The sequence below is a fragment of the Nonomuraea sp. NPDC005730 genome, from assembly GCF_040630865.1.
Taxonomy (GTDB): Bacteria; Actinomycetota; Actinomycetes; order Streptosporangiales; family Streptosporangiaceae; genus Nonomuraea.
On record NZ_JBEXYK010000018.1, the window covers coordinates 56,143 to 140,911 of the forward strand.

At 71.8% G+C, this 84,769-nt stretch carries 81 protein-coding genes (1 of these 81 cut by a window edge); 38 read left to right on the top strand and 43 right to left on the bottom strand.

All coding sequences use genetic code 11. From position 1 onward, the window contains the following. Nucleotides 1–2,030: the 3' portion of a hypothetical protein gene (locus ABZ444_RS22325; RefSeq protein ID WP_357999898.1), read on the top strand. The gene continues 1,003 nt to the left of window position 1, outside the view; only the last 2,030 of its 3,033 coding nucleotides appear in the window; the start codon falls outside the window, past its left edge; its stop codon occupies nt 2,028–2,030. A 43-nt stretch (nt 2,031–2,073) separates the two neighbouring features. On the opposite strand, the gene ABZ444_RS22330 is transcribed toward ABZ444_RS22325, so the two are convergent. Continuing rightward, entirely contained in the window at nt 2,074–3,534 is a 1,461-nt protein-coding gene (locus tag ABZ444_RS22330) for an alpha/beta hydrolase (protein ID WP_357999901.1), read from the bottom strand. Nucleotides 3,535–3,626: 92 nt separating this feature from the next. Beyond that, entirely contained in the window at nt 3,627–3,839 is a 213-nt protein-coding gene (locus tag ABZ444_RS22335; protein WP_357999904.1) for a DUF2530 domain-containing protein, read from the bottom strand. A 91-nt stretch (nt 3,840–3,930) separates the two neighbouring features. Between ABZ444_RS22335 and ABZ444_RS22340 the strand changes: the two genes are divergently transcribed. The 4 genes from ABZ444_RS22340 to thpR all read left to right on the top strand — a co-directional run bounded on the left by ABZ444_RS22340 (nt 3,931) and on the right by thpR (nt 7,803). Further along, nucleotides 3,931–5,367 (top strand): NCS2 family permease, encoded by a 1,437-nt coding sequence (locus tag ABZ444_RS22340; protein WP_357976200.1) that lies wholly within the window; start codon nt 3,931–3,933, stop codon nt 5,365–5,367. Nucleotides 5,368–5,492: 125 nt separating this feature from the next. Continuing rightward, nucleotides 5,493–5,939 carry a MarR family transcriptional regulator gene (locus ABZ444_RS22345; protein ID WP_357696577.1) on the top strand — a complete coding sequence of 149 codons (447 nt, stop codon included), beginning with the start codon at nt 5,493–5,495 and terminating at the stop codon, nt 5,937–5,939. A gap of 23 nt (nt 5,940–5,962) precedes the next feature. Next, complete coding sequence (locus ABZ444_RS22350; protein ID WP_357999907.1) at nt 5,963–7,204, top strand: MFS transporter; 1,242 nt, start codon at nt 5,963–5,965, stop codon at nt 7,202–7,204. 41 nt (nt 7,205–7,245) lie between these two features. Next, nucleotides 7,246–7,803 carry an RNA 2',3'-cyclic phosphodiesterase gene (thpR, locus tag ABZ444_RS22355; protein ID WP_357999910.1) on the top strand — a complete coding sequence of 186 codons (558 nt, stop codon included), beginning with the start codon at nt 7,246–7,248 and terminating at the stop codon, nt 7,801–7,803. 147 nt (nt 7,804–7,950) lie between these two features. On the opposite strand, the gene ABZ444_RS22360 is transcribed toward thpR, so the two are convergent. Then, complete coding sequence (locus ABZ444_RS22360) at nt 7,951–8,919, bottom strand: aldo/keto reductase (protein ID WP_357976209.1); 969 nt, start codon at nt 8,917–8,919, stop codon at nt 7,951–7,953. 70 nt (nt 8,920–8,989) lie between these two features. Between ABZ444_RS22360 and ABZ444_RS22365 the strand changes: the two genes are divergently transcribed. Further along, nucleotides 8,990–10,261, top strand: a complete 1,272-nt coding sequence (locus ABZ444_RS22365) for an MATE family efflux transporter (RefSeq protein ID WP_357999913.1) — start codon at nt 8,990–8,992, stop codon at nt 10,259–10,261. A gap of 35 nt (nt 10,262–10,296) precedes the next feature. Further along, nucleotides 10,297–11,295 (top strand): hypothetical protein, encoded by a 999-nt coding sequence (locus ABZ444_RS22370; protein ID WP_357999917.1) that lies wholly within the window; start codon nt 10,297–10,299, stop codon nt 11,293–11,295. A 4-nt stretch (nt 11,296–11,299) separates the two neighbouring features. Here the strand turns inward: ABZ444_RS22370 and ABZ444_RS22375 are convergent, their stop codons facing one another. Next, nucleotides 11,300–11,671 (bottom strand): hypothetical protein, encoded by a 372-nt coding sequence (locus ABZ444_RS22375; RefSeq protein ID WP_357999920.1) that lies wholly within the window; start codon nt 11,669–11,671, stop codon nt 11,300–11,302. A 73-nt stretch (nt 11,672–11,744) separates the two neighbouring features. Here ABZ444_RS22375 and lhgO point away from each other — a divergent pair, with 73 nt between their 5' ends. The 6 genes from lhgO (at nt 11,745) to ABZ444_RS22405 (ending at nt 19,334) form a co-directional block, all read left to right on the top strand. Next, complete coding sequence (gene lhgO, locus ABZ444_RS22380) at nt 11,745–12,935, top strand: L-2-hydroxyglutarate oxidase (RefSeq protein ID WP_357999923.1); 1,191 nt, start codon at nt 11,745–11,747, stop codon at nt 12,933–12,935. Between the two features lie 17 nt (nt 12,936–12,952). Beyond that, on the top strand, nt 12,953–13,645 hold the full coding sequence (locus tag ABZ444_RS22385) for a response regulator transcription factor (protein ID WP_352361663.1): 693 nt from the start codon (nt 12,953–12,955) through the stop codon (nt 13,643–13,645). Next, nucleotides 13,645–15,057: a HAMP domain-containing sensor histidine kinase gene (locus ABZ444_RS22390; protein WP_357999926.1), complete on the top strand. Its 1,413-nt coding sequence runs from the start codon at nt 13,645–13,647 to the stop codon at nt 15,055–15,057. The genes ABZ444_RS22385 and ABZ444_RS22390 overlap by 1 nt, the downstream gene beginning before the upstream one ends. A gap of 74 nt (nt 15,058–15,131) precedes the next feature. Further along, nucleotides 15,132–15,791: a response regulator transcription factor gene (locus ABZ444_RS22395; RefSeq protein WP_352361783.1), complete on the top strand. Its 660-nt coding sequence runs from the start codon at nt 15,132–15,134 to the stop codon at nt 15,789–15,791. Nucleotides 15,792–15,900: 109 nt separating this feature from the next. Then, nucleotides 15,901–17,730 (top strand): ABC transporter, encoded by a 1,830-nt coding sequence (locus ABZ444_RS22400; protein WP_357999929.1) that lies wholly within the window; start codon nt 15,901–15,903, stop codon nt 17,728–17,730. Next, complete coding sequence (locus ABZ444_RS22405) at nt 17,727–19,334, top strand: YfjP family GTPase (protein WP_357999932.1); 1,608 nt, start codon at nt 17,727–17,729, stop codon at nt 19,332–19,334. Before ABZ444_RS22400 ends, ABZ444_RS22405 begins: the two co-directional genes overlap by 4 nt. Before the next feature lie 66 nt (nt 19,335–19,400). Here the strand turns inward: ABZ444_RS22405 and ABZ444_RS22410 are convergent, their stop codons facing one another. The 4 genes from ABZ444_RS22410 to tdh form a co-directional block, all read right to left on the bottom strand. After that, the gene (locus ABZ444_RS22410; protein WP_357999935.1) at nt 19,401–20,570 is read right to left on the bottom strand and encodes an MFS transporter; all 1,170 of its coding nucleotides are present in this window, start codon (nt 20,568–20,570) and stop codon (nt 19,401–19,403) included. 140 nt (nt 20,571–20,710) lie between these two features. After that, the gene (locus ABZ444_RS22415) at nt 20,711–21,613 is read right to left on the bottom strand and encodes a LysR family transcriptional regulator (RefSeq protein ID WP_357999938.1); all 903 of its coding nucleotides are present in this window, start codon (nt 21,611–21,613) and stop codon (nt 20,711–20,713) included. Nucleotides 21,614–21,626: 13 nt separating this feature from the next. Beyond that, nucleotides 21,627–22,799 (bottom strand): glycine C-acetyltransferase, encoded by a 1,173-nt coding sequence (locus ABZ444_RS22420; protein WP_357999941.1) that lies wholly within the window; start codon nt 22,797–22,799, stop codon nt 21,627–21,629. Then, nucleotides 22,799–23,827, bottom strand: a complete 1,029-nt coding sequence (gene tdh, locus ABZ444_RS22425; RefSeq protein WP_357999944.1) for an L-threonine 3-dehydrogenase — start codon at nt 23,825–23,827, stop codon at nt 22,799–22,801. Before tdh ends, ABZ444_RS22420 begins: the two co-directional genes overlap by 1 nt. 170 nt (nt 23,828–23,997) lie before the next feature. Between tdh and ABZ444_RS22430 the strand changes: the two genes are divergently transcribed. The 5 genes from ABZ444_RS22430 (at nt 23,998) to ABZ444_RS22450 (ending at nt 29,909) form a co-directional block, all read left to right on the top strand. Further along, nucleotides 23,998–25,131 (top strand): ROK family protein, encoded by a 1,134-nt coding sequence (locus ABZ444_RS22430; protein WP_357999947.1) that lies wholly within the window; start codon nt 23,998–24,000, stop codon nt 25,129–25,131. Nucleotides 25,132–25,284: 153 nt separating this feature from the next. Next, complete coding sequence (locus ABZ444_RS22435) at nt 25,285–26,196, top strand: ABC transporter permease subunit (protein WP_357976243.1); 912 nt, start codon at nt 25,285–25,287, stop codon at nt 26,194–26,196. Continuing rightward, nucleotides 26,193–27,074, top strand: coding sequence for a carbohydrate ABC transporter permease (locus ABZ444_RS22440; protein WP_357999950.1), 882 nt, complete (start codon nt 26,193–26,195; stop codon nt 27,072–27,074). The genes ABZ444_RS22435 and ABZ444_RS22440 overlap by 4 nt, the downstream gene beginning before the upstream one ends. A gap of 16 nt (nt 27,075–27,090) precedes the next feature. Continuing rightward, nucleotides 27,091–28,713, top strand: coding sequence for a hypothetical protein (locus ABZ444_RS22445; RefSeq protein ID WP_357999953.1), 1,623 nt, complete (start codon nt 27,091–27,093; stop codon nt 28,711–28,713). Nucleotides 28,714–28,739: 26 nt separating this feature from the next. Then, nucleotides 28,740–29,909 carry a Gfo/Idh/MocA family oxidoreductase gene (locus tag ABZ444_RS22450; RefSeq protein ID WP_357999956.1) on the top strand — a complete coding sequence of 390 codons (1,170 nt, stop codon included), beginning with the start codon at nt 28,740–28,742 and terminating at the stop codon, nt 29,907–29,909. A 46-nt stretch (nt 29,910–29,955) separates the two neighbouring features. On the opposite strand, the gene ABZ444_RS22455 is transcribed toward ABZ444_RS22450, so the two are convergent. From ABZ444_RS22455 to ABZ444_RS22485, 7 genes are all read right to left on the bottom strand, one after another. Continuing rightward, nucleotides 29,956–31,041 carry an SPFH domain-containing protein gene (locus ABZ444_RS22455; protein WP_357999958.1) on the bottom strand — a complete coding sequence of 362 codons (1,086 nt, stop codon included), beginning with the start codon at nt 31,039–31,041 and terminating at the stop codon, nt 29,956–29,958. 4 nt (nt 31,042–31,045) lie between these two features. Continuing rightward, nucleotides 31,046–31,477: an NfeD family protein gene (locus tag ABZ444_RS22460; protein ID WP_352324976.1), complete on the bottom strand. Its 432-nt coding sequence runs from the start codon at nt 31,475–31,477 to the stop codon at nt 31,046–31,048. A 90-nt stretch (nt 31,478–31,567) separates the two neighbouring features. Then, on the bottom strand, nt 31,568–32,719 hold the full coding sequence (locus ABZ444_RS22465) for an Ig-like domain-containing protein (protein WP_357999961.1): 1,152 nt from the start codon (nt 32,717–32,719) through the stop codon (nt 31,568–31,570). A 78-nt stretch (nt 32,720–32,797) separates the two neighbouring features. Next, on the bottom strand, nt 32,798–33,901 hold the full coding sequence (gene fahA / locus ABZ444_RS22470; protein WP_357999964.1) for a fumarylacetoacetase: 1,104 nt from the start codon (nt 33,899–33,901) through the stop codon (nt 32,798–32,800). Then, nucleotides 33,898–34,671 carry a hypothetical protein gene (locus ABZ444_RS22475; protein WP_357999967.1) on the bottom strand — a complete coding sequence of 258 codons (774 nt, stop codon included), beginning with the start codon at nt 34,669–34,671 and terminating at the stop codon, nt 33,898–33,900. Before ABZ444_RS22475 ends, fahA begins: the two co-directional genes overlap by 4 nt. Then, nucleotides 34,653–35,825, bottom strand: a complete 1,173-nt coding sequence (locus tag ABZ444_RS22480; RefSeq protein WP_357999970.1) for a homogentisate 1,2-dioxygenase domain-containing protein — start codon at nt 35,823–35,825, stop codon at nt 34,653–34,655. Before ABZ444_RS22480 ends, ABZ444_RS22475 begins: the two co-directional genes overlap by 19 nt. A gap of 77 nt (nt 35,826–35,902) precedes the next feature. Then, a complete protein-coding gene (locus tag ABZ444_RS22485; protein WP_357999973.1) occupies nt 35,903–36,532 on the bottom strand; it encodes a helix-turn-helix domain-containing protein in 630 nt (209 codons plus the stop codon). An 84-nt stretch (nt 36,533–36,616) separates the two neighbouring features. Between ABZ444_RS22485 and ABZ444_RS22490 the strand changes: the two genes are divergently transcribed. Genes ABZ444_RS22490 through ABZ444_RS22500 form a run of 3 tightly spaced genes read left to right on the top strand, consistent with a single transcriptional unit; the run spans nt 36,617 to nt 38,987 of the window. Continuing rightward, nucleotides 36,617–37,255, top strand: a complete 639-nt coding sequence (locus ABZ444_RS22490; protein WP_357999976.1) for a hypothetical protein — start codon at nt 36,617–36,619, stop codon at nt 37,253–37,255. A 40-nt stretch (nt 37,256–37,295) separates the two neighbouring features. Continuing rightward, on the top strand, nt 37,296–38,450 hold the full coding sequence (locus ABZ444_RS22495) for an FAD-dependent oxidoreductase (protein ID WP_357999979.1): 1,155 nt from the start codon (nt 37,296–37,298) through the stop codon (nt 38,448–38,450). A 57-nt stretch (nt 38,451–38,507) separates the two neighbouring features. Next, the gene (locus ABZ444_RS22500) at nt 38,508–38,987 is read left to right on the top strand and encodes a hypothetical protein (protein ID WP_357999982.1); all 480 of its coding nucleotides are present in this window, start codon (nt 38,508–38,510) and stop codon (nt 38,985–38,987) included. Here the strand turns inward: ABZ444_RS22500 and ABZ444_RS22505 are convergent. Then, nucleotides 38,979–40,229, bottom strand: a complete 1,251-nt coding sequence (locus tag ABZ444_RS22505; RefSeq protein ID WP_357999985.1) for an MFS transporter — start codon at nt 40,227–40,229, stop codon at nt 38,979–38,981. The two genes, ABZ444_RS22500 and ABZ444_RS22505, sit on opposite strands and share 9 nt — an antisense overlap. Nucleotides 40,230–40,386: 157 nt before the next feature. On the opposite strand from ABZ444_RS22505, the gene ABZ444_RS22510 reads away from it, so the two are divergent. Then, complete coding sequence (locus tag ABZ444_RS22510; protein ID WP_357999987.1) at nt 40,387–40,557, top strand: hypothetical protein; 171 nt, start codon at nt 40,387–40,389, stop codon at nt 40,555–40,557. Nucleotides 40,558–40,707: 150 nt separating this feature from the next. Further along, nucleotides 40,708–41,994 carry a hypothetical protein gene (locus ABZ444_RS22515; RefSeq protein WP_357999990.1) on the top strand — a complete coding sequence of 429 codons (1,287 nt, stop codon included), beginning with the start codon at nt 40,708–40,710 and terminating at the stop codon, nt 41,992–41,994. 48 nt (nt 41,995–42,042) lie between these two features. Here the strand turns inward: ABZ444_RS22515 and ABZ444_RS22520 are convergent, their stop codons facing one another. From ABZ444_RS22520 to ABZ444_RS22530, 3 genes are all read right to left on the bottom strand, one after another. Continuing rightward, on the bottom strand, nt 42,043–43,227 hold the full coding sequence (locus ABZ444_RS22520; protein ID WP_357999993.1) for a helix-turn-helix domain-containing protein: 1,185 nt from the start codon (nt 43,225–43,227) through the stop codon (nt 42,043–42,045). A 63-nt stretch (nt 43,228–43,290) separates the two neighbouring features. Beyond that, the gene (locus ABZ444_RS22525; RefSeq protein WP_352324961.1) at nt 43,291–43,491 is read right to left on the bottom strand and encodes an EF-hand domain-containing protein; all 201 of its coding nucleotides are present in this window, start codon (nt 43,489–43,491) and stop codon (nt 43,291–43,293) included. Between the two features lie 111 nt (nt 43,492–43,602). Then, nucleotides 43,603–44,481: a LysR family transcriptional regulator gene (locus ABZ444_RS22530; RefSeq protein WP_357999997.1), complete on the bottom strand. Its 879-nt coding sequence runs from the start codon at nt 44,479–44,481 to the stop codon at nt 43,603–43,605. Between the two features lie 62 nt (nt 44,482–44,543). Here ABZ444_RS22530 and ABZ444_RS22535 point away from each other — a divergent pair, with 62 nt between their 5' ends. Next, on the top strand, nt 44,544–45,527 hold the full coding sequence (locus ABZ444_RS22535; RefSeq protein ID WP_358000000.1) for an aldo/keto reductase: 984 nt from the start codon (nt 44,544–44,546) through the stop codon (nt 45,525–45,527). Here ABZ444_RS22535 and ABZ444_RS22540 read toward each other — a convergent pair. From ABZ444_RS22540 to ABZ444_RS22550, 3 genes are all read right to left on the bottom strand, one after another. After that, nucleotides 45,448–46,647 carry an MFS transporter gene (locus ABZ444_RS22540; protein ID WP_358000003.1) on the bottom strand — a complete coding sequence of 400 codons (1,200 nt, stop codon included), beginning with the start codon at nt 46,645–46,647 and terminating at the stop codon, nt 45,448–45,450. The two genes, ABZ444_RS22535 and ABZ444_RS22540, sit on opposite strands and share 80 nt — an antisense overlap. 94 nt (nt 46,648–46,741) lie before the next feature. Next, on the bottom strand, nt 46,742–47,722 hold the full coding sequence (locus tag ABZ444_RS22545; RefSeq protein ID WP_358000006.1) for a sigma-70 family RNA polymerase sigma factor: 981 nt from the start codon (nt 47,720–47,722) through the stop codon (nt 46,742–46,744). Nucleotides 47,723–47,757: 35 nt separating this feature from the next. Beyond that, nucleotides 47,758–48,165, bottom strand: a complete 408-nt coding sequence (locus tag ABZ444_RS22550; protein WP_358000009.1) for an SgcJ/EcaC family oxidoreductase — start codon at nt 48,163–48,165, stop codon at nt 47,758–47,760. A 167-nt stretch (nt 48,166–48,332) separates the two neighbouring features. On the opposite strand from ABZ444_RS22550, the gene ABZ444_RS22555 reads away from it, so the two are divergent. Further along, on the top strand, nt 48,333–49,445 hold the full coding sequence (locus tag ABZ444_RS22555; protein WP_358000012.1) for an FAD-dependent oxidoreductase: 1,113 nt from the start codon (nt 48,333–48,335) through the stop codon (nt 49,443–49,445). Between the two features lie 13 nt (nt 49,446–49,458). Here the strand turns inward: ABZ444_RS22555 and ABZ444_RS22560 are convergent, their stop codons facing one another. Next, complete coding sequence (locus ABZ444_RS22560; protein ID WP_358000015.1) at nt 49,459–49,920, bottom strand: MarR family transcriptional regulator; 462 nt, start codon at nt 49,918–49,920, stop codon at nt 49,459–49,461. A gap of 179 nt (nt 49,921–50,099) precedes the next feature. Between ABZ444_RS22560 and ABZ444_RS22565 the strand changes: the two genes are divergently transcribed. Next, the gene (locus tag ABZ444_RS22565) at nt 50,100–51,764 is read left to right on the top strand and encodes an alpha-amylase family protein (protein ID WP_358000018.1); all 1,665 of its coding nucleotides are present in this window, start codon (nt 50,100–50,102) and stop codon (nt 51,762–51,764) included. An 88-nt stretch (nt 51,765–51,852) separates the two neighbouring features. On the opposite strand, the gene ABZ444_RS22570 is transcribed toward ABZ444_RS22565, so the two are convergent. After that, nucleotides 51,853–52,446, bottom strand: a complete 594-nt coding sequence (locus ABZ444_RS22570; RefSeq protein WP_358000021.1) for a TetR/AcrR family transcriptional regulator — start codon at nt 52,444–52,446, stop codon at nt 51,853–51,855. A 67-nt stretch (nt 52,447–52,513) separates the two neighbouring features. Here ABZ444_RS22570 and ABZ444_RS22575 point away from each other — a divergent pair, with 67 nt between their 5' ends. From ABZ444_RS22575 to ABZ444_RS22585, 3 genes are read left to right on the top strand one after another with little or no spacing between them, the layout of a single operon-like run. Beyond that, a complete protein-coding gene (locus ABZ444_RS22575) occupies nt 52,514–53,236 on the top strand; it encodes an SDR family oxidoreductase (protein ID WP_358000023.1) in 723 nt (240 codons plus the stop codon). A 10-nt stretch (nt 53,237–53,246) separates the two neighbouring features. Beyond that, nucleotides 53,247–54,020: an alpha/beta hydrolase gene (locus ABZ444_RS22580; RefSeq protein WP_358000026.1), complete on the top strand. Its 774-nt coding sequence runs from the start codon at nt 53,247–53,249 to the stop codon at nt 54,018–54,020. A gap of 25 nt (nt 54,021–54,045) precedes the next feature. Next, nucleotides 54,046–55,797 carry a 5'-nucleotidase C-terminal domain-containing protein gene (locus tag ABZ444_RS22585; RefSeq protein ID WP_358000028.1) on the top strand — a complete coding sequence of 584 codons (1,752 nt, stop codon included), beginning with the start codon at nt 54,046–54,048 and terminating at the stop codon, nt 55,795–55,797. Between the two features lie 41 nt (nt 55,798–55,838). Here the strand turns inward: ABZ444_RS22585 and ABZ444_RS22590 are convergent, their stop codons facing one another. The 4 genes from ABZ444_RS22590 to ABZ444_RS22605 all read right to left on the bottom strand — a co-directional run bounded on the left by ABZ444_RS22590 (nt 55,839) and on the right by ABZ444_RS22605 (nt 59,725). Continuing rightward, nucleotides 55,839–56,579 (bottom strand): cytochrome d ubiquinol oxidase subunit II, encoded by a 741-nt coding sequence (locus tag ABZ444_RS22590; protein ID WP_358000031.1) that lies wholly within the window; start codon nt 56,577–56,579, stop codon nt 55,839–55,841. Nucleotides 56,580–56,590: 11 nt separating this feature from the next. Continuing rightward, the gene (locus ABZ444_RS22595) at nt 56,591–57,841 is read right to left on the bottom strand and encodes a cytochrome ubiquinol oxidase subunit I (protein ID WP_358000034.1); all 1,251 of its coding nucleotides are present in this window, start codon (nt 57,839–57,841) and stop codon (nt 56,591–56,593) included. Between the two features lie 97 nt (nt 57,842–57,938). Beyond that, on the bottom strand, nt 57,939–58,607 hold the full coding sequence (locus tag ABZ444_RS22600) for a response regulator transcription factor (RefSeq protein WP_352361586.1): 669 nt from the start codon (nt 58,605–58,607) through the stop codon (nt 57,939–57,941). Then, nucleotides 58,604–59,725 carry a sensor histidine kinase gene (locus tag ABZ444_RS22605; RefSeq protein WP_358000037.1) on the bottom strand — a complete coding sequence of 374 codons (1,122 nt, stop codon included), beginning with the start codon at nt 59,723–59,725 and terminating at the stop codon, nt 58,604–58,606. Before ABZ444_RS22605 ends, ABZ444_RS22600 begins: the two co-directional genes overlap by 4 nt. 47 nt (nt 59,726–59,772) lie before the next feature. Between ABZ444_RS22605 and ABZ444_RS22610 the strand changes: the two genes are divergently transcribed. Further along, nucleotides 59,773–59,988 (top strand): hypothetical protein, encoded by a 216-nt coding sequence (locus ABZ444_RS22610; protein ID WP_358000040.1) that lies wholly within the window; start codon nt 59,773–59,775, stop codon nt 59,986–59,988. A 3-nt stretch (nt 59,989–59,991) separates the two neighbouring features. Here ABZ444_RS22610 and ABZ444_RS22615 read toward each other — a convergent pair whose 3' ends face one another. From ABZ444_RS22615 to ABZ444_RS22645, 7 genes are all read right to left on the bottom strand, one after another. Next, a complete protein-coding gene (locus ABZ444_RS22615; RefSeq protein ID WP_358000100.1) occupies nt 59,992–60,948 on the bottom strand; it encodes an acyl-CoA desaturase in 957 nt (318 codons plus the stop codon). 232 nt (nt 60,949–61,180) lie between these two features. Continuing rightward, complete coding sequence (locus ABZ444_RS22620) at nt 61,181–64,102, bottom strand: BTAD domain-containing putative transcriptional regulator (protein WP_358000043.1); 2,922 nt, start codon at nt 64,100–64,102, stop codon at nt 61,181–61,183. Between the two features lie 86 nt (nt 64,103–64,188). Further along, nucleotides 64,189–64,401, bottom strand: coding sequence for a hypothetical protein (locus ABZ444_RS22625; protein WP_358000046.1), 213 nt, complete (start codon nt 64,399–64,401; stop codon nt 64,189–64,191). 82 nt (nt 64,402–64,483) lie between these two features. Further along, nucleotides 64,484–64,801: a DUF3140 domain-containing protein gene (locus ABZ444_RS22630; RefSeq protein WP_357976345.1), complete on the bottom strand. Its 318-nt coding sequence runs from the start codon at nt 64,799–64,801 to the stop codon at nt 64,484–64,486. A 29-nt stretch (nt 64,802–64,830) separates the two neighbouring features. Beyond that, nucleotides 64,831–65,487, bottom strand: coding sequence for a response regulator transcription factor (locus ABZ444_RS22635; protein ID WP_357976348.1), 657 nt, complete (start codon nt 65,485–65,487; stop codon nt 64,831–64,833). Further along, complete coding sequence (locus ABZ444_RS22640) at nt 65,484–66,569, bottom strand: histidine kinase (RefSeq protein WP_358000049.1); 1,086 nt, start codon at nt 66,567–66,569, stop codon at nt 65,484–65,486. Before ABZ444_RS22640 ends, ABZ444_RS22635 begins: the two co-directional genes overlap by 4 nt. Before the next feature lie 100 nt (nt 66,570–66,669). Further along, nucleotides 66,670–67,257 (bottom strand): hypothetical protein, encoded by a 588-nt coding sequence (locus ABZ444_RS22645; RefSeq protein ID WP_358000052.1) that lies wholly within the window; start codon nt 67,255–67,257, stop codon nt 66,670–66,672. 220 nt (nt 67,258–67,477) lie between these two features. Between ABZ444_RS22645 and ABZ444_RS22650 the strand changes: the two genes are divergently transcribed. Next, complete coding sequence (locus ABZ444_RS22650; RefSeq protein ID WP_358000055.1) at nt 67,478–68,224, top strand: SRPBCC domain-containing protein; 747 nt, start codon at nt 67,478–67,480, stop codon at nt 68,222–68,224. Nucleotides 68,225–68,241: 17 nt separating this feature from the next. Here the strand turns inward: ABZ444_RS22650 and ABZ444_RS22655 are convergent, their stop codons facing one another. Next, nucleotides 68,242–69,030: an alpha/beta hydrolase gene (locus tag ABZ444_RS22655; RefSeq protein WP_358000058.1), complete on the bottom strand. Its 789-nt coding sequence runs from the start codon at nt 69,028–69,030 to the stop codon at nt 68,242–68,244. 321 nt (nt 69,031–69,351) lie between these two features. Beyond that, on the bottom strand, nt 69,352–70,548 hold the full coding sequence (locus ABZ444_RS22660; protein WP_358000061.1) for an MFS transporter: 1,197 nt from the start codon (nt 70,546–70,548) through the stop codon (nt 69,352–69,354). Between the two features lie 72 nt (nt 70,549–70,620). On the opposite strand from ABZ444_RS22660, the gene ABZ444_RS22665 reads away from it, so the two are divergent. After that, nucleotides 70,621–71,592 (top strand): helix-turn-helix domain-containing protein, encoded by a 972-nt coding sequence (locus ABZ444_RS22665; protein ID WP_358000064.1) that lies wholly within the window; start codon nt 70,621–70,623, stop codon nt 71,590–71,592. A 16-nt stretch (nt 71,593–71,608) separates the two neighbouring features. On the opposite strand, the gene ABZ444_RS22670 is transcribed toward ABZ444_RS22665, so the two are convergent. Then, on the bottom strand, nt 71,609–71,884 hold the full coding sequence (locus ABZ444_RS22670) for a sulfurtransferase TusA family protein (protein WP_352323132.1): 276 nt from the start codon (nt 71,882–71,884) through the stop codon (nt 71,609–71,611). A 163-nt stretch (nt 71,885–72,047) separates the two neighbouring features. Here ABZ444_RS22670 and ABZ444_RS22675 point away from each other — a divergent pair, with 163 nt between their 5' ends. Then, nucleotides 72,048–74,150, top strand: a complete 2,103-nt coding sequence (locus tag ABZ444_RS22675) for a histidine kinase (RefSeq protein WP_358000067.1) — start codon at nt 72,048–72,050, stop codon at nt 74,148–74,150. Nucleotides 74,151–74,252: 102 nt separating this feature from the next. Then, nucleotides 74,253–75,056, top strand: a complete 804-nt coding sequence (locus ABZ444_RS22680) for a hypothetical protein (RefSeq protein WP_358000070.1) — start codon at nt 74,253–74,255, stop codon at nt 75,054–75,056. Between the two features lie 66 nt (nt 75,057–75,122). Here ABZ444_RS22680 and ABZ444_RS22685 read toward each other — a convergent pair whose 3' ends face one another. Then, entirely contained in the window at nt 75,123–76,322 is a 1,200-nt protein-coding gene (locus ABZ444_RS22685; protein ID WP_358000073.1) for a hypothetical protein, read from the bottom strand. A 142-nt stretch (nt 76,323–76,464) separates the two neighbouring features. Between ABZ444_RS22685 and ABZ444_RS22690 the strand changes: the two genes are divergently transcribed. Continuing rightward, a complete protein-coding gene (locus ABZ444_RS22690) occupies nt 76,465–78,279 on the top strand; it encodes an ABC transporter ATP-binding protein (protein ID WP_358000076.1) in 1,815 nt (604 codons plus the stop codon). Then, nucleotides 78,279–80,102 carry an ABC transporter ATP-binding protein gene (locus ABZ444_RS22695; RefSeq protein WP_358000079.1) on the top strand — a complete coding sequence of 608 codons (1,824 nt, stop codon included), beginning with the start codon at nt 78,279–78,281 and terminating at the stop codon, nt 80,100–80,102. The genes ABZ444_RS22690 and ABZ444_RS22695 overlap by 1 nt, the downstream gene beginning before the upstream one ends. Nucleotides 80,103–80,106: 4 nt before the next feature. Here the strand turns inward: ABZ444_RS22695 and ABZ444_RS22700 are convergent, their stop codons facing one another. The 4 genes from ABZ444_RS22700 to ABZ444_RS22715 form a co-directional block, all read right to left on the bottom strand. Next, nucleotides 80,107–81,318, bottom strand: a complete 1,212-nt coding sequence (locus ABZ444_RS22700; protein ID WP_358000082.1) for a PP2C family protein-serine/threonine phosphatase — start codon at nt 81,316–81,318, stop codon at nt 80,107–80,109. Nucleotides 81,319–81,420: 102 nt separating this feature from the next. Next, nucleotides 81,421–81,612 carry a hypothetical protein gene (locus ABZ444_RS22705; RefSeq protein WP_358000085.1) on the bottom strand — a complete coding sequence of 64 codons (192 nt, stop codon included), beginning with the start codon at nt 81,610–81,612 and terminating at the stop codon, nt 81,421–81,423. Nucleotides 81,613–81,626: 14 nt separating this feature from the next. Next, complete coding sequence (locus tag ABZ444_RS22710; RefSeq protein ID WP_358000088.1) at nt 81,627–82,235, bottom strand: hypothetical protein; 609 nt, start codon at nt 82,233–82,235, stop codon at nt 81,627–81,629. Nucleotides 82,236–82,288: 53 nt separating this feature from the next. Further along, a complete protein-coding gene (locus ABZ444_RS22715) occupies nt 82,289–83,413 on the bottom strand; it encodes a hypothetical protein (protein ID WP_358000091.1) in 1,125 nt (374 codons plus the stop codon). A gap of 471 nt (nt 83,414–83,884) precedes the next feature. On the opposite strand from ABZ444_RS22715, the gene ABZ444_RS22720 reads away from it, so the two are divergent. Both ABZ444_RS22720 and ABZ444_RS22725 read left to right on the top strand, forming a co-directional pair. Next, the gene (locus tag ABZ444_RS22720) at nt 83,885–84,163 is read left to right on the top strand and encodes a hypothetical protein (protein ID WP_358000093.1); all 279 of its coding nucleotides are present in this window, start codon (nt 83,885–83,887) and stop codon (nt 84,161–84,163) included. A gap of 195 nt (nt 84,164–84,358) precedes the next feature. Next, nucleotides 84,359–84,673: a hypothetical protein gene (locus ABZ444_RS22725; RefSeq protein ID WP_358000097.1), complete on the top strand. Its 315-nt coding sequence runs from the start codon at nt 84,359–84,361 to the stop codon at nt 84,671–84,673. The last annotated feature ends 96 nt before the right edge of the window (nt 84,674–84,769 follow it).

Genomic DNA, 84,769 nt, shown 5'->3' on the forward strand with positions numbered 1-84,769 from the left:
ACGTCCGGCTGCTGGGCGAGCTGCCTCGCACGTCCAGGCTGCTCGACCTGGTGCCGTCCCTCATGGGCAAGGGCGAGCTCGACGCGCGTGTCCGGCGGGCCGTGCTCGAACGCCTGCCGTCCGCGCCGCTGCTGCCCGCTTTGTCGGCGCCCGCGCCCGCGGTCCAGACCCCCTCCTTCGCCGAGGCCGAGGTCTACGAGCCCGACGCCGAGTGGCGGGTCGAGCATCCGGCGCGAGAGCCCGAGGGCGACGGCTGGGTGGTCGCGGGCCGGGAGGCGGCCGTCGTGGCCGGGGCCACCGCCGAGCTGCTCGACACCGTGGCCGCCTTCGTGCCGGGGCTGCTGCCCGCCGGGTGGCCGGCCAGGCATCCGGCGATGGTCGCCCTGGGCGTGCGCCGGGTGGAGCTGGCCGACGTGGTCGACCTGCTGTCCGGGGAGGCCGTGGAGGCGCGTGAGCCGTCCTGGTGGCGCTCCCTGTACGCGGTGCTGCCCGCCGACGATCCCGAGTCGCTGGGCGCGCTGCCGGTGCCGCTGACCGACGGCCGTGTGGTGCGCGGCCCGCGTGGCACGCTGATCCTGACCGACGGCGGCGCCGACCTCGACCTCACCCCGCTCGGGCTGCGCATCGTGCATCCGGAGGCGGCCCATCCGGCGCTGCTGCGGCTGGGCGCCGCCGAGGCCACCCCGCGCACGGTGCTCGAAGACCCGCTGACCAAGGCCGCCGTCGCGCAGTCGCTCGACAGCGCCGACCCCGAGCCGGTCGCGCGGGCCGTGTTGTCGCTGGTGGCGGCGTCCGGGCTGGTTCCCGGTGAGGCGCCGTGGCTGGCCGAGCTGGCGCTGCGCGGCGCCGACGGCGAGCTCTACGCGGCCGGTGAGCTGATGCTCGCCGACGGGGCCCTGGCCGGGCTGCTGGCCGCCGACAGCCATCTCGGCGTGGCCGCGCCCGAGCTGGAGGAGACCTACGGGTCGCGGGTGCTGGCGGCGGCGGGCGTGCTCGACGGGTTCGCCGTCGCCCACGACTCCGACGTGCTGCTCGACCACGACGACTGCGACCACGACCTCGACGGCGAGGACGATTGGCTCGACCACGTGCTCGACCTGCTGCCCGACCTCGCGGTGCCGCCGGTGGTGGCCGAGTTCGCGGCGGTGCGCGACCTTGAGCTGGTGGCCGACTGGGCGGCCGCGCTGCCGCTGCTGACCCGCCCGCCGCTGCGGGCCGCGCTGCACCCGCTGCGCGTCGAGGGCGTGGAGGTGCCCTCCTACACCGCGTGGTGGCTGGCCAACCATCCGGTGCTCGGCGGTCGCAAGCCGCTTGAGCTGCGGCTGCCCGGCGCCGACCCGCTCCTGCAGGGCCTCTACGCCGACGCGCCGGCCGGGCTCGACGAGGCGGCGCTGTCGATGCTCGGCGTGCGCACCACGCTCGCCGAGCTGCTGGCCGCCCACGGCGGCCCCGAGGAGCTGCTGGAGCTGATGGCCGACCCGGCGATCGAGGTCGACCGGGCGCAGCTGCGGGCGTTGTGGATCGCGCTGGCCGCCGTCGATCCGTCCCGGGTCGAGCCGCCCTCGCGGGTGCGCGCGGTGCTCGGTGGCGACATCGTGGTGGCCGCCGCCGAGGACGCCGTGGTGGTCGAGGCCCCCGACCTGCTGCAGCTCGTCACCGACCGGCCGCTGGTGCTGGCCTCCTACGACCTGGCCGAGGCGCTGTCGGAGCTGCTCGACCTGCCGCTGGCCGGCGAGCTGGCCACCGGCGAGGTGACCTCGCAGGGCGAGGTGCGCGCGGTGCCGCCGCAGGTGCGCTCACTGCTGCCGACGGCGCCCGAGACGTACGTCGAGCACGAGAAGCTGCTGGTCGACGGCGTTGCCTGCACGTGGCGCTTCTTCGAGGGCGCGGTCCACTGCACGGGCGTCGACGGGCTGGCCCGCGGGCTGGCCTGGGCCACGGGCCAGTGGAACGACCGGCTGGCCGTGGCCGCGCTGCTGCGCGACCCGGAGGCGGTGCCGCTGCTGCTGGCCGAGGCCGACCTGTCCTGAGACCGGCGGGCCGCCACCCCGTCGCGGGGGCGGCCCGCCGCGGTCAGGCCGCGCAGGTGGTGCCCGCCGCCGGCACCTTCCCGTTCAGCAGGTACGCGTCCACCGCGCGCGTCACGCACCCGTCGCCGCTCAGGTAGGCGCCGTGGCCCTCGCCCTCGTACGTCATGAGCACGCCGGTCTTCAGCTTGGCGTCGAGCGCGGTGGCCCACTCGTACGGCGTGGCCGGGTCGCCCTTGCCGCCGATGACCACGATGGGCGCCGAGCCGGTGGCGTCGATGCGCTTGGCCGCGTCGTCGCCTGGGGTGGGCCAGTGGCCGCAGGCGGTGGCGGTGCCGTCCGCCGACAGGATGGGGAAGATCTTCTTGATCCTGTCGTTCACCCGGGCCATGTCGGCGGCGGTCGGGCGTTCGGTGGTGTCGGCGCAGGTGATGGCCTGCAGGCTGGTCATCATGGTGGAGTAGGTGCCGTCGGGCCGCCGTCCGGTGTAGGCGTCGGCCAGGGCGAGCAGGGTGGCGCCGTCGCCCTTGATGCCGGCCGTGGCGGCCTGCTCCAGCACCGGCCAGGCGGACTTGGCGTACAGCGGGGTGATGACGGCGAGCTGGGCCAGGCCGTAGGTGAGCTGCCGGTCGCCGACCTTGAGCGGCTTGCTCCTGAGCCCGTCGAGCAGCTTCTCGACGGCGCTCTGCACGGCGGCCGGGTCCTGGCCGAGGTCGCAGGTCTGGGCCACGCAGTCCTTGGCGAACGCCTCGAAGGCGTGGGCGAAGCCGGTGGCCTGGGTGACGGCGCGCTGCTCGAAGGTGACCGTGGGGTCGAAGGCGCCGTCGAGGACGAAGCGGCCGACGTTCGCGGGGAAGCGGGTGGCGTAGACGGCGCCGAGGTGGGTGCCGTAGGAGAAACCGAAGTAGTTGAGCCGCCGGTCGCCGAGCGCGGCCCTGATGCGGTCGAGGTCCTGGGCGGCGTTCACGGTGCCCACGTGGGGCAGGATCTTGCCCGAGTCCTTCTCGCAGGCGGCGGCGAACTTCTTCGACATGGCCTCGCCGTCGGCCCCGGCGGGTGCGGCGAGGAGGGCGTCGAGCTCACCGCCGCACCTGACACCCGCGCTGCGATCGACGCCGCGAGGGTCGAAGCTGACCAGGTCGTAGCGGGTGCCCAGGCTGCCGAACGCCTTCGCGGCCTGGGCCAGCGTGTCGACGCCGGACCCGCCGGGCCCGCCGAAATTGAAGACCAGCGAGCCGAGGGGGTCGCCGGTGGCCTTGATCCGGATCAGCGCCAGGTCGATCTTCCGGCCGCCGGGGTCGCCGTAGTCGAGGGGCACCTGTACGGCCCCGCACTGGACGGCATCGTCCTTCGGCAGCGGCTTGCCGTCGGGCCCGGTCAGCCCGGTGCACGGGCTCCAGGCAACGGTGCCCTTGCCGGGCCCGGCCTGCTTCGCGGGCTCACCTGTGGTGCCGCAACCGGCGAGGACGGCGGCGCCCAGCAGGATCGTCAACATCGCCTTCTTCATGCTGACCAGCCTGCCGGGACGGTGTCCGCCCAGGTAGTGGAGGGAGACATGGGTTCCTGATGACTTCGGAGATGTCCGGAAGATGATGAATGTCAACCCCGGCGCGGCCGGCGGACGAACCACATGCCGAAGAGGCCGAAGGCGACCCCGGTGACGCAGGTCCAGATCCACCACGTGTTCTCGGGGGCCGGGCGGAAGATCAGCAGGACGATCAGGGCGACGGCCCACAGGGCGGTGCCGGCACCGACGGCGGCCGTGTCGTTGGTCTTGATCGGCTCGGGATCGGGGTGCCACTGCTGCTTCACGTGTCCAGCCTAGCTTCCAATCGGGTCTCGATCCGATTGCGGACACTTTTCCCAGCTCACCACTACTGTCACTCTTCGCCCCGTGAGTGACATGCGTAATGCAATAGACCGTTTCTTCGCAATCTCTGCACGAGACTCCACGATCTCCCGTGAGGTACGTGGCGGCCTGGCCACGTTCTTCACGATGGCCTACATCGTGGTGCTGAACCCGATCATCCTCGCCTACGGCAAGGACATCGACGGCCAGGTCATCGGCGATGGCACGACCCCGCAGGTGGCGCTGGTCGCCGCGGGCACGGCGTTCGTGGCGGGCATCCTGACGATCATCATGGGCGTGGTCGGCCGGGTGCCGTTCGCGATGGCCGCCGGGCTCGGGCTCAACGCCTTCGTGACCTTCAACATCGCCACGGTGATGACCTGGGAGGAGGCCATGGGCCTGGTCTTCCTCGAAGGCGTCATCATCGCGATCCTGGTGCTGACCGGCCTGCGGACGGCGGTGTTCCATGCCATCCCGGCCCAGCTCAAGACCGCCATCAGCGTCGGCATCGGGCTGTTCATCGCGCTGATCGGCTTCGTGGACGCCGGTTTCGTGCGCAAGGCCGCGGGCACGCCGCTGGAGCTGGGCATCGGTGGCCAGCTCACCTCCTGGCCGGTGTTCGTGTTCATCGTGGGCCTGCTGGCCACCGCCGCCATGGTGGCGCGGAAGGTCAAGGGCGCGATCCTGATCGGCATCGTCGGCTCGACCGTCCTGGCGATGGTCGTCCAGGCGGTCACCAAGGTGGGCGCGGCCTCGCCCAAGAACGCCGGCGGCTGGCAGCTCAACGTCCCGGCCATCCCCGCCGCCGACAAGATCTTCGGCTTCCACAACCCGCTGACGCTGTTCACGGAGTTCGACCCGATCGGCGCCTTCAGCCGGATCTCCGTGCTGCTGGCCGTGCTGTTCGTGTTCACCCTGCTCATCACCGACTTCTTCGACACGATGGGCACGATCGTCGGCGTCGGGCGCCAGGCGGGCCTGGTCCAGGCCGACGGCACGCTGCCGCGGACCAAGGAGATCCTGCTCGTCGACTCGATCGCCGCGGCGGCGGGCGGCGCCGGCTCGGTCTCGTCGAACACCACCTACATCGAGTCGGCCGCCGGCGTCGGGGAGGGCGCGCGGACCGGTCTGGCCAGCGTGGTCACCGGTGTGCTGTTCCTGGTCGCCATCTTCTTCGCGCCGCTGGTCGCCGTCGTGCCCTACGAGGCCGCCACGCCCGCGCTGGTCGTCGTCGGCTTCCTCATGATGACCGCCATCCGCGACATCGACTGGGACGACTACGAGATCGCCATCCCGGCCTTCCTCACCATCGTCGTCATGCCGTTCACCTACTCCATCTCGAACGGCATCGGCGCCGGCTTCATCAGCTACGTGCTGGTCAAGGTCGTACGGGGCAAGGCGCGCGAGATCCACCCGCTGATGTGGGGCGTCACCGCGCTGTTCGTCCTCTACTTCGCGATCGGCCCGATCCGGGCCGCGATCGGTCTCTGACCCCGATGTCCAGGAGCCGCCCCGCGCATGTGGGGCGGCTCCGGGGTATCAAGGAGTGAGACGAACCTGACTCAGGGAAATATCTTGCCTTCGCATATAGTTAGCAAAGGTAATGAGACGTGCTAATGAACAACCAGCCCAAGATGGACCTGCGCAGCGACGCGGGCCTGGCCTCAGCCCTGCGCGTGTCGATGGCAAGGCTGACCAGGCGACTCCGGCGTCAGGCGGCGGCGCACTCGCTGACGCCCACCCAGTTCGCGACGCTCGCCGCCGTGGAACGGCATTCCGGGATAACCCCCGGCGAATTGGCCGAGCTAGAGAAGGTGCAACCGCCCTCGATGACGCGCGTGATCGCCGCGCTAGAGGAACGCGGCCTGGTCGCACGCACCCCGCACCCGACCGACCGGCGTCAGGTGACCGTGACCGTGACCGAGGCCGCCCAGACGCTGCTGAAGGAGGAACGCCGCCGCAAGGAGGCGTGGCTGACACAGCGGCTGAAGGAGCTCTCGCCGGAGGAGCGGTCGATCCTGCGGCAGGCGGCGCCGATCCTGGAGAAGCTCAGCAAGATATAGAGCCTGAGCAACCCAAGACCGGGATGTTCCGGTCGCTCAAGGTTCGCAACTATCGCATGTTCGCGGCAGGTGGCGCCGTCTCCAACGTCGGCACCTGGCTGCAGCGCACCGCCCAGGACTGGCTGGTGCTCGACCTGACCAAGGGCCCGCACGGCGTGGGCGGCAGCGCGGCGGCCCTCGGCCTGGCGACCGCCCTGCAGTTCCTGCCCATGTTGCTGTTCGGGCTCTTCGGCGGCGTGCTCGCCGACCGGTACCCCAAGCGGCCCATCCTCATCGCCGCCCAGTCGATGATGGCGGTGCTCGCGCTCACCATCGGCGTGCTGACCATGACCGGCACCGCGCAGGTCTGGCACGTGTTCGTGATGGCGTTCCTGCTCGGCCTGATCTCCTGCGTCGAGGTGCCGACCAGGCAGGCGTTCGTGGTCGAGATGGTCGGACGGCAGGACCTGCCCAACGCCATCGCCCTGAACAGCTCCATCTTCAACCTCGCCCGCGTGGTGGGCCCCGCGCTGGCCGGCATCCTGATCTCCGTGCTGGGCGGCACCGGACCGATCTTCCTGATCAACGCGCTCACCTTCGGCGCGGTGATCTCCAGCCTGGTCTTCATGCGGAAGTCCGAGCTCAACCTGTCCGAGCCGGTGCCCAGGGCCAAGGGCCAGCTCAGGGAGGGCCTGCGGTACGTGCTGCGGCGCGAGGAGCTCCTCATGCCGATACTGCTGATCGCCTTCGTGTCGATGTTCTCGCAGTCGTTCTCGATGTCGATCGCGCTGATGGCCCGTGAGGTGTTCGGCGCCGGGGCGTCGTCGTTCGGGCTGGCCTCCAGCATGTTCGCGGTGGGCGCGCTGGGCGGCGCGCTGCTGGCGGCGCGGCGGGCCAGACTCTCGCGCAAGGTGCTCTTCTCCGGGGCGATCGGGTTCGGGCTGTTCCAGGTGCTGACCGGGCTGGCCCCCTTCTACCCCGTCTATCTGCTGCTACTCGTCCCGACCGGCATCGCGTTGATCACCATCAACACGGCCGCGAACGCCAGCGTGCAGATCGCCACGTCCCCCGAGATGCGGGGCCGGGTCATGGGCATCTACATGCTGGTCTTCACCGGGGGCGCGCCCGTCGGGGCGCCGCTGATCGGGTGGCTGTCGGAGCTGGGCGGGCCGCGTACGGGCGTGCTGCTGTCGGGCGTGCTCGTCCTGGTGGGCACCGGGCTCGCGGTGCTGGTGACCAAGCTGATCGGCAACCGCGTGGCCAGGCCCGCCCTGGCGATGGCATGACGATGGCGTGATCCGTCCCCGTCCGGGGACAATCGCATGACATGAGGCTCTTCGCGGCCGTGGTCCCGCCTGAGGAGGCGCTCGACGAGGTCGAGCGGGCCGTGGCGCCGTACGTCGGGCAGGTGCCGGGGCTGCGCTGGGCCGGCCGCCCCACCTGGCACGTCACGCTGGCCTTCTACGGCGAGGTGCCCGAACGGGCGCTGCCCGACCTGCGGGTGCGCCTGGAGCGGGCCGCCCACCGGCACACGGTGCTCGACCTGGCCCTCGCCGGGGCCGGGGCGTTCTCCTCGGCACGGCGGGCCAGGGTGCTCTGGGCCGGGGTCGCGGGCGACCCCATGACCCGGCTGGCCGACTCCGCCCGCGCGGCCGGGCGCCGCGCGGGGGCCGTGCAGACCGACGAGAAACGGTTCCACGCGCACCTCACCCTGGCCAGGGCCCGGACGGACACCGACCTCAGAGAGCTGGTGGAGTCGCTGGCCGGGTTCGCCGGGACGCCGTGGCGGGCCGAGCGGCTGCACCTGTTCCGCAGCCACACCGGGCCTGCGGTGAGGTACGAGTCACTAGGCGATTGGGCGCTCGCACCGGTGAAGCAGGGCTAGGCTCCAGGGCGTGGATCGTCCTCGCCCCTGGCTGCTGCCCCTCGTGCTCGGCCTGCTGTTCCTGATCGTCCTTCTCGGCGCCCTGCTGACCTGAGCCGCCCCGAGCGGCCGGGCCCGTGGTCGTGCCGGGCCCGGCCGGTCGCGCCGTCACCAGGCGTAGTCCTCCGGGGCGGTGCGGTGACCGGGGAAGATCTCGTCGAGGCGGGCCAGGGTGGCCTCGTCCAGCTCGATCTCCAGCGTGCGCATGCTGCCTTCGAGCTGCTCCAGCGTGCGCGGGCCGATGATCGGGGCGGTGACCGCGCGCTGCCGCAGCAGCCAGGCCAGCGCCACGTACGCCGGGTCCTCGCCCAGCTCGTCGCAGAGCTTCTCGTACGCCTCGATCTTGTCCCGGTGCTTGTCCAGCTCCCGGACCATGGTGTCGGAGGCGGACCGGCCCTTGTCGATCTTGCGCAGGACGCCGCCGAGCAGGCCGCCGGCCAGCGGGCTCCACGGGATCACGCCGATGCCGTAGTCCTCGCAGGCGGGCAGCACCTCCAGCTCCACCGTCCGGGTGAGCAGGTTGTAGTGGCTCTGCTCGCTGGTCAGCCCGAACGTGCCGCGCCGCGCCGCCGTCTCCTGGGCCTTGGCGATGTGCCAGCCCGCGAAGTTGGACGAGCCCACGTAGATGACCTTGCCCTGCTGCCGCAGGACCTCCATGGCCTCCCAGAACTCCTCGAAGGGCGTGTTCCGGTCGACGTGGTGGGCCTGGTAGATGTCGATGTAGTCGGTCTGCATGCGCTTCAGCGAGGCGTCGCAGGCCCGGCGGATGTTCAGCGCCGACAGGCGGCGCTCGTTGGGCCAGTCGCCCATGTCGCCGTAGAGCTTGGTCGCGATGACCGTGCGCTCGCGCCGGCCGCCGCCCTGGGCGAACCAGCGGCCCAGGATGTTCTCCGTGATGCCCTCGCCCTTCTTCCAGCCGTAGACGTTCGCGGTGTCGAAGAAGTTGATGCCCAGGTCGTGGGCCTTGTCCATGATTGCGAAGGAGTCTTCCTCCGAGGTCAGCGGGCCGAAGTTCATCGTGCCGAGGCAGAGCGGGCTCACCTGGAGGCCGCTGCGTCCGAGGTTGACATAGTCCATGGGGTCCACACTAAATACCTGGAGTGCGCTCCAGGCCATAGGCTGAGTTCATGATCTGCGCGGGGTCGTCGTGATCGTCCTGCTCCGGGCCGCGTTGCCGATCTTCCTGGCGATGGTCACCGGCATGGTGGGCACGCTGGTGATCACGTCCGTGCTCGGCAACCACGAGACGGTCGCGCTGGCCGCCTTCGCGGTGATGACCGCGGTGCTCACCCCCGCCACCGCCGCCGTGCAGGGCGCGCTGCGGGGGCTCGGGCCGTTCGTCGCGCCGTACCGGGACGATCCGGGCGCGGCGGTGCCCGTCGTACGGGACGCGCGCTGGCTCAGCCTGGCCACGGGCACGCTGGGGGCGCTCGCCGTGATCTGCGTGCCCGTGCTCGCGCGGGTGAGCGGGGTGCCCGCCGAGGTGGTCGGCGAGCTGGGCCTGCTGCCCTGGTATCTGGCCGGCTACCTGCTGGTCTTCGCCTCGACCGGCGGCGCGAGCACGATCCTGGTGGCGCTCGGGCGCAGCCGCGACGTGTTGTGGCCCAGCCTGACCTTCGGCCTGGTGCTGAGCGTGCTCACCGTGGTGCTGGCGCCGCGGCTCGGCCTCGACGGGGTGGGCGTGGCCTGGCTGGTCGCCGGGGTGGTGGCCGCGGTCGTGGCGAGCCTCTTGCTGCGCCGGGCGCTCGGGCGGCCGATCGGGCAGGGGCGGCCCAGGATGACCGAGATCGTCCGGCTGGCCCGGGTCAGCGTGCCGCTGGCGGCGACCGTGCTGATCAAGTTCGGGGTGCTCGGTGTGGTCACGTTCGCGGCGGGCACGACCGGCGCCCGCGACACCGCGGCGCACGCGGTGCTGACCACGCTCACCGGCCTCCTCATGCTGGCCTCGCTCTCCGTCGCCCAGGCGTCGGTGCCCGAGGTGGCCCGCGCCGGCGACCCGGCCGCGGCGCGGCGGGCCAACCGCGCCGCCGCGCTGCTCGCCGTCGCCGGCACGCTGGCCGCGGCCCTGGCGCTGCTCCTGCTCGGCGAGCGGGTGCTCGGGCTGTTCACCGGCGACGCGGCCGTACGCGAGCGGGCTCTCGCGCTGCTGCCGCTGATGTTGGTGTCGTCGCTGGCCGACGCCGCGCAGGCCGTGCACGGTATGGGGCTGACCGCGCTCAAGAGGTCCGGCGCGAGCCTGGCCTACTTCGTCCTCGGCTACGGCGCGCTCCTGGCGGCCGCGGTGCCGGTGGCGCGGACGTGGGGCATCACCGGGCTCTGGGTGGCCATGGCGGCGGCCAACGTCCTGCTCCTGGCGCTCCAGGGGGCCGGGTTCCGCCGGCACAGCGCCCGCGTGGGCACGGCCGAGGCAGTGGCCTGAGCGTCCCGGGCGCAGCCGTGGGGCATGATGGCGAGGTGGGGGATGTCGTGTTCCGGGTCCTGGCCGCCGTGGCGGCGACGTTCGCGCTGTCGGCGGCTCCGGCGTGGGCCGACGACGACGGGCCGGAGAAGCTGTTCACGTTCAAGGACCGCACCATCACCGAGTCGAGCGGCCTGGCCGTGTCGCCCACGCACGACGACGTCTTCTACACCCACAACGACAGCTCCGCCGCCCCGGTCTTCTACGCGGTCGGCGCCGACGGGCGGACGAAGGCCACCTTCCACCTGCGCGGCGCCCAGGCCAGGGACTGGGAGGCCATGGCCGCGACCAGGGACCCGGCCACCGGGCAGGGCACGCTCTGGTTCGCCGACATCGGCGACAACCTCGACGGCGCCTGGCCGGACGTGTCGATCTACAAGGTCGCCGAGCCGCGCACGCTCCGGGACGCCACGCTGCCGGCCACCCGCTACCGCTTCCGCTACGCCGGCGGCGGCCGCAACGCCGAAGGCATCATGATCAACCCGCGCACCGGCCGCCTGTACGTCGTGTCCAAGGAGTTCTCCGGGTCCGTCTACGCCGCGCCGAAGCGGCTGCGCTCCGACAAGGTCAACGTGCTGCGCAGGGTCGCCGCGGCCCCGATCATGGCCACGGACGCCGCCTACGCCCCCGACGGCTCCTCCTACGTCATCCGCACGTACTTCTCGGCGACCCTCTACCGCCCCTCGGGCGAGACCCTGGCCAGGGTCACCATGCCGGAGCTGCGGCAGGCCGAGTCGATCGCCTACACCGCCGACGGCAAGGCCCTGCTGGTCGGCTCGGAGGGCCCGAACAGCCCGGTCTACCGGGTGCCGCTGCCCGAGCGCGCCCAGGCCACGCGCAGCCCCACGCCGAAGCCCGTCGCCGCCCAGGAGAGCGCGCGGCCGTCCGACACCACCGAGCCGAGCGGCCTGACCGCCAAGGACGTGCTGATCTGGCTGGCCGCGGCCGCGGGCGCGACCGGGGTGATCACCTTCATCGCGCGCCGCACCCGGTGAGCCGTCAGGGGTTGCGCATGGTCGCGGTGAACATGTCGCCGCGCAGCGCGCGCTCGACCACGTCGATCGAGCGCGACAGGCGCACCAGCCGCGGCCCCTCCTCGCGGTAGGCGTCGAGCACGGCCTCGATGGCGTGCGGCGGCAGGTGGCCCTTGAGATCGACGGCCGCGCCGCGATAGCCCGCGCGGGCGGCCTCGACCGCCGACCGGACGTGATGCCTGGCCATCCTGGCCAGGGCCACCGGGTGCCGCCTCAGCACTTCGTAGGCCCGGTAGTCGGGTGGCACCGCGTCGAGCAGCCAGGCCACCGCCGAGGTCTCCCAGTCGGGGACGCTGGGCGGGCGGACCTCGGCGGGCCACTCGGGCGGGACGTACATGAAGGCCATCGTACTCATGTTCGATTCGCCCAGGTATGGCGGCAGGGCGGCCTTTACCAGGAAAATCAGGTGTGTGACGGAAAAGATCGGCGTCGTCGGCGCCGGGATCGTCGGACTGGCCGTGGCGCGCGAGCTGGCCGCCACCCGGGGCGCCGAGGTGACCGTGCTGGACAAGGAGCCGCGCGTCGGCGCCCACCAGACCGGGCACAACAGCGGCGTCGTGCACGCCGGGATCTACTACCCGCCGGGCTCGCTCAAGGCCAGGCTGTGCCGGGAGGGCGTGGCGCTGCTCAAGGCGTACTGCGCCGAGCACGGGCTGCCCTACCGGGAGGTCGGCAAGCTGGTCGTGGCGAGCACGCGGGCCGAGCGCGCCCCGCTGCGCGCGCTGGCCGAGCGGGCGCGGGCCAACGGCGTGCCGGGCGTCGCCGAGCTGGACGGCCTCGGCCTGCGCGAGATCGAGCCGCACGCGGTCGGCGTCGCCGCGATCCACTCGCCGCACACCGCCATCGCCGACTTCCCCGCCGTCGCCCGCGCGCTCGCCCTCGACGTGGCCAGGACGGGCGGCTCGGTACGCCTGTCGCACCCCGTCCGGGCGATCCGCGAGACGTCGAGGGGCGTCGAGGTGCTGGCCGGGGGTCGGCGGTTCACCTTCGACCGGCTGGTGGTCTGCGGCGGCCTCGGCACGGACGCGGTCGCCAGGATGGCCGGGGCGCCGGGGGACGTGCGGATCGTGCCGTTCCGGGGCGAGTACCACGCGCTGGCCGGGGCGGCCAGGGAACTGGTGCGCGGGCTGATCTACCCGGTGCCCGACCCGCGGTACCCGTTCCTGGGCGTGCACCTGACCAGGCACATCGACGACGAGGTCCTGGTGGGGCCGAACGCGGTGCTGGCCCTGGCCTACGAAGGCTACAGATGGCGAGATGTACGAAATTTCGGTCAAATTATGCGTTGGCCGGGGACACTTCGCATGGCTCGCACCCACTGGCGTACCGGGATCAAGGAGGTCTACGGCTCGCTCGTCAAGAGCGCCTTCGTCCGGGCCGCCCGGCGGTACGTGCCCGAGCTCACCGCCGCCGACCTCGTCAGGACCGGCGGCGGCGTACGCGCCCAGGCCGTCGCCAGGGACGGCCGGCTGGTGGACGACTTCGTGGTCGACGTCCACGGGAGCGTGGTCCTGGTCCGCAACGCGCCCTCGCCCGCGGCGACGTCGAGCCTGGCAATTGCCCGGCATATTGCCGGAATTGTTCCAGCACTCTCCCGATGAGGGCATCCTTGGACGTGATGGAATCACGCCTGCTGATAGTCGAGGACGACCCCAACATCCTCGAACTCCTCGCCGCGAGCCTGAGGTTCGCGGGCTTCGACGTGACCACGGCCAAGAGCGGCCTCGACGCCGTCAACGCCGTGCAACGGCACCGGCCCGACCTCGTCGTGCTCGACGTCATGCTGCCCGACCTGGACGGGTTCGAGATCGTCCGGCGGATGCGGAGCGGCGGGCTGCACACGCCCGTGGTGTTCCTGACCGCCCGCGACGAGACCGAGGACAAGATCCGCGGGCTCACGATCGGCGGCGACGACTACGTCACCAAGCCGTTCAGCCTGGAGGAGGTCGTGGCCAGGATCCACGCGGTGCTCCGGCGTACGAGCGGGGACGCGCAGGCCGCGCCGCCCAGGCTGACCTTCGCCGACATCGAGCTGGACGAGGAGAGCCACGAGGTCTGGCGCGGCGGCAACGCCGTCTCGCTCTCGCCGACCGAGTTCAAGCTGCTGCGCTACTTCATGACCAACGCCGGCCGCGTGCTGTCCAAGCCCCAGATCCTCGACCACGTCTGGGACTACGACTTCAGGGGCGAGGTGGGCATCGTGGAGTCGTACGTGTCCGTCCTGCGCCGGAAGATCGACAACCGTAGCCCCCGGCTCATCCACACCCTGCGGGGCGTCGGATACGTGCTGCGCCTGCCGCCGAGCCCCTGATGAGAGCCCTGCCGCTGAGGGTCAAGCTGATCGCTGCGATGCTGGCCCTGCTCGGCTGCGGCATGACCTTCGTCGGCCTGGTCAGCGTCTCGGTCCTGCACGGTTACCTCCTGGACCGGGTGGACAGCCAGCTCAACCTGCTCAGCGTGCGCATGCACAAGAAGGTCGTCAGCGACTGGCGCCGGGACAGGGAGACCCCCGACCGCCCGATCCTCATCGAGTCCGACGCGATCGCGCTGGTCAAGGAGCCGGGCGAGGCGTTCGTCCCGATGCTGCGCGACCGCGACGTGGACGCCAAGCCCAAGCCCGTCCTGCGCGAGTCGCCCGGCGACGACGCCTACACCGCGCCCGCCGCCGGCGGCGACGGCGAGTGGCGGGTGCTGCAGAGCGTGATCCAGCGGCGCACGCTGGTCGTCGCGGTGGACCTGGAGGAGGTGGACGCCATCACCCGGCGGCTCGTGCTGATCGAGCTGCTCGGCGGCGGCGGCATCCTGCTCATCCTGGCGGTCGCGGGCGTCACGATCGTGCGCCGCAGCATGCGTCCGCTCGGCCAGATCGAGCGCACGGCCGAGGCCATCGCGGGCGGCGAGCTCGGCCGCCGGGTGCCGGAGGCCGACCCCCGTACCGAGGTGGGCCGCCTGGCCAGGTCGCTCAACGGCATGCTCGCGCAGATCGAGACCGCCTTCGCCGCGCGCTCGGCGTCCGAGGCGGCGGCCCGCCGCTCCGAGGACCGCATGCGCCAGTTCGTCGGCGACGCCTCCCACGAGCTGCGCACCCCGCTCACCTCCATCCGCGGCTTCGCCGAGTACGCCCGCCAGAACCCCGGCGCCGACCCCGCCGAGCTGATGCAGCGCGTGGAGAAGGCCGCCGGGCGCATGAGCCTGCTGGTGGACGACCTGCTGCTGCTGGCCAGGGTGGACCAGCAGCGCCCGCTCCAGATGCGCCCGGTGGACATGCTGGCCCTGGTCGCCGACGCCGTGCACGACGCCAGGATCCTCGCCCCCGACCGTACGGTGAAGCTGGACGTGGTCGGCGGCGCGGCGCTCATCGTCTCCGGCGACGAGGTGCGCCTGCGGCAGGTCATCAGCAACCTCATGACCAACGCCATCGTGCACACCGAGCCAGGCACCCCCATCGTCGTCCGCGCCGGGGCGACCGACGACACGGTCTTCACCGAGGTCGCCGACAGCGGCCCCGGCCTGCCGCCCGAGCAGGTCGAGCGGGTCTTCGAACGCTTCTACCGCGCCGACTCCGCGCGCAGCCGCCGCCGTTCCTCCGAGGACCGCGGCAGCGGGCTCGGCCTGGCCATCGTGCAGGCACTCGTCCAGGCCCACGGCGGGACCGTGACGCTGACCAGCTCGCCCGAGGAGGGCTCCACCTTCCGGGTCGAACTCCCACTCGCCTTGGAGTGAGCCTTCAGCTAACCCTCAGGTGCCTGGGTCACCCTGGAATCGTGACAAGACCCGAGCTCCGCGAGGCGTTGATCATGGTGGTGGACGACGAGCCCAGCATCAGGGACCTGCTCTCCGCCAGCCTGCGCTTCTCCGGGTTCGAGGTGCTGACCGCCGCCGACGGGCAAGAGGCCGTCGAGGTCGCCGAACGCGCCGCGCCCGACCTGGTGGTGCTCGACGTCATGCTGCCCGACCTGGACGGGTTCGAAGTGGCCAGGCGGATCGACGCGCCCGTGTTGTTCCTCACCGCCAGGGACGCCACCGAGGACAAGATCGCCGGCCTCCGGGTGGGCGACGACTACGTCACCAAGCCGTTCAGCCTGGAGGAGGTGCAGGCCAGGATCCGGGCGGTGCTGCGCCGTACCAGGACGGAAGGGGCGCCGGCCAGCCGGCTGAAGGTGGCCGACCTGGAGCTGGACGAGGACGCCCGCGAGGTCTGGCGGGCCGGCCGCCAGGTACGGCTGTCCCCGACCGAGTTCAAGCTGCTGCACTACTTCATGGTCAACGCCGGCCGCGTGTTGTCGAAGGCGCAGATCCTCGACCACGTGTGGAACTACGACTTCGGCGGCGACGCCGGCGTCGTCGAGTCGTACGTCTCCTACCTGCGGCGCAAGGTGGACGACGTCGAGCCCCGCCTGATCCACACGCTGCGCAGCGTCGGGTACGTGCTCAGGGAGCCGCCGCCCGCCGGTTGATCCCCGCCGGGCGGCCCCGCCCGGTGGACCGTCCCGGGCGCTCACCGTAGCGTGGACCTGCGGGCGCGAGGTGTCGAGCGGCGTACCGCGGGAAGCGGGGTTGGCATCTATGGATCTGCTGGGGGCGTTGGAGTCGTTGCGCCGCCCGCTCGATCGCGAGCTGTTCCCGCTGGCGATCGGCGAGGCCGCGGCGGACCGGCGTGCCCTGCGCGAGCTGGCCGGGCAGCTCGACGACTACCTGCTGCCGCGGCTGCGGGCGATCGACGCGCCGCTGCTCGCCGTCGTCGGCGGGTCCACCGGGGCGGGCAAGTCCACGCTGGTCAACTCGCTGGTGGGGGCCGACGTGGCCGAGCCCGGCGTGCTGCGGCCCACCACGCTGGTGCCCACGCTCGTCGTCAACCCGGCCGACCGCGACTGGTTCACCGGCCAGAACGTGCTGCCCGGCCTGTCCCGCGCCACCGGCGACTCCAGCGGCGGCGGCGCGGGCGCGCTGCGCGTGGTCGCCTCCGACGCGCTCGGCGCCGGGCTGGCGCTGCTCGACGCCCCCGACATCGACTCCGTGGTCACCTCCAACCGGGAGCTGGCCGCGCAGCTGCTCGCCGCCGCCGACCTGTGGCTGTTCGTCACCACCGCCGCCCGGTACGCCGACGAGGTGCCCTGGAGCTTCCTGCGCTCGGCCCGCGAACGCAGCACGGCCCTCGCCGTCGTCCTCGACCGGATCGCGCCCGAGGCCGTCGAGCCCGTCTCGCGCGACCTCGACCGGCTCCTGGCGGAGAACGGCCTGTCGGGCACCCGGCTGTTCACCGTGCCCGAGGCCGCGCTGCCGGGCGAGAAGGCGCGGCTGCCGGAGGAGTCGGTGCGGCCCATCGTCTCCTGGCTGACGGGGCTGGCCGCCGACGCCGCCGAGCGGTCCAGGGTCGTCCGCCAGACGTTGTCGGGCGCCCTGGACAGCCTGGACACCCGGGTCCCCGCGCTGGCCACGGCCGTCGAACGCCAGCAGGCCGCCTTCGACGGGCTGCGGACGATCGTGACCGGCGCGTACGCGGGCGGCATGGCCGACTTCGACGAGGGCATGCGCGACGGATCCCTGCTGCGCGGCGAGGTGCTGGCCCGCTGGCAGGACTTCATCGGCACCGGCGACCTCATGCGTTCCCTGGAGAGCCGGGTGGGGTGGCTGCGTGACCGGATCGTCGGCTTCTTCACCGGCCGCGCCCCCGCCGTCGAGCTCAAGGACGCCCTGGAGAGCGGCGTCGAGTCGCTGATCAGGGGCGCGGCCGACGGCGCCGCCGAACGCGCGCTCGAAGGGTGGTCGGCCGCGCCGGGCGGCGGCGGGCTGCTCGACCGGCTCGGCGCCATGGAGGCCGCGCGGCTCGGCCGGGCCTGTCCCGACCTGGCCGGACGGGCCGAGGCGGCGGTGCGCGGCTGGCAGGAGTTCGTCCTCGACCTCGTACGCGAGGAGGGGGCGGAGAAACGCACCACCGCCCGGCTGGCCTCGTTCGGGGTCAACGGGGCGGGGCTGCTGCTCATGCTGGCCGTGTTCGCCTCGACCGGCGGGCTCACCGGGATCGAGGTCGGCATCGCGGGCGGCACGAGCGTGTTGTCGCAGAAGCTGCTGGAGGCCGTCTTCGGCGACCAGGCCGTGCGCTCGCTCACCACGCGGGCCCGCGAGGACCTGCGGGAACGGGTGCGGGTGCTGCTGGCGGAGGAGGCCGCCCGCTTCACCGCCCGGCTGGAGACCGTCGAACCGCCCAGGGGCACGGCCGACGCCCTGCGCGCGGCGGCCCGCGCGGTCCACGACCACCGCGCCGAACTCCCCGCCGCCTCCGCCCCCACAGCGGAACTTCCCACCCCCACAGCCGAACTTCGCGCTCCCACGGCCGAGTTGCCCGCTCCAGGCGCGCCCCAGCCGCCCGCTCGCGACCGCACGGAGGGGCCGTGAAGCTGCTGCGCCGCAAGGAGGGGCCCTCGCTCGACTCCCGGCTGGCCGCCCTGCTGGAGGCCGCCGAACTCGCCGAGGGACGCCTCCCCGAACAGGACGTGTCCACCGCGCGGTCCGTCGCCGAACGGGCCGGCGCCCGCCGCAGCCTCTCCGTCGACCACACGGTGGCCGCGCTCGCCGGTGCGACCGGCAGCGGCAAGTCCTCGCTCTACAACGCCCTGACCGGCGAGGACCTGGCCGCCGTGGGCGTCACCAGGCCGACGACGTCCACCGCCCAGGCCGCCCTGTGGGACGGCGAGGGCGCCGGCCCGCTGCTGGACTGGCTCGATGTCCCGCGCCGCCATTCCGCCGCCGAGGCGCCCGGGATGTCGGGTCTCGTCCTCCTCGACCTTCCGGACCACGACTCCATCCGGCTCTCCCACCGCCTTGAGGTGGACCGCCTGGTGGCGCTGGTGGACCTGCTCGTCTGGGTCGTGGACCCGCAGAAGTACGCCGACGCCGCGCTGCACGAACGGTACCTGCGCCCGCTGGCCGGGCACCGCGACGTGATGCTGGTGGTGCTCAACCAGGTGGACCGCCTGCCTCCACAGGCTGTGGACCGCTGCGTGGCAGACCTGCGCCGCCTCCTGGAGGAGGACGGGCTGGCGGGCGTGCCGGTGCTGGCGGTCTCCGCCAGGACCGGGACGGGCCTGCCGGAGCTGCGCTCGATCCTCGCCGACCGGGTCGCCGAGCGCGAGTCGTGGGCCGCCCGCCTGGCCGCCGACGTCACCGCCGCCGCCGGTCACCTGGCCGCGGACGGCGCGCGGCCGGACCCCGGCGGCCGGCGGGCGGCCGGGCTGGACCGGCGGCTCACGGGCGCGCTCTCCCAGGCCGCCGGGGTGCCGCTGGTCCTGGAGGCCGTGGCCAAGGGGCACCGGCACCGGGCCGTGGTCGCCACCGGCTGGCCGGTCACCCGCTGGTTGCGCAGGTTCCGGCCCGACCCGTTGCGCAGGCTCAGGATCGGGGTGGGAAAGCCGGGCAAGGAGATCGTCGGGCGTACGTCGGTGCCGGCGGCGTCGGCCGTGCAGCGGGCACAGGTCGAGACGGCGATCAGGGACGTCGGCGAGGTGGCCGCCGCGGACCTGCCCGGCCCGTGGGCGGCGGCGGTGCGGCAGGCCGCGCGCTCGCGCTCCCCGGAGCTGGCCGACGCGGTGGACCGGGCCGTGGGCCGCACCACCGCCGGCACGACCCGCAGGCCGCGGTGGTGGCGGATGGTGAACGTGCTGCAGTGGCTGGTCTTCGCCGTCATGGTGGCGGGCGCCCTGTGGCTGGGCGTGCTGTTCGGGATGGACTACCTGCGCCTGCCGCAGCCGCCGCTCCCCACCGTGGGCGCGGTGCCGTGGCCGACCGTGCTGCTGGCGGGCGGCGCGCTGGCCGGGGTGGTGATCGCGTTGTCGTCCAGGCTGGCCGCGTGGGCGGGCGGGCGGCGCCGGGCCAGACGTACGGCACGCGCCCTGCGCACCGCCATCGGCGAGGTCGCCGAGAACTACGTGCTGGAGCCCGTGACGGCCGAGCTCGACCGCTACACCCGCTTCACCGAGGCCGTCACCGTGGCCCGCTCCTGACCGCCGTCACCCGCGTCCCCGTGGGCGGTACCGCCGTCACCCGCGTCCCCGTGAGCAGGACCGCCGTCACCCGTGCCTCCGTCCGAGCAGAGGGACCGCGAGCAGTGCGCCCAGCAGGGTGGACGCCGCGCCCACCAGGAACGGCGCCGGCGCCCCGAACCACTGCCCGGCCACCCCCGCCACCCCCGACCCGGCCGCGGCCCCCATCCCCAAGGCCGTGGACAACCACCCGAACGCCTCCCCCTGGGCCCCCGGCGCGAACCGGTCCACCAGCAGCGACGACGTCGTCAACGCCGGGTTCAGCACCATCCCCCCGGCGAACAGCACCACCCAGAACACCGGCAACGCGCCCACCACCGCCAGCGGCGCCAGTACGACCCCGAGCGCCAGCATCGCCCCCACCAGCCGCGTCGCCGGCGAGGACGCCCACGTACGGGCCCCGTACCCGGCCGCCCCCGCGATGCCGCCCAGCGAGAGCGCCGCCACCAGCACCCCGGTGGCGGCGGGCACGCCACGGGCGGCCGACAGCGCGGGCACCCCCACCTGCAACGCCCCCATGGTGCCGCCGAGCAGCAGCACCACGGCCAGCAGCACCAGCATCCGGCGGTCCTCGAAGACCCGCCCGCCCTCCCGTACGGACGCCGCCCCGTCCGCCCGCAAGGCCCGCGAGAACGCCAGCGTGCCCACCCCCGCCGCCACCGCCACCACCCCCAGCGCCAGCGAGGACGAGGCCACCGCGATCACCAGCCCGAACAGCAGCGGCCCGATCAGCATGGCCAGCTCCTGCACCAGGTAGACCAGGCTGTAGACGGCCGTGCGAGCGCCGTCGGGCACCCGCCGCCCCCACTCGACGCGCATGCTCACCGAGATCGGCGGCAGCCCGGCCCCGGCGACCCAGGCCAGCACCACGGACGTCCACACCGGCCACCCGGCCGCCGCCGCCGCGACGAGCACGATCAGCGCGACGACGTGCAGGAACGCCGTCGCCGCGAGCACCACCCGGGGCCCGCGCCGGTCCATGAGCCGCCCCTGGACGGGCCTGCCCATGCCCGCGCCCACCGAGAACGCCGCCGCGCACGTGCCCGCGAGCGCCAGCGACCCGGTCGCGTCCTGCACGACCAGCACCATCCCCACGGGCGCGACCTGCTGGGTGAGCTGGGAGAGGAAACCGCACACGGCCTGCGCCCCCACCCCGGGCAGCCCCAACAGGTCCCGGTACGGCATACCCCTTCCCATTCGCCCACGCTAACCCGCAAGATCGCCGAATCCCGCCCCCGACGAGACACCCGAGGCGACCGCAGTGCCTGCACCGCCATGGGCGGGCCGGTGGCGCGGGTCGGAATGCCGCGACCCTCTGCCGGGTCCGGGAGGGGCGGTCAGTCGGAGGTGAGGGAGGCGGCGACCGCGCGCAGGGTCGACAACAGCGGCCGGAGCAGGGGGTGCGCATCGGCCCCGCGGCGGATCGCGGCGAAGACGCGGCGATCGGGGCCCGGCGTCTGGCGCACCACGACCCCGGACAGCGCCATGTCCCGCAGCGCGAGCCGCGGTACGAGCGCCACCCCCGCGCCCGCCCCCACCAGCGCCACCACGGCCCGGAAGTCGTCGGAGCAGTGGACGACGTTGGGCGTGAACCCCACCTGCTGGCACGCGAACGTGATGACGTCGTGCACGGGATTGCCCGGATAAGGACCGATCCAGGTGTCGGCGGCTAGCGACACCAGCGTGGCCGACCCCGCCTCCGCATGCCCCTCGGGCAGGACCAGGTCGAACGGCTCGGCGTACAGGGGGATGCGCGACAGCCGGCGGTCGGCGGCGTCGGGGCCGCCCCGGTACTCGACCGTCACCGCCAGGTCGGCCCCGCCGTCGAGCAGCATGGCCAGGCTGTGGTCGCCCTCGGCGTCGAGCACCCGGACCTGCAGACCGGGCGCGGTGGTGCGCAGGGCGGCGATGGCGGGGGAGAGCACGGCGCTGATCGCGGTGGCGAAGCAGGCCACGGTCACCTCGCCGGCCTCGCCCGTGGTGTACGCGGCCACCTCGGCCTCGGCGCGTTCGAGCTGGGCCAGGACCTCGTTGGCGTGCCCCAGCATGATCTTGCCCACGGCGGTGAGGTGCACCCCCCGGCCGTCACGCGTGAACAGCCGGTGGCCCACCTCGTGCTCCAGCGCCACGAGTTGCTGGGAGACCGCCGACGGGGTCAGGTGGAGCGCCGCCGCGGCGGCGGTGACCGTGCCGTGGTCGGCCACCGCCCGCAGTGTGCGCAGCCGCCGCGTGTCAATCACGCAGCGAGGATACTCAACCCTGGCGTGCTTGGACGAAAGCCGCCACGGCCCGGTCGACGTCCTCGGTGGAGTGGGCGGCCGAGAGCTGCACCCGGATCCTGGCCTGACCGTGCGGCACGACCGGGTAGGAGAAGCCGACCACGTAGACGCCCAGGTCGAGGAGGCGTTCGGCCATGGCGCCGGCCTCGGCGGCGTCGCCGATCATCACGGGCACGATCGGGTGCTCGCCCGGCAGGATGTCGAACCCGGCCTTGGTCATCTCGCCGCGGAAACGCGCGGTGTTCGAACGCAGCTGCTCGCGGGCCTCGCCGGAGGTCTCCAGCAGGTCGAGGATGCGCAGCGAGGCCGAGGCGATGACGGGGGCCAGGGAGTTGGAGAACAGGTACGGCCGCGACCGCTGGCGCAGCAGCTCGCAGACCTCCTTGCGGGCCGAGACGTAGCCGCCGCTGGCCCCGCCGAGCGCCTTGCCCAGGGTGCCGGTGACGATGTCGACCCGGTCGGTGACGCCGTGCAGCTCGGGCGTGCCGCGGCCGGTGGGGCCGACGAAGCCGACGGCGTGGGAGTCGTCCACCATGACCATGGCGTCGTACCGGTCGGCCAGGTCGCAGATCTCGCGCAGCGGGGCGAGGTAGCCGTCCATGGAGAAGACGCCGTCGGTGACGATCAGCCGCCGCCGGGCGTCGGACGCCTCCTTGAGCCTGGCCTCCAGCTCGGCCATGTCGCGGTTGGCGTAACGGAAGCGCTGGGCCTTGGAGAGCCGGATGCCGTCGATGATGCTCGCGTGGTTGAGGGCGTCGGAGATCACCGCGTCCTGGGCGTCGAGCAGGGTCTCGAACACGCCGCCGTTGGCGTCGAAGCACGAGCTGTAGAGGACGGTGTCCTCCATGCCCAGGAAGTCCGACAGGCGGGATTCGAGCTCCTTGTGCACCTCCTGGGTGCCGCAGATGAACCGTACGGAGGCCATGCCGAAGCCCCAGCGGTCGAGCGCCTGCTTGGCCGCCTCGACCACCTCGGGGTGGTCGGCCAGGCCCAGGTAGTTGTTGGCGCAGAAGTTCAGCACCTCGCGCCCGGCCACGCCGACCTGGGAGCTCTGCGGGGTGGTGATCACCCGCTCGGGCTTGAGCAGCCCGGCCTCGGTGATCTCGTCGAGCGTCGCACGCAGCTGCTCGCGCACGTTCGTGAACATCAAGCGCTCCAATCGAGGATGACCTTGCCCGTACGGCCGCTCGCGGCCGTGTCGAAGGCGGCGTCGAAGTCGTGGTACGGGAACCGATCGGTGATCACGGGGGAGAGGTCGAGACCCTTTTCCAGCAGGACTGACATGTTGTACCAGGTCTCGAACATCTCCCGGCCGTAAACGCCCTTGATGGTGAGCATCGAGGTCACCACGGTGGCCCAGTCGACGGCGAACTCCTCGGCGGGAAGACCGAGCATCGCGATCTTCCCTCCGTGCGTCATGTTCGCGATCATGTCACGCATGGCCCCAGGGTTACCGGACATCTCAAGCCCGACGTCGAAGCCCTCCCGCATGTGGAGCTGGCGCATGCCCTCGTCGATCGTCGCCCTGGAGACGTTGAGCGCGAGCGAGACGCCGAGCTTGCCGGCCAGGTCGAGGCGCTCGTCGCTGACGTCGGTGATCATCACGTTGCGCGCGCCGACGTGCGTGGCCACGGCCGCCGCCATCAGCCCGATCGGGCCGGCGCCGGTGATCAGCACGTCCTCACCGACCAGGGGGAAGGACAGTGCGGTGTGCACGGCGTTGCCGAACGGGTCGAAGATGGCCGCCACGTCGGGATGAACGGGAACCCGGTGCACCCATACGTTCGAGGCGGGCAGCGTGACGAATTCGGCGAACGCGCCGTCCCTGTTGACGCCGAGGCCGATCGTGTTGCGGCACAGGTGACGGCGTCCGGCCATGCAGTTGCGGCACTTGCCGCAGACGATGTGGCCCTCGCCGCTCACCAGGTCGCCGACGGCGATGTCCTCCACGCCGGGCGCGACCTCGACCACGTGGCCGCAGAACTCGTGCCCGACGACGAGCGGGAGCTTCAGCGTGTGCCGCGCCCAGTCGTCATATTTGCGGATGTGCAGGTCGGTGCCACAGATGCCGGTACGCAACACCCGGATCTTCACCTCGCCCGGCCTGACCTCGGGCTCCGGCACGTCCACCAGCCAAAGGCCGGGCTCGGCCTTCTGCTTGACCAGCGCTTTCATCGCTTCACTTCCCCCTGTTCCGAACCTAACGCACTGTGCCCGCTCCCCTCGGAACATGTCCATCGAGGGATTCTTAAGTGCCCCCACAGCTCAGCTTCACGCGGCAGCGAGACCAGGCACAATTACGAAATAAGCTTGAAGATGACCTGCCCGGCGACTCGGAGGTATCGGTGCGACAGCAGAGCGGCGACGCCTCGCTTCTGCGCAAGCTCAACTCGGCGGCCATCCTGCGCGTGCTGCGCGAGGCCGACGTGGCCACGCTGTCGGAGCTGGCCAGGTCCGCCCGGGTGTCCAGGCCGACGGCCGAGGTCATCGTCGACGACCTGGTCACCGAGGGCTGGGCGGAGGAGTGCGAGGAGGAGGCCGGCGACCGCCAGCGGGGGCGACCGGCCAAACGCTTCAGGTTCCGCGCCTCGGCGGGGCACGTGCTGGGCGTCGGCATCGGCGGTTCCAGCCTGCGCGCCATGCTGGCCGACCTGAACGGCACGATCGCCGTCACCCGCCGCGCGCCCAACCACCGCGACATGCCCGCGGCCGAGCGGCTCGACCAGATCGTCGGGCTCGCCACGGAGACCGCCGCCCAGGCCGGGCTGGCGCTGGCGGACGTCACCGTCGTCGGCGTGGGCACCACCGGCACGGTCGACGGCTCGGGGCGCGTCGTGAAGAGCGTCGCCCTGTCCGACTGGACCGGCCTCGACCTGCAGGGCGAGCTGTCGGCCCGGATCCCCGCGCCGGTGCTCGTCGAGAACGACATGCGCCTGGCCGTCCTGGCCGAGCACTGGCGGGGCGCCGCCCAGGGCCGCGACGACGTCGTCTACCTGTTCACCGGCGACCGCATCGGCATGGGCCTGCTCATCGGCGGCCGGCCGTACCGGGGGGCGCACGCGGCCGGCGGCGAGATCGGAGCCCAGCCGCACAACAACTGGACCGCCTTCCGGTACGTCCTCGACTACGCGATGGCCGTCGAGCCGGGCGAGCTGCGCTCCAGCCGGCAGTGCGCCGAGTTCGCGATCGCCAGGGCCCGCGCCGGCGACGAGCGGGCGGGCCAGGCGGTCAGGGAGTTCGCGCGCGGCCTGGCCGCCGGGCTCATCACGGTGGTCAACCCGCTCGACCCGGACATGGTGGTCATCGGCGGCAGCCTGTCCTCGGCCGGAGACCTGCTGGTCGAGCCGGTACGCGAGCTGTTCGAGGAGTACTGCCTCTACCCGCCGGAGGTGGTGGCGTCGGGGCTGGGCAGCGAGTGCATCACGCTGGGCGCTGTCCGGTTCGCCCTCGATCAGGCGGATCGCCTGCTCTTTACGTAGCCATCTTGGTTAATTAGATAACCGTTCTGTCACGGACATGTCGCTGACCGACATCGATCCAGCAAGCATGCTCAGATCTGATCGCTTTAACCTAGTTATTTGCATAAATCGGTACTAGCCTCCAGCCATCCCGACCCGACTGGAGGTGAGCGTGTGGCCGCTGTCACCCTGCTTGAGCGGCTGAAGCGCGACTGGACGCTGCTGGCCCTGTGCCTGCCCGGCGTCCTGTACTTCGTGGCCTTCTTCTACGTGCCGCTGCTCGGCAACGTCATCGCCTTCAAGGACTACGCGCCGTTCCTCGGCATCGCGGGCAGCCCCTGGGTGGGCCTGGACAACTTCGTGATGCTGCTGGAGGAGCCGGAGTTCTGGAGCGCGGTCGGCAACACCCTGCAGATCACGGCGCTCCAGCTCGTCCTCTACTTCCCGGCCCCGATCGCGCTCGCGCTCCTGCTGAACTCCCTGATCGGCCACCGCGTCAAGCGGTTCATCCAGACCGTCGTCTACCTGCCGCACTTCCTGTCATGGGTGGTCGTGGTGGCGATGTTCCAGCAGGTCATCGGTGGCGCCGGCACGGTCAGCTCGTTCCTGAACTCGCACGGCATCACCATCGGCAACCTGATGTCGAACGCGGACACGTTCAAGCTGCTCGTGACGGCCCAGGTCATCTGGAAGGACTGCGGCTGGGGCACGATCATCTTCCTGGCCGCGATCACCGCGATCGACATGAGCCAGTACGAGGCCGCCGCCATCGACGGCGCCGACTGGAAGCGCCGCCTGTGGCACGTCACGCTGCCCGGCATCCGCTCGGTCATCCTCATGATGCTCATCCTGCGCCTGGGCGACATCCTGTCCGTCGGCTTCGAGCAGATGGTCCTGCAACGAGAGGCCGTGGGCGCCGGAGCGGCCGAGGTCATCGACACCTACGTCTACTACCACGGCATCCGTGACGGCGACTGGGGCATGAGCACCGCCGCCGGCCTCATGAAGGGCCTCATCGGCGCGGCGCTCATCTACGCGGCCAACAAGCTCGCGCACCGCTTCGGAGAGCAAGGGATCTATCGATGAGGCCGCCGTGGATGGAACGCCCGACCATCGCCGGGCGCACGCTCAAGTTCGTCGTGCTGACCGCGATCACCGTGGCCGTGCTGTACCCGTTCGGGCTGGCCGTCGGCACGAGCCTGATGGGCCGCGCCGAGAGCATCGCCAACGGCGGCAGCTACGTGCTCTGGCCCTCGCACCCGACCTTCGAGGCGTACTCGCTGATCCTGTCCGGCGGCGCGGTCACCCGGTCGGTGCTGATCAGCATCGGCATCACGCTCACCGGCACCGCGCTCAGCCTGATCTGCACGGTCTTCCTCGGCTACGCGCTGTCGCGGCGCGGCATGCTCGGCGGCAAGCCGATCCTGCTGATGGTGCTGGCCACGTTCCTGTTCACGCCGGGCATGATCCCGAGCTACCTCATGGTCAAGGAGCTCGGCATGATCGACACCTACCAGTCGCTCATCGTGCCGGTGCTGGTCAACGCGTTCAACGTGGTCGTGGTCAGGTCGTTCTTCCAGAACCTGCCCGAGGAGCTGTTCGAGGCGGCCCGCATGGACGGGTGCGGCGAGTTCCGGATGATGTGGCGGATCGCGATCCCGCTGTCCAAGGCGGTGATCGCCGTCGTCGGCCTGTTCTACGCGGTCTCGTACTGGAACACGTTCTTCAACGCCATCCTCTACATCAACGACCAGACCAAGCACCCCATCCAGGTCGTGCTGCGGCAGTTCATCTTCCGCGGCACCTCGGCCACGGGCTCCGACGTCGCGATCGTGCGCGACCTGCCCGCCTCGTCGGTGCAGATGGCGGTGCTCATCATCGCGCTCGTGCCGATCCTGCTCGCCTACCCCTTCCTCCAGAAGTACTTCACCAAGGGCGTCCTCACCGGCGCCGTCAAGGGCTGAGAACCCGGGAGCAACCATGTCATCCATCATGTCCCGTCGTGGATTCCTCGGACTCGCGCTCGCCGGCGCCACGGTCGCCGGGCTCGCGGCCTGCGGCGGCGAGAGCGGCCCCGCAGGCGTGAAGAAGGGCGGCGCGGATCTGTCCAAGAAGCTGACGCTGCCGACGTACACCGCCGCCAAGATCCCCACGCCCGACCTGCCGATCGACGCCGGCCAGGACCCCGCGTACCTGAAGTACCCGAGCGAGCTGGTCAAGTCGGTCGCCACCGCGCCGGGCGACGGCAAGAAGATCACCTCGCTCACCCAGACGTGGGACGTCGCGCCGCCCGCCCCCGGCCAGAACACCTACCTGCAGGAGCTGAGCAAGGCCCTGGGCTCCGAGTGGAGCATGAACATCGTCGTGGGCGACGGCTACCCCGACAAGTTCAACGCCATCATCGCCAGCGACGACCTGCCCGACCTGGTCTGGTTCCCGCCGAACCAGGGGCTGCAGCGGGTGCCCGAGCTGCTGGCGGCCAAGTTCCACGACCTGACGTCGTACCTGAGCGGCGACGCGATCAAGAAGTACCCGAACCTGGCCAACGTGGGCGACGTGACCTGGAAGTCCGCGGTCACCGACGGGAAGCTGTACGGCGTGGCGGTGGCCTACAGCCGCTTCGGCCAGGTGTTCCTGGTCAACCAGGACTACTGGCAGCCGGTCGGCGGCACCGAGTTCACCAGCGCCGACGACTTCCTGGCCAAGGCCAAGCAGCTGCTCGACGTGAAGAAGAACAAGTACCCGCTCGAACCGAGCTACTACAACCACGTGCACATGTTCAGCCACTGGTACGGCGCCCCCAACACCTGGAAGCTGACCGGCGGCAAGCTGACCCACCAGTTCGAGACGCCCGAGTACCAGGCGGCGCTGGAGCTCGCGGTCAAGTGCTTCAAGGCCAACCTGTTCTGGCCGGACCCCGCCCTGGCCACCATCAAGGACAAGGTCGCCAACGGCCAGATCGGCGCGTACGTCGAGTCGTTCCCCGGCTTCCTCAACGACGCCAAGACCCAGAAGTACAACCTGGGCGCGATCGTGCCGTTCGCCGCCACGCCGTCGTCCAAGCCGGTCTACAACGCCGGGCTCGGTTCGGTGGGCTTCACCTCGATCAGCAAGAAGGTGGACGCCAAGCGCATCGAGACCCTGCTCGGCGTGCTCAACTACCTGGCCGCCCCGTTCGGCACGGAGGAGTACGAGCGCGTCAACTTCGGCGTCGAGGGCACCCACTTCACCAAGAAGGACGGCGACCTCGCCTTCACCGACAAGGGCACGGCCGAGGTGCCCACCACGCAGCAGCCGCTCTCGTTCGTGATCGGGTCGCCGTCCGCGCTGTTCCTGCCCGGCCAGCCCGAGCGCACCAAGCTCATCCACGACTTCGAGACCAAGATCGCTTCTATGCTTCAGGAGCGCGTCACCACCGGCCACTTCTCCGACACCTACACCCAGAAGAACGGTGAGCTGAGCACCATGGGCAAGGACATGGTCGACGACATCGTGACCGGGCGTAAGTCGATGTCGGACTGGCCGGCCTTCGTCAAGAAGTGGCTGGGCAGGGGCGGCGAGGCGATGCGGGCCGAGTACGAGGCCTCCATCGCCAAGGGCTGATCGTTCTACCGTTTGAAAGGACACTTGTGGAAGACCTGCGCATCGGAGTCATCGGGCTCGGCCTGCGGACGAGTCTCGCCCTGGCCGCCCACCGGCCGGGCGAGGGCTCGGTCGTGGCCGCGCTGTGCGACTCCGACCCGGCAGCGCTCAAGAAGCAGTCGGAGCGGTTCGAGGCGGAGTTCCTGACCGGGGAGTACCGCGAGCTGCTCGACCGGCCGGATCTCGACGCGATCGTCGTCAACACCCCCGACGACACGCACGAGCGCATCGCCATCGACGCTCTCCAGGCCGGCAAGGCCGTCTACCTGGAGAAGCCGATGGCCATCACCGTCGAGGGCTGCGACAACATCCTGCGGGCCGCCCGCGAGACGGGCAGCCGCCTGTACGTGGGGCACAACATGCGTCACATGGGCGTGGTCCGCCTGATGCGCGACATCATCCGCAAGGGTGTGATCGGTGAGCCCAAGACCGTGTGGGTACGCCACTTCGTGTCCTACGGCGGCGACTACTACTTCAAGGACTGGCACGCCGACCGCACCCGTACCACGGGCCTGCTGCTGCAGAAGGCGGCGCACGACCTCGACGTGATCCACTGGCTGGCCGGCGGCTACACCACCCGGGTGAACGCCCTCGGCGACCTGATGGTCTACGGCGACCTGCCGCGCCGCGAGCCAGGGACGCCCCGGCCGCAGGGCTGGCTACGGGAGTTCGAGTGGCCGCCCACGCAGCGGCGCGACCTGCACCACGTGATCGACGTCGAGGACGTGTCGGTCATGAACATGCGCCTGGACAACGGCGTCATCGCCGCCTACCAGCAGTGCCACTTCAGCCCCGACTACGTGCGCAACTACACGGTCATCGGGACCGAGGGCCGGCTGGAGAACTTCGGCGACGGCCCGGGGGACACGGTCAAGGTGTGGAACACCGGCCCCACCTCCTACCGGGACGACTGCGACATCGCCTACCAGGTGCCGGCCGCGCAGGGCTCGCACGGCGGGGCCGACACCCAGATCATGGCCGAGTTCTGCCGGTTCGTCAGGGAGGGCGGGGCGACCGACACCTCACCCGTGGCGGCCAGGATGAGCGTCGCCGCCGGGTACATGGCCACGATGTCGCTGCGCGACGGCGGCATGCCGTACGACGTGCCGTCGCTGGACCCGGAGCTGGCCGCGTACTTCGACAACGGCCAGCGCTGAGCGGCGCCGGGGCCGGGTGGGGGGACCCGCGCGGCCCCGGCGGACGTCAGCGGCCGGCGTCCTTGGGGTCGCGCTCGCGCTCCAGGTCGGCGAACGGGGACGGCTCGTTGACGGCCTGGGTGATCTGGCGGGGGCCCTTGGGGCTCTCGGCCTCCTGCGCGTCGGCGACCGCCTCGGCCGCCGCCTCCGAGGCCGCCGCGATCTCCTTGTCCAGCTCCTCCGACGGCCGGAGCTCCTCCTCGCGGGTGGCGGCCGACTTCGGCAGCGCCTCGGTGAACGCCTTCGAGACGCCCTGCAAGGCCGAGGTGACCTCGCTCGGGATGACCCAGAACGTGTTGCCGCTGCCCTGGGCGAGCTGCGGCAGCACCTGAAGGTACTGGTAGGCCAGCAGCTTGGGGTCGGGGTCGTTGCGGTGGACGGCCTGGAAGACCTGGTCGATGGCGCGCGACTGGCCCTCGGCCTCCAGGATGGCGGCCGAGCGCTGGCCCTCGGCCCGCAGGATGCGGCTCTGCTTGTCACCCTCGGCCGTGAGGATCTGCGACTGGCGCTGGCCCTCGGCGTTGAGGATCGCGGCCCGCTTGTCGCGCTCGGCCCGCATCTGCTTCTCCATCGCGTCCTTGATGGTCTTGGGCGGGTCGATGGCCTTGACCTCGACGCGGTTGACCCGGATGCCCCACTTGCCGGTGGCCTCGTCGAGCACGCCGCGCAACTGGCTGTTGATGGTGTCGCGCGAGGTGAGCGTCTTCTCCAGGTCCATCGAGCCGATCACGTTACGCATGGTCGTGACGGTGAGCTGCTCTATCGCCTGGATGTAGTTGGCGATCTCGTACGCCGCCGCCCGGGGGTCGGTGACCTGGAAGTACAGGACGTTGTCGATCTCGACGACCAGGTTGTCCTCGGTGATGACCGGCTGGGGGCGGAAGGTCACCACCTGCTCGCGCAGGTCGATCATCGGATAGACGCGGTCGACGTAGGGGATGACGAAATTGAGACCCGGCTTGAGCGTGCGGTGGTAGCGGCCGAGCCGCTCCACGTTGCGGGCCCGCGCCTGGGGCACGATCCGCACGGCCTTGAGCACGGTGAACGCGGCGAAAAGGATGATCAGCAGTCCGGCTATCAGCAACGGGTCCATGTGGTCACTCCCGTGGATACACGAGGGCCGTGGCGCCCTCGATCTCGATGATGTCGACGGTTGCCCCGGTGGGGATCACCAGGGTCTCGTCATAAGCGCGTGCGGACCACTCCTCACCCCCGATGCGGACCCGCCCGTCGCGGCCCGTGACCTCGGAGACCACGTACGCGGGCTTGCCGACCAGCGCCTCCACGCCGAAACGCTGCAACGGCGGCTGCTGAAGATGGCGGACGGCGAGCGGCCGGATGACCACCATCCCCGCCGCGGACGACAGGGCGAACACGAGGATCTGCAAGGGGACGGGCAGCCCGACGGCGGCCGTCACGGCGGTCAGGAGAGCGGCCACGCCCAGGAGGCCCAGGGCCGCCGTGAGAGTGAACAGTTCGGCCACACCGAGGACGACTGCGAGGATTATCCAGATGACCCATTCATCCATGCTCCGGCCCTCCTGAACCTATAACGGGCCTGTGTGTGTGACTGGTTCCCCCTTACCACCGTAATCCCCCATTCGTCCGCAGGGCACCCGTCACCGGCCGGCCGGCGGCGCGGCCAGGGCGCTTCCCAGGACCCACTTCTCCCACGGAAGTTGCCAGAAGCCCCACCCGTTGTCCCATTCCAGCGGGCGGGCGGTGCCCGTGATCAGCACGGGGTCGCCGCGCAGCGATCCGGCGTAGAACCAGGCCGCCTGGTCGGGACGGGCGTTGATGCAGCCGTGGCTGACGTTTTCCCTTCCCTGGGCCCAGACGTTGTCCTTCGCGTGCACGTACTCGCCGCTGTCGGAGATGCGCACGGCGTGCTCGATCAGCAGGTCGTAGTAGCCGGGGTCGCCCTTGGCGCGGCCCGGGGAGATCATGCGGACCGGGTTTCCCTTGTCCATGGTCAGGTGCATGCCGCTGGTGGTGGTGTATTCGCGCGTGGTGGCCATGCCGGCGCTGATGGCCATCTGCTGCGCCACCCTGCCGTCGCGGCGCACGACCATCTGGTGGGTGCGGGCGTCGACCGTGCTGGTCTGCCTGCGGCCCACGGTGAAGGCGAAGGTGGAGTCGAGGGTGCCGTAGACGCCCGGGGCGGGGCGCACCCCGGCCAGGTGGGCGCTGACCATCACCTGCTGCCCCGAGGCCCAGAACCGGTGGGTGCGGTAGACCACCTGCGTGTCGCTGGTCCAGCGCCAGGCGCCCTCGGCCGGGGTCTTCGTGGTGACCTCCAGCGACCGCTCGACGGCCGCCTTGTCCTGGATCGGGGTGTCGAAGTCGATGACGACCGGCATGCCCACGCCGACGGTCTCGCCGGGCAGCGGCGCGGTGGCGGCCACCCCGAACGTGTGCTCGGCGGCGCGGGTGCGGAAGCGGCCCATGGAGACCGTGGACGGGCCGTTCTCGCCCGCGGCCGTGGCGGTCACGGTGTACTCGGTCGCGGGCTTGAGCGTCCAGTCGGAGCGCCACCTGGTGTGCGAGGCGTCGAGCCGGCCCGGGACGTGCTCGCCCCCCTCGTAGACCAGGACCTGGGTCAGCCTGCCGCCCTGCGCCGTGATGACCAGCCCCTTGTCGGGACGGGCCTGCTTGGCGTCGAAGGCGGGGAAGACGTGCACGACCGCGGGCGCGGCCGGGGAGTCGCCGACGGGACCGCAGCCGCAGCAGGCCAGGAGGAAGGCGACACACAGGATCGCGGCACGCCGCACGTCACTCTCCGAGGGCTTTCCGAGGGAAGGGGAGTTCCCAGGTTAGCGGTGAGTGACGGCCGAAGCACCTTGAGTTACTTATCCGATGGTTCCGGACACCTCGCCCAATGTCAGGCCACCCGCGGTGGCCCGGATCGTCACCGTGTCGCCGTCCTGGAGAAAGGTGCGGGTGTCGCCGCCGGACAGCTTGATCGGTTCGGCGCCGTTCCAGGTCAGCTCGATGAGCGAGCCGCGTTCGTCGCGTTCGGGGCCGGAGATCGTGCCGCTGGCGAACAGGTCTCCGGTACGCAGGGAAGCGCCGTTCACGGTCATGTGGGCGAGCATCTGGTCGGGCGTCCAGTACATGCTCGGGTACGGCGGGCGCGAGATCACGTCGCCGTTGAGCACGACCTCGACGGCGATGTCCAGGCCCCAGTTGCCCTGCCTGCGCAGGTAGTCGAGCGGCTCGGGGTCCTGCGGGCGGCCCGGGACCCTGGGCAGCGCCTCCAGCGGCGTGACCCACGGCGAGACCGAGGTCGCGAACGACTTGCCCAGGAACGGCCCGAGCGGCACGTACTCCCACGCCTGGATGTCGCGCGCGCTCCAGTCGTTGACCAGCGTCACCCCGAACACGTGGTCCTCGAACGCCCCGGCCGGCGAGCCCAGCTCCGACGGCACGCCGACCACGAACCCCAGCTCGGCCTCGATGTCGAGCTTGGCGCACGGCCCGTAGACCCCGGCCCTGAGCTGGCCGTGCGGGCGCCGGACCGGCGTGCCGGACACGACGACCGTGCCCGACCTGCCGTGGTAGCCGACGGGCAGGTGACGCCAGTTGGGCAGCAGCGGCTCGGCGTCGGGACGGAAGATGCGGCCGATGTTGCTCGCGTGGTCGAGCGAGCAGTAGAAGTCGACGTAGTCGGCCACCTCGAACGGCATGTGCAGCCGCACCTGGTCGAGCGGGATCAGGTGGCTCTCGGTGACCGAGGAGTCGCCGGTCAGCTTGTTCTGGATGAGGGTTCTGGTGTCGTGCCAGGCCGATCGGCCCCTCGCCATGAACGGGTTGAGCGAGGGGGCGGCGAACACCTCGTCGTGCAGCGCGGCGGCCAGGTCGAGCACCTTGTCGCCGTACCTGACGCCCACTCTGGGCGGTTCGCCCTGACGGGAGAACACGCCGTAGGGCAGGTTGTCCACTCCCCAGCTCACTGAATCACTCCTAGCGTCTGCAGGTCCTCGATGGGCGTGCCGGTGCTGCAGGAGCCGTAGCTGACCAGCAGCCGCCGCGCCCGCTTCGCGGTCTCCTCCGTCACGGCTCCGGCCAGCCGTACGAGGTAGCCGACGTCGGTGGTGCGCAGCACGGGCGCGGGGTCGCGGCCGTCCACAGCCTCGCAGACCGACAGCAGCAGGTTGAGGAAGCCGTGCCGGTCGACGCCGAGGCTCGGGTCGAAGTGCCGCACCGCGTGGTGCAGCCCGGCCGTGGCTTTGAACGGGACGTCGGCCTCGACGCAGGCCCGGACGAACGCCGCGAGGTGCTCCACCGAGGGGAACGCCTCGGCCTTCAGCCCGCCGCAGCGCACCTTCAGGCCCACCCCGTCGGGCACGCCGGCGACCTTCCTGTCCGGCGGGACCTCGACGAACAGCCGCACGTGCGCGGGCAGAACGAGGCGCCGGGCCAGCTCGGCGACGGACTCGTCGGCGCCGAGCGGGATCTCGACGAAGTCCACCGGCAGGTCGCCGAAGTCGGGCAGTTCGGGCGTGTCCACGATCAGCCCGATGCGCCGCGGCCGGTAGGCGTGCCCGCGCAGCCGGTCGAGCCGGCTGGCCGGGCAGAGGAAGCGGTGGGTGAGCACGCCGTTGCCGTGCTCCAGGTCGCGCTGGTTGCGGGCCAGCGCCTCGTCCATGTGCAGCGACGTCGGCGGGAACAGGCCCGCGTCGTCGACCAGTTCGGCGTAGAGAGTCATCGTGCCCAGGTCCATGCGTAGCCGGGATCCTCACAGGACAGCGCGCCCGGCCCGAGGTCGAGCGGGCGGAAGGTGTCGACCATCACGGCCATCTCGCTCGTGGTGGTGACGCCGCGGGCGACCGCGTCGATCACCGCCTCGACCGCGCCGGGCTGCGGGCCGTGCGTGAACCCGGCCGGGTGCAGCGAGACCGAGCCGACGTCGATGCCCGAGCCCTTGCGCGCGGTGTAGTCGCCGCCCACGTAGAACATGAACTCGTCGGAGTCCACGTTGTGGTGGTTGTATGGGATCGGGATGGCCTCGGGGTGGTAGTCGAGCGGCCGCGGGCAGAACGAGCAGACCACGAACCCGGGCCCCTCGAACGTCTGGTGCACCGGCGGCGGCGCGTGCGTCTTCTTCACGATCGGCTCGAAGTCGTCGATGTTGAAGGCGTACGGATAGAGGTGGCCGTCCCAGCCGACCACGTCGAAGGGGTGGTTGCGGTAGACGAGCCTGGTCAGGCCGCCCCGCGTGCGGACCAGGACGGGCACCTCCTCGCCCTCGACGAGCAGGGTCTGCGAAGGGCCGCGCAGGTCGCGCTCGCAGTACGGCGCGTGCTCCAGGAACTGCCCGTACTGCGACAGGTAGCGCTTGGGCGGCCTGATGTGCCCGGACGCCTCGATGGCCAGCACGTTGACCTGCCCGTCGGGCACCCAGCGGTGGATCGTGCCGGTCGGGATGACGACGTAGTCGCCCTCGCCGGCCTCGATGACGCCGTACGTGGACTCGAAGCGGACCGAGCCGCGCTGCACGTAGACGCACTCGTCGCCCATGGAGTTGCGGTACAGCTCGCTGGGGCGGTCGCTGGTGGCGTACGACAACCGGACGTCGGCGTTGCCGGCGAGCAGGATGCGGCCGTTGACCAGGTCACCCGCGCTCGACAGCTCCTGGGTGCGGAAATGGCGCGGGGAGAGCGGCAGGTTGGGCTCCAGCCGCGTCGTCGCGGACGTGGGCGTGACCGCCTCGGCCTTGATGATCGCGGTGGGCAGGTGGCGGTGGTAGAGCAGCGAGGAGTCGGACGAGAAGCCCTCCTCGCCCATCAGCTCCTCGGCGTAGAGGCCGCCGTCCGGCCGCCTGAACTGCGTGTGCCGCTTGCGTGGCACTTCCCCAACGACGCGGTAGTACGGCATCCGCCCTCCATGTTGTCCGCTTACCGGACGCATGTGTCCTCTATGTGTGACTACCGTCCGCCATCGGTGTGGAGATGTCAACCCAGCGCGGCGGCCAGCTCGGCGGCCGCCGCCACCACGCGCGGCCCCGTCTCCTCCTCCAGCGGGCCGAACGTCACCACCCCCACCGAAGCCTCCAGCCACGGCAGCCCGGTCACGGGCGCGGCGATGCCCCGCGCCCCCACCTGCAACTGCCCCTCCGTCACGAGGTATTCGTCGCGCCCCTCGCGCAGGGCCAGGATCGCCCGGCCCGCCGCGCCTTTCGCCAGCGGATGGCGCGACCCCTCCCGGTAGGCCACGTGCATGTCGGTCCAGGACGGCTCCACCACCGCCACCGCCAGCCCGTCGTCGCCCTCGGCCACGGTCAGGTGGGCGGTCGCGCCCACCTGCTCGGCCAGCCGCCGCAGCGTCGGCACCGCCGCCGCCCGCAGCAGCGGCTGCACGGCCTGGGCCAGCACCAGCACCCCGAACCCGAGATGCACCCGCCCTTCGGCGTCGCGGCGGACGAACCCCTCGTTCAGCAGTGTCGTGAGCAGCCGGTAGACCACCGGCCGGCTCAGCGACAGCTCGGTGCTCAGCTCGGTCGGGGTGCGCCCGCCCTTCCCGTCGGCGAGAAGTCGCAGCAGGCGCAGCCCGCGTTCGAGCGTCTGGGCGGATTCGGCGGCCATGACTCCGATTATGGAGTGGCGGCCGACCAGTGAAAGAGCCCGGTGAAGGGGTACGTACGGACGAGAAGGCGTCGGGGGGTGGAGATGCGGCAGAGGTGGCTGTTCCTGGTCGCCGGTCTGGCTGTCTGCGCCCTGCCGCCGGCCGTGCCGTCGCTCACGACGCCGATCGCGTACATGGCGAGGGAGACCCTGATCGACCCGCCGCCGCGCCCGGGGGGCGACCGGCTGGTCGAGAACACCTTCTACCTCACCCAGGGCATCACGGTGAGCCAGTGGCTGCTGCCGGTCGCCAAGGGCGTGTCCTTCCGTGCCGGCTACGTCGCCGTGGGGGTCAGCGTCGACGCGAGCGGGCGGTTGTCCGGCACTCCCTCGCGCGTGGGCACGTTCATCGCCCCGGTCCGGCTCTGCGCCGGGCACTCGTGCGAGGAGCAGCTCATCACCCTCGTCGTGCTCGGGAACGTTCCATGGGAGCCGCGCGAGCTGACCTTCCCCGGCCGGGCCGGCGTGCCGCTCGCCGGCGAGATCGGCATCAACGGCGGCCCCCAGGGCGTCATCCCCACCTTCAGCGTGACCGACCACGCCAAGCTGCCCGCGGGCGTGACGATCGGCCCCGACGGGCACGTCGGCGGGGCGCCCCAGGCGGCCGGCATCTCCGAGGTCCCGGTGCGCGTCTGCGTGGCGGGCAACTGCGCGGGCGTCGTGGTCCGGTTGATCATCGTCTGAGCCCTTGCGCGGGGGCGGGTGCTGCGGTCACGGTGGTTCCATGAAATCGGTCATTGTGGTCGGAGCCGGTATATGGGGGTCGTCACTGGCGTTGCGGCTGGCCGAAACCGGCTGGCAGGTGACCCTGGTCGAACAGCACAAGCCCGGACACGTCCGGCAGGCCAGCGCGGGGGAGACGCGGCTCCTGCGCTGCGCGCACGGCGCCGACGACTGGTACGCGCGGCTGGCCTGGGAGGCGCGGGAGGGCTGGCGGCGGCTGGGCGAGCGGGCCGGCGAGGAGCTGTTCCTGGAGTCGGGCATGGTGTGGTTCGCGGCCCGGCCGGACGGGTGGGAGCACGCCAGCGCCCAAGTACTGAAAAATCTGGATATCCCGGTTGAGGTGCTCGACCCGGAGGACGGGCGGCGGTTCTTCCCCGACTACCGCGGCGACGACCTGAGCTTCCTGCTCCGGGAGCCGCACGCGGGCGTGCTCAGGGCGCGGCGGGCGACGCAGGTGACCGCCGGGCTGGCCCTGGCGGCCGGCGTCCGGCTGGTCAGGGGACGGGCGGCGCCCGTGCCGGGGCTGAGCGCGGTCGAGGTGGACGGCGAGGTGCGGCGGGCCGACCGCGTCGTGTGGGCGTGCGGCGCCTGGCTGCCCGGCCTGTTCGCCGTGCCGGTCACGGTGACCAGGCAGGACACGGTGCACTTCGCCGCGCCCGCCGCGTGGTCGTCCCCCGAGACGCCTGCCTGGGTGGACCACGGCTCCTCGGCCTACGGCCACGGCGACGTGGACGGGGTCGGCATGAAGGCCACCTCCGACGCCGAAGGGCAGCCGTACGAGCCGGAGGAGGGCAGCCGGGTGGTGGACCCGTCCGCGGTCGGGCAGGCCCGCGACTACCTGCGGCGCAGGTTCCCCTCGCTGGCTGACGCGCCGGTGCTGTTCAGCCAGGTCTGCCAGTACGCGCTCACCCCCGACGCCGAGTGGATCATCGCCGAGGACGCGCCCGGCGTGTGGCTGCTCGGCGGCGACTCGGGCCACGGGTTCAAGCACGCCCCGGCCCTGGCCGCGTACGTCGCCGCGATCCTGGACGGCGAGCGCGTCCCCGAGCCGCGCTTCGGGCTCGGCCACGAGCGCGCGGTCGCCCGCGGCCTGCGCACGAGCGGAGACCTCGGGGTAGGGCCCGCCTCACCGGAACTCGGGGGACGACGGGCATGATCGGCGCGGGCGCGCGGATCAGACTTTCCCTGTAGCCGACACGACAGGGAGCCCGCCATGACCACCGCCCTCGCCTCGCAGACCGCCGAACCCCGTACCCCCCAGCCGCCGCCCGTCGTGCACGCCGCCGCGCTGCTGTGGATGTCCGCCGTCGCGGCGGGGGCGTTCGAGACCGTGCTGGCCGTCGGCAGGGAGCTCTACGAGGGCACCTCGGGCGTCCTGGACCTGCTGCCCGGCGCCGGTCTGCGGGTGGCCGTCTTCGCCGCGGCGGTCTTCATGGCGCTGCGGATGCGCGCGGGGCAGAACTGGGCCAGGCTCACGCTGGCCGTCGGGCTCGGCGTGTTCGGCACGTTGTCGCTGGTCGTGGGGCCGATCCAGTGGCTGCTGCACGGCGGCTCGATCGCCGAGGCGGCCGCCGGGGCCGACCTGGTGACCTGGCTCTTCACGATCAGCCGGGTGCTGCACGTGACGGCCGTGCTCGGGGCCGTCACGCTGATGTTCCAGCCGAGGGCCAACGCCTGGTTCCGCTCAGAGTGAGACCGGCTCGGGCTCCGGCTCGGGGGCGCGCAGGTTGCGCACCCCCGGCGCGGCCAGCGCGGCGAGCGTGGACAGCACGACGAGGGCGGCGCAGCCGAGCAGCGCCCCCTCGGTGCCGAAGGCCACCGCCGCCGGCGCGGCCAGCATCAGCCCGATCGGCCCGAACATCAGTGACCCGAGCGCGTCGTACGAGCTGACCCGCGACAACGACTCCGCCGGGATCTCGCGCTGCATCGTCGTCTGCCACAGCACGCCGAAGACGTCGAAGCACACGCCCAGCACGAACGCCCCCGCTACGATCGCCCACAGCGGCGCGTCCAGCCCGAGCAGCACGTACGGCAGCGCGGTCGGCAGGCACAACAGCGTACCGAGCAGGATCGGCCGGCGCGGGCGCAGCCGCAACGACACCAGCACCCCGGCGATCGTCCCGACCGCCTCGCCCGCCAGGAAGGCCGACCAGGCCGCCGGCCCGCCCAGAGTCTCCTTGGCCATCAGCGGCCCGAGCACGCCGTGCCCGGCCTGGATCGCCATCACCAGCACCGAGAACTGGGCGACCACCACCCAGATCCACTGCCGCGAGCTGAACTCCCGCCACCCGTGGCGCAGGTCCGCCAGCACCGAGTGCCGCTCCGCCGCCGCACGCTCGGCGAGGGTCGGGCGCAGCAGCGCGATCAGCACGCCGGCCAGCGCGAACATCGCGCCGCTGACCAGCAGGGCCCAGCCGCCGCCGAACAACAGCACCGTGCCGCCGCTCAGCACCACCCCGGCCACGCGCGAGGCGTTCGCGCCGAGGCCGAGCAGCGCGTTGCCGGCCTGCAGCCGGTCGGCGGGCACGACCTCGGGGATGATGCCGGTGAGCGCCGGGAACATGATCGCCGTGCCCACGCCGCAGGCCGCCGCCGCGACGCTCATCACGGGCAGCGGCGCCCAGCCGGTCAGCATCATCGCCGCCAGCGCGAAGTAGCCCAGCGCCGTGAGCAGCTCGCCGGCCATCATCACCCGCTGCCGCGGCAACCGGTCCGCGATCACCCCGCCGATCAGCATGAACACGATCATGGGCAGTGACTCGGCGGTGAGCACCACCGACAACGTCGTGGCGTCGGCGCCCGGCAGGTCGAGGATGCCGAAGGCGAGCGCCACGGGTGCGAAGGCGCTGCCGAGCATGGAGATTGTCCGCGCGGACAACAACAGGGCGAACTTGCGGTCGCGGAGCAGCCCGAGGTCGCGTAGGTAGCTGTGCACTGGGCCGGTCCCCTCGAAAACGGTCAAATCTGTCCCAGTCTGCCGTTTCTGTCGGCGCGTTGTCGTCCCAATATTTGTCACGGAGGTGACAGGGCCGGTCGCGAAAAGTGCGGGCGTCGGGCAAGAATCGCGCCCGGTTCTCGCGTAGTTTCCAGGCATGCCTGAGGCGCAGGTCGATCGCACGCCCCGCCGGGTGGAGGGCGGGCCCGAGGGGGCGCGGGTGGAAGCGGCGCGCACCGGGTGGGTCAGGGTGGTGCGGGGACGTACGCGGGTGGTGCGGGAGAACCCGGACGGCTCGGGCTGGCATTGGGCGGAAGAGGACGGATGATCCGCCCCAACGCCTCGCCAGGGCTCGACTGTGATGCCTACTGCCCGTCGAGAACCGCGTGAGGACCGCCGTGGATCTCATTGAAGGTTGTTGATCGTCCAGATATTGTGCTATCTGCCCACGATCGCCCCCCATGGGAGTAAAGGCGCCATGCGACTGCGGAAGATCTTCGTCATCGGACTGGCCCTGTCGTTGCTCGGCGTCGGAGTTCCCGCCTGGTCGCAGGACGATCCACGGGGCTGCAACGACCTGATGTCCGCCGACACCCCGGCGTACGTCGTCTGCCGCTGGCTGGCCACTCCCGAGGAGGCCGCCGACATCGCCCGGTTCTGGCTGGACAACGACGGCAAGAACATGATCGACTCCGGCCCGATGCGCGAGATCGTGGTCGACTGCTCCGAGCCGGGCAACGAGTGCGCGACCGACTCCGAGGGCGACGGCGAGATGCACGACGTCGACTCCCCGGACGTCGACGGCGCCGAGGACGGCGGCACCCCCGACCAGTGCCCGGACGGCCAGAAGTGCCACGTCGACCCCGACGAGATCTCCGCCGCCGCCAAGTCGGCCGCCGCCGAGAGCCCGGCGGGCCAGGCCGTGAAGAGCGCGGTCCAGGCCGGCCTGCGGACCTGGATCGAGACCGAGCTGGCCGACGACTACAAGGCGGGCAAGCTGGCCGAGGCCGCCAAGAAGGTCGCCGCCCTGGCCGCGCAGCCCGGGGTCGCCGGGATCAGGTTCACCTCGCAGCTCGGCTACAACCAGACCTTCGCCACGGCCGAGGAGCTGGACAAGTTCGTCACCGAGGCCACGACCGCGCTGCGCAACCTCGTGCCGGGCAAGAAGCTGGCGGCGCACACGGTGGTCCCGCTGTTCGGCTGCGGCGCCAACGACGCCTGCAAGGCCGAGATGACCAAGAAGTACCCGCTGCTCGACCCCGCCCGCATCGGCGCCTGGCTCTCCGGCGGCCAGATCGACCAGCTGACCCTGGACACCGGCCACCTGGCCACCGAGTACGCCACCTGGAAGATCGACGCCGCCGAGGCCCAGCGCAACCAGTGGATCCAGGTCCGCGCCCGCGCCTGGGACGCCTACGCCCAGATCGCCGCCGAGGACGCCGGGTTCACCGCCGCCGGCACCTCCAAGCTCACCGCCGAGCAGGCCACCCAGGCCATCACCGACCGCATCGCCGCCCCGCTCCAGGCCGACGCCGCCGAGACCGTCGTCCTGTGGAGCCGCTGGCAGGACGCGCAGGGCCAGGTCAACCGGGTGTACGGCGAGAAGTGGGCGGCCAACGCCACCTGGGACCAGCTCAAGAAGCTCGGCACCGTGCGCCCGAGGCTGGCCACCGTCTACGACTACAGCAGCCCCGAGGCCGACGTCGCCACGGACATCAAGAACCTGTCCGAGGTCTTCGGCCAGGTCTACCTGCACACCGCCTGACGGGAGCCGCCCGGTCCCGGCCGGTCCCCGCCGAGCGCGGCGGGCCGGTCACGACTGGGCGGCGATGAGGGCCTGGCGGGCCCTGAGCACGATCTCCAGCTCGAACCGGATGTCGGGGTCGGCGAGCTGGTCGCCGTAGAGCTCTTCGAGCTGCCGCAGCCGGTAGCGCACGGTCTGCGGATGCACGTGCAGCCGGGCGGCCACCTCGCCGGCGCCCCGGCCGTGCCGCAACCAGGCGAGCAGCGTCTCGGCCAGCCGGTCCTGCTGGGCGGGCCGCAGGTGGGCCAGCGGCGCGAGGCGGGCCTGCGCCATGGCGCCGACCAGCTCCTCGTCCTTGAAGACCACGAGCGTGGCCATGTGGTCGGCGCAGCGCAGGAGCCCGCGCGGCAGCACGCCGCGCCGGGACAGCTCCAGCGCCTCGCGCGCCCACCTCAGGGACGTCGCCGCCGCGGCCAGCGGCACCGCCGGGCCGATCGTGGCACGGTGGCCGCGCAGCGCGTGGTCGAGCAGCTGCGCCTGCCCTGGCCCGTCCGGATCGGGCACCAGCAGGCACGGCGCGGGCCGCTCCAGCCCGCCGAGCACGTCGGGCGGCAGCGCGGGGGCCCGGTACGTCCCGTGCCGGTCGTCGAGCGCCACGCCCGCCACGGTCCTCGGCAGCCGCCAACCGGCGGCCCTGGCCAGGTCGGCGATGGCCTCGGGGGCGGCGGGCGGCCGGCTGAGCAGCAGGTCGAGCAGGCGGTTGCGGCGGCGTTCGAGCTCGCCGGCGGCGTGCGCCCTGGCCTCGTCGTAGCCCGCGGCGGCGGCGTCGGCGAGCTGGTCGAGGCAGACGAAGATGGCCTCGCCCAGGTCGTACAGGGTCTGCGAGGTGAGGCCGAGCGGGTCGGCGATCTCCGTCAGCCGCCGCCAGCAGACGCGGGCGCCGAGCCGCATGGCCGTCTGCAGCGGCTCCAGGTTGCGGCCCTCGGCCGCCTCGCCCTTGCCGATCATGCGGAACGGCTCGGGGTCGAAGGGGGCGCCCGGGTTCTCGATGCGGTCGAGGAATCCGTCGATGGCCTCCTCGACCGCCATCTTCACGACTTTGATGTAGATCTCGTCGGCCGGTCTGGCGTACTCGGGGATCCGGGTCTGGATCTCCTCGATCACCTCGGCGGAGACCCGTCCGATGCCCGCCTTGAGCGTTCTCACGATGTCCGCGGGGAGCCGGGTTTCGCTGATGTCACTCTTGATGGCCATCGTCCCTCCTGTCGCCATTGTGGCTCAGGCGACAAGAGTTTGCCTAGCAAGAGCTTGTTTCTGTCATTTCTGCAGGAATGCGCCGAACTCGTCCACGTCAATCAGGCCGTCGCCGTCCTTGTCCAGTTTCCGCACGCCTTCCTGGGCGGCGTCCAGCGTGATGGGCTGGCCGAGGATCTCCATCAGGCGGACGAGTTCGACGGCGGAGATGCGGCCGTCCTTGTCGACGTCGATGAGGTCGAAGGTGATGGCGTGGTCGCTCATAGGGGGTGCCTTTCCTGTGTTACCGGTGCGTCGGGTCAGACCTTAGTGGCGACTTCCCGAAACGCACCGATGAATTCGGGCGGCTCGCCGGAAATGCGGCCTTTCCTGGAGTCAGACCGTGGCGGCGGCCCGTTTCAGGGCCTCGACGAAGGCGGTGACGTGGGGACGGGCGTCCTCGCGGCGCCAGGCGATGGCGAGCCGGCCCGGCTGGAGACCCGTCACCGGACGGAAGACCATGCCAGGACGCTTGTAGAGCGCCGCGTTCCCCTCGGCCACCAGGACGACGCCCAGACCGCTGGTCACGGCCTCGAACACCTCCTCGGGCGTGTTCGCCGTGACGCCGACGACCGGGTCGTCGTCCCGGGCGTCGCGGGCGAGCCAGAAGTCGCGCAGCGGGCCGGCCGCGGCGGGCAGCGCGATGAACGGCTCGTCCCGCAGCTCGGCGAACGGGACCTCGGCCATGCCGGCCAGCCGGTGACCGGCCGGCATCGCCACCCCCCGTTCCTCGGTGACCAGCACGTACGTCTCCAGCCCCGGCGGCACCGGCAGCCAGATGAACGCCACGTCGGAGGAGCCGTCGGCGAGGCCGCCGCTCGGGTCGTCCCAGCCCACGAGCCGGAGCGACACCTCCCACCCCGGCCGGGCCTGCCGGAACAGCCGCAGCGCCTCCTGCTGCAACCCGCGGCCGACGGCCGTCTGCATCCCGATGACCAGCGTCCCGGCGGGGGCGGCGGCGCGTGCCGTCTCCACCCCGGCGGCCCAGCGTCCGAGCAGTTCGCGGGCCACCGGCAGCAGCGCCGCGCCCTGCCGGGTCAGCGTCACGCCGCCGTGCACCCTTTCCAGCAGCGCGAACCCGAGCTGCCGCTCCAGCACCCTGAGCTGCTTGGACAGGGCCGGCTGCGAGACGAAGAGCCGCTCGGCGGCGCGGGTCACGTTCAGCTCCTCGGCCACCGCGACGAAGTAGCGGAGCTCCCGCAGGTGCACGTCCATAACCGATGGTTATAGCAAAGGGTCTTGGACGCCGGGCGCCCCCCGGCGGCACGATCATCGTCATGAAGACACGCGAACTCGGAACACTGCAGGTCCCCGCGCTCGGTTTCGGCGCGATGGTGCTCTCGCCCGGTGTGTACGGCGACATCGATGACACCCGTGCCGAGAAGGCGTTGCGGGCGGCCCTGGACGGCGGCGCCGGCCACATCGACACCAGCGACGCCTACGGGGTGGACGGCCACAACGAGCGCCTGGTCGGCCGCGCACTCAAGGGACGTCCCCGCGACGAGGTCGTGGTGGCCACCAAGTTCGGCCTGGCGATCCCGGACGGCGAGCCCAGCCGCCCGTACCCGGTCGGGTACGCGTTCAACGAACTGCGGGTGAACGCCGACCCGCGCCTGGTCCGCCGCTACGCCGAGCGCAGCCTGCGCAACCTGGACACCGACACGATCGACCTGTACTACCTGCACTACCCGGACCCCGGCGTCCCGCTGGAGGAGACGGTCGGCGCCATGGCGGACCTGGTGCGCGACGGCCTGATCAGGCACATCGGCCTGTCGAACGTGACGGCGGCCCAGCTCAGGGCCGCGCACGCCGTCCATCCGGTGACGGCCGTGCAGAACGAGTGGTCGATGTGGCGGCCGGTGGAGCCGGACCTGCCGGCCACGGCCCGCGAGCTCGGCGTCGGCCTGGTGGCCTGGAGCCCGCTGGGCAACGGCTTCCTGACCGGCACGGTCCAGCGGCTGGAGGAAGGCGACTTCCGCCACAACGCGCCCCGGTTCTCGGCGGAGAACCTGGCCGGCAACAACGACAGGTACGCCCCCATCCGCACCCTGGCCACCAACCTCGGCATCACCCCCGCCCAGCTGGCCCTGTCCTGGCTGCTGCACCAGGACGAGCACGTGGTGGCGATCCCGGGCAGCCGCACGCCCGCCCACATCGAGGAGAACCTGGCCGCCGCCGACCTCACCCTGCACCCGGACACCCTGCACAGGATCGACGAGGCGCTGGGCAGGTTCGACGTGTCCGGCGGCACCCTTCTGTGAACGCCGGGCCGTCGCTCCACAGCGTCGCCCGGACGGCGCACAGGGCCGCGCCCACGAGCAGGACCGCGACCGCCGCGACGACCCGCAGGAGCCCGTCGGCCGAGGACGGCGCGGCGAAGGCGACCGGACCCGCGACCGGCAGAATCCGCTGCAGTCCCGGCGGATACCGGGTCCAGCTCAGGCTGAGCGCGCCGAATCCCAGCGCGTACGGGACGAAGGCCGGCCCCGCCCACAGCGGCGAGTACCCCAGCGCGGTCTGGAGGTGCAGCGTGAGGATGAGCAGGAAGACGGTGTAGCAGCCCATGACGATCCAGCACGCCGCCAGCCCCGGTCTCACCCCGCGCGGCCGTACCGACGCCAGGTCCAGCAGCGGGTGCCGGGCCCTGGTCTCGTGCCGGACGAACACCACCGACAGCGCGGCGCCGCAGGCCGGCGAGATCCACACCCAGAGCGGCCGGCCGAGGTCGCGGCCGAAGATCAGCGGGCCGGTGATCGCGGCCATGGCCGCGGTCAGGATCGCCACGCCGCCCGGGTCCAGGCGCGTCCGCGCGGCCACGGACGAGGGCTGCAGCAGGCGCGGCCCCAGGGCCAGCGAGATCACGCCGATCGGGATGTTGATCAGGAACACCGGCCGCCAGGACAGGCCCAGGAGGTCGGCGCTGACGACCAGCCCGCCGACGACCTGCCCCAGCGCGACGCCCAGGGCGAGCACCATGCTGTACAGACCGATCGCCCGGCGGCGGGCGTCGCCCGCCCAGTGCGTCTGGACGAGCGCGAAGATCTGCGGGGTGAGCAGCGCCGCCCCGACGGCCTGCGCGACGCGCGCGAGCACCAGCACGCTGACGTCGGGGGCCAGCCCGCACAGCAGCGAGGCGCCGGTGAACCAGCCCAGCCCGAGCAGGAACGCGCGTCGCTGCCCGACGAGGTCGCCGATCCGCGCGCAGGTGACCAGGAGCACGCCGACGGTCAGCAGGTAGCCCGACACGACGAGCTGGATCGCCGTGCCGCCGGCGTCGAGGTCCTGGCGGATGGTCTGCGCGGCGACCGACACGATCGAGCCGTCCATGGAGGCCATGACCTGGCCGGCGAGCAGCACGGCGAGCATCGGGCCACGGCGCACGCCCGTCACCGGGGGCGAAACGGGAGAGATCACCCGCCCGGCATCGGCCGTCCGCCCCTGCCCGGTCTTGAAGAAACTTGCAGGCCCGGTGGGGTCATCGGGTTGTCGCGTCGAATCCGGCCGCCAGGCCGAAGGCCGCGAAGATCTCGGGCCCCTGGAACACCGAGTTCCGGCTGATGCCCTCGGCGGTGACGGTGAAGATCTGGAGCGTGTGGGGCTCGTACCGGTCGCCGGCGCGCCGGAAGGCGCCGAACCCGGGCTGGCCGTTGGCCGTGACCGCCTCCAGCCGCCAGTCGGTGCCGGCCGCCTCGAAGACCCAGTCCATGAACAGGCCGTAGTTGCCGCGACCGGCGAACCAGTTGAGCATCGGCGGCATCTCCATGACGACGTCCTCGGTGAGCAGCCGTTTGAGCTCCTCGACGTCGGCGTGCTCGAAGGCCCGCATGTAGCGGTCGACCCAGGCGCGCTGTTCGGCCAGCGGCGGCTCGCCGAGCGGTTCCCGCCGGACGCCGGCCTCCTTCACCCGGGCACGCGCCCGCTGCAGGGAGCTGTTCACCGACACGACGGTGGTGCCGAGGATCTCCGCCGACTCCGACGCGGAGAAGCTCAGCACGTCCCGCAGGATCAGCGCGCCGCGCTGGCGCGCCGACAGGTGTTGCAGGGCGGCGGCGAACGCCAGGCGCAGGCCGCTGCGTTCGACCACGGCGCCGGCCGGGTCGCCCGCGTCCAGCATCGAGTCCGGCAGGGGCTGGAGCCAGGCCAGGTTCTCCCCCTGGACGAGCGGCGCCTGCGGGTCGGACGCGGCCACCAGCCCCGACGGCAGCGGCCGGCGCCCCCGGACCTCCAAGGCCGTCAGGCAGGCGTTGGTCGCGATCCGGTAGAGCCAGGTGCGCAGGGAGCTGCGTGTCCCGTCGTACTGCTCCCGCGCCCGCCACGCCCGCAGGTACGTGTCCTGGACCAGGTCCTCGGCGTCGTGCGGCGAGCCGAGCATCCGGTAGCAGTACGCCAGCAGCTCCTTGCGGAACGGCTCGATCCGGCGATCGAAGCCCTCTTGTCCCGGCGTCACCGCGTCCACGCCCTTTTCCTGCCTTCCGCCGGCCTACGGGTACGTCAGCCTGCCACGACGGCCGGGCTGTTGTGGTAGGCCGCGAGCAGCCAGGCGCCGTCCCGCTTCTCCAGCACCCAGGTCGCGTACACCATACGCTCGGCGGGCACCTCGGTCTCGCCGGGGAACCTGACGCCGGTCTCGCTCACCGCGATCGCGGCGCTCTCGCCCAGGAAACGGATGCTCTCCAGCCTGTCGGCGGTCGTGCTGCCCTTGAGATAGGACGCGAAGCCCTCGGCCATCTTCCGGCGCACCTCCTCCTTCGACCGGCGCACGCTGCCGGGCATGATCGCGGTGGCGTCCTCGGTGTAGTCGGTGACGAAGGTGTCGGCGTCGCCGTCGGCCCATGCCTGGTAGAGGCGCTCAAGGACGCTCTTGATGGCGGCCACGTCGTGCGCTCGGGTCTCGGTCATGGCTGTTCTCTCCTCATCGCTGGTGACAGGTTCACGGATACGTACCGGCGGGGCCGCCGGAACTCATCGCGCCGGGGCGGAGAACTTTCGAGCGGTTGCGGTTCGGGTCACGAACTATTATGGTTCGTAATACGAACAAGCTGTTGTCCCGACAGGAGATGTGCACCATGAGCCGTACTGTGGCGATCATCGGTGGTGGTTACGGCGGCGCGGCGGCCGCCAAGGCGCTGGACGAGCACGCGGACGTCGTGCTGATCGAGCCCAAGGACGCCTTCGTCCAGAACGCCGCGTCCATGCGGGCCCTCGCCCAGCCGGAATGGGCCGGGAAGATGTTCTTCCCCTACGACCGGTTGATGCAGCGTGGCCGGATCGTCCGGGAGCGGGCGGTCTCGGTGGACTCGCGGGGTGTGCTGCTGGCGTCCGGGGAACGGGTGGAGGCCGACTACCTCGTGCTGGCCACCGGGTCGGGGTACCCCTTCCCGTTCAAGTTCGAGGACGACCTGGCCGGGCAGGCGCGGGAGCGCATCCACGCCGTCCACGGGGAGCTGGCGGGGGCCGGGCGGGTGCTGATCGCCGGGGCCGGGCCGGTCGGGCTGGAGCTGGCCGGGGAGATCAAGGCGGTGTGGCCGGACAAGCGGGTCACGATCGTCGACCACGGCACGGAGCTGCTGCCGGCGTTCGAGCCGCAGGTGCGCGCCGACCTGCATCGCCAGCTCGCCGAGCTGGGGGTGGAGCTGCTGCTCGGCACCACCCTGGAGGCCGAGCCGCCCGTCGAGCCGGGGCGGGCCGAGCCGTTCACCGTCGGGTCCACGGCGGGTGAGCTGTCGGCCGACATCTGGTTCCGCGCGTACGGCGTGCGCGTCCAGACCGGCTACCTCGGCGGTGACCTCGGCGACGCGCGCACGCCCCGCGGCCACGTACGGGTGACCGAACGGCTCAACGTCGAGGGGCACGAGCACGTCTACGCGATCGGCGACATCACCGACCTGGCGGAGGCCAAGATGGCCGGGAACGCCATGCAGCACGCCGAGGTCGTGGCCGCGAACATCATCGCCCAGCTGCGCGGCGAGCAGCCCTCGTCGGTGTACCAGCCCTCGCCGCTGCCGTTCGTGCTGCTGCCGCTGGGGGCCGGCGGAGGCGTCGGCCAGCTGCCCTCGCCCGACGGGCCGATCGTGCTGCCGGCCGAGTCGGTGGCCGACTACAAGGGCAAGGACCTGTTCACCGGACGGTTCGCGGAGCTGTTCGGGCTCGCCGCCGAGCCGGCACCGGCCGGGGTGTGACCGCGGGCGGCGGTCAGGGGGTGTCGGCGCGCTCGATGAAGACCGTCGGGGCGTTGTTGTCCCGCACCAGGCGGGAGAGCAGGTCGGCGAGGGTGGCGCGCTCGGCCTCGTCGAGCCCGGACGGAAGCTCGTCGATGCGCCGGCAGGCCTCGGTGTAGAACTCGTCGGCGAGCTTGGCGCCCTCCTCGGTCAGCGTGACCTGGACGGCGCGCCGGTCGGCGGGGTTGGGCTCGCGGCGGACCATGCCGCGCTGCGCGGTGCGGTCGACCAGCTCGGTGAGGCTGGACTTGGCCAGGCGCAACATCGCGCCCAGCTCGCTCATCCCGTACGGCTGGGCCATCAGCACGCACAGGAGCTGGCCCTGCTGGGAGGTCAGCCCGTACGCGCGGGCGGACTCGGCGTAGACGGCGTTGACCAGGAAGGTCGAGCGCACCAGGGCGGAGACGACTCCCAGCTGCTCCTCGGGCTTGGCCATGAGATCAGCCTAACATCAGTTCGGCTACCGAACTATTGGCCGGGGGCGGGAACCGAGGGGCGATCCGCACGGCTGCCTGGGTTCGGCGATGCTCCCCGTAGCCCGAGGTCACGGGATGAGAACCGGACGCAAACTACCAAAAGGACATTTCTTCTGGACGGGTGGGTAGCAGGGCCGCCATGCGACTGACGTACACCTCCGACGTCTGGTGGAAGAACGCCGTCGTGTACTGCCTGGACGTGGAGACGTTCAAGGACGGTAACGGCGACGGTGTGGGCGACTTCCGCGGCTTGACCCAGCAGATCGACTACCTTGCGGGTCTCGGCGTGACCTGCCTCTGGTTGATGCCGTTCTTCCCCACCCCCAACCGGGACGACGGTTACGACATCACCGACTTCTACAGCATCGATCCCCGGCTGGGGACCCTGGGCGACTTCGTGGAGTTCATGCGGACCGCCAACGACCGGGGCCTGCGGGTGATCGCGGACCTGGTCGTCAACCACACCTCGGACCAGCACCCCTGGTTCAAGGAGTCGCGCAGGAGCAAGGACTCGCCGATGCGCGACTGGTACGTCTGGTCCGACGCCCCCGAGCCCGACGACCCGAAACAGGTGGTCTTCCCCGACAAGGAGGACTCCATCTGGCAGTACGACAAGGGCAGCGGCCAGTACTACCTGCACAGCTTCTACCGTCACCAGCCTGATCTGAACGTCGGCAACCCCGAGGTCAGGGACGAGATCACCCGCATCCTCGGCTTCTGGATGGAGCTCGGGCTGTCGGGCTTCCGCGTGGACGCGGTGCCGTTCCTCATCGAGAACGTCAACCCCAAGCTGGCCAACCCGCACGAGTTCCTGGCCGACCTGCGAGCCTTCATGACCAGGCGCAAGGGCGGCTCGATCCTGCTGGGCGAGGTCAACCTGCCCTACAAGGAATTACTGCGGTACTTCGGTGAAGGGCTCGGTGACCAGATCACCATGTGCTTCGACTTCATCGGCATGCAGAACAGCTGGCTCTCCTTCGCCCGTAACAACGCCCGCCCCCTGATGGACGCCCTGCAGGAACGCCCCCGGGCCCCCAAGGACTGTCAATGGGCGATGTTCCTCCGCAACCACGACGAACTGACCCTCGACAAGCTCACCGACGAGGAACGACAAGAGATCTTCGAGGCGTTCGGCCCCCGTAAGGACATGCAGATCTTCGGCCGCGGGCTGCGCCGGCGGCTGCCCACGATGTTCGGCGGCGACCTGCGGCGCATCAAGATGGCCTACAGCCTGCTGTTCTCCCTTCCCGGGACGCCCGTGATCTTCTACGGCGAGGAGATCGGCATGGGGGAGAACCTGGACGAGGAAGGGCGGATGGCCGTCCGCATCCCCATGCAGTGGTCCGAGGACGGCGGCTTCAGCCAGAAGGAGGAGACGGTCCGCGAGATCCCCGACGGCGCCTTCGCGCCCGACCGGGTCAACGTGGCCGACCAGAAACGCGACACCGACTCGCTGCTGCGCTGGTTCCAGCTCCTCATCGAGCGGTACCGCGAGTGCCCTGAGCTGGCGTGGGGACAGTACACGGTGCTGGACACCGGCGACGACGCGATCTTCTCGCACCGCTGCGACGCCGACGGCGCGACGGTCGTGGTCGCCCACAACCTGTGCGACACGGCCAAGGACGTCGATCTGCGGCTGGACGGCCTGGAGAACTGCGACCTCACGGACCTGCTGGTGGACGGCACGATCAAGGTGTCGGCCGACGGCACGGCCAAGCTTGCGCTGGGACCGCACGGCTGCCGCTGGCTGCGCGCCTCACCCCCCGAACTGCCCCCGGAGGACGCGGGCGTCATGTCGCAATGAGGTCGCACGGCCGCGCGGCCGAAGCCTGCATGGGCCGCGCGGCCGAGGCTTTTGTGAGCCGGACGGCCGCGCGGCTTTCGTGCGGTCGTCAGCGCGGGGGCGGCGGGTAGGCCGCCATGGCGAGTTCGGCGACCCCTAGCAGGCCGGCGTAGGAGGCGCCGTCGCGTGACTGCGTGGACATGCCCTGGATCACCGACGCGAAGAAGGTGGCCAGGGCTTCGGTGTCGGTGCCGGGGGCCAGCCGGCCGGCCGCCACGTCGTCGTCCACGCGCTTCCTGATCGCCGCCTTCGCCGCCTCCCTGAACCCCCGCAACAACTCCTCCACGTCGGCGGACTCCGGCCCGCAGTTGACCGCGGCGGTGATGATCAGGCAGCCGGGCGGGTGGTCCGCGTTCGTGTACTCGGCGGCCGACTCGCGCAGCACGCGTTCGACGGCCCGCCGGCCGGTGGGCTCCTCGGCGAGCGCCCTGGTGGTGAACGCGCCGTGGGTGAGCTGGTAGCGGCGCACCGCCTCCTCGAACAGCCGCCGTTTGTCGCCGAAGGCCGCGTACAGGCTGGGGGGCCTGATGCCCATCGCGGCGGTCAGCGCCGCGATGGAGGTCGCCTCGTAGCCGTGCTCCCAGAACGCGCGCAGCGCGCTCTCCAGCGCCGCGTCCCTGTCGAATGCCCGCTGCCTCGCCATGCGCCCATTCTATAGCGATCGCTATGTTATGCTTTCTGTATCGATCGCTACAGAAAGGATTCGAGCGATGAGGACTGCCCTGGTGACCGGCGCCGGGAGAGGCATCGGCCGGGCCATCGCGCTGCGGCTGGCCAAGGACGGGTTCCGCGTGATCGTGAACTACGCCAGGGACGCCGCCGCGGCCGAGGAGGTCGTCGGGCTGATCGGCGCGAACGCCGTGGCCGTGCGGGCCGACCTGGGCGTGCCCGAGGAGGTGGAGCGGCTCGCCCGCCGGGTGGCCGAGGAGACCGACGTGCTCGACGTGCTGGTCAACAACGCCGGCATCGGCCTGTCCAAGCCGCTCGCGCAGGAGACGGAGGAGGGCTACGACCGGGTGTTCGCGGTCAACGTCAAGGGCCTGTTCTTCCTCACCCGGCAGGTGTTGCCGTTGATCCCCGACGGCGGCCGCATCGTGAACATCACCTCCGGCGTGGCCCGCATCGCCTTCCCCGAGGGCATCGCGTACGCGATGACCAAGGGCGCGGTGCAGGTGTTCACGCTGGCCCTGGCCAAGGAGCTGGGGCCGCGCGGCATCACGGTCAACAACGTCGCGCCCGGCATCATCGACACCGACGTCAACGCGGGCTGGCTGGGCGACCCCGAGGCCCGCGCGTACGCGGCGAGCAGGCACGCGCTCAACCGCATCGGCGAGCCCGGCGAGATCGCGGACGTGGTCGCCTTCGCCGCCTCGCCCGGAGCGAGCTTCATCACCGGCACCACCCTCGACGCCACCGGCGGCGGAAACCTCTAGGAGACACCTCATGCCCACGGTCATCCACGACGGCGGACACGTGCGCTTCAACCGGGCGGGCAGCGGCCCCGGCCTGGTCATGGTGCACGGCACCGGCGGCGACGCCGCCACCAACTACGGCCACCTCGTCCAGAACTTCACCGACATCCGCACGGTGATCACCCCCGACTACGCGGGCAGCGGCGAGACCGCCGACCCCGGCGGCGACCTCACGCTCGACCTGCTGATCGAGCAGGTCGCGGCGACCTTCCCCGAGGGTGGCCCGTCCGACCTGGTCGGCTTCTCGCTGGGCGCGGTCGTGGCGGCGGGGGTCGCGGCCCGGTATCCCGAGCGGGTCAGGCGGCTGGTGCTGATCGCGGGCTGGACGCACGCAGACGACCCCCGGCTCCGGCTCGGCCTGCGGACCTGGGCCCGGCTGGCGGTCACCGACCCCGAGAGCTTCGCGGCGTACGGCCCGCTGGTCGGCTTCAGCCCGGCCTTCGTGAGCGGCCTGGGCGAGGACGGACTGACGGCCATGATGGCCGGCGACCCGCCCCCCGGCACGGTACGCCAGATCGAGCTGGACCTCAGGACCGACATCAGGGACCTGCTCCCGAGCATCACCGCCCCCACGCTGGTCGTCGGCTGCACGCAGGACCACCTCGTGCCGGTCGGGCACGCCCGCGCCCTGCACGCCGCGCTGCCCGGCAGCCGTTACGCCGAGTTGGACAGTGGGCATGTGGTGCTACACGAACGTCCCGAAGAGGTGACAGCCCTGATCCGCGATTTCGTAACCAACGAGTAATTTGTCCTGGTTACCCTCCAGGCACATGCAGACCAAGAAGCTCGCCGCCACAGGGGCCGCCGCGCTGACCGCGCTGGCCCTGGTGGCGCTCCCCGCCCACGCGAGCGGGGACAAGAGCGTCACCGTCACCGTGATGGGGACGTCGGACATCCACAGCAACGCCCTCAACTGGGACTACTTCAAGGACGCCGCCTACGCCGACAAGCAGGGCAACACCATCGGCCTGGCCCAGGTGTCGTCGCTGGTCAACAAGGTCAGGGCCGAGCGCGGGGCGGACCACACGCTGCTGTTCGACTCGGGTGACACGATCCAGGGCACGCCTCTGGCCTACTACTACGCCAAGGTCGAGCCGATCACCGAGACCGGGCAGACCCACCCGATGGCCAAGGCCATGAACGCCATCGGGTACGACGCCGTCACCCTCGGGAACCACGAGTTCAACTACGGTCTGCCGCTGCTGGCCACCTGGATCAGGCAGATGCGGGCGCCGGTGCTGGGCGCCAACGCCGTGCACGCCGGGAGCGGGCTGCCGGCGTACCGGCCGTTCGTGATCAAGACCATGAAGGTCAAGGGCGACAAGCCGATCAGGGTCGGCGTGCTCGGCCTGACCAACCCGGGCGTGGCCATCTGGGACAAGGCGAACGTCGAGGGCAAGCTGCGCTTCACCGACCTGGTCGAGTCGGCCAGGAAGTGGGTGCCGGTCATCCGCGGCCTCGGCGCGGACGTGGTCGTGGTGACCGCGCACGCGGGCGACAGCGGCATGTCGTCCTACGGCACCGACCTGCCCGTGGAGAACGCCTCGGCGATGGTCGCCGAGCAGGTGCCGGGCATCGACGCGGTGCTGTTCGGGCACGCGCACAACGAGGTCGCCCAGCGCTTCGTGACGAACAAGGCCACCGGGCAGCAGGTGCTGCTCACCGAGCCGGGCAAGTGGGGCCAGCGCCTGTCGCGGCTCGACTTCACCCTCACCAAGCAGCGCGGGAAGTGGGTCGTCACCGGCAAGAGCTCGGCCACGCTCAACACCAACACGGTGACGGCGGACCCGAAGATCGTCTCGCTGCTCAAGCCGCAGCACGACATCACGGTCGGCTACGTCAACAAGGTCGTCGCCAAGTCGGCCGAGGAGCTGTCGGCGGCCGAGTCGCCGTACAAGGACACGCCGATCCTCGACTACATCCAGCAGGTGCAGACCGAGACGGTGAAGGCCGCCCTGCCGGGCAACACGCTGCCGGTGTTGTCGATCGCCGCGCCGTTCAGCCGCACCGCCGTCTTCCCCGCCGGTGACGTGCGGGTCAGGGACGTGGCCGGGCTCTACGTCTACGACAACACGCTGCTGGCGATCAAGCTGACCGGCGCCCAGATCAAGGACTACCTGGAGTACTCGGCCCGGTACTTCAACCAGCTCAACCCGGGCGACCCGGTGGACGTCACCAAGCTGACCAACGCCGGCAACACCCCGGACTACAACTACGACCAGCTCTCGGGCGTCTCCTACGACATCGACGTGGCCAAGCCCGCCGGGCAGCGCATCGCCAACCTCACCTTCGAGGGCGCGCCGATCCCGGCCGGCAAGGAGTTCGTGGTCGCGATCAACAACTACCGCCAGTCGGGCGGCGGCGGCTTCCCGCACGTCACCACCGCTCCCGTGCTGTACAACGCGCAGGTGGAGATCCGCCAGGCGCTGATCGAGTACGCCACCGCCAAGGGCACGATCAACCCCGCCGACTTCGCCGCCGCCAACTGGCGGCTGACCCGCGACGGGGCTCCGCTGTTCTGACCTGACGCCAGGCGGGTGCTCCAGACCGGTCACCCGCCTGGTCACAGGTACGAGGGCCCGCTCACCCGATGCCTGAACGTCCACCACACCCACCCCTGCGAGGCGACCAGCAGCGGGATCAGGACGAGGACCACCGGCGCCAGCAGCGCCCCCGACGACCCCGCCACCAGCGGCAGCCGCAGCCCGGCCAGCACCCCGACCACCAGCAGCGCACCGGCCGTCAGCGCGTACGTGCGGCCCTCGCCCGCCTCGCCGGACAACACCCCGGCCCGCTCCCGCAACGGTCCGCGCAGCCGCAGCGCCGCGAACGCCAGCCCGTGCACCGCGAACAGCGCCGCCACCACCAGCGCGGCCAGCAGCACGAGCGGCCCCTGGATGCCGAGCAGCACCTCGGCCAGCAGCAGCCCCCAGCTCAGCGCCAGCCCCCAGCTCCCGGCCACGATCCCGCCGTCCCAGAACGCCTGCCAGCGCGCGCCGGGCACCCGCCCCCGCAGCCACAGGCCCATGTCCCTGACCACCCACGAGACGAGCAGCGCGACGACCACCGCGTAGTTGCCGCTCAGGAGGTGGCCCTCCAGGTCGGGGAAGAGCCCCGCGAGCACCCCGGCCGTGGCCACCAGCCACACCTCGTTGCCGAGGAAGAACGGCGCGATCGCGGCGATCACCTCGCGCCGCTCGCCCGCCGACCGCCCGAGGTACGGCAGTGCCATGCCGACCCCGATGTCGGCCCCGCCCAGCACGAGGTAGCCGAGGGCGAAGAAGGCCAGGACGAGGATCTCCATGATCGGCTCCTTCAGAAGGCGGGGACGGGGACGGGGGTCTCGGCCGGAAGGGCGCCGAGCGCGACCGCGCCGGGCCCGCGTCCGGCCGCCCGGGCCAGCAGCCAGTAGTTGACCGCGATCAGCGCCGCGAACACCGACGCGAACGCCGTCAGCGACAGCCGCATCTGGCCCGCCGTCACCGGCGACATGGCCTCGGACGTGCGCAGCAGCCCGTAGACCACCCACGGCTGGCGCCCCATCTCGCGGAAGGTCCACCCGGCGAGCATGGTGACGAACGGCACGGGGATCATCAGCGTCAGCAGCCAGTGCCAGGCACGGAAGCCGCGCACGACCGGCCGGAAGAACATCAGCAGCAGGCTCAGCCCCGCCACGAGGGTCATCACCACCCAGAGGATCATCATCGTGATGCCGGCCCCCTGCACCCAGCCGGTCGCAGGCAGGTAGTCGCCCGGCCCGAACTTGGCCGCCATGTCCGCCTGCACCGCGGCCAGCCGCTCGGCCTGGCCCGTCCAGGCCGCCGCCTTGGCCGGCTGGAGGGTCTGGAACCCGAGCCCGCCGAACGTCACCGTGAAGAACGAGGCCGGCAGCGCGACGCCGACGCCGATCCGCAGCGACTTCCTGAACAGGTCGTGCTCGGCCGTGCGCCTGCGCAGGTGGTAGGCGCTCACCCCGGCCATGAAGAACCCGCCGACGATCATCGCGCCGCCCATGACGTGCCCGAACGCGATCTGCGCGGCCGGGTTGGCGATCATCGCCCCGAAGTCGGTGAGCCGCAGCTTGCCGCCCTCGACGGCGTAGCCCACCGGGTTCTGCAGGAAGCCGTTGGAGATCATGATCCAGAACGCCGACGCGTACGCGGTGAGCGTGACGACCCAGATCAGCGCCAGGTGCGCCCAGCGGTTCAGCCGGTTCCAGCCGAAGATCCACAGGCCCAGGAACGTGGCCTCGACGAAGAAGGCCACCAGCGTCTCGATCGCCAGCGAGGCGCCGAAGACGTTGCCCGCGTAGTCGGTCAGCCCGCTCCACGACAGGCCGAGCTGGAACTCCATGACCAGCCCGGTGACGATGCCCATGGCGTAGTTGATGATGTAGAGCTGCCCCCAGAACCTCGTCATCCGCAGGTGGACGGGGTCGCCGCTGAAGGTGGCCCGGGTCTGGACGACGGCCACCAGTGTCGCCAGGCCGAGCGTCAGCGCGACGAAGAGGAAGTGCGCGCCCGCGGTGAACGCGAACTGCAGCCGGGCGAGGTCGACGGTGTCCATGCCGAGAGCTTGGCGGCACGGCCTGCTCCGCCGCGTCATGCTCCGGTCTGCAATCCGGCGTACAACCCCGGGCCTAAGATCACTAAAGTCGTACGACTCAGGTTGTAAGCCAGCCCGGTGTGATCATCCCGGCCTCGTAGGCGACCACCACGAGCTGGGCCCTGTCGCGCACGCCGAGCTTGGTCATGATGCGGCTGACGTGCGTCTTCGCCGTGGCGGGGCTGAGCACGAGCCGGGCGGCGATCTCGTCGTTGGACAGCCCGGCCGCCACCAGGCCCATGACCTCCCGCTCGCGCTCGGTGAGCGCGTTGAGCTCGGGGCCCGGCTCGGGCCGCTTGACCCGGCCGGCGAACTCCGCGATCAGCCGCCGCGTCACCGACGGCGAGATCAGCGCGTCGCCCCTGGCCACGACCCGGACCGCGTGGATCAGCTCGGCCGGCTCGGTGTCCTTGACGAGGAACCCGCCCGCGCCCGCCCGCAGCGCGCCGTAGACGTAGTCGTCCAGGTCGAAGGTGGTCAGGATGATGACCTTGACGCCGTCGAGCCGCGGGTCGCCGGCGATGCGCCGGGTGGCCTCCAGGCCGTCGAGCTCGGGCATGCGGATGTCCATGAGCACCACGTCGGGCCGGTGCTCGTGGGCACCCGCCACGGCCGCCGCGCCGGTGCCGGCCTCGCCGACGACCTCGATGTCGTCCTCGTCGGAGAGTATCGACCGGAATCCGGCGCGGACCAGGGTCTGGTCGTCGGCGAGCAGTACGCGGATCATCGGGCTCCGTTCAGTGGCAGGCGGGCGACGACGCGGAAGCCGCCCTCGGGGCGCGGGCCGGCCTCCAGGTCGCCGCCGAGCGCGACGGCGCGCTCGCGCATGCCCTGCAGGCCGAAGCCGCTGCCTTCGGTGTACGTGGCGCCCGGGCCGTCGTCCTCGACCCGGATCAGGATGTTCCCTGACGAATTGGTGACCGAGAGGGTGGCCTTCGTCGTGCCGGAATGGCGGGCGACGTTGGTCAGCGACTCCCTGATGATGCGGGCGGCGGCCAGGTCGACCTCGGTCGGCACGGCGTCCAGCGGCCCGGACGGCTCGACGGCCACCTCCAGACCCGACGCCGCGACCAGGTCCGGCAGCCGGGCGAGGCTGTCCGCGGGCGCGGTCGGCGCGTCCTCGTCCACCTGGCGCAGCACCCCCAGCGTGGTGCGCAGCTCGCGCAGCGTCTCCTTGCTGGTCTCCTTGATGGTCCGCAGCGCGGCCTCGGCCTTCTCGGGACGCCTGGCCAGCCCGTGCAGCGCCGCCGACGCCTGCACGTTGATCATGGAGATGTTGTGCCCGAGCACGTCGTGCAGCTCCCTGGCGATGCGCAGCCGTTCCTCGCTCTCGCGCCGCCTGGCCTCCTCCTCCTTGGAGTGCTCGGCGTCCAGCGCGCGCCGCTGGGCCTCCAGCAGGTACGCCCGGCGGTTCCTGGTGACCCCGCCGAACGCGATCGCGGCCACCACCCAGCCGGTGATCGCGCCGAACATGCTGTCGTCCACGTGCCTGGACCCGTGGGCCTCGCCGAACCCCATCGCCAGCAGCACGGCGGCCCCGGTGGCGATCGCGGCGACCAGCCGTCCCTGGTCGGCGGCGGTGTAGAGGGCCACGAACACCAGCACGACCAGCGGCCCGTCGAACCGGGCGAGCGGATAGTAGGCGGACACCGCCACGACGACCACGACCAGCGACGTGACGGGAAGGCGCCGCCGCAACAGCAGCGCGCCGCACGACACGATCGGCAGCACCACGTCGAGCACGCTGGCGGACTGCTCGCTCCTGAGCCCGGCGACCAGGGTGCCGGCGAGCGCGACGGTGACCACCACGAGGGACACCGTGCTGCTCGCCGACAATCTAGGCATGTGCTCCATTTTGTATGGTCGTGCGAGTGCTGGGGTAGTTGACCGAGATGAGTACCAAGGATGAGCTCCGGCAGGTCGAAGAGGACCTGGCCCGGCTGAAGGCGGAGAACCAGGACGTGCGCGACCAGGTGGGCACCATGGGCGCGACCGACCAGATCGAGACCGCGGCCATGATCGCCCAGGCCGACGAGCAGTCCGAGCTGATCGCCGACCTCGAACGACGCCGTGCCGACCTGGAGAGGCGGGTCGAGGAGGAGGGCTGAGGCTCAGCGGCGCAGCGGAGCGCCCACCTCGTGCAGGTGGCGCAGGGCCTGGCCGTAGGAGGCGAAGAGCCCGGTCTGCAGGTAGCTGACGCCGACCTCGGCGCAGTAGCTCTCGACGATGGGCTGCGCCTTGCGCAGGTTGGGCGCGGGCATGTTCGGGAACAGGTGGTGCTCGATCTGGTAGTTGAGCTGGCCGAGCGCCACGTCGGTGAACAGGCCGCCCCTGACGTTGCGGGAGGTCAGCACCTGCTTGCGGAGGAAGTCCAGCTTGTCGTCCTTGGTCAGGACGGGCATGCCCTTGTGGTTGGGCGCGAACGTGGAGCCCAGGTAGAGGCCGAACAGCCCCTGATGCACGATCAGGAACACCAGCGCCTTGCCGAACGGCAGCACGGCGAAGACCGCGCCGAAGTAGAGCACGAAGTGGGTGGTCAGCAGCGCCAGCTCCGCCCATGGCCGCTTGGTCGCCGGCGCCAGCAGCGCCTTGAAGCTGGCGATGTGCAGGTGCCAGGCCTCAAGGGTGAGCATCGGGAAGAACAGGATCGCCTGGTACCTCGCGACGGCACGCGGCAGGCCCGCGCTCCGCGCCACCTGGTCCTCCGACCAGACGATGACCGCGGGTGAGACGTCGGGGTCGTGGTCCTCGTGGTTGGGGTTGGCGTGGTGGCGGTTGTGCTTGCTGGTCCACCATCCCCAGCCCAGGCCGATGCCCAGGTTCCCCAGCAGGAGACCGGTCACGTCGCTCGGCCGCCGCTTCCTGAACACCTGGCGGTGGCCCAGGTCGTGGGAGACGAAGCCGATCTGTGCGAAGACCACGGCCAGCGCGACCGCGACGAGCAGTTGCCACCACGAGTCGCCCACCCAGGCGAACAACGCCCAGCAGCCGAGGTACGCGGCGACCACGATGGTGAGCCGCACCGCGTAATAGACGGGACGCCGGTCGAGGAGACCGGCGTCAGAGATTCGGCGGGCTAGTCGGGCGAAGTCACTGCCCCGGGTGTCGACCACACTTGGACTGGCCACAGATCTCCTCACATTGCGGTGGAAAGTTGCCACAACCCTGGCGTATCCGCCGCGAAACCGGAAGGTGTTCCATGGTCGTCCGGGGAGCGGCGGAGAAGGGGTTCGTCGTCGGTTTCCGTGGCCTCTTCCCCGACCATATGGCCCGGCGGCGCGTGCCGCGTACGCGACGGGCTCAGCCGAGCAGAGTAAGTGCGTGCCGCTCCGGGTTCGGCAGCGCGGTTCCCCTGGTCAGGGCCTCGTGGAAGGCGTCGGGGCCGAGGGCGGAGCGGCACCGTCCGTCCAGGGCGACCATGGCGGGGTCGGCGGAGTCGCCGAGGCCGCGCAGCGCGCGGGCCGCGCCCAGCAGCTCGGCCGCCGGCCGGGGCGGCAGGTGCTCGGCCACGCCTTCCAGCACGGTCGCGCGGGCCGTCCGGTCGCCGCAGGTCTCCATCAGCTCCAGCGCCGTGCGCAGTGGCGGACCCGGCTCCGCCACGCGGGCCAGCTCGACCTGCATGAACGCCCTGAACTGCACGGGAGCGTCCCCGCTGCCCAGCGCCAGCGCGCGGTCGAGCAGCCGGGCCGCCCCCGACCGGTCGCCGGCGCGCCGGGCCAGCTCGGCGCGGGCGTGCAGGACCCTGGCCTGGGTCACCGCGTCCTCGGCCCGCAGCGCCGACCGCCACGCCTGCGCCAGCGTGGCGGCGGCCCCCTCGTGGTCGCCCGTCCGCGCCTTGAGCTGCCCGAGCCGGAGCAGGAACGTCATCGGGCCGAACGGCGCGTCCAGCCCCGACAGCTCGGCGGCCAGGCGTCCCGGCTCCTCGGCACGGGCGAGCGCGGTGGCGAAGTCGCCCCGGTTCTCGGCGACCAGCGACAACCAGTAGAGGCAGGCCCACTGGCCCCAGCGGTCGCCGGTGCGGCGGAAGCCGTCGAGCGCCGGGCCGAGCAGGTCCTGCGCGCCGGCGACCGTGCCGTACTCGAACCGGACGATGCCGCCGACCAGCAGCGCGGCCGAGCGCGTCCACAGGTCGGGGGAGTCGCGCAGGCGCTCGACGGTGTCCTCGGTGAGCTCGACGACGTCGGCGGGCGGGCGTTGCGCGCCGCTCATGGCCCAGAAGTTCAGCGCGGCGGGATGGTCGGAGTCGAGCACCGCCGGGGTCGGCTCGCCGCCCGTGAGCACCTGGCACAGCCCGTGCGCCAGCTCGCGCCCCGGCGGTGGCACGTCTCCGACGCGGCGCAGCACGGTCGCCGCCCGCTCGCTCATCTCGCGCCGCCGTCCGCGCATGATCCACGGCCAGAACCGGGGCAGGATCAGCCGGAGCGGGTCGTCGGAGTGGCGCAGCGCGGCGTCGAGGTTGTCCTGCTCGGCGTCCAGCACCTCCAGCCAGGCGAGCTGCTCGCCGGTACGCAGGAGGGGATCGGCGGTCTCGGCCAGCCGGGTGTAGTAGCGGGCGTGGGCCTGCCGGAGGGCGGGCAGGTCGGCGGCGGCGTACTGCCTGATGGTGGCCAGCATCGAGTAGCGGTCGCCGGAGACCGAGACGAGCGACTTGTCCACGAGCGAGGCGAGATCGTCCGGGTCGCCGCCGCACACCTCCGCGACGGCCTCGTACGTCGCGCCGCCGGAGAAGACCGTCAGCCCGCGCAGCAGCTCGCGCTCGCGTGCCGACAGCAGGTTCCAGCTCCAGTCGATGACGTCGCGCAACGTACGATGACGCGGCTCGGACGTCCGCCCCCCGCGGAAGGCCAGCCGGTCCCCGAGCTGCCGGACCAGCACGGACACCGGCATCGTGCGCAGCCGGGCGGCGGCCAGCTCGATCGCCAGCGGGATGCCGTCGAGCTCCCGGCAGATGCGCCCGGCGTCGGCCGCGCTCACCTCCAGGCCGGGCCTGGCCGCCGCGGCCCGCGCCAGGAACAGCTCCGCGGCCTCGGGCAGCGGCGGGACGGGGTGCAGCACCTCGCCGGGGATGTCGAGCGGCTCCCTGCTGGTGGCCAGGACGCGCAGCCCGGCGACCTCCGACAGCAACCACCGCGCGACCGTGGCGGCCTCCTCCACGACGTGCTCGCAGTTGTCCAGCACGATGAGCGGCGACGTGCCGCGCAGCGCCCGGACCACGTCGGTCGTCCTCAGCACGCTCTCGACCGCGGCCCGCACGCCGGTGGCCGAGGCCAGCTCGACCAGCCACACGCCGTCCGGCACGTCCAGGCCGCAGGCCGCCTCCAGCGCCAGGCGGGTCTTGCCCACGCCGCCGGGGCCGACCAGCGTGACCAGCCGCTCGTCCCGGCCGCCCAGCAGGGCGTGGAGCCGGGCGACGTCGCCGGCCCGGCCGACGAAGCCGGTGAGCCGGGCGGGCAGGTTGCCACTCGGCGCGGGAGCCGGGTCGCGCAACGCCGCCATATGGGCCGCGCGCAGCTCGGGGCCGGGATCGACGCCCAGCTCGTCGGCCAGGTCGGCCCTGATCCGCTCGAACACCTCCAGCGCCTCGCCGCGCCGCCCGCGAGCCACCAGCGCCCGCATGAGCAGGGCGTGGAACGGCTCGCGCAGCCGGTGCGCGGCGACCAGCTCCTCCAACTCGGCCACGACCCCCGGCCCGCTGTCACGTCCGCCCTGCGACAGCTCGGCCACGACCCCCGGCCCGCTGTCACGTCCGCCCTGCGACAGCTCGGCCGCGGGGTCGGCCGCCAGGTCGGCGGTGATCGCGGCGGCCAGGGCCGTCAGGCGCAGTTCCTCCAGCCGGGCCGCGGGCGCGGTGGCGAACGCCAGCCCGGCCGCGTCCGCCAGGGCGGGCCCGCGCCACAACGCCAGCGCGCCGCGCGGGTCACCGGCCCGCACCAGCCGCTCGAACGCCGACGCGTCCACCTCGCCGGGCGGCACGTCCAGCAGGTAGCCGGCCGGGTGCGAGGAGATCAGCCCCGGCGCCTGCCTGCGGGCCCGCGACACCAGCGACTGGAGCGCCGCGGCCGGATGGGCGGGCGGCTCGCCGGGCCACAGGTCGTCGATCAGCCGGTCGGCGGTCACCACCCGGCCCGGGTCGAGCGCCAGACGGACGAGCAGGGCGCGCACGCGGGCGCCGCCGATCTCGGCCCCAGCCACCTGGAGCGGCCCCAGAACCCCGATCCGCATACCCCCACCGTACGGGCATACAAGCGTGCCGGGTTCCCGGCGGATCGCCCGCCTTCACCCGGTTCGAGCAGCCCGGAACAGCGAGCTCAACTCTCCGAGAGGCGGTCGAAGAGGGTGAGCGCCGCCTGGCGCACCTCCTCCGGGGTCAACCCGTCGAGGGTCTGCCGCGCGTCGGCGATGTCACGCGTCGTGGCCAGCGTGATGGCCACGGACGAGGCCGCGGCGCGGTCGATCGATCCCGTCGGGGCGGCGTCGGCCAGCTGCTGGGCGCTCGCGGCGAGGTCGAGGTTGTCTCTCAACGGATCTCCTCGGACGAAGTCGGCTTCGCACATTTCATCACTTTGCGTCGCCCCACATCCACCATTTGTTGAATTCGGGGCCTTATGCCCTGAGCGGGTCGTGGCCGACGGACATGAGCTCGCGCCGCGAGTCGTCGTCCGTCCGGTCACCCATGGTCTCGACCAGCTCGATGACCTGACGCATCACGTCCAGGTCGGCCTTGGTCAGGTCGCCCTTCCGCTTGCTCAGGACGTGCAGCACGCCCCTGCCCAGCTTGTCGATGCCCATGTCGGGGTCGGGAGGGAAGCCCTCCTCGTCCGAGGCGTCGGCGAGCAGGTAGCCGCGCAGCTCCTCTGAGTTCATGTTGACCGCCCGGTGGAACTCGTCCCAGAGCGTGTCCGTGTCGAAACCCTCAGTCATATGGGCCGCCTACCCGCCCGACCCTCGCGTTACGCCCCGGGAACGGTCAGCCCCGACTCGTAGGCCGCGATCACGGCCTGCACGCGGTCCCGCAGCCCCAGTTTGCTCAGCACGTTGCTGACGTGCGTCTTCACGGTGTGCTCGCTGACCACCATGGCCTCGGCGATCTCCGCGTTGGACAGCCCGCGCGCGATCAGCTGCAACGTCTCGCGCTCCCTGGCGGTCAGCGACTCCAGCGTGTGCGCGGGGGCGGCCGTCGTCGCGGGACGGGAGGTGAACTCGGCGATCAGCCTCCTGGTCACCGTGGGCGCGAGCAGCGACTCGCCCGCGGCCACCACCCGCACCGCGGTCACCAGGTCGTCCCGCCGCACGTCCTTCAGCAGGAACCCGCTCGCGCCCGCGCGCAGCGCGTCGAACACGTAGTCGTCCAGGTCGAACGTGGTCAGCATCAGCACCCGGCAGGCGGTCTCGGCGCACACGATCCTGGCCGCCTCGATGCCGTCCATCCTGGGCATGCGGATGTCGAGCAGCAGCACGTCCGGCTCGTGCGCCCGTACGGCGGCCACGGCCTCGACCCCGTCGCCCGCCTCGGCCACCACCGAGATGTCGGGCTGGGCGTCGAGGATCATCGCGAACCCGCCCCTGACCAGCTCCTGGTCGTCGGCCACCACGACGCGCACGCTCATCGGCCGGCCCCCAGCGGCAGCCGCGCCGACACGGCGAAGCCTGGCCCGTCCGCGCGCGGGCCGGCGGTCGCGCTGCCGCCGCAGGCCGCGGCCCGTTCGCGCATGCCGATCAGGCCGTTGCCGCCCGCGGGCAGCGCGTGGCCGCCGCCGCGCCCGTTGTCCGTGACGTCGATCATCAGGTGGTCGTCCTCCCAGGTGAGCCGGATCTCGGCGCGGTCGGCGCCGGCGTGCTTGACGATGTTGGTGAGCGCTTCCTGCGTGATCCGGTAGGCGGCCAGCGCGCTGTCGGGGCCGATCGGGCGGGGCTCGCCGGACTCGGCGAAGCTCACGTCCAGGCCGGCGCCCGCCACCTGGCCGGCCAGCGCGGGCAGGTCCGCGAGGGTCGGCTGCGGCGCCCGCGGCGCCTGCGGCTCGTCCTCCTTCAGTACGCCGAGCATGCGGCGCAGCTGCACCATCGCGTCCCGGCCCGCGGCGGCGATGGCGTCGAAGGCGGCCTCGGCCCTGGCCGGGTTGCTGCGCACCACGACGGGCCCCGCCTCGGCCTGGACCACCATGAGGCTGACCGCGTGGGCCAGGATGTCGTGCATGTCGCGGGCGATCCTGGCCCGCTCACGTTCGGCCGCGCGCTCGGCTTCCAATTGACGCTCCCTTTCGAGCCGGGCCGCGCGCTCGGCCAGCTCGGCGGCGTGGGCGCGGGACGTGGCCGCCGCGCGGCCGATGGCGTAGGCGGCGGTGAACAGGGCGACCCCGCGCATCGCGGTCTCCCACGAGCCGACGGCGGCCAGGCCGCCGACGAGGGTCACGACGAGCATGACGACCCTGGGCAGGCGGGGGGAGTAGGCGGCGACCGTGTAGAAGGCGACGAAAGCGCCGTACCAGATGGGCTGGCGGGCGACGTTGTCGGCGAAGTCGTAGAGCGCGCCCACGAGCAGACTGACGATCAGCATGGTCACCGGCCACCTGCGCCGCCAGACGACGGGGAGCGAGGCGCCGATCGCGACCACGTAGCCCCACCAGTCCCACCTGCCGCCGTACGGGTCCTGGCTGGAGATCAGCGGCCATACCTGGACGAGGGCGATCAACAGGGCGAGCGCCCCATCCACCCAGAGGTGGGGGAGCGCTCGAAGCCGGCGACGAAAGACGTCGACAAGCGTCAGATCGGACACGGGGTCCCATTGTTCCTCACGCATGGACGAGCGTGTGCCGGGCACCGGCCTGGGCCTGGCGGCGGGCCGGCGGCCAGAACGCCACCAGCATGAGGACGGCGCCGACCGGCATCAGGTCCAGGCTGACGAGGGGGACGACGACGTCGAGCAGGACGAGGACCGGCATCCAGGGCCTGACCTGCCGGCGTACGGCGAGGTGGATCACCAGGGCGAGCTGGGCGAGGTGGAACAGGGCCGGGCCGACGGAGTAGACGACCGGCGACACTCCCGGGACCGCCTGGATCTGCTCCCACAGCACCGTCATCGCGGCGTGGTCGGCGGCCATGAACCCGACGACGATGTCGATCACGAACTGCGCGGCCGCGCACGCGATGCCCACCAGGCCGACCACGAGGCTGGTGGTGGCGATGCGGCCACGGCCCAGCATCCGCCACATATCCCGAAATATCACGATGAACAGGGCGAGGGCGGCAAGAAAGGCGAGATGGCCGGTCGTCCAGGCCGGTCCAGGGCCCCGGCTACCGTCGAAGCCGTCGACGATCCGGATCACGCCGTACGACAGGACGAGCAGCGGGGCGGCCACGAAGGCGGCGCGGGTGTTCATCGCGGGTTCTCCTCAAGGGGCGGGGCGATGCACTTATCCTGCGGTTTTCCGCTCCGAATGTGATCGCCGGGACGGGCGATCCCGCGCCTCGCTCTCAAGAGGGATGCCCCTCGCTCCCGCGTCCCACATGCCTGCCGACAACAGGAGTCGGCTTGACAAGCGATCTTGTCGGTGCGATCGTCGGCCGCACACCGCGCCGGGCCGTGACAGGGAGACCGCCATGCCGCACGAGTTCGAGATCCGCCACGAGATCCCGCTGGACGCCGCCCCCGACGTCGTCTGGCGGGCCATCGCGGAGGGGCCCGGCATCGACTCGTGGTTCATGGGCCGTACCGAGCTCGAACCCCGTGAGGGCGGTCGGGGCGCGCAGACCTTCGGCGCCGACGTCGCCACCGAGTCGGTGGTGACCGCCTGGGAACCGGGCAGACGCCTGGCCCACCGGGGCGTGGAGAACCCCGACGGCACGTTCATGGCCTTCGAGTACCTGCTCGAAGCCCGCGGCTCGGGCAGCACGGTGCTCCGCTTCGTCCACAGCGGCTTCCTCGGCGACGACTGGGAGTCGGAGTACGACGACCTGGAGCGCGGCGACCTCCAGTACCTGTACAAACTGGCCGTCTACCTCAGGCACTTCCCCGGCAGGATCTCCACCCACAACCTGTTCCTGGCCGGCCCGTGCGCGTCGGAGGAGCGGTTCTGGGCCGCCCTCGGGGCCGCGCTCGGCGTCGCCGGCCGCCCGGTGGCGGGGGAGAAGGTGACGGTCGCGATCGAGGGGCGGGCGCCGGAGCGGGGCGTCGTGGAGTGGGTGACCGCTCCGGGCACGTTCGTGGCGGTCCGTACGGACGACGGCCTGTACATGTTCGTCCAGGGACGCGGCATGGCGGTGGTGGAGCACCACGCCTACACGCCGGTGGACGGCGAGGCCCTGGAGGCGGCCTGGACCCGCTGGCTCGGCACCGCCTCCGCCTGACCGCCGGCCCCAGGCCCTCAGGCGAAGAACTCCCGCAGCACCGGCGCCAGGGCCTCCGGCTTGACGATGTGGGTCTGCCCGTCGAGCGTGCGGTGGTCGGCCGCGGGCAGCGCCTTCGCCAGCGCGCCGACGGAGTTGCGCATCCACTGCGGGCTCTTCCCGCCGTCGGCGACGAGCGTCGGAACGGTCACCGACGCCCACGCGCCCTCCGGGTACGGCTCGCCCCGCTGGTGCGGGAAGACGAGCGCGGTGTCGTACGGCAGGGTGTGCGCCACGGCCTTGAGCTTGGCCCACGCGGGCATGAACCGCATCATCGCCACCACGACCCCCGGCAGGCCGACCCCCTCGCGCATGAACAGCCTGACCGCCTCGGCCCGGCGGCCCGCGGCCACCAGCGCCTCCAGCCGTCGCGGGTAGTCGTCCTTGATCGGGGGACGGGTGCCGTCCACGACGAACGGCGGCTCGTACAGGGCCAGGCGCTCGACCGGCAGGCCGTTCCGGACCGCGGCCAGGGCGAGGGCGGCGCCGGATGAGGTGCCGTACAGGCGGACCGAGCCGCCGGCCTCCTTGACGAGCGCTTCCAGGTCCTCGACCTCCCGTTCGGGGTCGTACGGCTTGGTGTCGCCGCTCTCGCCCCGCCCGCGCCGGTCGTAGGTGTAGACCGTGAAGTCGGGGGCGAGCGCTTCGGCGAGGCCGCCGTTGATGCTGGAGCCGCGGAAGCTGAGTGCGCCGTCCACGAGGATGACCGCCGGGCCCTGGCCTGCGCGTTCGTACGCGATGGGGGTGCCGTCCGCGGAGTTGATCATGCTGCTCATGGTGTTCCCTCCGTTTCGTGATGCCCACGGTAGCCACCGACAAATTAATTTGTCAAGAAATCTTTTGGGTGGGGACGTACTCATACGGGTGCCTCTGCGCTCTTACCGGGTGGAGTCGTCCCGAGCGCGGGGGACGCTGGGGCGGCTCCCACGTCGCGTGCCGCGAAGAGGAGGGGACGGCACGTGCCGCAGACGGGGGCGGGCGGTCTGCCAGCCGCACGCCCCGGCCGCGGCACGTGCCGTGGGCACCGCCGCCCGCCACCGCCCGCCCGGCGCCCGCCACCAGTCGCCCAGCGCCCCGCCGGCCGCCGGTTACGTCGCCGGGACCTTGACCGGCCCGCTCGCGGACGTCTGCGACCTGCGGCCGAGCCGCCGTACCGGCCCGATCACCAGCAGCGCCGTCACCACGCCGACCGTCACCAGGGCCGACCCCAGCATGAAGACACGCGGCTCGACCAGCGCGGTGACCGGGCCGGCCAGCGCCTGCCCGACCGCCATGCCCGCGACCGACCCGGCCACCTGGTAGGCGTTGACCCGGTTCAGCACGTCCGGCGCGACCTGGGTCTGCACGGTCGTCGACCACATCACCGACCAGAACGCCATCGCGCACCCCCCGAGCAGGTGCCCGGCCATCAGTAGCGGCAGTGGCGGCCCGAGCGCGACCGACAGCGGCACGGCGACGTACCCGATCAGCGCCACCGCCCCCGCCGCCAGCGGCCTGCGCGGCTTCAGCCTGATCGCCACCAGTCCGCCCAGCACGGTTCCGAGGCCGAGCGCCGCCATCACCCAGCCGTAGTCGGCCCCGATGACCTGGGACGACAGCGGCACGTACGGCCCCACCACCAGAACGCCCCAGAACACCCAGACCAGGATGACCGACCACATCCAGCTCCTGGACTTGAACTCCTCCCAGCCCCTGCGCAGGTCGCTCAGCACGTCGGACGGCTCCGGCCTGGGCACGGCGACCCGCACCAGCAGCAGGCACACCGCGCTGACCAGGAACGTCGCGGCGTCCACGGTGTAGACGAAGACCGGCCCGGTGGCCACGACGAGGATCCCGGCCAGCGCGGGCCCGGCGAGCTGGGTGACCGCCTCGGCGATCTTCAAGGTCGCGTTGGCCCGCTGCGGATCCTCGGCGACCAGCGGCACCATCCCGTTGACGCACGGTTCGAACACCCCGGCGGCCATGCCCGACAGGAACGCCATCGCCAGCAGCAGGGCGAACGGCGGGACCCCGTCGAGGAAGGCGACGGCGACGACCGCCTGGGTGACGACCCTGACCACGTCCGCGCCGATCATCAGGCGCCGGGGCCCGATCCGGTCGGCGACGACCCCGCCGAACAACATGACCAGCACGGCCGACGCGGTCCAGAGCGCGAGCACGAAGCCGACGCCGGCGATCCCGTAGACTTTGCCGATCGCCAGCGCCGAGGCGACGGGCATCATCGCGTCGCCGAGCAGCGAGATCGTGCGGGCCCCGAAGTAGAGGGCGAAACTCCTCGTCCACATGAGCCCCAATTCTGGATTTCTCCAGATCAAAGCGCCGGTGTCCCAAATGACATCATTGGGTACATTTGCGCCATGCCCCTGGACTGCCCCGAGACGCCTCCGGCCCCCGTGAGCCCGCACCGCGTGGTCGCCCTGGTCGCCCCCAACCAGGAGCTCTACCCCGTCACCTCGGCCTCGGCCGTCTTCGGCTACCAGGGCCCCGACATCCCCCAGCACTACAGCTACACCCTGTGCGCCGAGCGGCCGGGCTCGCTCCCCACCACCCTCGGCGTCCCCATGCAGGTGGACAGCGGTCTCGAAGCCATGGACGAGGCCGACACCGTGATCGTCGCGGGCTGGACCCTGGTCCCCTCGCCGGCCGTGCTCGACGCGGTGTCCCGGGCCCATTCCCGCGGGGCGCGCATCGTCGCCGTCTGCGCGGGCATCTTCATCCCCGCCGCCCTGGGCCTGCTGGACGGCCGCCGCGCGTCCGTCCACTGGGAGCTGTCCGGGGAGCTGGCCGCCCGCCACCCGCTCGTCGTCCCCGACGACACCGTCATCTACGTGGACCACGGCGACGTCGCCACCGCCGGAGCCTCGGCCGCCACCCTCGACCTGTGCCTGCACCAGGTGCTCCAGGACCACGGCGCGGCCCACGCCATGCGCATCGGCCGCCAGCTCGCCGCCGGACCGCACCGCGAGGGCTGCCAGCGCCAGTACCCGCCGCTGCCCACCGCGGGGCCCATGCCGGACTCCCTGGCCCCGCTGCTCGAATGGCTGCTCGGCCGCCTGCCCGACCCCGTCACCGTCGAGGACATGGCCGCCTACTCGGGCGTCTCCGCGCGTACCCTGACCCGGCAGTTCGCCGACCAGCTCGGCGTGCCGCCCGCCCGCTGGCTGCTGGAACGCCGGCTGGCCGCCACGCGCGCCCTGCTGGAGGAGACCGACCTGCCGGTCGAGACCATCGCCACCCGCGTCGGCCTCTCCTCGGCCGTCAACCTCCGCCGCCGCTTCCACACCGCGCTGCGCACCACCCCGGCGGCCTACCGCCGCTCCTTCCGCTGACGGGTGGCGACCGCCGTCAGGCCGCGTGCCAGGGGCGGGTGGGCTCGGTCTCCTTGGCGGCGTCCGCGACGCGCACCGCGTACGTCGGGCGCCCGGCACCGGGCACCGGCCCGAGGTAGGAGTGGCCGGTCAGGTGGCACCACGCGGGCAGGTCGACGGGCGCGGCGGGGTCGGTGGCGATCAGGTGGATCACGGCGCCGGGACCGGCGCGCAGCACGTGCCCGCGCAGCTCGATGAGCAGTTGCACGCACATCTTGTCGCCGCCGTCGATCACGAGATCAGGTTCGGGCATGCGTATAGGAAACCACGCGTCGCCGTCGAGTAGGTTGAGGCCTGTTCTGGCCCGGTGAGAGGCCGGAGCAGGCGTCGGACGGTAACGGCCCGGACACAACGGGCGGATTATCCCAGTAAAAGGGCCATAATCCTGTTCAAGTGTTGGGGAAGGCGGTGATGAGATGACCGGGTTCACCGAGATCGCCGAAGAGGCCGGGCCGGGGGAGCGTCGCGGGACCGGGCGCGGCTCCGCGGGCCGGGGCGTGCGGCTCGCGCGCATCACGGCCGTCGTCCTGGCGGTGGCCTCGCCGGTCCTCACGGTCGCCGCGCTGCTCGTCTACGCCCGCCTGCCGGAGGCCTGGACCCCGCTGCGAACCGCCTCGCCCCAGACGGCCGCCGCCCTGACCTTCCCCGCGGTCGGCGCGTTCCTGATCTTCCACCGGCCGCGGCTGAACATGGCGTGGCTGATGGTCGCGGGCGGCATCGCCGCCGCCGTGAGCGACCTGTCCAGCGCGCTGATGTTCCGGCTGGCCGCCGACGGCGACCTGGTCGCGGCCGGGCTCGTACGCTTCCCCGCGCAGGTCGGGTGGGCGGTGTGCGGCCTGGCGCTCACCATGCTGCTGCCGCTCTACTCGCCCGACGGGCGGCTGCCCTCGCCGCGCTGGCGGTGGGTGCTGCTGCTGGGCGCGTTCTCGCTCGGGCTCGACCTGGCCCGCTCGGTGTTCCGGCCCGACCCGCCCCCCGGCAGCTACCCCTACCCGGCCGTCATCCCCAACCCGCTGCAGATCCGCGCGCTCGGGCCGTACGTGGAGGCCGTCTCCATGGTCGCCTGGACCGGCATCTACGTCGCCATGGCGCTGACGGCGCTCTCCCTGGCGCTGCGGCTGCGCAGGGCCGACCCGGTGGGCAGGCGGCAGATCGGATGGCCGCTGTTCGCGTTCGCGGGCTATGTCGTGTTCCTGATCATGGCCGCGTTCGTGCCGGCGCTCCTGTGGCCGAGCGTCGTGTGGGCGGCGCTCATCCCGGTCGCCGTCGCGTTCTCGGTGACCCGCTACCGGCTCTACGGCATCGACACGGTGATCAGCCGGGCCTTCGTCGCGGCCGGGCTGGTGGCCGTGGTGAGCGCGGTCTACTTCGGCGCGGGCGCGCTGTCCAGCCTCGTGGTCTCCGGTTACGACGAGATCGCGGGCATCGCCGCAGCGCTGTTCGCGGGCGCGTTCTTCCAGCCGCTGCGGCACGTGCTGCAACGCGCCGTCGACCGCTTCCTGTACGGCAGCGTCGGCGACCCCGCCGTGCTGGCCGAACGCCTGACCCAGGCCGTCCGGCGCGGCGACCCGGCCAAGGCGCTGACCTCCGTGGTCAGCGTGCTGCGCGACGGGCTCGCGGTCGAGGGCGTGGCCGTGGAGGTCGCCGACGGCGAGCCGCGTTACGTCGAGAGCGGCCGGGTGGGCGCGGAGCCCCGCCAGGTGCCGCTGGTGTGGCACGGCGAGCGCGTCGGCCGCCTGTTCGTCGGGCCGCCCGGCCCGCGCCGCTTCCCCGCCGCCCACAACGAGCGCGTGCTCAGCACGCTCACGCCGTACGCCGCCGACGTGGCCCACGCCGTGCGCATGGCCGCCGACCTGCAGCGGTCCAGGGAACGCATCCTGACGGCCAGGGAGGAGGAGCGCCGCCGCCTGCGCCGCGACCTGCACGACGGGCTCGGCCAGACCCTCTCGGCCATGGCCATGACCATCAACATGGCCAGGATGAGCCTGAAGAAGTCCCCCGACGCCGCCGACGAGCTGCTGCGCGAGCTGCACACCGGCATGGGCGCGGTCACCGACGACATCCGCGAGCTGGTGTACGGCCTGCGCCCGCCCGCGCTCGACGACCTCGGCCTGGCCAGAGCCGTCCGCGAGCTGGCCGGCCAGTCCTCCCCGGACACCGAGATCGAGGTGGAGGTCGAGGGCAGCCTGACCGACCTGCCCGCCGCCGTCGAGGTGGCCGTCTACCGGATCGTCCAGGAGGCGCTGACCAACATCCGGCGGCACGCCAGGGCCTCCCGCGCCCGCATCGTGCTCCAGCGGGACTCGGTGCTGCGCGTGCTGGTCGCCGACGACGGCCGCGGGCTGCCCGCCGCGTACAGCGCGGGGGTGGGCCTCGGCTCGATGCGGGAACGGGCGGCCGAGCTCGGCGGCATCTGCGTCGTCAACAGCGGGCCGGGGGCCGGGACGCGGGTCGAGGTCATGCTGCCCCTGGGCTCGGCCGCGAAGGAGCCGGTCAGGCCGCCGCGCGCGGGCCGCTGAGCGCCTCGCCGCGCCGGGCAAAATTAACCGAGGGTAGTTTTGATCTCACTCTTGGTGTGGAACATGGTGAAGTATCACCTCATTCCTCACGGAGGACGTGCCTTGCCCCAGCACACACCCCGCCTGGTGATGTACTACCGGACCCACTGCGACGGCGGCCTCTACGTCTCCCCGCTGCCCCTGATCGAACGGCGTACCGGCCTCACCCACCTGGTCGTCGCCACCGTGGAGGTGGGCGCGGGCGGCGACGTCCGGCTCAACGGCGCCCCGCCCGACTGCCCCGACCTGACCCAGATGTGGGACGACGTGCAGGTCACCCAGGTGTACGGCGCCCGGGCCCTGGCCATGATCGACGGTCTCGACCGCCTCGACCACGACTTCGGCACCTGCTACCCGCCGCTGCGCCGCCTGCTCGCCCGCCACCGCCTCGACGGCGTGGACCTGCACCTGACCGAGACCATGTCGCCGCCCGGCCTCGGACGCCTGATCGACCGGCTGCGCGCCGACTTCGGCCCGGCCTTCCTGCTCGCGCTCACCCCGTCCGCCGCCGTGGACCACGAGCAGGTCTTCCGCGACCGGGGCGCCGACCTCGCCTGGCTCAACCTGCCGATGTACGGCCCGCGAAGCCTGGCCGACCCGTGCGACTACGACGCCGTGCTCGCCGGAGGAGTGGTGCCGGCGGGCAAGCTGGTGGCCGGGGCGGTCACCAGCCCCGACAACGGGGGCGGCGGCCACGTCGAGGTCGACCGCCTGGCGGCCACCGTCGCCGAGCTGCTGCACCGGCATCCCGGGATGGGCGGGGTGAGCGGCTGGGAGTACTACAACGCCCTGCCCGGCGGCACGGACGCCCCCTGGCAGTGGGCCGAACGCATCGGCGCCGCCCTCAAACTGACCGGCAAGCCCTGAGCCTGACCCGCAAGCCGTGCCCTTCCAAAGCTCCGGCCCTTCAAGCCCCGCCCTGGACAGGCGGGGTCAGCGTCGCCGGCGCTTCTGGGCGCCCGCCGTCTTGCCTGGCTTGCGGGGCTTCCTGGGCAGACGCCCGCGCTCGCCCGGCGGCCGTACGTGCACCCCGCGCCACCGCTGCAACGCCACGCGCGCGGCCGAGGCCACCCGGGGCGCCGGATGGTGCTCGATGAGGAAGCGCAGCATCGGCGTCGTGTAGGGATGGTCGCTGCACGTCATCATGCCGAGCATGCTCAGCACGGCGTCGACGTCGAGGTTGCCGGAGAGCTGGAGTATCGACTCGGCCGGGCCGCCGATCTCCATCGCGGCCACGGTCATGTCGGCGTACACCCAGGCCACGTCGACGGGGGCGGGCGGGACGTCGTGGTCCTCCTTCTCCCGGGCCCGGATGAGCGCCCCCAGCCGGGGCACCTCGCGCAACGCGGCGGCGATCTCCTGCCCCGGTCGGCCGAGGTCCTCCAGCAGCACGGTCAGGCCGACGGCCCGGCTCAGCGGGCTGACGTCGAGCAGGACGTCGGCGATCTCCTCGGCGGCCCGCGCCGGGTCGCGCCCGCCCAGCCAGACGCGCACCTCCTCGGCGCGTTCGTCGTCGTCGTAGGTGCGCAGGGCGCGCAGCAGCGTGGGGGCGTCGGCGCCGGCCGTGCCGCCGTGGACCGGGATGTCCTGGCCGATGAGGGTCTTGAAGAGGTCGAGCGCGCTCCACGTGCCGAGCGGGGTCAGCGACACCGACGAGCCCTCGCGCCGGATCAGCCGCAACCAGGCCAGCTCGTCGGCCGCCTCGTCGGTCAGCTCGGGGATCTCCGCCACCGGCAGCGCGTCGCGGTGGCTGAGCAGCATGAGCAGGGTGCTCGTGCCCGCGTCGAGCGCCGCGGCGTCGGCCTCGGGGGAGAACAGCGAGTAGAGGATGTCGCCCCACGTGTCCAGCACGTCGTCGGCCGGCCCCGACGCCAGGGTCTCGACCGCCGGGCCGGTCGTGGCGGCCCCGTCGCGTACGTCGATGAGCCGGCTGTCCTCGGCCACGCCCCACAACCGCCCCTGCTCCGGCCGCGCCGCCCCCGGCTCACCGGCGGTGGAGGCGAGGCGGAGCAGGTCGTGGACGATCGGCGTGGCCCGGACCACGGCCGCGAGGTCGTCGGCCGGGAGGAGGCGCACCGGCGGCTGGAGGGTCACGAGCGGCAGCAGCTCGGCTTGATGGAGGAAAGGGTCCACGGTGGGTAAGGTTACTGTCTCACTGCGTGACGCTGCCCGCTCTTTGCCTGCACGGGCGGCCGGAAAACGCCTCGGATTCTGTCGGTGGCCGGTGATACAAACAGGTCCGATGCTCGCCCGCCCTCGGCCAAGGGGTTTCACCGTGACCACCGGCAGTTCGGAGTTCTCCGTCGAAGGCCCGCGCTACGACCGCCGGGGGCCGGTCCGCTGGCTGTGGTCCCACCTGCGCCGCCATCCGCTGCCCCTGACGGGCTTCCTCGGCGGCTCGCTGGTGATGGTGGTGCTCAACGCGCTGGTCCCCCAGCTCACCGGCTCGGCCTTCGACGCGGTGCTGGGCGGCCGGGGCACGCCCGCGGCCGCGCTCGGCCTGGTCGCCCTGGCGCTGCTGGCGGTGGTGTCGGCCCGCGGCCTGTTCGACCTCGTCGCCCGGATGAGCAGCGAGGTGCTGGCCAAGCGGCTCGAACGCGACGCCCGCGACGAGCTCTACGCGGGCCTGCTCGGCAAGAGCCAGACCTTCCACAACCGGCAGCGGGTGGGCGACCTGATGGCGCGGGCGGCCAACGACATCCGCCAGCTCTCCATCATGATCAGCCCGGGCGTCGACCTGATCGTCGACTCCGGGCTCACCGGCCTGGTGCCCCTGGTGTTCATCGCCGCGATCGACCCGCGGCTGCTGCTGGTGCCCGTGGTGTTCGGGGTGGTGTTCGCGTTCGCGCTGCGCCACTACATGGGGCAGCTCAACCCGGTGGCCACCCGCATGCGCGACGAGTTCGGCGACCTCAACGCCGGGCTGAGCCAGGCGGTGCGCGGCATCGAGGTCATCAAGGTGACCGCGCAGGAGGAGCAGGAGCGGCTGCGCTTCCGCGCCGACGCCCGGCGCTACCGCGACTCGTTCGTGCGCAACGGCCTCGTCCAGGCCCGCTACCTGCCCACGTTGCTGTTCGCGTGCGCCATGGCGGGGGCGCTGTGGCACGCCCTCCACCTCCACGCCGCCGGTGCGATCACGATCGGCGACCTGGTGGCCTTCATGGGGCTGATGGGCATGCTCGGCTTCCCGACCCAGATCTCGATCTTCACGTTCTCGCTGGTGCAGATCGGCATCGTGTCCTCCCGCCGGATCCTCGACATCGTGGGCGCCGAGACCGAGCTGGAGCAGCCGGCCGCCGGCCACGTAGCGCCCATCGGGGGCGAGATCGTCTTCGACGACGTCACCTTCGGCTACGGCGAGGGCGAGCCCGTCCTGCGGGGGGTGACGTTCACCGTGCGGCCGGGGGAGACGGTGGCGATCGTCGGCGAGACCGGGGCGGGCAAGAGCTCGCTGACGAAGCTGGTGCCCCGCATCTACGACGTCACCTCGGGCCGGATCCTGGTCGACGGCGTCGACGTCCGCGACTGGGACCTCGACTCGCTGCGCTCCCAGATCTCCACCATCGAGCAGGACGTCGTGCTGTTCTCGCGGTCCGTGGCCGAGAACATCGCCTTCGGCCTCGGCCAGCGGGCCGACCGCGCGGCCGTGGTCAGGGCGGCCGAAGACGCGCAGGCGGCCGAGTTCGTGGCCGAGCTCGACGACGGCTACGACACCGTCATCGGCGAGCGCGGCCTCACGCTGTCCGGCGGCCAGCGCCAGCGGCTGGCCATCGCGCGGGCGCTGCTGACCGACCCGGCGATCCTGATCCTCGACGACTCCACCAGCGCCATCGACTCCGCCACCGAAGACCGCATCCAGCAGGCCATCGAGCGCATCCAGGAAGGGCGCACGACCCTGCTGATCACCCACCGGCTCTCCCAGATCCGCTGGGCCGACAAGGTGCTGCTGCTGCGGCGCGGCGAGGTGGCCGGCTTCGGCACCCACGACGAGCTGATCGCCGGCAGCCCCCTCTACCGCCGCATCTTCGCCCACTACGACGAGGTCCCGGCCGGCGAGGGCGCGCTCGACGAGCAGGAAAGGGTCCACTGATGGGCTTCATCATGGACGGCCTCGACGCCGAAGACTACGACCGCACCTATGCCGACCGTGACCTGACGCGCCGGATCCTCGCCTACTTCCGCCCCAAGCTGGGCGCGATGTTCCTGGTGGCGGCCATGATCGTGCTGGTCTCGGTGGCGCAGGCGGTCCTGCCGCTGCTGGCCAGCGAGGGCGTCGACGCCATCCAGGACGGCACGATCGCCGACGTCGGCCCGCTGCTCACCGTCGGCATCCTGCTCGCCGGAGCGCTGAGCTGGGCCTTCAACTTCGTCCGCCAGTGGTACAGCGCGCGGGTGACCGGCGACGTCGTGCTGCGCCTGCGCGAAGACGCCTTCGACGCCGTGCTCCAACGCGACCTGTCCTTCTACGACGAGACCCCGTCGGGCCGCATCGTCAGCCGCGTCACCTCCGACACCGACGACTTCGCCACGGTCTCCACCCTGACGATGGACCTGATCAGCCAGGTGCTGATGGTGGGGTTCGTCACCGTCCTGCTGTTCCTGCGCAGCGTCGAGCTGGCGCTGCTGACCCTGCTGGTGGCGCCGGTCGTGATGGGCATGGCGCTGCTGTTCCGGCGGCTGGCCAGGTCCAGCACACGGCGGGCTCAGCGGTCGCTGAGCCGGGTCAACGCCAATCTCCAGGAGACCATGGGCGGCATCGCCGTGGCCAAGAACTTCCGCCAGGAGCAGCAGGTCTACGACGAGTTCCGGCCGGTCAACGAGCAGAGCTACCGGGTGACGCTGCGGCAGGGCTTCGTCTTCTCGGCCATCTTCCCCCTGCTGTTCCTCGTGGCGGGGCTCGCGACGGTCGCGCTGGTCCAGCTCGGCGGCACGTCGGTGCTGGACCACGGCCTGTCGGCGGGCGACTGGTACCTGTTCCTGCAGGGCGTGTCGCTGTTCTGGATGCCGCTGACCTCCATCGCCGCCTTCTGGTCGCAGTTCCAGCAGGGCCTGTCGGCCTCCGAGCGGGTCTTCGCCCTGATCGACGCCCCGCCCCGGGTCGTGCAGACCGGCTCGGCCGACCCGGGCAGGCTGGCCGGGCGTATCGAGTTCGACGACGTCACCTTCGGCTACGACGCGGCCCATCCCGTGCTCCGGCGTTTCGACCTGGTCGTCGAGGCGGGCGAGACCGTCGCGCTGGTCGGCCACACCGGCGCAGGCAAGTCCACGCTGGGCAAGCTGATCACCCGGTTCTACGAGTTCCAGGAAGGCCGCCTGCTGATCGACGGCCACGACATCCGCTCGCTCGACCTCGGCGCGTACCGGCGGCAGATCGGCGCGGTGCCGCAGGCGCCGTTCCTGTTCAGCGGCACGGTCGCCGACAACATCCGCTACCCGCGTCCCGACGCGGGCGACGACGAGGTGCTGGCCGCGGCGGCCGCGGTCGGCGGCGGCGACTGGATCGAGGCCCTGCCCCACGGCCTGGCCACCGACGTGGGCGAGCACGGACGGGCCCTGTCCATGGGCCAGCGGCAGCTCGTCGCGCTGGCCCGCCTGCTCATCCAGGACCCGGCGATCGTCGTCCTCGACGAGGCCACCGCCAGCGTCGACCCACTGACCGAGGCCCAGATCCAGGAGGGGCTCGACGTGGTGCTGGCCGGCCGCACCTCGATCGTCATCGCCCACCGGCTGTCCACGATCGAGCACGTCGACCGCATCATCGTGCTCGACCACGGCCGGATCGTGGAGGAGGGCGACCACGCCTCGCTGCTGGCCCGCGGCGGCCGCTACTGCCAGGTCTACAACACCTACTTCCGCCACCAGTCGCCCGACTACCGGCCCGACAGCGGGTTCGTCGCCGTCGGCGAGACCTGACGGCTCACATGACGAGCCGCTGCTGCCTGCTGCTGCGCCACTCCACCATGAGCACGGTCGCATCGTCCTGGAGCCGTCCGTGCTGGTGCTCCAGGATGGCCTGCACCAGCCGGCGCAGCGTCTCGGGCGCCGACAGGCCGTCGGCCTCCTGCCGGAGGATGAAGTCGATGAAGCGCTCCAGGCCGAACAGCTCGCCTTCCGGGCTCTGCGCCTCGATGATCCCGTCGGTGTAGAACAGCAGCCGGTCGCCGGGCTGGAGCTGGTAGCGCAGCTCCCCGGTGTACGGCCGCAGCAGGAAGCCCATCGGCGGGTCGGGCTCGCTGGACAGCGTGGCCACCTGCTGGCCCTCGCGGATCACCAGCGGCGGATGGTGCCCCCGGTTCACCCAGGTCAGCCAGCCGGTGTGCAGGTCGAGGCAGGCCAGGATGCCGGTGGCGAAGCGGCCGGTGAACTGCTCGGCGATGGCCCCGTCGATCGCCTCGCCCGTGCCGACGAGATCGGCGCCCTGCCGCCGGTTGTTCCGGCTCGCCCCCATGGCGATGGTCGCCGTCAGCCCGGCGGAGGTGTCGTGGCCCATCGCGTCGAAGATCGACACGTGCAGCGCCTCGCCGTCGATGGCGTAGTCGAAGGCGTCCCCGCCCACCTCGTACGCCGGTTCGAGCACGGCGCTGACCACCACGTCGTCGTTGGCGAACGTCCCCGGCGGCAGCAGCGGCACCAGCACCTCGGCGGACAACGTCATCGGCCGGGCGCGGATCAACCGCGAGTAGGAGTCGCTGTGCGGCCGCTTGCTGATCACCAGCAGCGCGACCAGCGACGCGAGCTGCTTGGCCCGCCACTCGGCGACCTCGTCGTCCTGAGGCACCGTCACCCCGAGCACGCCGACCCGCTCGGTGCCGTCCAGGAGCGGCAGCCACAACCGCTTGGCAGTGCCGTCGGGCCCGCCCGGCACGTGGACGACCTCGGTGTTGCGGAAGGCGAGCCCGGCGAGCGTGCCGTCGATCCGCAGGGCCGTCAGCGGCCCGCCGGACGGGTCCCGCTGCTCCGGGATCGGGATGAGCTCCTGTTGCTGCAGGTCGGTGACGTAGATCGCGGTCTCGGAGAAGCCCACCAGTGCGGCGTGCCCGGAGACCACGTCCGGCAGGTCCTCCATCGCGGTCAGATGGTTGGCGGACAGCATGCCGCCCAGCATCAGCTCGCCGCCACTCCGCCGCATCGGCACACCCTTCCCGAGGTCTGCCGGGAGACCTACCCATTCGAGTGGCCGGTTCCTGCCCTGTTGACCGCTGCCGACACCTCCGTACGGACCGGGCCGCCCTCACTCAGCGGCAGGCGGTCCTTCCGCGCGCTCCGCCTCCAGCGCTCGCCACCGCGCCGCGTCCTGGTACGCCTTCGTCACCGCGACGATCATGGCCGCCTGCGCGCCGACCAGCGCCGCCAAGAGCATGCCCCCGCCTACGAAGGGGGCGAACACCAGCAGCGCGGCGACCGCGAACACCCATCCGCCCACCGATCCAGGAACCTTCAAAACCGGCTCTCCCATACGTACCAGGGGCCTTCGAGGTGCGTGTATCCCGTGTGGGACTCCTCCGGCGGCTCGCCTCCGGGGCTCCACGCGAAGCCGTACCGGTCGAACAGGCCGGTGTCGCTCACCAGGAACCGCGCCCCGCCCGGCACCCGTCCGATCGAGGTCAGCGGGTAGAGGCCCACCCATTGGTCTTCGTGCTCGACGGCCTTGGTGTCCGCGGCGACCGTCCGGGCGAACTGCTCCAGCCTCGACTCCGACAGCGCGAACCGGACCTCGAACGGCACCCCGGTGAACACCAGCGCGATCACGGTCACGCCCATCAGCGGCGCGGCCGCCCAACGGGCCCAGTGGCGGCGCAGCCCGGGACGCCCGTCGGAGCGCAGAAGGCCCACCGCGAACCGGGCGACCCAGACGACCACGGTGCCGACGGCGAGCAGGAGACCCGCCAGCAGCAGGGTGAACGAACCTCCGCCCGGCATGCTCGTGTGGTCGAGCATGAGCAGCCCCACCACGGCGACCAGCGGAAGCAGCACCTTGCCGGGCGGGCCGACCAGGGCCCGGGTGAGCGCCGGTAAGGGAGGCTGCTCTGCGACGTTTTCCGACATGCCCGAGAGTACCGCGATCATGTGACGTCGCCCCAGCCCGCGGGAGGGAACGGCTACAGCAGCCGGGAACGGTCCAGCGCCGCCCTCTTCCGCACCTCGGCCAGGAAGACCTCCGTGTGGCGGTGGTGGCGGCGCGGCCGGTGGGGCTCGCGGCCGGCCGGGGTGTCGGCGTGCTGGGAGAACGTCAGCCAGCAGCTGCGGATGCCGTAGAGGAGGTTCTCCAGCAGGTCGAGGGCCGGGCGGGCCGGGTTGAGCGGGGTGATGGGCAGGTAGACCGTGCTGGGGCCGAGGCCGAGCTCGGGATGGTCGGTGCGGGCCTGGGCGATCAGCTCCTCGGCCACGCCGATGCGGTGCTTGGCCTCGGTGACGCCGTAGAGGTGGCCCTCGGCGACGTGCAGCGCGTTGCGGATCATCGGCATGACCGCGGCCCTGGGCGAGCCGCCGCCGCTCATCGCGGAGATCACCTCGGTGAGGCTCTCCTGGGCGGGGGCCTTGATGTTGTCGACCTCGGAGATGGTCTGCATCGGATGCAGGCCGGTGTGCCGGGCGCTGATGGTGGCGGCGGCGTAGAGCCAGTGGGCCGCCGCGATCGCGGCCGCGGTGGGGTCGATCTTGGTGAACAGCGCCTCCGTGCCGAACGGATGCTGGTGCAGCAGGCTGTCGGCCTGGGCGACCTGGAGGGGCGAGGCGTCCTCGCGGCTGAGCATGACGGCCTGCTGGGCGCGCGCGGTCAGGTCGCCGAGCTCGGCGTTCTCGATGGCGGCCAGCTCGGCGGTGACGTCGGTGGCCACGCTGCCGGCCAGCGGGGCGTGGTTGATCGTGTGCAGCGTACGGCCGACGCGGTGGGCGACCTCCTCCACCCGCGTGGAGTAGAGGGTGAGCGCGCCATTGGCCGGCCGGACGGGCGCCAGCAGGGCCGGGATGACCGAGGCGAACGCGTCGCGCTCGGCCTGACGCTGCCAGCCGACGCTGTTGGGGCCGTGCTGGTCGGCGGCGCTGGACGGATGGGTGTAGCAGCGCCAGCAGGCATGGGACAGCTCCGTGAGGCTGGTGGCCAGGCGGAGCACGTCGGGGCTCGAAGGCACTTGTTCCGCCACGGTGGTGGCGATGTCGCCGATCCCCGTACCCCAGGTGGCGATGAGCGCGTGGCGGGAGTGGTCGACGGCGAACCGGGTCACGGAGGCTCCTTAAACGGGGGGTGGGGGAGCGTGATGACAAGCTCAGGATGCTTGATCCGGCGTGGTCGTGGAGGGAAATTCGCATTGTTGTCGGTCCCTGATCTGCGGATTTGCCGTGATATGCACCAGAAGATTCTTCCGGCGGACGGGCCGGTGTCCGCGCCCCTGACGCGGGCACGTACGCGTCCCGGCGGGGCCGGTAGACGCCCGTCGCGGCGGGCCGCCGTCCTCACCCCCGTTCCTCCGGTCCGCCCGTGTTTCGGTCCGTCACTTTCGGCGGCCAATATCCGCCGGCAGAAAAGAAACATGGGCGCCGGTGTAATGGAACCCCACCCGGCGAAATCATGATCATCCCCACGCGGGCGGCCGATGTGTCACCGTTTCTCCATCCCAGGGGCGCCCGCCCGCTCGTCCGGCGCAGGCCCCTGTCCAGCTGCGCGAAGGCAGGAATGTGTGGACCTAGAGACACAGATGCTCAAGTTGCTGTTGCGCCTGCGGAAGCTCAAGGCAGGCAGGCCCACCGGCGACATCACGGCGACCACGACCGGCATCACCCGGATGCAGGCCGACATCGCCGACATCCGGACGGAGATGCGACAGGACTTCGCCGCGCTCGGCGACGAGCTGGCGGCCCTGCGCCGCCACATGAACGACCACTTCACCTCCAGCCGGCCGCGCTGCTGCAAGGACCCGGCGCCCGGCTGCCCGCAGGGGACGCCGGCGTACGACCCGGACCCGATCAACAACTGACCTTCCACGCCGGGCTCAGCCTGAGGCCGCCACCCCGGTGCCAGGCTGAGCCCCTCCGCGGACCCGCACCCGTTGCTTGCCGGCGGTCGTGTCGGGTATACACGGGTTGCCACCATGTGCTTACAGCAAGTGGGACCCGGCCGCCCTCCACCACTGGGCCGGTTCCCTACCGACTACCGGCAAAGGTAGGAGTAAGTGGATGTAGAGGCGGAGATCCTGGACATCAAGCTTCGGGTCCAGGCGCTGGAGGCGACGTTGTGCGCCGAGGCCGACTGCTCCGAGGCGGTGCTCGGCATCGCCGAGATGCGGGCCGACCTCGCCGAGACCCGGAGCGAGGCGGGCCAGGACGTCACGGCCCTGACCGACGAGCTGCTCGGCCTCCGCGGGCAGGCCGACGAACACTTCCAGGCGATCCGGTCGAGGATCCGCCGCCGGCTCGACCTGCTGCGCTGCGAGACCCTCGATCTGGCCCTCAGGCTCGACCGCCTGCTGGAGAGGGACGACTCCTAGCGGCAACGCCGTTCAGTTAAGGGAGAGGGCGGTTGGTCAAGACCGGTGAACAAAACAGCGGAGCCGCTGTAGAAGAGGTCTGTCACTCCAAGACAT

Excerpts from the sequence above, each read along its gene's own strand:
- ABZ444_RS22575 (WP_358000023.1), top strand. The coding sequence starts at position 52,514 with ATGAGGACTGCCCTGGTGACCGGCGCCGGGAGAGGCATCGGCCGGGCC.
- ABZ444_RS22515 (WP_357999990.1), top strand. The coding sequence starts at position 40,708 with ATGCGACTGCGGAAGATCTTCGTCATCGGACTGGCCCTGTCGTTGCTC.
- ABZ444_RS22455 (WP_357999958.1), bottom strand. The coding sequence starts at position 31,041 with ATGGACCCGTTGCTGATAGCCGGACTGCTGATCATCCTTTTCGCCGCG.
- ABZ444_RS22480 (WP_357999970.1), bottom strand. The coding sequence starts at position 35,825 with ATGCCGTACTACCGCGTCGTTGGGGAAGTGCCACGCAAGCGGCACACG.
- ABZ444_RS22635 (WP_357976348.1), bottom strand. The coding sequence starts at position 65,487 with ATGAGCGTGCGCGTCGTGGTGGCCGACGACCAGGAGCTGGTCAGGGGC.
- ABZ444_RS22350 (WP_357999907.1), top strand. The coding sequence starts at position 5,963 with ATGTTCCGGTCGCTCAAGGTTCGCAACTATCGCATGTTCGCGGCAGGT.
- ABZ444_RS22530 (WP_357999997.1), bottom strand. The coding sequence starts at position 44,481 with ATGGACGTGCACCTGCGGGAGCTCCGCTACTTCGTCGCGGTGGCCGAG.
- ABZ444_RS22495 (WP_357999979.1), top strand. The coding sequence starts at position 37,296 with ATGAAATCGGTCATTGTGGTCGGAGCCGGTATATGGGGGTCGTCACTG.
- ABZ444_RS22630 (WP_357976345.1), bottom strand. The coding sequence starts at position 64,801 with ATGACTGAGGGTTTCGACACGGACACGCTCTGGGACGAGTTCCACCGG.
- ABZ444_RS22555 (WP_358000012.1), top strand. The coding sequence starts at position 48,333 with ATGAGCCGTACTGTGGCGATCATCGGTGGTGGTTACGGCGGCGCGGCG.
- ABZ444_RS22650 (WP_358000055.1), top strand. The coding sequence starts at position 67,478 with ATGCCGCACGAGTTCGAGATCCGCCACGAGATCCCGCTGGACGCCGCC.
- ABZ444_RS22695 (WP_358000079.1), top strand. The coding sequence starts at position 78,279 with ATGGGCTTCATCATGGACGGCCTCGACGCCGAAGACTACGACCGCACC.
- ABZ444_RS22665 (WP_358000064.1), top strand. The coding sequence starts at position 70,621 with ATGCCCCTGGACTGCCCCGAGACGCCTCCGGCCCCCGTGAGCCCGCAC.
- ABZ444_RS22510 (WP_357999987.1), top strand. The coding sequence starts at position 40,387 with ATGCCTGAGGCGCAGGTCGATCGCACGCCCCGCCGGGTGGAGGGCGGG.
- ABZ444_RS22565 (WP_358000018.1), top strand. The coding sequence starts at position 50,100 with ATGCGACTGACGTACACCTCCGACGTCTGGTGGAAGAACGCCGTCGTG.
- ABZ444_RS22440 (WP_357999950.1), top strand. The coding sequence starts at position 26,193 with ATGAGGCCGCCGTGGATGGAACGCCCGACCATCGCCGGGCGCACGCTC.
- ABZ444_RS22560 (WP_358000015.1), bottom strand. The coding sequence starts at position 49,920 with ATGGCCAAGCCCGAGGAGCAGCTGGGAGTCGTCTCCGCCCTGGTGCGC.
- ABZ444_RS22340 (WP_357976200.1), top strand. The coding sequence starts at position 3,931 with ATGCGTAATGCAATAGACCGTTTCTTCGCAATCTCTGCACGAGACTCC.
- ABZ444_RS22360 (WP_357976209.1), bottom strand. The coding sequence starts at position 8,919 with ATGGACTATGTCAACCTCGGACGCAGCGGCCTCCAGGTGAGCCCGCTC.
- ABZ444_RS22520 (WP_357999993.1), bottom strand. The coding sequence starts at position 43,227 with ATGGCCATCAAGAGTGACATCAGCGAAACCCGGCTCCCCGCGGACATC.
- ABZ444_RS22445 (WP_357999953.1), top strand. The coding sequence starts at position 27,091 with ATGTCATCCATCATGTCCCGTCGTGGATTCCTCGGACTCGCGCTCGCC.
- ABZ444_RS22675 (WP_358000067.1), top strand. The coding sequence starts at position 72,048 with ATGACCGGGTTCACCGAGATCGCCGAAGAGGCCGGGCCGGGGGAGCGT.
- ABZ444_RS22420 (WP_357999941.1), bottom strand. The coding sequence starts at position 22,799 with ATGTTCACGAACGTGCGCGAGCAGCTGCGTGCGACGCTCGACGAGATC.
- ABZ444_RS22590 (WP_358000031.1), bottom strand. The coding sequence starts at position 56,579 with ATGGAGATCCTCGTCCTGGCCTTCTTCGCCCTCGGCTACCTCGTGCTG.
- ABZ444_RS22645 (WP_358000052.1), bottom strand. The coding sequence starts at position 67,257 with ATGAACACCCGCGCCGCCTTCGTGGCCGCCCCGCTGCTCGTCCTGTCG.
- ABZ444_RS22535 (WP_358000000.1), top strand. The coding sequence starts at position 44,544 with ATGAAGACACGCGAACTCGGAACACTGCAGGTCCCCGCGCTCGGTTTC.
- ABZ444_RS22700 (WP_358000082.1), bottom strand. The coding sequence starts at position 81,318 with ATGCGGCGGAGTGGCGGCGAGCTGATGCTGGGCGGCATGCTGTCCGCC.
- ABZ444_RS22595 (WP_358000034.1), bottom strand. The coding sequence starts at position 57,841 with ATGGACACCGTCGACCTCGCCCGGCTGCAGTTCGCGTTCACCGCGGGC.
- ABZ444_RS22600 (WP_352361586.1), bottom strand. The coding sequence starts at position 58,607 with ATGATCCGCGTACTGCTCGCCGACGACCAGACCCTGGTCCGCGCCGGA.
- ABZ444_RS22475 (WP_357999967.1), bottom strand. The coding sequence starts at position 34,671 with ATGGACCTGGGCACGATGACTCTCTACGCCGAACTGGTCGACGACGCG.
- ABZ444_RS22525 (WP_352324961.1), bottom strand. The coding sequence starts at position 43,491 with ATGAGCGACCACGCCATCACCTTCGACCTCATCGACGTCGACAAGGAC.
- ABZ444_RS22400 (WP_357999929.1), top strand. The coding sequence starts at position 15,901 with ATGGATCTGCTGGGGGCGTTGGAGTCGTTGCGCCGCCCGCTCGATCGC.
- tdh (WP_357999944.1), bottom strand. The coding sequence starts at position 23,827 with ATGAAAGCGCTGGTCAAGCAGAAGGCCGAGCCCGGCCTTTGGCTGGTG.
- ABZ444_RS22345 (WP_357696577.1), top strand. The coding sequence starts at position 5,493 with ATGAACAACCAGCCCAAGATGGACCTGCGCAGCGACGCGGGCCTGGCC.
- ABZ444_RS22500 (WP_357999982.1), top strand. The coding sequence starts at position 38,508 with ATGACCACCGCCCTCGCCTCGCAGACCGCCGAACCCCGTACCCCCCAG.
- ABZ444_RS22620 (WP_358000043.1), bottom strand. The coding sequence starts at position 64,102 with ATGCGGATCGGGGTTCTGGGGCCGCTCCAGGTGGCTGGGGCCGAGATC.
- ABZ444_RS22580 (WP_358000026.1), top strand. The coding sequence starts at position 53,247 with ATGCCCACGGTCATCCACGACGGCGGACACGTGCGCTTCAACCGGGCG.
- ABZ444_RS22610 (WP_358000040.1), top strand. The coding sequence starts at position 59,773 with ATGAGTACCAAGGATGAGCTCCGGCAGGTCGAAGAGGACCTGGCCCGG.
- ABZ444_RS22670 (WP_352323132.1), bottom strand. The coding sequence starts at position 71,884 with ATGCCCGAACCTGATCTCGTGATCGACGGCGGCGACAAGATGTGCGTG.
- ABZ444_RS22485 (WP_357999973.1), bottom strand. The coding sequence starts at position 36,532 with ATGGCCGCCGAATCCGCCCAGACGCTCGAACGCGGGCTGCGCCTGCTG.
- ABZ444_RS22490 (WP_357999976.1), top strand. The coding sequence starts at position 36,617 with ATGCGGCAGAGGTGGCTGTTCCTGGTCGCCGGTCTGGCTGTCTGCGCC.
- ABZ444_RS22390 (WP_357999926.1), top strand. The coding sequence starts at position 13,645 with ATGAGAGCCCTGCCGCTGAGGGTCAAGCTGATCGCTGCGATGCTGGCC.
- ABZ444_RS22330 (WP_357999901.1), bottom strand. The coding sequence starts at position 3,534 with ATGAAGAAGGCGATGTTGACGATCCTGCTGGGCGCCGCCGTCCTCGCC.
- ABZ444_RS22720 (WP_358000093.1), top strand. The coding sequence starts at position 83,885 with ATGCTCAAGTTGCTGTTGCGCCTGCGGAAGCTCAAGGCAGGCAGGCCC.
- ABZ444_RS22385 (WP_352361663.1), top strand. The coding sequence starts at position 12,953 with ATGGAATCACGCCTGCTGATAGTCGAGGACGACCCCAACATCCTCGAA.
- ABZ444_RS22410 (WP_357999935.1), bottom strand. The coding sequence starts at position 20,570 with ATGGGAAGGGGTATGCCGTACCGGGACCTGTTGGGGCTGCCCGGGGTG.
- thpR (WP_357999910.1), top strand. The coding sequence starts at position 7,246 with ATGAGGCTCTTCGCGGCCGTGGTCCCGCCTGAGGAGGCGCTCGACGAG.
- ABZ444_RS22655 (WP_358000058.1), bottom strand. The coding sequence starts at position 69,030 with ATGATCAACTCCGCGGACGGCACCCCCATCGCGTACGAACGCGCAGGC.
- ABZ444_RS22460 (WP_352324976.1), bottom strand. The coding sequence starts at position 31,477 with ATGGATGAATGGGTCATCTGGATAATCCTCGCAGTCGTCCTCGGTGTG.
- ABZ444_RS22570 (WP_358000021.1), bottom strand. The coding sequence starts at position 52,446 with ATGGCGAGGCAGCGGGCATTCGACAGGGACGCGGCGCTGGAGAGCGCG.
- ABZ444_RS22585 (WP_358000028.1), top strand. The coding sequence starts at position 54,046 with ATGCAGACCAAGAAGCTCGCCGCCACAGGGGCCGCCGCGCTGACCGCG.
- ABZ444_RS22605 (WP_358000037.1), bottom strand. The coding sequence starts at position 59,725 with ATGCCTAGATTGTCGGCGAGCAGCACGGTGTCCCTCGTGGTGGTCACC.
- ABZ444_RS22550 (WP_358000009.1), bottom strand. The coding sequence starts at position 48,165 with ATGACCGAGACCCGAGCGCACGACGTGGCCGCCATCAAGAGCGTCCTT.
- ABZ444_RS22395 (WP_352361783.1), top strand. The coding sequence starts at position 15,132 with ATGGTGGTGGACGACGAGCCCAGCATCAGGGACCTGCTCTCCGCCAGC.
- ABZ444_RS22375 (WP_357999920.1), bottom strand. The coding sequence starts at position 11,671 with ATGTACGTCCCGCCCGAGTGGCCCGCCGAGGTCCGCCCGCCCAGCGTC.
- ABZ444_RS22660 (WP_358000061.1), bottom strand. The coding sequence starts at position 70,548 with ATGTGGACGAGGAGTTTCGCCCTCTACTTCGGGGCCCGCACGATCTCG.
- ABZ444_RS22710 (WP_358000088.1), bottom strand. The coding sequence starts at position 82,235 with ATGTCGGAAAACGTCGCAGAGCAGCCTCCCTTACCGGCGCTCACCCGG.